This window comes from Vibrio phycocola (genome assembly GCF_054404255.1).
Window position 1 is genome coordinate 1 of sequence record NZ_JBTAMQ010000010.1, and the last position, 101647, is coordinate 101647.

The 101647-nt window shown below is 42.1% G+C and carries 91 protein-coding genes, 1 tRNA gene, 2 rRNA genes and 1 other RNA gene; 52 read left to right on the top strand and 43 right to left on the bottom strand.

Translation table 11 applies throughout. The features are described from left to right. The 5 genes from rrf (ACXJY6_RS14030) to ACXJY6_RS14050 form a co-directional block, all read left to right on the top strand. Window positions 1-85: ribosomal RNA gene (rrf, locus tag ACXJY6_RS14030) — 5S ribosomal RNA — on the top strand; the annotation flags it as partial. A 128-nt stretch (window positions 86-213) separates the two neighbouring features. Continuing rightward, a tRNA-Thr gene (locus tag ACXJY6_RS14035) sits at window positions 214-289 on the top strand. Between the two features lie 6 nt (window positions 290-295). Continuing rightward, window positions 296-411: ribosomal RNA gene (rrf, locus tag ACXJY6_RS14040) — 5S ribosomal RNA — on the top strand. Window positions 412-741: 330 nt separating this feature from the next. Continuing rightward, window positions 742-1347: a chromosome partitioning protein ParA gene (locus ACXJY6_RS14045; protein ID WP_458768692.1), complete on the top strand. Its 606-nt coding sequence runs from the start codon at window positions 742-744 to the stop codon at window positions 1345-1347. Continuing rightward, complete coding sequence (locus tag ACXJY6_RS14050) at window positions 1340-1966, top strand: chromosome partitioning protein ParA (protein WP_458768693.1); 627 nt, start codon at window positions 1340-1342, stop codon at window positions 1964-1966. The genes ACXJY6_RS14045 and ACXJY6_RS14050 overlap by 8 nt, the downstream gene beginning before the upstream one ends. 63 nt (window positions 1967-2029) lie before the next feature. On the opposite strand, the gene leuD is transcribed toward ACXJY6_RS14050, so the two are convergent. The 4 genes from leuD to leuA form a co-directional block, all read right to left on the bottom strand. After that, window positions 2030-2632: a 3-isopropylmalate dehydratase small subunit gene (leuD, locus tag ACXJY6_RS14055; protein WP_456052169.1), complete on the bottom strand. Its 603-nt coding sequence runs from the start codon at window positions 2630-2632 to the stop codon at window positions 2030-2032. Window positions 2633-2649: 17 nt separating this feature from the next. Further along, a complete protein-coding gene (gene leuC / locus ACXJY6_RS14060; RefSeq protein WP_456052168.1) occupies window positions 2650-4056 on the bottom strand; it encodes a 3-isopropylmalate dehydratase large subunit in 1407 nt (468 codons plus the stop codon). A gap of 59 nt (window positions 4057-4115) precedes the next feature. Continuing rightward, entirely contained in the window at window positions 4116-5207 is a 1092-nt protein-coding gene (gene leuB / locus ACXJY6_RS14065) for a 3-isopropylmalate dehydrogenase (RefSeq protein ID WP_456052167.1), read from the bottom strand. Between the two features lie 74 nt (window positions 5208-5281). Then, on the bottom strand, window positions 5282-6829 hold the full coding sequence (gene leuA / locus ACXJY6_RS14070; RefSeq protein WP_456052166.1) for a 2-isopropylmalate synthase: 1548 nt from the start codon (window positions 6827-6829) through the stop codon (window positions 5282-5284). Between the two features lie 432 nt (window positions 6830-7261). On the opposite strand from leuA, the gene ACXJY6_RS14075 reads away from it, so the two are divergent. The 5 genes from ACXJY6_RS14075 (at window position 7262) to ilvN (ending at window position 12691) form a co-directional block, all read left to right on the top strand. Further along, window positions 7262-7798 carry a phosphatase PAP2 family protein gene (locus tag ACXJY6_RS14075; protein ID WP_456052165.1) on the top strand — a complete coding sequence of 179 codons (537 nt, stop codon included), beginning with the start codon at window positions 7262-7264 and terminating at the stop codon, window positions 7796-7798. After that, entirely contained in the window at window positions 7795-8871 is a 1077-nt protein-coding gene (locus tag ACXJY6_RS14080) for an MJ1255/VC2487 family glycosyltransferase (protein WP_456052164.1), read from the top strand. The genes ACXJY6_RS14075 and ACXJY6_RS14080 overlap by 4 nt, the downstream gene beginning before the upstream one ends. A 379-nt stretch (window positions 8872-9250) precedes the next feature. Further along, a complete protein-coding gene (leuO, locus tag ACXJY6_RS14085) occupies window positions 9251-10165 on the top strand; it encodes a transcriptional regulator LeuO (protein ID WP_458768743.1) in 915 nt (304 codons plus the stop codon). Between the two features lie 310 nt (window positions 10166-10475). After that, window positions 10476-12197 carry an acetolactate synthase 3 large subunit gene (locus tag ACXJY6_RS14090; RefSeq protein WP_456052163.1) on the top strand — a complete coding sequence of 574 codons (1722 nt, stop codon included), beginning with the start codon at window positions 10476-10478 and terminating at the stop codon, window positions 12195-12197. Next, window positions 12197-12691: an acetolactate synthase small subunit gene (gene ilvN / locus ACXJY6_RS14095; protein ID WP_456052162.1), complete on the top strand. Its 495-nt coding sequence runs from the start codon at window positions 12197-12199 to the stop codon at window positions 12689-12691. The genes ACXJY6_RS14090 and ilvN overlap by 1 nt, the downstream gene beginning before the upstream one ends. An 81-nt stretch (window positions 12692-12772) precedes the next feature. On the opposite strand, the gene tolC is transcribed toward ilvN, so the two are convergent. Beyond that, window positions 12773-14080, bottom strand: a complete 1308-nt coding sequence (gene tolC, locus ACXJY6_RS14100) for an outer membrane channel protein TolC (protein WP_456052161.1) — start codon at window positions 14078-14080, stop codon at window positions 12773-12775. Window positions 14081-14300: 220 nt separating this feature from the next. On the opposite strand from tolC, the gene nudF reads away from it, so the two are divergent. The 6 genes from nudF (at window position 14301) to parC (ending at window position 21173) form a co-directional block, all read left to right on the top strand. Next, window positions 14301-14933: an ADP-ribose diphosphatase gene (gene nudF, locus ACXJY6_RS14105; RefSeq protein WP_456052160.1), complete on the top strand. Its 633-nt coding sequence runs from the start codon at window positions 14301-14303 to the stop codon at window positions 14931-14933. Further along, window positions 14921-15373, top strand: a complete 453-nt coding sequence (locus ACXJY6_RS14110) for a DUF1249 family protein (RefSeq protein ID WP_456052159.1) — start codon at window positions 14921-14923, stop codon at window positions 15371-15373. Before nudF ends, ACXJY6_RS14110 begins: the two co-directional genes overlap by 13 nt. 16 nt (window positions 15374-15389) lie before the next feature. Next, window positions 15390-16211: a 3',5'-cyclic-AMP phosphodiesterase gene (gene cpdA / locus ACXJY6_RS14115; protein ID WP_456052158.1), complete on the top strand. Its 822-nt coding sequence runs from the start codon at window positions 15390-15392 to the stop codon at window positions 16209-16211. 4 nt (window positions 16212-16215) lie between these two features. Next, window positions 16216-16803 carry an esterase YqiA gene (gene yqiA, locus ACXJY6_RS14120; RefSeq protein WP_456052157.1) on the top strand — a complete coding sequence of 196 codons (588 nt, stop codon included), beginning with the start codon at window positions 16216-16218 and terminating at the stop codon, window positions 16801-16803. A gap of 217 nt (window positions 16804-17020) precedes the next feature. Further along, window positions 17021-18901, top strand: coding sequence for a DNA topoisomerase IV subunit B (parE, locus tag ACXJY6_RS14125; RefSeq protein WP_456052156.1), 1881 nt, complete (start codon window positions 17021-17023; stop codon window positions 18899-18901). Window positions 18902-18905: 4 nt separating this feature from the next. Further along, window positions 18906-21173: a DNA topoisomerase IV subunit A gene (gene parC / locus ACXJY6_RS14130; protein WP_458768694.1), complete on the top strand. Its 2268-nt coding sequence runs from the start codon at window positions 18906-18908 to the stop codon at window positions 21171-21173. Window positions 21174-21228: 55 nt separating this feature from the next. Here parC and ACXJY6_RS14135 read toward each other — a convergent pair whose 3' ends face one another. The 17 genes from ACXJY6_RS14135 to nadC all read right to left on the bottom strand — a co-directional run bounded on the left by ACXJY6_RS14135 (window position 21229) and on the right by nadC (window position 32880). Beyond that, complete coding sequence (locus ACXJY6_RS14135) at window positions 21229-21714, bottom strand: DoxX family protein (protein WP_458768695.1); 486 nt, start codon at window positions 21712-21714, stop codon at window positions 21229-21231. 8 nt (window positions 21715-21722) lie between these two features. Then, window positions 21723-22487 carry an HvfC/BufC family peptide modification chaperone gene (locus ACXJY6_RS14140; RefSeq protein ID WP_458768696.1) on the bottom strand — a complete coding sequence of 255 codons (765 nt, stop codon included), beginning with the start codon at window positions 22485-22487 and terminating at the stop codon, window positions 21723-21725. Next, a complete protein-coding gene (bufB, locus tag ACXJY6_RS14145; protein WP_458768697.1) occupies window positions 22484-23368 on the bottom strand; it encodes an MNIO family bufferin maturase in 885 nt (294 codons plus the stop codon). Before bufB ends, ACXJY6_RS14140 begins: the two co-directional genes overlap by 4 nt. A 14-nt stretch (window positions 23369-23382) precedes the next feature. After that, window positions 23383-23661 (bottom strand): BufA1 family periplasmic bufferin-type metallophore, encoded by a 279-nt coding sequence (locus tag ACXJY6_RS14150; RefSeq protein ID WP_458768698.1) that lies wholly within the window; start codon window positions 23659-23661, stop codon window positions 23383-23385. 125 nt (window positions 23662-23786) lie between these two features. Then, on the bottom strand, window positions 23787-24065 hold the full coding sequence (locus ACXJY6_RS14155) for a BufA1 family periplasmic bufferin-type metallophore (RefSeq protein ID WP_458768699.1): 279 nt from the start codon (window positions 24063-24065) through the stop codon (window positions 23787-23789). A 124-nt stretch (window positions 24066-24189) separates the two neighbouring features. Continuing rightward, on the bottom strand, window positions 24190-24468 hold the full coding sequence (locus ACXJY6_RS14160; RefSeq protein ID WP_458768700.1) for a BufA1 family periplasmic bufferin-type metallophore: 279 nt from the start codon (window positions 24466-24468) through the stop codon (window positions 24190-24192). Window positions 24469-24596: 128 nt separating this feature from the next. Further along, on the bottom strand, window positions 24597-24875 hold the full coding sequence (locus ACXJY6_RS14165) for a BufA1 family periplasmic bufferin-type metallophore (protein ID WP_458768701.1): 279 nt from the start codon (window positions 24873-24875) through the stop codon (window positions 24597-24599). 72 nt (window positions 24876-24947) lie between these two features. After that, the gene (locus ACXJY6_RS14170; protein WP_458768702.1) at window positions 24948-25136 is read right to left on the bottom strand and encodes a zf-HC2 domain-containing protein; all 189 of its coding nucleotides are present in this window, start codon (window positions 25134-25136) and stop codon (window positions 24948-24950) included. Next, the gene (locus ACXJY6_RS14175; RefSeq protein ID WP_458768703.1) at window positions 25136-25768 is read right to left on the bottom strand and encodes an RNA polymerase factor sigma-70; all 633 of its coding nucleotides are present in this window, start codon (window positions 25766-25768) and stop codon (window positions 25136-25138) included. Before ACXJY6_RS14175 ends, ACXJY6_RS14170 begins: the two co-directional genes overlap by 1 nt. Before the next feature lie 163 nt (window positions 25769-25931). Further along, window positions 25932-26141, bottom strand: a complete 210-nt coding sequence (yacG, locus tag ACXJY6_RS14180) for a DNA gyrase inhibitor YacG (RefSeq protein ID WP_458768704.1) — start codon at window positions 26139-26141, stop codon at window positions 25932-25934. Window positions 26142-26176: 35 nt separating this feature from the next. Next, window positions 26177-26917 (bottom strand): cell division protein ZapD, encoded by a 741-nt coding sequence (zapD, locus tag ACXJY6_RS14185; RefSeq protein ID WP_458768705.1) that lies wholly within the window; start codon window positions 26915-26917, stop codon window positions 26177-26179. A gap of 31 nt (window positions 26918-26948) precedes the next feature. After that, the gene (coaE, locus tag ACXJY6_RS14190) at window positions 26949-27557 is read right to left on the bottom strand and encodes a dephospho-CoA kinase (protein ID WP_458768706.1); all 609 of its coding nucleotides are present in this window, start codon (window positions 27555-27557) and stop codon (window positions 26949-26951) included. Window positions 27558-27570: 13 nt separating this feature from the next. Then, window positions 27571-28428 carry a prepilin peptidase gene (locus tag ACXJY6_RS14195; protein ID WP_458768707.1) on the bottom strand — a complete coding sequence of 286 codons (858 nt, stop codon included), beginning with the start codon at window positions 28426-28428 and terminating at the stop codon, window positions 27571-27573. A 70-nt stretch (window positions 28429-28498) separates the two neighbouring features. Then, entirely contained in the window at window positions 28499-29734 is a 1236-nt protein-coding gene (locus tag ACXJY6_RS14200) for a type II secretion system F family protein (RefSeq protein WP_458768708.1), read from the bottom strand. 13 nt (window positions 29735-29747) lie between these two features. Next, window positions 29748-31385, bottom strand: coding sequence for a GspE/PulE family protein (locus ACXJY6_RS14205; RefSeq protein WP_458768709.1), 1638 nt, complete (start codon window positions 31383-31385; stop codon window positions 29748-29750). A 6-nt stretch (window positions 31386-31391) separates the two neighbouring features. Beyond that, window positions 31392-31829, bottom strand: coding sequence for a pilin (locus tag ACXJY6_RS14210; RefSeq protein WP_458768710.1), 438 nt, complete (start codon window positions 31827-31829; stop codon window positions 31392-31394). A gap of 160 nt (window positions 31830-31989) precedes the next feature. Next, window positions 31990-32880, bottom strand: coding sequence for a carboxylating nicotinate-nucleotide diphosphorylase (gene nadC, locus ACXJY6_RS14215; protein WP_458768711.1), 891 nt, complete (start codon window positions 32878-32880; stop codon window positions 31990-31992). Window positions 32881-33037: 157 nt separating this feature from the next. Here nadC and ampD point away from each other — a divergent pair, with 157 nt between their 5' ends. After that, entirely contained in the window at window positions 33038-33589 is a 552-nt protein-coding gene (gene ampD / locus ACXJY6_RS14220) for a 1,6-anhydro-N-acetylmuramyl-L-alanine amidase AmpD (protein WP_458768744.1), read from the top strand. Window positions 33590-33593: 4 nt separating this feature from the next. On the opposite strand, the gene fldB is transcribed toward ampD, so the two are convergent. Beyond that, on the bottom strand, window positions 33594-34112 hold the full coding sequence (gene fldB / locus ACXJY6_RS14225; RefSeq protein WP_458768712.1) for a flavodoxin FldB: 519 nt from the start codon (window positions 34110-34112) through the stop codon (window positions 33594-33596). A gap of 176 nt (window positions 34113-34288) precedes the next feature. Between fldB and xerD the strand changes: the two genes are divergently transcribed. The 7 genes from xerD (at window position 34289) to lpdA (ending at window position 45048) form a co-directional block, all read left to right on the top strand. Further along, complete coding sequence (xerD, locus tag ACXJY6_RS14230; protein ID WP_458768713.1) at window positions 34289-35197, top strand: site-specific tyrosine recombinase XerD; 909 nt, start codon at window positions 34289-34291, stop codon at window positions 35195-35197. A 12-nt stretch (window positions 35198-35209) separates the two neighbouring features. Further along, window positions 35210-35944, top strand: a complete 735-nt coding sequence (gene dsbC, locus ACXJY6_RS14235) for a bifunctional protein-disulfide isomerase/oxidoreductase DsbC (protein WP_458768714.1) — start codon at window positions 35210-35212, stop codon at window positions 35942-35944. An 11-nt stretch (window positions 35945-35955) separates the two neighbouring features. Next, entirely contained in the window at window positions 35956-37695 is a 1740-nt protein-coding gene (gene recJ / locus ACXJY6_RS14240) for a single-stranded-DNA-specific exonuclease RecJ (protein WP_456052135.1), read from the top strand. A gap of 292 nt (window positions 37696-37987) precedes the next feature. Beyond that, window positions 37988-38758: a pyruvate dehydrogenase complex transcriptional repressor PdhR gene (gene pdhR / locus ACXJY6_RS14245; protein ID WP_456052134.1), complete on the top strand. Its 771-nt coding sequence runs from the start codon at window positions 37988-37990 to the stop codon at window positions 38756-38758. Window positions 38759-38807: 49 nt separating this feature from the next. Next, window positions 38808-41471 (top strand): pyruvate dehydrogenase (acetyl-transferring), homodimeric type, encoded by a 2664-nt coding sequence (gene aceE, locus ACXJY6_RS14250; RefSeq protein WP_456052133.1) that lies wholly within the window; start codon window positions 38808-38810, stop codon window positions 41469-41471. Between the two features lie 18 nt (window positions 41472-41489). After that, window positions 41490-43364: a pyruvate dehydrogenase complex dihydrolipoyllysine-residue acetyltransferase gene (gene aceF, locus ACXJY6_RS14255; protein ID WP_456052132.1), complete on the top strand. Its 1875-nt coding sequence runs from the start codon at window positions 41490-41492 to the stop codon at window positions 43362-43364. 256 nt (window positions 43365-43620) lie between these two features. Next, entirely contained in the window at window positions 43621-45048 is a 1428-nt protein-coding gene (lpdA, locus tag ACXJY6_RS14260; protein ID WP_456052131.1) for a dihydrolipoyl dehydrogenase, read from the top strand. A 93-nt stretch (window positions 45049-45141) separates the two neighbouring features. Here the strand turns inward: lpdA and ACXJY6_RS14265 are convergent, their stop codons facing one another. Further along, window positions 45142-45759 (bottom strand): LuxR/HapR/OpaR family quorum-sensing transcriptional regulator, encoded by a 618-nt coding sequence (locus ACXJY6_RS14265; RefSeq protein WP_456052130.1) that lies wholly within the window; start codon window positions 45757-45759, stop codon window positions 45142-45144. A 321-nt stretch (window positions 45760-46080) separates the two neighbouring features. Here ACXJY6_RS14265 and hpt point away from each other — a divergent pair, with 321 nt between their 5' ends. Continuing rightward, window positions 46081-46614: a hypoxanthine phosphoribosyltransferase gene (gene hpt / locus ACXJY6_RS14270; protein ID WP_456052173.1), complete on the top strand. Its 534-nt coding sequence runs from the start codon at window positions 46081-46083 to the stop codon at window positions 46612-46614. An 83-nt stretch (window positions 46615-46697) separates the two neighbouring features. Here hpt and can read toward each other — a convergent pair whose 3' ends face one another. Further along, a complete protein-coding gene (can, locus tag ACXJY6_RS14275; protein ID WP_458768715.1) occupies window positions 46698-47369 on the bottom strand; it encodes a carbonate dehydratase in 672 nt (223 codons plus the stop codon). 283 nt (window positions 47370-47652) lie between these two features. On the opposite strand from can, the gene ACXJY6_RS14280 reads away from it, so the two are divergent. Then, window positions 47653-48564, top strand: a complete 912-nt coding sequence (locus ACXJY6_RS14280) for an ABC transporter ATP-binding protein (RefSeq protein ID WP_458768716.1) — start codon at window positions 47653-47655, stop codon at window positions 48562-48564. Window positions 48565-48572: 8 nt separating this feature from the next. Then, complete coding sequence (locus ACXJY6_RS14285; RefSeq protein WP_456052127.1) at window positions 48573-49343, top strand: ABC transporter permease; 771 nt, start codon at window positions 48573-48575, stop codon at window positions 49341-49343. A gap of 80 nt (window positions 49344-49423) precedes the next feature. Here the strand turns inward: ACXJY6_RS14285 and panC are convergent, their stop codons facing one another. The 7 genes from panC to sfsA all read right to left on the bottom strand — a co-directional run bounded on the left by panC (window position 49424) and on the right by sfsA (window position 55350). Then, window positions 49424-50275, bottom strand: a complete 852-nt coding sequence (gene panC, locus ACXJY6_RS14290; protein ID WP_458768717.1) for a pantoate--beta-alanine ligase — start codon at window positions 50273-50275, stop codon at window positions 49424-49426. A 14-nt stretch (window positions 50276-50289) separates the two neighbouring features. Beyond that, the gene (gene panB, locus ACXJY6_RS14295; RefSeq protein WP_456052125.1) at window positions 50290-51084 is read right to left on the bottom strand and encodes a 3-methyl-2-oxobutanoate hydroxymethyltransferase; all 795 of its coding nucleotides are present in this window, start codon (window positions 51082-51084) and stop codon (window positions 50290-50292) included. A 9-nt stretch (window positions 51085-51093) separates the two neighbouring features. Beyond that, window positions 51094-51591, bottom strand: coding sequence for a 2-amino-4-hydroxy-6-hydroxymethyldihydropteridine diphosphokinase (folK, locus tag ACXJY6_RS14300; RefSeq protein ID WP_458768745.1), 498 nt, complete (start codon window positions 51589-51591; stop codon window positions 51094-51096). Beyond that, window positions 51591-52946, bottom strand: a complete 1356-nt coding sequence (gene pcnB, locus ACXJY6_RS14305) for a polynucleotide adenylyltransferase PcnB (protein WP_456052124.1) — start codon at window positions 52944-52946, stop codon at window positions 51591-51593. The genes folK and pcnB overlap by 1 nt, the downstream gene beginning before the upstream one ends. Before the next feature lie 105 nt (window positions 52947-53051). Next, window positions 53052-53921 (bottom strand): tRNA glutamyl-Q(34) synthetase GluQRS, encoded by an 870-nt coding sequence (gluQRS, locus tag ACXJY6_RS14310; protein WP_458768718.1) that lies wholly within the window; start codon window positions 53919-53921, stop codon window positions 53052-53054. 118 nt (window positions 53922-54039) lie between these two features. Beyond that, the gene (gene dksA / locus ACXJY6_RS14315) at window positions 54040-54486 is read right to left on the bottom strand and encodes an RNA polymerase-binding protein DksA (protein ID WP_456052122.1); all 447 of its coding nucleotides are present in this window, start codon (window positions 54484-54486) and stop codon (window positions 54040-54042) included. A gap of 123 nt (window positions 54487-54609) precedes the next feature. Beyond that, on the bottom strand, window positions 54610-55350 hold the full coding sequence (gene sfsA, locus ACXJY6_RS14320) for a DNA/RNA nuclease SfsA (RefSeq protein WP_456052121.1): 741 nt from the start codon (window positions 55348-55350) through the stop codon (window positions 54610-54612). 55 nt (window positions 55351-55405) lie between these two features. On the opposite strand from sfsA, the gene hrpB reads away from it, so the two are divergent. The 4 genes from hrpB to acnB all read left to right on the top strand — a co-directional run bounded on the left by hrpB (window position 55406) and on the right by acnB (window position 65430). Continuing rightward, the gene (gene hrpB / locus ACXJY6_RS14325) at window positions 55406-57880 is read left to right on the top strand and encodes an ATP-dependent helicase HrpB (protein WP_458768719.1); all 2475 of its coding nucleotides are present in this window, start codon (window positions 55406-55408) and stop codon (window positions 57878-57880) included. Next, complete coding sequence (gene mrcB / locus ACXJY6_RS14330; protein WP_458768720.1) at window positions 57880-60255, top strand: penicillin-binding protein 1B; 2376 nt, start codon at window positions 57880-57882, stop codon at window positions 60253-60255. The genes hrpB and mrcB overlap by 1 nt, the downstream gene beginning before the upstream one ends. 8 nt (window positions 60256-60263) lie before the next feature. Continuing rightward, a complete protein-coding gene (locus ACXJY6_RS14335) occupies window positions 60264-62609 on the top strand; it encodes a patatin-like phospholipase family protein (RefSeq protein WP_458768721.1) in 2346 nt (781 codons plus the stop codon). Window positions 62610-62832: 223 nt separating this feature from the next. Continuing rightward, window positions 62833-65430 carry a bifunctional aconitate hydratase 2/2-methylisocitrate dehydratase gene (gene acnB / locus ACXJY6_RS14340; RefSeq protein ID WP_458768722.1) on the top strand — a complete coding sequence of 866 codons (2598 nt, stop codon included), beginning with the start codon at window positions 62833-62835 and terminating at the stop codon, window positions 65428-65430. A gap of 181 nt (window positions 65431-65611) precedes the next feature. Here acnB and serA read toward each other — a convergent pair whose 3' ends face one another. The 5 genes from serA to zapA all read right to left on the bottom strand — a co-directional run bounded on the left by serA (window position 65612) and on the right by zapA (window position 68922). Further along, window positions 65612-66841, bottom strand: a complete 1230-nt coding sequence (gene serA / locus ACXJY6_RS14345) for a phosphoglycerate dehydrogenase (RefSeq protein WP_456052116.1) — start codon at window positions 66839-66841, stop codon at window positions 65612-65614. A 251-nt stretch (window positions 66842-67092) separates the two neighbouring features. Next, window positions 67093-67749: a ribose-5-phosphate isomerase RpiA gene (gene rpiA, locus ACXJY6_RS14350; protein ID WP_456052115.1), complete on the bottom strand. Its 657-nt coding sequence runs from the start codon at window positions 67747-67749 to the stop codon at window positions 67093-67095. A 62-nt stretch (window positions 67750-67811) separates the two neighbouring features. Continuing rightward, window positions 67812-68402, bottom strand: a complete 591-nt coding sequence (locus tag ACXJY6_RS14355; RefSeq protein WP_458768723.1) for a 5-formyltetrahydrofolate cyclo-ligase — start codon at window positions 68400-68402, stop codon at window positions 67812-67814. A 3-nt stretch (window positions 68403-68405) separates the two neighbouring features. Beyond that, window positions 68406-68590, bottom strand: a non-coding RNA gene (ssrS, locus tag ACXJY6_RS14360) — 6S RNA. Window positions 68591-68619: 29 nt separating this feature from the next. After that, window positions 68620-68922: a cell division protein ZapA gene (zapA, locus tag ACXJY6_RS14365; RefSeq protein ID WP_456052113.1), complete on the bottom strand. Its 303-nt coding sequence runs from the start codon at window positions 68920-68922 to the stop codon at window positions 68620-68622. 246 nt (window positions 68923-69168) lie between these two features. Here zapA and ACXJY6_RS14370 point away from each other — a divergent pair, with 246 nt between their 5' ends. The 3 genes from ACXJY6_RS14370 to ACXJY6_RS14380 are packed head-to-tail and all read left to right on the top strand — an operon-like array spanning window position 69169 to window position 72235. Further along, a complete protein-coding gene (locus ACXJY6_RS14370; protein ID WP_458768724.1) occupies window positions 69169-69759 on the top strand; it encodes a UPF0149 family protein in 591 nt (196 codons plus the stop codon). A gap of 36 nt (window positions 69760-69795) precedes the next feature. After that, window positions 69796-71013: a 2-octaprenyl-6-methoxyphenyl hydroxylase gene (gene ubiH, locus ACXJY6_RS14375; RefSeq protein WP_458768725.1), complete on the top strand. Its 1218-nt coding sequence runs from the start codon at window positions 69796-69798 to the stop codon at window positions 71011-71013. A 13-nt stretch (window positions 71014-71026) separates the two neighbouring features. Beyond that, the gene (locus ACXJY6_RS14380; protein WP_456052171.1) at window positions 71027-72235 is read left to right on the top strand and encodes an FAD-dependent 2-octaprenylphenol hydroxylase; all 1209 of its coding nucleotides are present in this window, start codon (window positions 71027-71029) and stop codon (window positions 72233-72235) included. A 130-nt stretch (window positions 72236-72365) separates the two neighbouring features. Here the strand turns inward: ACXJY6_RS14380 and ACXJY6_RS14385 are convergent, their stop codons facing one another. The 3 genes from ACXJY6_RS14385 to ACXJY6_RS14395 form a co-directional block, all read right to left on the bottom strand. Further along, complete coding sequence (locus ACXJY6_RS14385) at window positions 72366-72572, bottom strand: DUF1107 domain-containing protein (RefSeq protein ID WP_456052170.1); 207 nt, start codon at window positions 72570-72572, stop codon at window positions 72366-72368. 357 nt (window positions 72573-72929) lie between these two features. Continuing rightward, window positions 72930-74903 (bottom strand): TonB-dependent receptor domain-containing protein, encoded by a 1974-nt coding sequence (locus tag ACXJY6_RS14390; RefSeq protein WP_458768726.1) that lies wholly within the window; start codon window positions 74901-74903, stop codon window positions 72930-72932. Between the two features lie 12 nt (window positions 74904-74915). Further along, the gene (locus ACXJY6_RS14395; RefSeq protein WP_458768727.1) at window positions 74916-76526 is read right to left on the bottom strand and encodes an alpha/beta hydrolase-fold protein; all 1611 of its coding nucleotides are present in this window, start codon (window positions 76524-76526) and stop codon (window positions 74916-74918) included. Window positions 76527-76648: 122 nt separating this feature from the next. Between ACXJY6_RS14395 and ACXJY6_RS14400 the strand changes: the two genes are divergently transcribed. Continuing rightward, the gene (locus ACXJY6_RS14400; RefSeq protein ID WP_458768728.1) at window positions 76649-77644 is read left to right on the top strand and encodes a helix-turn-helix transcriptional regulator; all 996 of its coding nucleotides are present in this window, start codon (window positions 76649-76651) and stop codon (window positions 77642-77644) included. A 50-nt stretch (window positions 77645-77694) separates the two neighbouring features. On the opposite strand, the gene ygfZ is transcribed toward ACXJY6_RS14400, so the two are convergent. After that, the gene (gene ygfZ, locus ACXJY6_RS14405) at window positions 77695-78657 is read right to left on the bottom strand and encodes a tRNA-modifying protein YgfZ (RefSeq protein ID WP_458768729.1); all 963 of its coding nucleotides are present in this window, start codon (window positions 78655-78657) and stop codon (window positions 77695-77697) included. A 146-nt stretch (window positions 78658-78803) separates the two neighbouring features. On the opposite strand from ygfZ, the gene ACXJY6_RS14410 reads away from it, so the two are divergent. Next, entirely contained in the window at window positions 78804-79064 is a 261-nt protein-coding gene (locus ACXJY6_RS14410) for an FAD assembly factor SdhE (RefSeq protein ID WP_456052106.1), read from the top strand. A gap of 403 nt (window positions 79065-79467) precedes the next feature. Here ACXJY6_RS14410 and nadB read toward each other — a convergent pair whose 3' ends face one another. After that, the gene (gene nadB / locus ACXJY6_RS14415; protein ID WP_458768730.1) at window positions 79468-81078 is read right to left on the bottom strand and encodes an L-aspartate oxidase; all 1611 of its coding nucleotides are present in this window, start codon (window positions 81076-81078) and stop codon (window positions 79468-79470) included. 477 nt (window positions 81079-81555) lie between these two features. On the opposite strand from nadB, the gene rpoE reads away from it, so the two are divergent. The 11 genes from rpoE (at window position 81556) to acpS (ending at window position 90782) form a co-directional block, all read left to right on the top strand. Then, window positions 81556-82128 carry an RNA polymerase sigma factor RpoE gene (gene rpoE, locus ACXJY6_RS14420; RefSeq protein WP_456052104.1) on the top strand — a complete coding sequence of 191 codons (573 nt, stop codon included), beginning with the start codon at window positions 81556-81558 and terminating at the stop codon, window positions 82126-82128. A gap of 32 nt (window positions 82129-82160) precedes the next feature. Continuing rightward, window positions 82161-82781 carry an RseA family anti-sigma factor gene (locus tag ACXJY6_RS14425; RefSeq protein WP_458768731.1) on the top strand — a complete coding sequence of 207 codons (621 nt, stop codon included), beginning with the start codon at window positions 82161-82163 and terminating at the stop codon, window positions 82779-82781. Then, entirely contained in the window at window positions 82778-83728 is a 951-nt protein-coding gene (gene rseB, locus ACXJY6_RS14430; RefSeq protein WP_458768732.1) for a sigma-E factor regulatory protein RseB, read from the top strand. Before ACXJY6_RS14425 ends, rseB begins: the two co-directional genes overlap by 4 nt. Before the next feature lie 16 nt (window positions 83729-83744). Further along, window positions 83745-84218 carry a SoxR reducing system RseC family protein gene (locus ACXJY6_RS14435; RefSeq protein WP_458768733.1) on the top strand — a complete coding sequence of 158 codons (474 nt, stop codon included), beginning with the start codon at window positions 83745-83747 and terminating at the stop codon, window positions 84216-84218. A 130-nt stretch (window positions 84219-84348) separates the two neighbouring features. Next, complete coding sequence (gene lepA / locus ACXJY6_RS14440; RefSeq protein ID WP_458768734.1) at window positions 84349-86142, top strand: translation elongation factor 4; 1794 nt, start codon at window positions 84349-84351, stop codon at window positions 86140-86142. A gap of 139 nt (window positions 86143-86281) precedes the next feature. Then, a complete protein-coding gene (lepB, locus tag ACXJY6_RS14445; protein ID WP_458768735.1) occupies window positions 86282-87178 on the top strand; it encodes a signal peptidase I in 897 nt (298 codons plus the stop codon). A 33-nt stretch (window positions 87179-87211) separates the two neighbouring features. After that, complete coding sequence (gene rnc, locus ACXJY6_RS14450) at window positions 87212-87889, top strand: ribonuclease III (protein WP_456052098.1); 678 nt, start codon at window positions 87212-87214, stop codon at window positions 87887-87889. Beyond that, entirely contained in the window at window positions 87882-88877 is a 996-nt protein-coding gene (gene era, locus ACXJY6_RS14455) for a GTPase Era (protein ID WP_456052097.1), read from the top strand. Before rnc ends, era begins: the two co-directional genes overlap by 8 nt. 65 nt (window positions 88878-88942) lie before the next feature. Next, window positions 88943-89674 (top strand): DNA repair protein RecO, encoded by a 732-nt coding sequence (gene recO / locus ACXJY6_RS14460; protein ID WP_456052096.1) that lies wholly within the window; start codon window positions 88943-88945, stop codon window positions 89672-89674. Further along, window positions 89671-90402: a pyridoxine 5'-phosphate synthase gene (pdxJ, locus tag ACXJY6_RS14465; protein ID WP_458768736.1), complete on the top strand. Its 732-nt coding sequence runs from the start codon at window positions 89671-89673 to the stop codon at window positions 90400-90402. Before recO ends, pdxJ begins: the two co-directional genes overlap by 4 nt. Further along, window positions 90402-90782, top strand: coding sequence for a holo-ACP synthase (acpS, locus tag ACXJY6_RS14470; protein ID WP_456052094.1), 381 nt, complete (start codon window positions 90402-90404; stop codon window positions 90780-90782). The genes pdxJ and acpS overlap by 1 nt, the downstream gene beginning before the upstream one ends. A 63-nt stretch (window positions 90783-90845) precedes the next feature. Here acpS and barA read toward each other — a convergent pair whose 3' ends face one another. Next, window positions 90846-93638 carry a two-component sensor histidine kinase BarA gene (gene barA, locus ACXJY6_RS14475; RefSeq protein ID WP_458768737.1) on the bottom strand — a complete coding sequence of 931 codons (2793 nt, stop codon included), beginning with the start codon at window positions 93636-93638 and terminating at the stop codon, window positions 90846-90848. A gap of 173 nt (window positions 93639-93811) precedes the next feature. On the opposite strand from barA, the gene rlmD reads away from it, so the two are divergent. The 5 genes from rlmD to eno all read left to right on the top strand — a co-directional run bounded on the left by rlmD (window position 93812) and on the right by eno (window position 101498). Next, on the top strand, window positions 93812-95128 hold the full coding sequence (gene rlmD, locus ACXJY6_RS14480) for a 23S rRNA (uracil(1939)-C(5))-methyltransferase RlmD (RefSeq protein ID WP_458768738.1): 1317 nt from the start codon (window positions 93812-93814) through the stop codon (window positions 95126-95128). 48 nt (window positions 95129-95176) lie between these two features. Continuing rightward, window positions 95177-97399, top strand: coding sequence for a GTP diphosphokinase (gene relA / locus ACXJY6_RS14485; protein ID WP_458768739.1), 2223 nt, complete (start codon window positions 95177-95179; stop codon window positions 97397-97399). 40 nt (window positions 97400-97439) lie between these two features. Further along, window positions 97440-98249 carry a nucleoside triphosphate pyrophosphohydrolase gene (mazG, locus tag ACXJY6_RS14490; protein WP_458768740.1) on the top strand — a complete coding sequence of 270 codons (810 nt, stop codon included), beginning with the start codon at window positions 97440-97442 and terminating at the stop codon, window positions 98247-98249. Window positions 98250-98479: 230 nt separating this feature from the next. After that, window positions 98480-100111, top strand: coding sequence for a CTP synthase (locus ACXJY6_RS14495; RefSeq protein ID WP_458768741.1), 1632 nt, complete (start codon window positions 98480-98482; stop codon window positions 100109-100111). Window positions 100112-100199: 88 nt separating this feature from the next. Beyond that, a complete protein-coding gene (gene eno, locus ACXJY6_RS14500; RefSeq protein ID WP_458768742.1) occupies window positions 100200-101498 on the top strand; it encodes a phosphopyruvate hydratase in 1299 nt (432 codons plus the stop codon). Window positions 101499-101647 lie beyond the last annotated feature (149 nt).

A 101647-nucleotide genomic window follows, 5' to 3' on the forward strand; every position in this document is an offset into this window, starting at 1 on the left:
ATTCCTTTCCGAACTCAGAAGTGAAACGAAATAGCGTCGATGGTAGTGTGGGGCTTCCCCATGTGAGAGTAGAACATCGCCAGGCTTACTTTCTGTTTTCAGATTTTGCAAAATCTGAAAGCAAAACTAGTTGAAGCATAGTTATATAAGACTTTGATTGGTTAGAATTTAAAAGCCCGTTTACTTAGCGGGCTTTTTTAGTTAAGAATTTTTGCTGATATAGCTCAGTTGGTAGAGCGCATCCTTGGTAAGGATGAGGTCCCCAGTTCGACTCTGGGTATTAGCACCATATTTGCTTAGCGACCATAGCACTTTGGACCCACCTGATTCCTTTCCGAACTCAGAAGTGAAACAGAGTAGCGCCGATGGTAGTGTGGGGTTTCCCCATGTGAGAGTAGGACATTGCTAGGCTTTAATTTTGAACCCCAGTCAAATGACTGGGGTTTTATCGTTTATGGACCAAGATATCCATTCTAAAGCCGTCATTTATTCTCGCTACTCCTAGATCACGATAAGCTCATTTTTCAATTAACTCTCAATTTGTTCAAAATATGCCAACTTCCTTTGCATATAGATTTAATTTTTAACTTTAAAAAGTGATTGTTTTGAGCAATATTGAAATTAATCAGGTTGCATAGGTAAGATCCGTCAGTTTAATAACCCGCTCTCTATTTACAGAAAATGCAACAAATGACAGTCTGTTCACCATGTACATAATATTCAAACTCTAAGGATGTAATAATGCATCGGCTATTAGCTTACTTATTGCCATTGGTACTATTAACCGCTTGTCAAACTGAAGCTGAGCCAGAGTCAGTAGAAAACACTGTTGAATATGTGATTCAAATTGGTGATGTCTACATGGAAATGACGACAGAAATCATTGAAGAACTAAGCGCTACAGATGAGATGAGTGAACAGCTGGACATACTGTATGAAAATTTCGAATCACAGTTAGATCGAAGTGACACTTATTTGGGAACCGATACGCTTAATGCCGGTATTCGAGATGATATCGGAGCCTTTATTGATGCAATGCAAGTGGAAGAGCCAGTAAGGGGGGCGATTAAGCAAAATGCGCGACAAATGCAATCTGTACTGGGTACAGACTTTTCACTGGAAGATACACGCACAAGGGCTAAAGAAATAGCAAACGACTACGCGGAGGTTCAGGCATGTTATGTGTATTTGGGAGTAAGCATCACTGATGTTTATAATTTTCGTCGCTATTTAGAATCATTGACCTATAACACAGAGAGCCGAGCGCGTCGTTCATATGAGTTTGATAAGCGCTTAAGTGGTGGTGTATACAGCCTTTTGCCAGATGAGGAGCAATATTGTGAATAAGACTCCTATTGCACTTCTTTTTATATTTGTCACCTATTTGCTAATAGTAAAAGCAAACTCCTTTCAAACTGAAGCTGAGCCAAAGTCAGAAGAAAACACTGTTGAATATGTGATTCAAATTGGCGATGTCTACCTGGAAATGACGACTGAAATTATTGAAGAGCTGGCTGCTACAGAATCGATGAGTGAGCAGCTGGATATACTGTATGAAAATTTCGAATCACAGTTAGATCGAAGTGACACCTATTTGGGAACCGATACGCTTAATGCTGGTATTCGAGATGATATTGGAGCCTTTATTGATGCAATGCAAGTAGAAGAGCCAGTTAGAAATGCGATTAAGCAAAATGCACGACATGCTCAAGCTGTACTGGCCACTGACTTTTCACTCGAAGATACACGTGACGTAGGCGAAGAGATATTGAACGACTATACGAAGGTTCTGTCATGTTTTATGTTTTTGGAGGTAGACATCGCAAATGTCTATAACTTTAATGAAAACCTAAAGTCATTGACCTATAACACCAAGAGCCGAACACTTCGTTCATATGAGTTTAGTAAGCGCTTAAGTGGTGGTGTATACGGACTCTATCCAGATGAGGAGCAATATTGTGAATGAAATACTCAATAAAAAACGCAGCCATAGGGCTGCGTTAAATCGTTTAATCTACTGACTAAAAATCTAAACTAAGAAGCTTGGAATGTTCGCTTCATATTGAGAGATCTTTTCTTCGTGTTGTAGAGTCAGACCAATGTTGTCCAATCCATTCAGTAAACAATGGCGACGGAATGCGTCTATTTCAAAACTGTATTCTTTGCCATTTGCTGACACCTTATTCGCTTCTAGATCGACCGTGACCTGAGCGCCTTCCGTTGATAAAACAAACTCGAAGATTTCATCGACTTCTTCTTCGGTTAAACGAACAGGTACCATTTGGTTGTTGATCGAGTTGCCGTAAAAGATATCTGCGAAGCTCGGTGCAATCATGACTTGAATACCATAGTCAGCTAGTGCCCAAGGTGCATGTTCACGAGATGAACCACAACCGAAGTTTTCTCTTGCGAGAAGGATCGATGCACCTTCGTATCTCGGTGCATTCATCACAAATTCTGGGTTTGCTTGTTCACCAGCGTCATCTAAAAAACGCCAATCATGAAATAAATGCTTACCAAAGCCAATGCGATTTACTTTTTGTAAAAACTGCTTAGGGATGATGGCATCTGTATCGACGTTCGCTGCATCTAGAGGAACGACTAAACCTGTGTGTTGTTTAAATCCTGTCATTATAAAATCCTCTATGGTTATTTGAACGTACGAATATCGACAAAGTGACCGGCAATAGCGGCTGCTGCGGCCATTGCTGGGCTAACTAAGTGAGTACGACCATCACGACCTTGACGACCTTCAAAGTTACGGTTCGACGTAGAAGCACAACGCTCTTTTGGACCTAAGCGGTCGTTGTTCATCGCTAAGCACATAGAACAACCCGGTAGACGCCATTCGAATCCAGCTTCGATGAAAATCTTATCTAGACCTTCTGCTTCAGCTTCTGCTTTTACTTGTTCAGAACCTGGAACGACGAGGGCTTGTACATTTTCAGCTACCGTTTTGCCTTTTGCTACAGCCGCAGCAGCGCGCATGTCTTCAATTCGTGAATTGGTACAAGAGCCGATAAACACTTTATCGATTGGAAAGTCAGAAAGAGACTTTCCAGCTTCAAGCCCCATATACGCCAATGCTTTCTCGGCAGAGGATTGCTCTACTAATTCGTTAATGCTACTTGGAGATGGGATCTTCTCATCTACTGCCATTACTTGGCCCGGGTTAGTGCCCCAGGTGACTTGAGGTTTAATATCAGCACCTTGAAGTGTGACAACGGCATCAAACTCAGCATCATCATCGCTTTTCAATGTTGACCAATACTCAACCGCTTTTTCCCAGTTTTCATCACTTGGTGCAAATTTACGACCTTTCACATAATCAAATGTGGTTTGATCTGGTGCGACTAGACCTGCTTTCGCTCCTAATTCAATGGCCATATTACAGACGGTCATTCGACCTTCCATTGTTAAGTCAGTGATCGCTTCACCGCAAAATTCAACCACATAGCCAGTACCGCCAGCCGCGGTAGTCTCACCAATGATCGCAAGGATAATATCTTTTGCCGTAATACCAGGAGCCACTTTCCCTTGTACTTCAATCTTCATTGTTTTTGCACGAGCTTGCTTCAATGTTTGGGTTGCAAGTACGTGTTCAACTTCAGATGTTCCGATACCAAAGGCAAGCGAACCAAAAGCGCCGTGTGTTGCAGTATGTGAGTCACCGCAAACGATGGTCATACCTGGAAGCGTAATACCAAGCTCTGGGCCCATAACATGAACGATGCCTTGGTACTTGTGGTTAAGGTCGTAAAGGGTAACGCCAAACTCTTCACAGTTCTTGGATAGCGTTTCCATTTGAATACGAGCCATCTCACCAGAAGCATTGATATCTTTCGTCGTGGTTGAAACGTTGTGATCCATCGTTGCAAATGTTTTACCTACTTGACGAACAGGACGACCTTTTTCACGTAAACCATCGAATGCTTGTGGTGAGGTGACTTCGTGAACAAGATGACGGTCGATATATAAAATCGGATTTTCACCTTCTGCCGCTACCGCGACATGAGCGTCATAGATTTTTTCATATAAAGTTTTTGCTGTTGACATTGCTTTTTCCTTGAGCTCATAGAGCCGTTGGAGCAGAGGGCAAGCCCTCTGCCATCAATTTATGAATTTAGTACGTAACTCGCAATTTTATCGCCCATTTCTGATGTAGAAAGTGGCGCTTTGTCTGATGCAAGATCTGCGGTTAGTTCACCAGCTTCCAAGGCTTTACTAACGGCGGCTTCAATGGCTTGTGCTGCTTCTTCTTCGCCTAAGCTGTAACGTAACATTAGCGCTGCAGAGAGGATTTGAGCAACCGGATTTGCGATGTTTTTTCCTGCGATATCTGGCGCACTACCACCTGCAGGTTCATACAAACCAAACTTACTTTCATTCAAACTTGCGGATGGTAACATACCCATTGAGCCAGTAATCATGGCACATTCATCAGAGATGATATCGCCAAAGATATTCGAACAAAGCATGACATCAAACTGAGAAGGATCTTTGATTAGCTGCATTGTTGCGTTATCGATATACATATGTGAAAGCTCGATATCTGGGTAATCTTTAGCAACTTCTTCAACCACTTCACGCCATAAGATTGAGCTTTGTAGAACGTTCGCTTTATCGATAGAGCATACTTTTTTATTTCGTAGGCGAGCAGATTCAAAACCAATTTTTGCGATTCGTTCAATCTCATAACGGTGATAAACCTCAGTATCGAAAGCTTTTTCGTTTGCGCCTTCGCCTTCACGTCCTTTCGGTTGACCGAAGTAAATACCGCCTGTTAGTTCACGAACAACCACAATATTGAAGCCATTTGTAGAGATATCAGCTCGCAACGGTGAAAAGCTCTCTAAGCCATTGTGAATTTGTGCAGGGCGAAGGTTACAAAAGAGTTGGAAATGTTTTCGCAATGGAAGCAATGCGCCACGCTCTGGTTGATCGTTTGGTGCTAGATGTTCCCATTTAGGACCACCGACAGAACCAAATAAAACAGCATCCGACTCTTCACATCCTTTTAAGGTTGCATCGGGAAGCGGGCAACCATGATTGTCGATGGCAATACCACCTACATCGAATGCGTTTTCTTCAAACTGAATGCCGAACTTAGTTTCGATAGCACGCAGTACCTTCAATGCTTGTTGCATTACTTCAGGGCCAATGCCGTCGCCGGGTAAAACCGCTATTTTATAAGATTTGTCTGTCATGGGAGTCCTTTACTCGTTATTTTATTGACCAATTAATAGCCTCTAACTATGAAGAGGCTAAACAGTCTAAGGCCTTATACCGTAAATACTTTCTTTTGTTTGATCTCTTCGATCTGATCGGCACGGTGAATACTATTAATCACGTGCAGCAATGCTTGACCAGATGCTTCAACGATATCGGTTGAAACCCCGGTACCATGATATTTTCGCCCTTTGTAATTCGCGATAATATCCGCTTGGCCTAAGCCATCTTCACCTTCTCCTTTCGCAGTAAGGTGGAATTTATCGAGTACAATATCGTAACCAGTGACTCGATAGATACATTGATATAAAGCATCAACAGGGCCATTACCCACAGCGGCTTCACACTGTTCTTCTTCACCACAAGACATTTTAATTGTGGTGGTTGCCATGATGCTGCCTGATTGAACGCTTAAGTAATTTAACTTATAGAAGTCATCTTCATCTTTTAGATTCGAGAAATACATCAAGGACTCTAGATCGTAATCAAATACTTGCCCTTTACGATCAGCCAGTTTTAAAAAGTCGGCGTAAAGTGCGTCTAGGCTATATTCATCATCTTTGTAGCCCATAGTGTCCATATGACTTTTCACGGCAGCCCGGCCACTACGACTGGTTAAGTTCAATGCTTGATTCTTAAGTCCAATAGACTCAGGAGTCATAATTTCATAGGTATTTTTATTCTTTAACATGCCATCTTGGTGAATACCTGAAGAGTGGCTAAATGCATTGCTACCGACAATCGCTTTGTTACTTTGGATTGGCATATTACAAAGCTGGCTCACTAATCGACTCGTGCGATGGATTTCTTCGTGTTTTAACTGCGTGTGAACACCCATAAGTTCTGCGCGAGTTTTAATGATCATTGCGACTTCTTCGAGAGCGGTATTCCCAGCGCGTTCACCTAGACCATTAATGGTTCCCTCGACCTGTCTTGCTCCTGCTTGTACAGCAGTAATTGAGTTTGCAACGGATAAGCCTAAGTCATCATGACAATGAACCGAAATAATGGCTTTATCGATGTTTGGAACACGATTAAATAGGGTCTGGATTATACCACCAAATTCACTTGGAACGGTATAGCCGACAGTATCTGGAATATTAATTGTGTTGGCACCAGCATCGATTGCGGCCTCTACCATACGACATAGATTATCTATCGGTGTTCGGCCTGCATCTTCACATGAAAATTCAACATCATCGGTGTATTTTCTAGCGTGTTTAACTGCTTTTACGCCCATTTCAACTACTTGGTCATAGCTGCGGCGTAATTTATCTTGAACGTGGACAGTCGACGTCGAGATAAAGGTATGAATACGGAAAGCTTCCGCAACCTTTAAGGCTTCTGCAGCAACGTCGATATCTTTTTCAACGGCACGAGAAAGCGCACATACTCGACTACCTTTTATGTTTTGTGCTATTGCTTTAACCGATTCAAAGTCGCCAGGAGAAGAGACTGGGAAACCCGCTTCGATCACATCCACTCCTAAACGTTCTAGTGCATAGGCAATCTGTAATTTTTCTTTTACTGTTAAACTTGCTGATAATGCCTGTTCGCCATCGCGCAATGTCGTATCGAAGATTATGACTTGATCGTTCATGTTCGCTCCCTAGACCGATTATTTAATCGTTATATTTTATAATTTAAGTAAAAAAAAACCCGCATTCTAATGCGGGTTTCTTGTATTCGTTGTGGTATTTTCGTCCACAGCCTACCCGCGTGATTTGTCCACGATAAGGAGTAGGTCCAGCAGGATAGAAAAACGAAAAGTCATATTAACTCTTACCACTAATTAAGATAACAGATTAGTACCGTACTCATGGTTCAAGGTCAAGCCTAAAGTTACTTTTTACTCATAAAAGTGCGTATTTTTGTTTTTGTATCGTTGAGCAACGGTATTTTGCATGACTTTGGCAAGCGATCGTTATCGGAGGAATTAATCTAAATTCATCTTATAGACAAAAAAAAGTCACGGCTCTGTCATCTTAGCGCTCTAGTTTAATGGTTAGGAGAATGACATAAGGAGTTTCCGATGAAAGTTACCGATTCAATTGTTCGCTTTGATTTGGCTTTTTCTCTGTTTTGTTTGAAGCATCGTTTTAATCTTCCGGTTGCCCGAGTCAGTAAGGAAGTTTCCCGAACAGGTGATGGCCATTTCTACGTAATGCTTGCCGTTTTTGCTTGGCTATTAGATGAAGAGTTGGGAGGTGTGTTTGTTGCGGCAGGATTGTGTGCGTTTTTGATCGAATTGCCAGTGTATTGGATGTTGAAGAATTCGTTTAAGCGTCGTCGTCCTCAGGAATTATCCATTCTGGTGACTGCTTTTATTACACCTTCTGATCGTTTTAGCTTGCCTTCTGGACATACAACAGCCGCTTTTCTTATGGCCTCAATAATCGCCTTTTTCTACCCTTCATTTTCGGTGTTGGCTTTTTCGTGGGCCTGTGCGATTGGCGCTGCGCGGATTTTGCTAGGAGTACACTTTTTTACAGATGTTGTGATTGGAGCTTTGCTAGGGCTTTGTTGTGCAGAACTTGGTATTTGGTTTGCCTTGGAGTTTGTCATTTGAGAATTTTATATGGTGTACAAGGTACGGGGAATGGTCACATAGCTCGAGCAAGAGCGATGGCTGAGGCGTTTAAAAATAACAATATCGACGTTGATTTTTTATTTAGTGGTAGGGAAGAAAGCAAATACTTCTCGATGGAGTGCTTTGGTAATTATCAGACTCGCTCAGGTTTAACCTTTGCGTCTGAAAATGGGAAAGTGAGTTATTTAAAAACGTTACGAGATAATAATTTTATCCAGTTGAGCCGAGATATTAACCAATTGAACTTATCAGGTTACGATCTTGTGATAAGTGACTTTGAACCGATTACAGCATGGGCAGCTCGAAAACAACATAAAACGTGTATAGGACTAAGTCACCAAAACGCCTTTCGCTTTTCGGTACCACGCAAAGGGTCGACTTGGATAGATAGTCTGATTATCAATCGTTTTGCTCCCTCTGATCATTATATTGGATTGCATTGGTATCATTTTGAACAACCAATACTACCTCCTATTGTTCATACATCTCGTTATGATGTCGAGAACAAGGGGTTTATTCTAGTTTACTTGCCGTTTGAGCGCCTGAGTCATATTAGTGAATTATTGTTTCGCTTTAGTAATCATAAGTTTATTTGTTATCACCCAGATGTTGATACACAAGAGTTTGTTGACAGTATTGAGTTTCGTCCCCTTGACTATCAACGGTTTCAACATGATCTACATAGTTGTTCGGGAGTAATCGCGAATGGAGGATTTGAGCTTCCATCTGAAGCAATGTCGTTGGGTAAAAAGTTGCTTCTTAAACCTCTTGATGGTCAGTTTGAACAGCAGTCCAATGTCGCAACACTGGAGATGCTTGGGTTAGCGACCAGTATGAATCATTTGGATGCTTCAGCAGTAAGGTGTTGGTTAGATGAACAGCAAGCTGATCGCGTTGTTTATCCCGACGTTGCTAAAGCGATATGCGAATGGGTAATACAAGGAAATTGGGACGACCAGAGAGAACTGAGTAAGCGATTATGGCGTCAAGTTGATTTTCCAAACTATGCCATAACGGGAGATATGACGATACAAACAATGACCAACCTTTAATATCAAATAGAGATAGTGTTTAGGGATGTGCCTAGTGAATATCGTTTAATTGGGCTATAAACTTATGCATTGCATGAATGTTACTAGAAAATATATATATAAATACGATTTTATGTTTTTTAATATTAAATAAAAGTAATGTTTATCAGTTGGTTATATTGTTAATTCTAAAATCTAATCAATTCTTATCAATATACTTGTCACCAATCAGCCAGATGATAGATAGTAAGCCTCAAGAATAAAAATATACCTAAACGATGTTAAAATACAGGCTCTTTTAAAATGTGAATGAGCAGGATTTCTATCGTAACCCTATTCGTAATTGAGGCTAATCGTGATTGAGAAAAATGAATCTTCAAACCCATTTGATGCTTATCGTATGGAAAGCACGTTACGTGGCGTTGACCTAAATCTATTGACCGTTTTTGATGCGGTAATGCAAGAGCAAAATATTACTCGTGCTGCTTATAATTTGGGTATGTCACAACCTGCCGTGAGTAATGCGGTTTCGCGTTTAAAAGTGATGTTTAATGATGAGCTTTTTATGCGCCAAGGGCGAGGTATTCAACCTACACAACGCGCACGCCAACTCTTTGGGCCGATTCGTCAGGCCTTACAGTTAATCAGAAATGAGTTACCTCGAGCTTCATTTGTCCCAGAAACATCGACTCGCTTATTTAATCTTTCTATTGGTAGTCCGCATGATTTAAGGTTTGCTCCTAAGATTTTTGCAACAATTAATGAGCAAGCTCCTGACATTCAATTGCATTTGGAAGCTGACTTTGATCAAGGTTTGGCTTCACGTCTACGTTATCAAGAAGTTGACTTCGTTATTGATTACACGAGTTTCGACCAGGAAGGTTTCTGCAGTACAGAGCTTTTTAAGGATGAGCTTGTGTTGGTTGTATCCAAGGTGCACCCGCGAATTAAAACGGGTATCAACATTGAACAATTATTGAAAGAAAAGCACGCTAAACTGTCTCAAATGCATGGTATAAAGAGCTTCACAGAGCAAGCTTATAGTAACTTGGATTGTCCTTCTCACTATGAAGGAACAAGTCTAAGTAACGTGTTGTATGTTGTGAGCCAATCTGAATTGGTAACGATAGCGCCACGTTGGCTTGTTGCTGCGTCTCCAAATCATGATCAATTGCAAATGCTACCTGTTCCATTTGATTGCAAAGAAATCAGTGTTTACTTATCGTGGCACGAATCCAGCGAAAAAGATAAAGGGCATACTTGGTTGAAAGAGCAGTTGATGTTGGTATGCCATGATGTCGTAGCGGCACAGTAATATTTAGGAAAGTTCGCAAAAAATTAGCGATGTAATGACTTGATTTTGTAAACGGCTTTTGCTCGAATTCCGAGTGAAAGCCGTTGTCGTTTAAAAGTTCGAGATCTCAAACACAAAATCTGAAATAAACGGTTAGACCAAAAGATAAGAAACAGGTACAGTTGCTCACTCCTTGAATAGGAACGACTATATCAAGGACATAGCCCGAGACTTGCTTGTGCTCGAGTTAGGCTAAAAATAAGCCCTATACTATGTAACATCAAATCCACTAACCGACCACGTTAGATGAGATGTTGATAAGGAGAAAAATATGACGATGTTATCCGGCGCAGAGATGGTGGTTCAATCTCTGATCGAAGAAGGTGTTGAGCAGATTTTCGGGTACCCTGGTGGTTCCGTTTTAGATATCTACGATGCTTTGCACGCAAAAACTGATCAAATCAAACATGTTCTTGTTCGTCATGAACAGGCTGCAACGCATATGGCAGACGGCTTTGCTCGTTCAACCGGTAAACCTGGTGTAGTACTGGTTTGTTCAGGACCAGGCGCAACGAATACCGTTACTGGAATCGCCACAGCTTATATGGATTCTATTCCCATGATCGTTATCTCGGGAAATGTTCCCAATAACCTAATTGGTAATGACGCCTTTCAAGAATGCGACATCGTCGGTGTATCGAGACCCATTGTAAAACACAGCTTTCTTGTAAAAAAAGCAGAAGACATCGCTGAAACGTTTAAAAAAGCATTTTTTATTGCATCAACTGGCCGACCTGGCCCTGTAGTTATTGATTTACCTAAAGATATTTTAAACCCACAAGTCAAGCTTCCTTACGATTACCCCAAAAAACTAAAAATGCGTTCTTATAACCCAACGACGTCTGGGCATAAAGGGCAAATTAAAAAAGCACTTACAGCTCTTATAGCAGCGAAGAGGCCTGTAATGTACGTTGGTGGAGGCGCTGTAATTTCTGAAGCTGATACTCATTTACTAAAGTTGTCAGAAAAACTGAACATTCCCGTGGTCAGTACATTGATGGGGCTTGGTGCTTTTCCTGGTACACATAAAAATGCACTTGGTATGCTCGGCATGCATGGTGTGTATGAAGCTAACATGGCTATGCATAAATCAGATCTGATTTTTGCTATAGGCGTGAGGTTTGATGATCGGACAACCAATAACTTAGATAAGTATTGCCCCGATGCAAAAGTCATTCACATTGATATCGACCCGTCATCTATTTCTAAAAATGTACGAGCGGATCTTCCTATTGTGGGGTCAGCTGAAAAAGTACTGGAAGTTATGAATGCTCTTCTTGAAGATCAATTTTCATCTCATGAACAACCTTCTTTAGATGAGTGGTGGGATTCGATTCAACAGTGGCGTGGAAGAGACTGCCTCGCATATGAAAAATCGAATGATCGTATTAAGCCACAACAAGTTATTGAGACTCTTCATAAAGTGACCAACGGTGATGCCTATGTTGCTTCGGATGTTGGTCAACACCAGATGTTTGCGGCATTATATTACCCATTTAATAAACCTCGTCGCTGGATTAATTCGGGTGGTCTTGGAACGATGGGGTTCGGCTTACCTGCCGGAATGGGAGTAAAGTACTCACACCCAGAAGAAGAAGTTGTTGTGGTAACAGGGGACGGTAGTATTCAGATGAATATTCAAGAGTTGTCCACTTGTTTACAGTACAACATACCAGTGAAAATTATTAATCTAAACAACCGTTTCTTAGGAATGGTTAAGCAATGGCAGGATATTATTTATCAAGGTCGCCACTCTAACTCATATATGACCTCGGTTCCTGATTTTGCGGCAATTGCAGAAGCTTACGGTCACGTAGGTATCCGCATCTCGACACCAGATGAACTGGAAGACGGATTAACAAAAGCATTGGCGATGAAAGATCGTTTGGTGTTTGTGGATATTAGCGTTGATGAAACGGAGCACGTATACCCGATGCAAATTAAAGGTGAGGGTATGGATAACATGTGGTTGAGCAAAACGGAGAGAACCTAATGAGACATTTGATTTCACTATTACTAGAAAACCAGCCTGGTGCACTTTCTCGCGTAGTTGGTTTGTTTTCTCAGCGTGGCTTTAACATTGAAACATTAAATGTATCACCGACTGATGATGCTACGTTATCTCGCCTAAACATCACGACAGAAACCAATGAGATGCAGTTAGAGCAAATCCAAAAACAACTGCATAAATTGATCGATGTTTTAAAAGTTCAAGAAGTCTCTGAGAGTGATTATATTGAACGCGAATTGATGTTAGTTAAAGTCAAAGCGACGGGGAATATTCGAGCTGAAGTCCAGCGAACAGCAGATATTTTCCGTGGACAGATCGTAGATATTACATCATCACAGTATACGGTTCAGATGACGGGGCCGACAGAGAAGTTAGATGCTTTTGTTACTGCAATGGGAGACATTACCGACGTTATCGAAATCGCTCGTAGTGGTGTGGTAGGAATGTCACGTCGAGAACGAGCGTTGAAAGTATAGCTATTGCAACGACAATATATATTGATAATAAAGAGCCAGCATATTGCTGGCTCTTTATGTATAGATAGTGTGCGAAATTGGTTATTTTAATCCTGCATTAATATCAGACACATCTTGTTCACTAAGCGTTCCAACGGATTGGCGTAATTGCAATACACTTAGAATGTAGTCGTATCGAGCATTTGAAAGATTACTATTGGCATTAAATACACGACGAGTTGCGTCAAGTACGTCTACAATCGTTCGAGTTCCAACATCAAAGCCTGCTCGAGTTGCTTCTAAGGCAGAACGTGCTGACACTACTGTTTGGCGGTAGGCTCGAATCGCGCCAATTGAAGCATTGATATTGTTGTTGTTTGCTCGAACGTTTTTAGTAACAGAGCGATACGTTGCTTCTAAATTTTCTCCTGCTTGAATATAACCATATTCTGCTTGCTTAGTATCTGAGTTAACTTGCCCACCAGTATACAGCGGCATAGAAAAATTGAGTCCGATACTCAGACTATTAATAGGATCGTAATAGTCATAATAGCTATTGTCAGAGTCGAATTCACGAATATGATTGAAACCGCCATCTAGCGTTAAACTAGGAAGAGAGCCAGAGCTCGCTAATTTAATTTTATCCTTCGCAAGATCTAGCCCAATACGAGCCGAGAGAAGCGATAGGTTTTTTTCTTGTGCTTGTTGAACTAGTTCGTCTGGTGTTTGTTCTTGTTTTGATGCTGAAAAGCGCGATGTATCGAGGGCATCAAGTGAGTCATAGCCTTTGCCTGTGATTTCACGCAATTCTTCGAAGCTGTTCGTCAGTGAGTTCTCACCTAGTACTTCATCAGCTAAAACGCTGTCATATTGAGCTTGAGCCTCATGAACATCAGTAATAGCAGAAAGTCCGACATCAAAACGTTGCTTGGTTTGTTCTAACTGACGAGCGACGGAGGCTTTTTCTGAACGTATGAACGCCAAACTGTCTTTTGCTCGAAGTACATTAAAATAGGCTTGAGATACTCTGACAATTAGATCTTGTTGCATCATGGCGTACTGAGAATCCGCTTGACGAGCTATTTTTTCCGTAATATCCAGAGAGATCCAGCTAGAGCGCTGAAATAGTTCTTGTGATACGCCAACTCCCACCGACAATTGGCTACTGTTTGCGCCGTCGTAGTCACTGCGTACAATATTGTATCCACCAGAAAGGTTAACTTGAGGTAGCGATACCCCTTTAGCTGAGTTTATTGCCTCATATGCCGCATCTCGTTGTGCTTCCGCACTGAGGAGTTGAGGATTATTTTGTTTAGCTTGCTCATAAATTTCCGTCAGGTTTTCAGACCAAGCTGAAGAGGACATCCCACCAAGGGTTGTCGCGATGATTAGAGGGAGAATTCTTTTCATTGGTCTTAATTCCTACCGTAAATCTAAAATGGGAGAGCGGTCAGTGTAAACGAATACGTTGTATTAGTTTACACTAAATTATTTAGTTGCCCAGTTGTATAGTTAAAATTCTGACGCATTTATTAGAGAATTACTACTATTTGCATAAAAATTTTGGCAAGGTTCTTGGTTAGGCGTGATAACCATGATTAACTAGAGCCTGACAAAAATGAGGTTGATAATGCGTCATATAAAGAAGCAATGGAGAGAGTTTACCTCTCAGGATGTTAAAATAGTAAAAAAAGAGCTGCTTTTTCAAGGCTTTTTTAAAATGATTAAATATCACTTTGTTCATAAGCGTTATGAAGGTGGTGAAAGCCGAGTTGTTCAACGAGAATTGTTTGTTCGTGGGCGAGCTGCGGCACTATTACCGTATGATCCTATTACCGATCAAGTTGTATTAATTGAACAGATTCGTGCTGGATCTTTGGAGCACGCGAATCCATGGCAAATAGAAATCGTCGCCGGAGTTGTCGATAAAGAAGCAGAAAGTGCAGAAGAACTGGTGCGGCGTGAAGCCGTTGAAGAAGCGGGTGTTGATGTTGGTCGTATAGAACCGATTACCGCTTTTTATCCTTCCTCGGGTGGATGTGATGAAGTCGTGGATATTTTTGTTGGAGAAGTTGATGCATCGAGTGCACAAGGCATTCATGGATTGCTTGAAGAAGACGAAGATATTAAAGTAATGGTTCTAAGTCGTGAAGATGCATATCAATTAGTGAAAGATGGTACGATAGAAAACGGTGCATCGATTATTGCTCTACAATGGTTAGAGATAAATCAAAAAGAGTTAAAGGCAAAATGGCTCAAGTAACATTTCAAAATACGTATCATGTTGATTTTCAAGACTTGATGCGAGTATATGAAAAAAATTATGCCAAATTAAATGCACTGTTACCTTCGAGGCCACAAGTCGATGATGTTCGGTGCTACCAAGCTGCTTCGCTACAGTATCAGTTAAAAGTGACTGAGGTCACAAAGTACACAACTTTAGTGAAGGTGTGTCAAAGTGATGATTTATCCGTATTTCCATTACCGACGATGTCTGTCAGGTTATATCACGATGCACGAGTCGCGGAAGTTTTCGAAACAGAGTTGATCAGTCGAGTACAAGCTCGTTATGATTATCCAAACTCTAAAATGGCACAAAAAGATGAAAAAGCACAAATTAATCGATTTTTAGGTGATTGGCTCACTTTTTGTTTAAAACATGGTATTAGTCGGGCCCCGATTAATATTGGTAAGAGTAATTGATTTAGGTTTATGAATTTTGGACGTATCGCTTTCTGTTAAGCAATCTGACATTGCTAGAGTAGTACAGATTACCGACCCTCATTTATTTGGGGTTGATAGCGGTTGTTTGTTGAGTGTGAATACATCAGAAAGCTTCCTAGCCGTTGTTAACTCAGTTAAGTCTCAGGCATTTGACTTTGATGCGATTCTCGCGACTGGTGATATATCTCAAGATCACAGTGAAGCGTCTTATCTCCGTTTTGTTGAGGGCATCTCTTTATTAGATCGCCCTTGTTTTTGGTTACCAGGAAATCATGACTACCAACCTAATATGAATGCAGTGTTACCCAACAAGTGTGTGACTCAGGCAAGTAATGTATTGTTAGGAGAGTATTGGCAGGTTATTAGTCTCGACTCCCAAGTAAGTAGTGTCCCATATGGTAAGTTGAGTGATGAACAATTATTGTTGTTGGACGATAAACTAACTCAATATCCGGAAAGGCATGCCTTAGTACTTTTACATCATAATTCTCTCCCTGTTGGAAGTGCATGGCTTGATATGCACTGCTTACGAGAACGTGAACGTTTTTGGGAAGTAGTCGGGCGTCATTCAAATGTTCGAGTCGTTGCATGTGGTCACGTTCATCAAGATAGCCAAAATCAATATCAAGGCGTAGAGGTATTAACCACACCATCAACATGTATTCAATTCAAACCGAATCATGATGAGTTTGCGTTAGATAGCACTTCTCCTGGTTGGCGTGAAATTGAATTGTATTCCGATGGTTCTATTGCAACTCAAGTTAAGCGCCTCGATAACGGGCTATTTTTGCCTGATTTCACTTCCACGGGGTACTAACCTCGTGAGTTCAAAACCTTCATTACTGCTCTATATCCATGGCTTTAATAGCTCTTCAGAATCTTTTAAAGCACAGGCCATGAAGCAATATTGCGCAACAAATCGACCAGATATTAAGGTCGTAATTCCCAATTTACCCAATTACCCAGACCAAGTTGCTCAATCTCTGACTTCTATTATCGATGACTATATTCAAGATTATACAATCGGTTTAGTTGGCAGTTCTCTTGGTGGGTATATGTCAACATGGCTTAACGCTAAGTATGGTTGTCGCGCTGTGGTCGTGAATCCGGCAGTAAAACCGTATGAGTTGTTAGTGGATTATCTTGGTAAGCAACAGAATATCTATACCAAGGAAGAGTACTGGTTGGAAAGTAAACATGTTGCTCAACTTAAAGCTCTTGATATTGAAACCATTATTAATCCCAAACAATTTTGGTTAATGCAGCAAATGGGGGATGAGGTGCTAGACTATCGTCAAGCAGTTGAAAAGTTTAGCCAAGCTAAGCAGACAATAGAAGAAGGCGGTGATCATAGCTTTATTGGATTTGAGCAGTACGCTGAGAGAATAGTTCAATTTCTTGAGCTCTAGCTCATTTTTGTATTAAGTCACAATATTATATATGATTTTTTTGTCGTTATTTATCATGATTCAACGACTTAGAAAATCTGCTCTTCTTATTTATTTGCCGTCAAATCCAGTCACTAGTAGAGTTTTCAATAAATCGACATGTGTTTTAACAGTTGGATTTTGCTACTATGGATTCATGGTTTTTATCGTTTTTTGATTGATATAAGCACTCCAAAATATGACAGAACAATATAATGCTGGTGCCATTGAGGTACTGAATGGTTTAGAGCCAGTGCGCCGTCGCCCTGGAATGTATACCGATACTGTGCGTCCTAACCATTTAGGGCAAGAAGTTATCGATAATAGTGTCGATGAAGCATTGGCAGGACATGCCTCTAAAGTGCAAGTCATTCTTCATGCCGATCAATCGCTCGAAGTTATTGATGATGGTCGAGGTATGCCCGTTGATATTCACCCAGAAGAGAAAATCTCTGGGGTCGAATTGATTTTTTGTAAACTGCATGCTGGTGGTAAGTTTTCGAATAAAAACTATCAATTCTCTGGTGGTTTGCATGGTGTCGGTATCTCGGTTGTTAATGCGTTGTCAAAACGAGTTGATGTGACCGTACGACGTGATGGTCAGGTGTATGAAATTGCATTTGAGCATGGTAACAAAGTGTCAGAGTTAGCCGTAACTGGGACGTGTGGACGTCGTAATCATGGCACAAGCGTTCATTTTTGGCCTGATGTCAGCTATTTCGATTCACCTAACTTTTCAGTGTCTCGCTTAATAAATAACTTGCGAGCAAAAGCGGTGCTGTGTCCTGGTCTAGAGATTACCTTTCAAGACAAGGTAAATAAAAAATACTATCGCTGGTTTTATGAAGATGGTCTTAAAGATTATCTTGCGGAAGGCGTAAAAGGTTACACCTTACTTCCAGAAGAACCGTTTACTGGAGAGTTCGTTGCTGAAACTGAAGCTGCAACATGGGCATTGATTTGGCAACCAGATGGCGGTGATATGATCACCGAAAGTTACGTCAACCTCATTCCAACAGCTCAAGGTGGTACACATGTCAATGGTTTACGCCAAGGGTTGCTTGATGCAATGCGTGAGTTTTGTGAATTTAGAAATCTATTACCACGTGGTGTTAAGCTAACGGGTGAGGATGTCTTTGATCGCTGTTCTTACGTCTTATCAATCAAAATGCAAGATCCACAATTTGCAGGGCAAACTAAAGAGCGTCTATCTTCTCGTCAAACCGCCGCTTTTGTTTCTGGTGTGGTAAAAGACTCTTTCAGCTTATGGTTAAATGAAAAACCTCAATTAGCCGAACTACTGGCTGAGTTATGTATTTCTAATGCTCATCGCCGGATGCGAGCAAGCAAGAAGGTTGTTCGTAAAAAGATTGCATCAGGCCCAGCCCTTCCTGGGAAATTGACCGATTGTACGGTACAGGATTTATCTCGCACTGAATTGTTCTTAGTGGAAGGGGATTCTGCGGGAGGAAGCGCGAAGCAAGCTCGCGACCGTGAGTTCCAAGCGATTATGCCTCTCCGCGGGAAGATTCTAAATACGTGGGAAGTGGCTGCTGATGAAGTGTTAGCGTCTCAAGAGGTTCATAATATTTCGATTGCGTTAGGCATTGACCCTGATACCGATGAGTTGGAAGGGTTACGCTACGGTAAAGTCTGTATCCTAGCGGATGCCGATTCCGATGGACTTCATATTGCGACGCTTTTATGTGCTCTATTTGTAAAACATTTTAAAGCGTTGGTTAATGCTGGGCATGTGTACGTTGCAATGCCACCTTTGTATCGAATCGATTGTGGAAAAGAAGTATTTTACGCACTCGATGATGAAGAAAAAGACGGTGTACTAGAACGCCTGAGTAAGAAAAAAGCCAAAATTAATGTACAACGATTTAAAGGACTGGGTGAGATGAACCCGTTGCAGCTAAGAGAAACGACGATGGATCCAAACACTCGTCGGTTGGTGCAATTGACGATCGATGATACAGAAGCAACCGATGAGATGATGGATATGTTGCTAGGTAAAAAACGTGCGGATGACCGACGTAATTGGCTTCAACATTATGGCGATATGGCAGAGGTATAAATAGATGTCGACAGAGATGAACTTTGACGGTGTAGAACAACTGCCGCTACGTAAGTTTACTGAAGAAGCTTACTTGAATTATTCCATGTATGTCATCATGGATCGTGCCTTGCCATACATTGGTGATGGGCTTAAACCTGTTCAGCGTCGAATTATTTATGCGATGTCTGAGCTAGGCCTTTCCGCAGCCTCAAAATATAAAAAGTCAGCACGGACCGTTGGTGATGTGTTAGGTAAATACCATCCTCACGGAGATGCTGCTTGTTATGAAGCGATGGTCTTAATGGCACAACCATTTTCGTACCGTTATCCATTGGTTGATGGTCAAGGCAACTGGGGTGCACCTGATGATCCCAAATCGTTTGCTGCGATGCGTTATACCGAAGCGAAATTGTCTAAATTTGCCGAAGTATTATTGGGTGAGTTAGGGCAGGGGACGATTGAATGGCAACCCAACTTTGATGGCACGATGCGAGAGCCGCAAATGTTACCCGCTCGCTTGCCGCATATTTTACTTAATGGTGTGACCGGTATTGCGGTTGGTATGGCGACAGATATTCCACCTCACAATGTGCGTGAAGTTGCCGCCGCTACTATTCATTTGATTGATAAACCTAAATCGACGCTCACAGATATCATGGAGTATGTTAAAGCGCCGGATTATCCAACTGAAGCTGAAATTATCTCGCCACCGGTAGAGTTAGAAAAAATCTACCGAACTGGTCGTGGCAGTATAAAATTACGTGCTGTTTGGCATAAAGAGGGGAGTGATATTGTTATTTCAGCGCTGCCTCACCAAGTTTCTGGTGCCAAATTGCTAGAGCAAATTGCCAATCAGATGCGTGCCAAAAAGCTGCCAATGGTTGAAGATTTGCGTGATGAATCGGATCATGAAAATCCAACACGAATCGTTATTGTACCGCGTTCGAATCGCATAGATTGCGATATGCTGATGAACCATTTGTTTGCTTCAACGGATCTTGAAAAAAACTATCGTGTGAATTTAAACATGATTGGTTTGGACAATCGTCCGCGAGTAAAAGGTTTGGTTGAAATTTTAAGTGAATGGATTGTATTTAGACGTGAAACGGTCAGACGTCGTATTCAGTATCGTTTGGATAAAGTACTCGCTCGATTGCACATCCTAGAAGGTCTTTTAGTTGCTTACCTTAATCTTGATGAAGTGATTGAGATTATTAGAACGGAAGATGAGCCGAAAGCCGTTCTGATGGCACGGTTTGGGATCAGTGATATTCAGGCAGATGCGATTCTTGATACTCGATTGCGTAATCTTGCCAAGCTAGAAGAAATGAAGATTCGTGGTGAGCAAGATGAATTAGAAAAAGAGCGCGAGAAATTAGAATTATTATTGGGCTCAGAACGCCGCTTAAATACCTTGCTGAAAAAAGAAATTCAAGCTGATGCAGATAAATATGGTGATGATCGCCGCTCACCGATTGTAGAGCGCGCTGAAGCAAAAGCCTTGACCGAGCGAGACTTGATACCAAGTGAGCCGATTACCGTTATCTTATCGGAGAAAGGTTGGATTCGTCATGCTAAAGGGCACGATGTTGATAGTGCTGGTTTGAACTATAAATCGGGTGATAAGTATCTTGCTCATGCTGTTGGTAAGAGTAATCAGCAAGCCGTATTCCTAGGTAGTGATGGGCGAAGCTATTCATTAGAATCTCATACGTTACCCTCTGCCCGCTCGCAAGGAGAACCGATCACTGGGCGCTTAAGCATTACTGAAGGCAGTACTATTCGTAAAGTAGTGATGGGAGATGATGAGCAGCTTTGGCTAGTTGGTTCAGATGCTGGTTATGGCTTTATTTGTAAAGGTAGCGATCTCTTATCGAAGAATCGCAGCGGTAAAGCTCTAGTAAACTTACCAGCCAATGCATTAATCATGGAGCCACAACCGCTCAATGATCTCGAATCTGATGAGATTTTGGCTATTACTAATCAAGGCCGTATGCTGCTTTTCCCGATCAAAGATTTGCCGCAGTTAAATAAAGGTAAAGGGAATAAGATCATCAACATTCCTTCGGCGAAAGCGAAAGAAAGAGAAGAGTTTGTTAGTTATTTAATGACGATCCCTCTAGGGGTTACTGTTACTCTATACGCTGGGAAGCGTAAACTAGGATTGAAACCAAGTGATTTAGATAACTTCCGTGGTGAGCGTGGACGTCGTGGTGGTTTGCTGCCTCGAGGCTTACAGCGAGTTACTCGTATTGATATTGGCGATGGCCCGACAATTGACGATAAGTAGAAGCTAAAAAGCCGGGATTACCCGGCTTTTTTAATGTTTAAAATTAATCAAACAATTAAACAACATCCTCAATCGCCCATTTCACGACTCGGTCTAGTGACCAGTTTCCAGGGCCCTTAGCAATGATTAGCAACGCGAGTGTTGCCCATGTTAAGTGAGTAGCATAAGCATCTGGATAGACAAAAATCTGAATCGTCATTGTCATTACAAATAAGCCTAATGCTGCCAATCGGCTAGCTAAACCAAAGATAAGCAATATTGGTAATACATGCTCAGCAATGGTAGCCATGTACGTGGCCAGTACCGGTGGAATCAAAGGTAAAGCGTATTCATACTCGAATAGATAGAATGTTGTCTCTTTTATCGACGGCCAACCTAAAGTGAATTCTCCAGTGACAAAGTTGATGACTAAGCCATCTATCTTCGTTTGAGCAGAGAGCCAAAAGATAGCAGCAAGGCTCAATCTAGCGAGAAATAAAATCATGCTATCAGGTATTTTGGGTAGTAATTCTGCCTTTTCGGCTAATTCAGAATATTTCATTGGGAACCTCATACTATCTCAGTAAAAATGGGCAGCTCAAGTAATTGACCTATTAGCTGCGGCAATTTGTCTTCGTTAATTCCTTCGCAAGCTTGTGCTAAGGATCGTTTATCTTTTAGCTTTTCTATAATTTGGAATAGTTCTTTATTTATGGCGTAACAATGTCCCCACAGCCCTTGTTTAGCGAAAAGCAGATACTCAGATTGTTTCCAATCAAGTTGATTTAAATTGATTTCACTATCTGGTTGGTGAGCAAAGTAGAGTGACCCTGCCGCATAATTTGTGCTCCAAAGCGAGACGGTTTCCGCTATGAGCCATTGACCATCGAGTGCGTTTTCATGAGTAGACAATTTTTGAGTAAGCTCAGCTTTATCTAGCACTGATTGTTCTATAGATAAAGTTAGACATAGCAATTGATACTCAAGATACGCCACTTCCGTTAAGTAGGCATGACTTTTTAAGGGTGGAAAATTCTCAATAAATTGAGAGAAATGTTCTCCAAGATGACTTAAAACTGGCGAAGTCGGCGGATGATGTTGAATATACTCTTGAGCTAGTGCTTTAAAGTACTCTTCACCCAATAGCTGTGCGCAAACCGGGAATGTCTCTAACACGGCTTCAATCAATGAGTGAGCGACATTATTTTGATAGACCGCTAAACGTATCTTCGCTTGTGATGTCGAAGGTGCGTTTACCCAACTGAGATCATTCGATTCAGAATTAGATGTGGGCTTTCCTAGGCCTAATATCGAGGTAAATTCACTGTTCATCATAAGTCCTGCAATTTAGTTGCTGCTGCATCACGACGGTAGTGATTGGCTTGATTTGCTTGCGCTTGGAATACTTCGAACTCAGGAAGTTGGCCATCCCATTCAATTAAGGTCGCAATATCACCGTGGCGTGCTAATAGTTCTAAATAAAGTTGCCATACTTCATCATCTACAGGGCGATCATGAGAATCAATACGTAGAGCAGGGGTGCTCTTCTCATCTAAAGCAAATCCGGCTAGGTGAATTTGTTCAACATGCGTAATCGGAAATTTATCTAGGTACTCGCGTGGATCCGCTTTATGATTAAAGCTACTCACAGCAACATTATTGATGTCGAGTAATAGCCCACATCCTGTTCGTTGTACAATGCTCTGAATAAATTCAATTTCTGACATGCAAGTTTGGTTAAATGTCAGGTAAGTTGCTGGGTTTTCAAGTAGAATTTTTCTCTTCAACTTATCTTGAACTTGTTCAATATGTTGGCAAACACGATTGAGAGTTTCTGCAGTATAAGGTAACGGTAATAGATCGTTGTAAAAAATGTCATCATGGCTCGACCATGCCAAATGCTCTGAAAATACAATAGGCTCAACTCTATCGACCAATTCCGCAACTTGGTTGAGATGATGAATATTGAGTTCATTCTCCCCACCTATCGACAATCCTACTCCGTGCACCGTTATTGGATAATCTTGACGAATTTTTTCAAGAAAGTGGCGATTTGGGCCACCAGCAGCAAGATAATTTTCAGCATGAATCTCAAAGAAACCAATTTCAGGTTGCTGGCTGATAATTATGTCAAAGTGCTGTGGCTTTAGACTCACCCCTGTACCTTGGGGAAAAGAAGGTGTTTCTACACCTTCATTGGTCGATAAATTGTTCATATGTATCTTCTCACTTAAAACTCTTTAAGTTGACCGAATCCAGTATCTGAAGTTGGCGATTCCATTGTTGTACAAGTACCAGCAGGAACGAGCTTCCAAGCATTACCTTGGTGGTCGACTTTTGATGTGCCAGCACATGAGGTACCAGGACCTGCAGCACAGTCATTTTGTCCTGCTAAAGCGACACCAAAACACTTTTCTTTGTCAGCTGCATGAGCGGGCAGAGTTGCTGCGGCTAAAGTAACGGCAGAAGTTAATGCAATTGCCAATGTTGATTTTGTTGAGTTCTTCATAAGATTTCCTTTCAAGTTTTATGTTTAGTAAGTAATGCAGCAAGTCGTCACTAATTACTAGATTCTTAGTTATTATTCGTGATGATTTATGTGCATTTCACATCATGTTTTATTAATGAACTTGGTTAGAACGCTTTGAGTTGCCCAAACCCAGTGTCAGATGTTGGAGACGCCATTGTGGTACAAGTTCCAGCAGGAGTATATTTCCAAGCGTTACCTTGATGATCAACTTTTGATGTTCCAGCACATGTAGTACCAGGACCTGCAGCACAGTCATTTTGTCCTGCAAGAGAAACCCCATAACATTTTTCTTTACTTGCAGCTTGAGCTGGTAGTGTTGCTGCAGCAAGTGTAACGGCTGACGTTAATGCGATTGCTAGTGTTGATTTTGTTGAGTTTTTCATTATTGTTCCCTTCATTTTTAGTGTTTAAGGTTTGACGAGATAAGTCGTCAATCTATTACACATTATTAATATTTTTTCTTAATTTAGGTTGATTTGTTTTTATCCGTGCTATTTAGTCTGCAACTTAAAACTCTTTAAGTTGACCAAACCCAGTGCCAGAAGTTGGAGATTCAATTGTGGTACAAGTACCCTCTGGAACAAGTTTCCAAGCATTACCTTGGTAATCCACTTTAGATGTCCCTGCACATGACGTACCTGGGCCTGCGGCGCAATCATTTTGTCCTGCTAGAGCAACACCGAAACATTTTTCTTTGTCAGCAGCATGAGCTGGCATTGTTGCGGCGGCGAGTGTTACGGCTGAAGTTAATGCTAACGCTAATGTTGATTTAGTCGTGTTGTTCATATCAGTACCTCACTATTTAGTTTCTAGTATTTGACGTAATTGGTTATCGAAATGTTACAAATAAATTCATTATTTTTAATTGTAGTCACTTTGTCAGAATTTTCTGGCTAAAAGGAAAATTTGATAACTTAAAATTCTTTAAGCTGACCAAAACCAGTATCAGAGGTTGGTGATTCCATTGTGGTACACGTTCCTGCAGGAACCAGTTTCCAAGCGTTGGCTTGATAATCGACTTTTGATGTACCAGCACAAGAAGTGCCTGGGCCCGCTGCACAATCATTTTGTCCGGCGAGGGCGACACCAAAACATTTTTCTTTATCGGCAGCATGAGCTGGTAGAGTGGCTGCAGCTAGAGTAACTGCAGAAGTGAGAGCAAGTGCTAAAGTTGACTTTGTTGTATTGTTCATAAGTGTGTCCTATTTGTTTGGATTCACTTATTTGACGTAGCGTCGATGTAATCTATTACACCAAAATCGAAATTATTTTTCTTTTTTTTCTTTTTGTAGGTAAGCTTTTGAAATGTTACTAATTTCTTCCATTTGATTACCAAAGCGGCGGCACCCAGGACACATAGCTGTGTGCAATGTGAGCGCGACTTTTTCTTTCGCGTCTAAAGGCCGTTCTAAACGCTCTGAGAGTAATTGGGTAGCTTCTTTACAACTTAACATCATGCGGGTCCTTCTTGACAAAACCAGTTATTTTCGAGGCACTCGCGTAATCGTAAACGTGCTCGGTATAGAGTGACGTTGAGATGGCTAACGGTGATCTCTTCATTTTCAACAATTTCGTTACTTTCAAGCTCGAGAAATTCTCTCATCATAAACAATCTTGAATACCGAGCAGGTAACCCATCTAAACACGCTTCGAACACTCGCCAAAAATGCTCACTCTCGATACCAGTATCTGGTTGATTCCATTTGGCAGGGCGTTCGTGTTTATGCCAATGACCATTTTCTTTAAATAATTGGTCCATAAGTGCATCGCCGTTTAGACCTTTCCCTTCCTCTAACTGACTTGCAACAGTGAGTCGCTTTTCTTTGCGCAAAAGATCGATCAGTTTGTTTTTCAAGATTGAAAAAATCCAAGTTTTGATTGCTGATTTTCGTTCAAACTTATCTAAATGTTGATAAGCTGAAATCATCGCTTCTTGAACTGCATCTTCCGCTAATTGGTGGTCTTGGACCTGTAGTTGAGCAAACTTCAGCATATCAATGCGCAGTGATTCCATATATGCGTTATCCATAAATGGATTAGCACTCGATTCAGGTTGTTCGAAGCTCGATTCAGTAACTGAGTTCATAATTGCTTCACCTTCATATTTGATTAGACGAACAGTAGGTTAATTTTATAACACTCTAGAGTTAAAAAAAGTTCCATAACGAAAAAAAGAGCCGTTTCGGCTCTTTTATTTCGCATTTCTCAATTATTATAGAAATTCCAAAAAATATAGAAATTATAGATGTTTAATGTTTGTAGTCTTGAGGTGTTTCTGACCAACTGTCACCATCTGACATATCTGGTGCTCCGGGGATGGAAACTTCTTCATTCGCCCATTCACCAAAATCTATCATCTGGCATTTTTTACTGCAAAATGGGCGGAACGGGCTGAGTTCGCTCCACTCAACTTCTGTAGCACACTGTGGGCATTTTACTTTGGCGATTTTTTTTGTCATGTCAGTCAAACTTTAAGATGAATGTGAAATATTAATTAGCTGCAAATAGCGAGTTCAAATTCGATATCTTGCTGCGTCGCTTTGCCGGACTCAAATTCAATAAACTTAATGGCAAATCGGTTTTTATGACCTGAAATCATCGGAAATACACCATGCTCTAATGGAATGTCGAGACGAAGCATACTCGCATTTTCAGTATCACTTTGGAAAAAACCTCTTGCGGCAAGTTTAGGGTGAGCACTTCCTGTTTGACGTGCAAGTTGAAGCCACAGTTCCAACCCTTGTTTTAAAGGGAGCAAAGGGTCGGTCCATTTATGGGCATCACTTTGCTTTTGTTCTATTGGAAGAGATAACCAATAGTGAAGCGCAGGTAAATCGAAACTACAAGATCCACCAGGTAAGCTAAAGCGCTGCTTGATGGAGTTGAGGAAGCGATCTTCTTTCAAAGAAATGCCAAAGCGCTCTGATTTCATAATATTTTGATGCGCATTGTCTATATCATTCAATAAAGCAAGCAAAGTGCTTTGATCAACACCTTCGACATCAAGCCAACTACGATACATCACTCGTTGCTTATCGAGATCTTTTGCTAATTCATTACGAAGTTGTATTTGCTCGGAGATATCAATTAAGTCAAATAGGGAGCGAAAAAAAAGTTGATAGTCCGACTCACGAGAAAATAGAGTTGCTTTGTCTATTTGAGCTAGCAACGATTCGACTCTCAAATAGATTCGTGTTTTTTCATTTAATGGATGTTCAAACTTATGCGTAGTCATCAGTTAGCCTTTATCTATACAGATTTTATTTTTACAATTTTTTGTCACACATGGCTAGATACTTTTGATGTAATTTCGTGACCATTTGTAAAAGTTCATTATTTGAGAGTTGATTTTTAATAACATCATCGGCAATCGCTAAGCGCTGTTGACGTGATGCCTGTGATGCAACTATTTGTTCTGCTTGTTCTCGATCAGTTTTATCTCGTTGCATCGTGCGTGTTATTTGTATTTCTTCATCTACATCAATAACTAATATATGATCGGCCATTGATTGAAGGTTATTCTCTACCAAAAGTGGAATTACTAATAACGTATAAGGAGAATGAGTTTGAGCGAGTGCTTCAATCATTCTTTGCCTTATCATGGGGTGGAGCAAGCTATCTAACCAGACTTTTTCTTTAGGATGGCTAAATATAATCTTTCTTAATGCTACTCGATCCAGTGTCCCGTCAGATTGAATTACTTTCTTTCCAAAATGTTCAGCTATCTTATTTAAACCAAGGGAGTTAAGTGATACCACCTCACGAGCAATAATATCAGCATCGACAATTTCAATACCAAAGTGTTGCTGAAATAGATTAGCCACCGTCGTTTTACCGCTAGCGATGCCACCTGTAACACCGATAACTAGCCCCATTTACATTGCCTCATTAAGAAAAATACCAACTTAGTATGTTAAATTTCCATATTAATACGACCCAACCTGCTACTGCTAAGTAAGGGCCAAAAGGAAACGTATTTTCAAAATTCTTACCTTTAATGATTAACATCGTAATACCAGCGATGGCGCCGACGAGAGATGAGACAAAAATAACCATGGGTAATGATTGCCAACCAAGCCAAGCTCCTAAAGCGGCAAGAAGCTTGAAATCGCCATAACCCATACCATCTTTACCAGTTAAAATTCGAAATATCCAATAAAGCGACCAAAGGGATAAGTAGCCGAACATTGCACCCAATACCGACTCTTGTAATGAAATTGGTGACACTTGACTGATAGAAAGTGCGATACCCATCCACATTAGTGGCAGAGTTAAATTATCCGGTAGCAGCATTGTATCTAAATCGATAAATGATGCGGCGATTAAAACATAAGTAAATACCATTAAAGCGATAGCATAGCTGCTTAATCCGAAGTGAATCGCAATAACTCCACTTAAAATTCCACCGAGCAGTTCTACTAATGGATAGCGAACAGAAATAGGCTGATGGCAATCGTGACATTTTCCGCGTAATAAAAGCCAACCAACAACTGGAATGTTATGCCAGGGACGGATTTTATGATGGCAATGCGGACAAAAAGAGTGAGGCAAACTTAAATTAAGAGAAGGCGTTGGATCGAGTTTAATATTGTGTTCTGGGAAGGCTTCTTGCAATTCCTTTTTCCAATTGACTTCCATCATCTTGGGCAGACGATAAATAACCACATTTAAAAAACTACTGATAATAAGCCCGACTAACGTAGCAAGTAGTGGGAATAACCAGGTATTGTCGTAAAAAACATCCATTCAATATGAGCTCAAAGTGTTGCCAAGACAAGGGTATAGGTAAAGTAACACCCGAATGCGAATCAGTATACTATCCTAATACGTTCATTAAGTTAAAGATTGGTAAATACATTGCAACAACCAAGCTGCCAACAATGAGACCCAACGTAACGATAACTAATGGCTCAATCAATTTTTCTAGATTATCGACCCTGTTTTCGACGTCTTGTTCAAATGTTTTTGTTACTTGATCCAATGCTTGCTCTAAAGTACCAGACTCTTCTCCAACCATAATAATCTGAATAGAAAACTCTGGAAATAGATCAGTGCTGCGAAGTGAGGCATGAAGAGAGGTTCCGGATGAAAGTTGAGAACCCACCGAAGAAATCGTGTCTATGAATTTAAGGTCGTTGGTTGTTCGTGCAGCGCTATCGATAGCTTCTAGTATTGGAATACCACAATGATAGTTGGCTGATAACGTTTGACAGAATCGAGCGATCGTCGCCTTTTGACTTAATTGACCGATTATTGGCAATTTGGCTTTTATATTTGCCCAGACACGTTGAAATCGAGTTGATGAGCGTAATAGGTAACGTACAAGTAATGAAAGTAGTAGTGTGAGGATGAGAACTCTATTGGCTTGATATGTTAAAAAGTGGGAGATCGATAAGATGTTTTGAGTAAACCACGGCAGTTCAGCTCCCAAGCTATGAAACATCGAGTCAAATTTAGGGATAATCTGGGTAAGCATCAAGTAGGCCAAAATCAAAGCAACGACGAACACAACACTTGGATAGATCATGGCTTTTTTTACCTTTGTGATGAGCTGTCGTTGTTTTTCGATATGCAGTGTTAAGCGTTCAAAGGATTGTGCTAACTGCCCGTTACTTTCACCAGCCTTTACTAATTCAGATATAACTCCTTTAAAGGATGGATGGCTTCGAGCAAGGGCTTGTGCCATGGTTGAACCGTTGGCGATCTCTTGGCGTAGCCTTTCTAACAACTGAATAAGTCCTGCTCTGGTTGCTTGTGAGGAGGTGAGCTCAATTATTTGCAGCACTGAAAGGCCAGCAGAAAGCATAGTTGCAAACTGGCCGAGTAAAAGGTCGCGCTCGTGGCGAGTAATTCGTTGGTCAATGAGCTCTACCCGTGTTAAGCGGCGCTCAGTGATCTTGGTAATCATTAGCTGTTGTGGCGCTAATATAGTAATAGCCTGCTGTTGAGATAGAGCAATAAGGCTCCCTCGTTGTTGCTTTCCTTCTGGAGATATACCCTGCCAACGATATTTATAAACCGGAATTTCGCTATGAGCTGATGTCGGTATCATGGTTTCCCGTCCATTATTGGTTGATGATGGTCGAATCGGGATCGATTACTCGTGATAACTCTTCGAGAGATGTTAGTCCTTGCTCAACCAGTGTTAATCCTTGTTGCCATAACTCACAGTGTCGTTTAGTTTTTGCTTGAGGCTGATAAAAATCATAGATACCGACCCGTCCTCGATAGCCGGATAAGCAATGTCGGCACCCATTTAAATTTGCGAGATAGTGCCTGCTCAAGCCGTAAGTTCGAGAAGGGGGATTTACGATTTGTTCAGATTTACAATGTGGGCAAAGTTTCCGGGCGAGGCGTTGCGCAATAACCATTTTTAAACTTGCTTCTAACTGATAGTCCTCAATGCCCATTTGATTTAATCTCGTTAAGGTTTCACTCGCGGAATTTGTATGCAGTGTTGAGAGAACTAAGTGACCAGTTTGCGCAGCTCGTACTGCCATCTTAGCGGTTTCTATATCACGAATTTCTCCGACCATGATGATGTCTGGGTCTTGACGCAATAAAGCTCGCAGTACGATTGAAAAGTCTAGCCCGATGGTATCGTTGGTTTGAATTTGATTGATGCCAGACAGCTGAATTTCAATAGGATCTTCTACCGTTGAAACGTTGCGCTGCTCTTGGTTGAGATATTGCAATATGGAATATAGCGTTGTGGTTTTTCCGCTTCCTGTCGGCCCCGTGACAAGAACGAGCCCCTGTGGAGCTCGTAGTTGGTTATGTAATAGAGTTAGTTGGGAGTGAGATAATCCCAGTTTATCGATTGTGGTATGTGAGTGGCTGTTGCCGAGAATACGGAGGACAACTTTTTCGCCCCAAAGTGTCGGTATGGTTGAAACCCGAAGATCGAGTTTACGTTGTTGATCCAAAGAGAATTTAATTCGGCCATCTTGAGGTAATCTTTTTTCTGCAATATTGATTTGCGCAAGTATTTTCAACCTAGAGGCCAGCCTGCGATTTAAGTGAGTATCAGGCGTGTGAGTCGTAGTCAGTAGTCCGTCAACCCTCATTCGTACTCGATAGTGCTGTTCGAACGGCTCAAAATGAATATCAGAAGCACCTTGCTGTACGCCATGAAGGATGATTTGGTGGATGTATTGTCCAATTGGCGTCGTATGAGTCTGTTCTTCATTGGATTCGACGTTATCGATATCAGATGGCTCAAGTGGCAGATTTGATGGTATGAATTGATAAGTAGAGTTCTTCGGTTCTGCTAAACGGGGACCATTTAACCTTTCGACAAGTTCGAGTGCTTGAGCGATATCGCATAATTGGCGTTGGATATGAAAGCCAGTGGCAAATTGAAACGCAAGTACACTTTCATGGTTACTGGGATCGGTTACGGCTAAGGTTAACCAGTTTTGCTGCACAATAACGGGTATTGCATGGTAACGTTTTACCAATACTTCGAGATCTAAATCGTAGATCAATTCCATCGATGACTGAAAATCGATGGGGTGCAGGGGCAATTGAAAAATTGACGCACAATGCTCAGCAAGCGCAGCCGTTTCTATATCAGGTTGACTTGCGATAGCTTGTACTAAAGCAATTTTCCGTTGGCTGCACAGATCATCGATACGTTCAATTTGGGAGGTGTTTAAGAACTCACTGTCCTCAAGCACCTCAAGTAAGTCGGACTGGCTCATCCTAAGTTAACTACTTGCCGCACAAGATTTTAATGTGACTTCAGTATTCTGTTTACATTGCCAGCCGTTGTCTGCGGACTTCGTAAAGGTTACGGTTTTGCCCTCGAGCTGAGCATCGGCTGAAAATGTAAATGTAACCGTGCCAAAGGCAGTGTCGCTAGAGTCGGGGGAGAGTGCTATGGTGCCGAGTGGTGTCATGTTTGCGCTGGCGCCAATTTCTGAGAATTGGCCATCAGTGGGAAATTTATCTTCATTCTGTATATAAAGATCAATATTGGTGAGTAATGAACTTACAGTACTCACTGCAACGGACGCTTCAGATGTTTTGGTGTGGTTTTGATACGCAGGGACGGCTACTGCGGACAAAATACCAATAATGGCAACCACAATAAGCAGTTCAATTAAGGTAAAACCGGATTGGTTTCGTTGACGATAGCTTGGCATCGTTTTCTCCTCGATCTCTCGGGTGTGTGATGGGAGAAATGAGAATGGAGGAGTTCAAATTTAGGTTCGAGGGTTGCAGCGGGGCTGTTCGGTAAGAGAGCGTGTTTATCATGCTCGATAAACACGCTCTTAGATTTATTTTATGATCTGACTCGAAAGGCTAGTCTTGTAAGCGCATCGAAAGATCAAGAGCCTGAACGTGCTTGGTCAGTGCGCCGACAGAGATGTAATCGACCCCCGTTTCCGCAAACGTGGCAATGGTGTCGAGCGTGACATTACCAGACGTTTCTAGGTCTGCACGGCCAGCATTGATCTTCACCGCTTCTTTCATCATATCGATCGAGAAGTTATCAAGCATAATGATATCAGCGCCTGCATCGATAGCTTGTTGGAGTTCTTCCAAGCTTTCAGTTTCGATTTCAACAGGTTTACCTGGGTTAAGAGCTTTAGCTTGAGTGATCGCTTGTTCGATACCACCACAAGCGATGATGTGGTTTTCTTTGATTAGATACGCATCGAAGACACCAATACGGTGATTGAAACCACCACCGCAGGTAACCGCGTATTTGAGCGCATTACGCAGTCCCGGAATGGTTTTGCGTGTATCCAATAAGCGGCACTGCGTTCCTGCTAATTTCTCAACATATTTTGCTGTGATAGTCGCGCAACCAGAAAGGGTCTGAATAAAGTTCATTGCGTTGCGTTCACCGGTGAGTAGTGCTCGAGCTGGGCCTATTAAAGTACAGATTTTTTGATTAGGAATAAGAGTATCGCCATCGTTTACATGCCAATTAATCTCGACTTGGTTGCCAAGTTGCTTGAATACTTCTTCCGTCCAAGCTTGACCGCAAAAGATGCCCGCTTCACGAGTGATTAAAATTGCCGTACTCTGTTTATCATTAGGGATTAGAGATGCCGTGATATCGGCACTAGGGTCGAGCACGCCACCGAGATCTTCTTTTAATGCTTCGGTGACAAAGTTAGCAATATCACGCGGAAGTTGCTGCTTAAGATAATCGAGGCGAGCTTGGCTATTATGAGTATTTTTCATCGCATTTCTTATTCTGAAGTTGAACAGTGTGGGCATGATACGATGACTGTTACGGAAATTCAGCTATAAATAACAAAAAGAGAGAAGTTGTGGTAACACCAATGCTTTTTTTATGAATGATGTGAACACTGAGAATGCTATGGATAAGAATAATATAATGATTGATGATTTGGGTTGGTATACATCCGCACGAAAAGTGGAATCCCCTTATTATAACCAGCGCCCATCGTCAGAGGATATTTCGTTGTTGGTGGTACACAATATCAGCCTACCACCTGGAGAGTTTGGCGGTCCCTATATCGAGCAGCTATTTAGTGGCACTCTTGACCCCAACGCTCACCCGTTTTTTAACGCCATTGCTGGTCTGAAAGTATCAGCGCATTGCCTAATTCGCCGCGACGGAGAAATTGTTCAGTTTGTTCCTTTTACCGCTCGAGCTTGGCATGCGGGGGCTTCGAGTTTTGCTGGGCGTGCCAATTGCAATGATTATTCGATAGGAATCGAGCTTGAAGGCACGGAGTTTGTTGCTTATACCGAAGCTCAATATCAAGCTCTAACCAACGTTACACTCGCTATACAACAGCAATACCCAGCTATCTCCCAGCAACACATTACTGGTCACCAATATATTGCTCCGTTGAGAAAAAGTGATCCTGGACTAAGCTTTGATTGGCGGCACTACCGTACCTTGCTTAAAGCTCAGTGCTGAATAATTAAAGACTCTCTTGGTATTCTTGAAGGATTTGTTCACACCAAGTGGCAATACGTTCATCGCTCAATTCATATTGAGAGTCCTCATCTAACGCTAGGCCAACGAAAAATTCTTGATCTTCAGTTAGGGCTTTGGAGGCTTCAAATTCGTAACCTTCATTTGGCCAATATCCTAAGAATGTTACATCAGAATCAAGGAGTTCATCATGCAGTAAGCCCATAGCGTCAAGATACCATTCGCCATAGCCTTCTTGGTCGCCTAAACCAAATAGCGCGACATGTTTACCTTTAAGATCGGGTTGTTTGATGCGATCCCACGCGGCTTGCCAATCTTCTTGGATCTCGCCAAAGTCCCAAGTTGAAATACCGAGAATTAAAAAGTCATAATTCGCCATGCTTTCTATATCGGTGTCTTTCACATTATGAATATCAACGAATTCTTCTCCGATGATGGCGCGAATTTTTTCTGCAGCCATTTCGGTATAACAGGTGGTGGAGCCGTAAAATAGACCAATTTTCATAATGTTCTGGATACTAGTAAAGAATAAAGGAAGTGTACTCTGAAGCAGGAAAGGGCTCAAGGTCGAAACTTCTTGGTGTATTTTTTGTCAACTATTGAAACAACTTTGTTGGTTAGCTATGTACGTTTTGTGTTATTAAGAATAAATAAAAGGGAAAAACGAGAGTGGTAGAGTAAGTGAACCCGAAAGTCTCACCTGATCAAGGCCTGATTGAACAGTTTTTAGATGCGATGTGGGTAGAACGCGGCTTGTCGGAAAACACTGTGTTATCTTATCGTCGTGATATTCAGAAATTGTCACAATGGTTAGAGTTGCACGATCTTTATCTTAATTGTGTATCTTTCGAAGACCTTCAGAGTTATCAATCTTGGTTGTTTGAGCAAGGTTATAAACAAACATCTCGAGCGAGAATGCTGTCTGCTATTCGTCGCTTGTTTCAATATCTGCATCGCGAGAAAGTAAGGGATGATGATCCTAGCGCGTTACTCGTCTCTCCTAAACTGCCACAACGATTACCGAAAGACTTAAGTGAGTCAGATGTCGATTCTTTACTTAACGTCCAGAATATTTCTGATCCTGTCGAGCTTCGAGATAAAGCGATGCTTGAGTTGCTTTATGCCACAGGGCTTCGAGTCACTGAGTTGGTGAGTTTGACGATGGAAAACATCAGTTTGAGGCAAGGTGTCGTTCGAGTTTTTGGTAAAGGAGGAAAAGAGCGTTTGGTGCCGATGGGAGAAAATGCGATTGAGTGGATCGAGCAATTTATTCATTCCGGCCGCCCATTACTGTTAGGAGAGAAAACGTCAGATGTATTGTTTCCAAGTCGACGAGCTCAAATGATGACGCGGCAAACCTTCTGGCATCGGGTTAAACATTATGCTGTCGTTGCGGGTATTGATGTCGAAAAGCTATCTCCTCACGTCTTGCGTCATGCTTTTGCTACTCATCTACTTAATCATGGTGCGGACTTACGTGTTGTCCAAATGTTGTTAGGTCATAGTGACTTATCAACCACCCAAATTTATACACATGTCGCCACTGAGCGATTAAAACAAATTCATAGCGAACATCATCCAAGAGCCTAAAGAGGATTATTTATGCGCGTTTTACGCCAACTATTATTCATCATTTCAGCGATTAGCGTACTACTAACATCGAGTCTGAGTTGGGCTGATTCAGGGGATAATATAAAAGCAAAACTGGCCAGCATTGGTGTTATGGTCTCTGAGGTGAAACCTTCAGAAGTAGATGGTTTGCTAGAGTTAACGACTAATCAAGGAGTGTTATTTACCACATCTGATGGCGAGTACTTTATATCTGGTACGCTTTATCATCTTAGTGATGATGGTAACCTCACCAACGTATTAGCTAAACGTCAAGCGCCAATCAATGCAAAAGCGATTGCGGAATATCGTGATGATATGATCGAATATAAAGCTGATAATGAGAAATATGCAGTAACTGTCTTTACAGACATTACTTGTGGCTATTGTGTAAAACTTCACAGCCAGATGAGTGAATACAATGCGTTGGGGATTACGGTTCGATATTTGGCTTTCCCACGTCAAGGCTTGAATAACGAGGTGGCTAACGTGATGGCTGATATCTGGTGTGCTGAAGATCCAAAAAAAGCGATGAACGACGCGAAAGCCCACCAAAAGCTTCCCCAACCTATTTCTGACGAAGCCTGTAAGAGTAAGGTTCCAAATCATTATAACCTTGGACATACATTGGGAGTCCAAGGTACTCCTGCAATCTTTTTACCTGATGGTTCAATGCTAGGTGGATATCTTCCACCTCAGACTTTACTGGAACGTTTGGAAAATCTTTAAAGTAGATATTTATGATAGAAATTCAGCGACGCACGAAGGTAGAAGATCATTCATTACCAGACTCAATACCGACGCTGCTCAGGCAGATTTATTCCAGTCGAGGTGTGGAAAATGAGCAGCAACTTGATAACGGAGTACGTTCACTTCATAGCTATCAAAAATTACATGGTATTGATCGTGCCGTAGAATTGCTGTTCGAAGCCATAAAGCAGCAACAACGAATTATTGTTGTTGGCGACTTTGATGCCGATGGTGCGACGAGCTCTGCACTCTCGGTATTGGCGTTGCGCATGCTAGGTAGCAATAATGTCGATTACTTGGTGCCTAATCGTTTTGAAGATGGATATGGCCTCAGCCCCGACGTTGTCGACCAAGCTATTGAGCTTGGTGCAGAGTTTATTATGACCGTGGACAATGGCGTGTCTTCTATCGATGGCGTTAGTTATGCTAAAGAGAAAGGCTTGGTGACTGTGGTGACCGACCATCATTTGCCGGGTAGTGTCATGCCAAATGCCGATGCGATGGTGAATCCTAATTTACCCGATTGTCATTTTCCTTCAAAAGCGCTTGCGGGTGTTGGTGTCGCATTCTATTTGATGATGGCATTATGTGTGGCGATGCGTCAATCCGGTTGGTTTCAAGCTCAAGGTGTGAGAGAGCCGAAACTGATGGAACTGATTGATTTGGTTGCATTAGGCACGGTCGCGGATGTTGTGCCATTGGATGAAAATAATCGAATTCTCGTTCATCAAGGATTGCAACGAATTCGAGCAGGCAAGGCGAGACCTGGCATTCAAGCATTGATTGAAATTGCGAAACGAGATGCTCGACGTTTGGTTGCAGCGGATTTTGGTTTTGCACTCGGCCCTAGAATTAATGCTGCTGGACGTCTGGATGACATGTCATTCGGAGTCGAACTGCTAATGTGTAATGATATTCATGCTGCTCGAAGAATGGCCAGTGAGCTCGATGGGTTAAATCAAACTCGTCGTGATATCGAGCAAGGGATGAAGCAGGAAGCACTCGCATTTTGTGAACGACTTCAATTTGGCGAAAAACATGACCTTCCTTATGGCATTGTATTGTTTCAGCGAGACTGGCACCAAGGTGTGATAGGTATTCTCGCATCTCGGATTAAAGACACTTATCACCGGCCTGTGATTGCGTTTGCCGATGGCGGAGAGGGGATTTTAAAAGGCTCTTGTCGTTCTATTTCTGGACTCCATATGCGAGATGCGCTCGACCTTATTGATACCCAAAACCCCGGTATTATTCTTAAATTTGGCGGTCATGCTATGGCTGCAGGTTTAAGTATTAAAGAAGAAAACTATCAACAGTTCGTTGCTCTGTTTGATCAAGTCGTGCGGCAATCTATTGATGAGAGTGCGTTAAAAGGCATTATTATGAGCGATGGGGAATTAGCTCCAGAAGAGTTTTCACTGAGTACGGCGGAAATTCTTCGGGCTGGTGGGCCTTGGGGGCAGTCGTTCCCTGAACCTATTTTTGATGGGGAGTTTAAAGTCTTACATCAGAAATTGGTAGGGGGCAGTCATTTGAAATTGATGCTAGAGCCTCTACATAAAGGCTTCTCGACCAACAAAATGATCGATGCTATTGCGTTTAATATTGATGTTCGTCGTTGGCCAGATCCTGCCGTAAAAACCATTCAGTTAGCCTATCGACTCGATATTAATGAGTTTCGGGGTAATCAAACTCTTCAACTTATGATTGAGCATATTGAAGCTCGATAAGCGGTATTATTTACCAAAGATTGGAGTAAATTAAGAGGACTATAGGGTTCTCTTGATTTTATTTGTCATACAAAAATCCTTTCCTAGCAATGGCTTATGTTACGCTAATAAATGGTATTACCAATATTGAGTAATTAAAAAGCATATTTTTTGTAAGGGAATTGTGAACGTGTGATCGATTTCATGATTTATATCAATTTTCCGCTAGACAAAAAGCATCCTCATATGTTAATTTCTTGTGCAATTTAAATTGGTATTACCAATTGGCTACGAAAGCAGAAGAATGATAAATATGACCTATCAAAGGATTCGTCAACCAAAACTGTCAGATGTAATCGAGCAAGAATTGGAAAGATTGATTGTCGAAGGCATATTGGCCCCAGGACAGCAACTTCTTCCAGAGCGAGAGTTAGCGAAACAATTTGATGTTTCTCGTCCCTCAGTGCGTGAAGCTATCCAACGTTTAGAAGGAAAGCGTCTTCTTACTCGTAAACAAGGTGGTGGAACTTTTGTTAGTGAGAAAGTTTGGACCAGTTTTTCTGATCCCTTGCTAAACTTACTGTCAAACCATTCTGAAACGCACCTTGATTTGCTTGAAACTCGTCATGCAATGGAAGGGATAGCAGCTTATTTTGCTGCGATTCGAGGTACTGAAGAAGATTTTAAGCGCATTAAATCTTGTTTGAGTCAGATTGTGCTTGAGCAAAACTCAGCGAATGTTGAAGTGGAAGCCGAGAATGTTGTTGAGTTTTTAATAGCATTAACAGAAGCCTCTCATAACGTTGTTTTACTTCATATTGTTCGTAGCCTTGCACCTTTGCTTGAAAAAAATGTGCAACAGAATTTAAAGCTCTTACATCGTCGCCCTGAGGTGATTGAAAAAGTAGGTAAACACAGAGCTAGCATCGTTGATGCGATACTTTTGGGGGAACCTGAGAAGGCCCGTGAAATGTCACATTCTCATCTAGCTTTCATTGAAGAAACATTGTTGGATTTAAGCAAAGAGCAGACTCGTCGAGAGCGTTCTTTAAGTCGAATTCAGCAGAGTGATAGTGAATCATAGCTATTACTCCTTCGTTTTTAGATCAAACCAACAAAAAGGAAAGATCGGCATGTCTGACATGAAGACTGACGTAGACGCAATGGAAACCCAAGAGTGGCTTGAAGCTCTTGAGTCAGTTGTACGTGAAGAGGGTATTGAACGTGCTCAGTACCTACTTGAGCAGGTATTGGAAAAAGCTCGTTTAGATGGCGTAGATATGCCGACTGGCGTGAACACCAATTACATCAATACGATTCCAGCAGATAAGCAAATCGCTTATCCTGGCGACACGACTTTAGAACGTCGTATTCGCTCTATTATCCGCTGGAACGCAATTATGATTGTATTGCGTGCATCAAAGAAAGACTTGGATTTAGGTGGTCACATGGCCTCTTACCAGTCATCTGCAAGTTTCTATGAAGTGTGTTTTAACCACTTTTTCCGTGCAGCAAACGACACCGATGGTGGCGATTTAGTCTATTATCAAGGTCATATTTCTCCGGGTATTTATTCTCGTGCATTCGTTGAAGGGCGTTTGACAGAAGAGCAACTTGATAACTTCCGTCAAGAAGTGGATGGTAAAGGAGTTCCTTCGTATCCACACCCTAAATTGATGCCTGAATTCTGGCAATTCCCAACGGTATCAATGGGTCTTGGCCCTATCTCTGCAATTTATCAAGCTCGCTTCCTTAAGTATCTTGAAGGACGCGGAATGAAGGATACTTCAGCACAACGTGTTTATGCGTTCCTTGGTGACGGTGAAATGGATGAGCCAGAATCACGTGGTGCTATTTCATTTGCTGCTCGTGAGAAGCTAGATAACCTATGCTTCCTTGTTAACTGTAACCTACAACGTCTTGACGGTCCGGTTATGGGTAACGGTAGCATCATTCAAGAGTTAGAAGGCCTATTTAAAGGTGCTGGCTGGAATGTTGTTAAAGTTATTTGGGGCGCAAACTGGGATTCTCTTCTAGCGAAAGACACTTCTGGTAAGTTGCTCCAGCTAATGAATGAAACCATTGATGGTGATTACCAAACGTTTAAATCGAAAGATGGTGCCTACGTTCGTGAACACTTCTTTGGCAAGTATCCTGAAACTGCAGCACTCGTTGCGGATATGACAGACGCTGAAATTTTTGCTCTTAAGCGTGGTGGTCATGATTCATCGAAACTGTACGCTGCATTTAATAACGCAAAAGAAACCCAAGGCAAACCAACTGTTATTCTAGCGAAAACAGTTAAAGGTTACGGTATGGGTGAAGCAGCTGAAGGTAAAAACATCGCTCACGGTGTGAAGAAAATGGACATGACTCATGTTCAGCACCTACGTAATCGCTTAGGCCTTGAAGATCTTCTTGATGATGAAGCTATCACGAAATTGCCTTACCTCAAATTGGAAGAAGGCTCTGAAGAGTACAAGTATATGCATGCTCGTCGCGAAGCATTACTTGGATATACACCTAAGCGCCAGCCTAAGTTTACTCAAGAATTCAAAGTGCCGACTCTTGAAGATTTCGGTCCACTATTGGTTGAGCAGAAACGTGAAATTTCTACCACAATGGCTTATGTTCGTACTCTAAATATCTTATTGAAAGATAAGAATATTGGTAAGAACATTGTTCCAATTATTTGTGATGAAGCACGTACTTTTGGTATGGAAGGTTTATTCCGTCAGGTTGGTATCTACAACCCACATGGTCAAGACTACACACCTGAAGATCGCGGTGTTGTTTCTTACTATAAAGAAGCTACCTCTGGTCAAGTGCTTCAGGAAGGTATCAACGAATTAGGTTCAATGGCGTCTTGGGTTGCTGCTGCGACATCATACAGCACCAACGATCTACCAATGATCCCGTTCTACATTTACTACTCTATGTTTGGTTTCCAACGTATTGGTGACATGGCATGGTTAGCTGGGGACCAACAAGCTCGCGGTTTCCTACTTGGTGCTACTGCTGGTCGTACGACGCTAAATGGTGAAGGTCTTCAGCACGAAGATGGACATTCACACATTCTTGCAAATACGGTTCCGAACTGTATCTCATACGATCCAACTTTCGCATACGAATTGGCTGTCATCATGCAAGACGGTATCCGTCGCATGTATGGTTCAGAGCAAGAGAATGTGTACTACTACCTAACTATCATGAATGAAAACTATGCGATGCCAGCAATGCCAGAAGGCGCTGAAGAGGGCATTCGTAAAGGGATCTACAAGCTCGAAACTCATGCTGGTAGCAAAGGTAAAGTACAGCTTATGAGTTCCGGTACTATCATGAATGAAGTGCGCAAAGCTGCAACAATCCTAAGTGAAGACTACGGTGTTGCCTCTGATGTCTTTGCTGTGACGTCATTTAACGAGCTAACTCGTGATGGTCAAGCTGCAGAACGTTTCAACATGCTTCACCCAGAAGCAGAAGCGAAAGTACCTTACATCACAACCGTTTTAGGTAGCGAACCTGCAATTGCAGCGACTGACTACATGAAAAACTACTCAGAGCAAGTACGTGCGTTCGTACCAGCAGAGTCATATAAAGTATTGGGTACTGATGGCTTTGGTCGTTCAGATAGCCGCGAAAACTTACGTCGTCATTTTGAAGTAAATGCTGGCTATGTTGTGGTTGCTGCTCTAACAGAACTTATGAAACGTGGTGATATCGAAAAATCTGTCGTAGCAGAAGCTATTAAGAAATTTGATATCGACACTGAAAAAACGAATCCACTTTACGCTTAATATAGGTAGGAAATAGCAATGGCAATCGAAATTAATGTACCAGATATCGGTGCGGATGAGGTTGAAGTCACTGAGATTCTAGTAAGCGTTGGTGACAAGGTTGAAGAAGAACAGTCTCTTATTACTGTAGAAGGTGATAAAGCTTCTATGGAAGTTCCAGCTTCTCAAGCTGGTGTTGTTAAAGAGATCAAAATCGCTACGGGTGACACAGTAAGCACTGGTTCACTTATTATGATTTTTGAAGAAGAGGCGGGTGCAGCAGCACCAGCTTCTGCTCCAGTTGAAGCTGCTCCTGCAGCGGCCGCTCCAGCTGCGGTAGCTGAAGTAAAAGAAGTTCATGTCCCCGATATCGGTGGTGATGAAGTTGAAGTTACTGAAATCATGGTAGCCGTTGGCGATAGCGTAGAAGAAGAGCAATCTTTACTTACGGTTGAAGGCGACAAAGCATCAATGGAAGTACCAGCACCATTTGCCGGTGTGGTAAAAGAAATTAAGGTAGTCTCTGGTGATAAAGTGACGACAGGTTCTCTTGTCTTCATTTTTGAAACTGCAGGCTCTGCTCCAGCAGCAGCGGATCCAGCTCCAGCAGCGGCTCCTGTTGCGGCGGCTTCAGCAGCAAAAGAGGTCAACGTACCTGATATCGGTGGTGACGAAGTTGAAGTTACTGAAATCATGGTAGCTGTTGGCGACAGTGTCGAAGAAGAGCAATCTTTACTTACTGTTGAAGGCGATAAAGCATCAATGGAAGTACCTGCACCGTTTGCTGGTGTAGTAAAAGAAATCAAAGTTGCGACCGGCGATAAAGTAACAACGGGTTCGTTGATCATGGTATTTGAAGTTGTCGGTGCTGCACCAGTAGCTGCCGCTGCTCCTGCGGCTCCAGCCCCAAGTGCTCCAGCAGCGAAAGCCGCAACTCCAAGTGCAAGTTCGTCTGCATCAACGGGTGATTTCAAAGAAAATGCTGATTATGCTCATGCTTCTCCAGTTGTTCGTCGTTTAGCTCGCGAGTTTGGCGTTAACCTTGAGAAAGTAAAAGGGTCTGGTCGTAAGAGCCGAATCCTAAAAGAAGATGTTCAAAGCTACGTGAAAGAAGCATTGAAGCGTCTTGAGTCGGGTGCTGGTGCATCTGGTAAAGGTGATGGTTCAGCATTGGGCTTACTACCTTGGCCTAAAGTTGACTTCAGTAAATTTGGTGATACAGAAGTTAAACCGCTATCTCGTATCAAGAAGATCTCTGGTGCTAACTTACATCGTAACTGGGTAATGATTCCTCATGTTACACAGTGGGATAACGCTGATATCACTGAAGTTGAAAGCTTCCGTAAAGAGCAAAATGCAATTGAAGCGAAGAAAGACAGTGGCATTAAGATCACGCCGCTTGTTTTCATCATGAAAGCTGTTGCTAAAGCGCTTGAAGCCTTCCCTGCATTTAACTCTTCTCTTTCTGATGACGGTGAAAACTTAATTCTTAAGAAGTACGTGAATGTTGGTATTGCGGTTGATACTCCAAATGGATTAGTCGTTCCAGTCTTTAAAGATGTGAACAAGAAAGGCATCTACGAGCTTTCAGCAGAACTTGCAGAAGTCTCTAAGAAAGCACGTAATGGCAAACTAACGGCAGCAGATATGCAAGGTGGTTGTTTCACCATTTCTAGCTTAGGCGGAATCGGTGGTACTTCATTTACACCAATCGTAAACGCACCTGAAGTTGGCATCTTAGGTGTCTCTAAATCTGAGATGAAGCCAGTATGGAATGGCAAAGAGTTTACTCCGCGTCTACAACTTCCATTGTCGTTATCTTACGACCACAGAGTAATTGATGGTGCCGAAGGTGCACGTTTCATTACTTACTTAAATGGTTGTTTAAGCGATATTCGTCGTTTAGTTCTATAAGTTAAGCGTAAATCCAAGGCGGCAATAGCCGCCTTGATTAATCTTAAAAAGCATATTAATTACTAGGTCAGTTCGATTGAGCTAAAAGATACTTGATTGAATTGTTGTATGGCTCACAGGCTCTGGTGAAATTCTTTTCAACCCATTAACATCTCTGTAAACTATTTTGGTTTATATAAGACATGGTTTGAATCATCGAGTGAATCGATTGAAGCCCGCATCAGCCTGTTAAGGATAACGACTACAAGAGGTCAAAATGAGCAAAGAAATCAAAGCCCAAGTGGTAGTACTTGGTGCCGGCCCTGCTGGATACTCCGCTGCTTTCCGTTGTGCAGATTTAGGTCTTGATACCGTTCTAGTTGAACGTTATAGCACCTTAGGTGGTGTATGTTTAAACGTCGGTTGTATTCCTTCTAAAGCGCTATTACACGTAGCGAAAGTTATTGAAGAAGCGAAAGCACTTTCAGAACACGGTATTGTTTTTGGTGAACCACAGACCGATATCGACAAGATTCGTCTTTGGAAAGAAAAAGTTATTACACAACTAACTGGCGGTCTTGGCGGTATGGCTAAGATGCGTAAAGTGAATGTTGTAAATGGTTTTGGTAAGTTTACTGGCCCGAATACCATTGAAGTTGAAGGTGATGACGGCAAGACTGTTATTAACTTCGATAATGCAATTGTAGCGGCGGGTTCTCGTCCGATTAAATTGCCATTTATTCCTCATGAAGATCCTCGTATTTGGGACTCAACGGATGCACTAGAGCTAAAAGAAGTTCCTGGCAAGCTATTGATCATGGGTGGTGGTATCATCGGTCTCGAAATGGGTACCGTATATCACTCACTGGGATCTAAAGTCGACGTTGTAGAAATGTTCGATCAAGTGATTCCAGCTGCTGATAAAGACATAGTAAAAGTTTATACCAAGCGTATTAAAGATAAATTCAACTTAATGCTAGAAACGAAAGTTACGGCAGTTGAAGCTAAAGACGACGGTATCTACGTGTCTATGGAAGGCAAGAAAGCACCTGCTGAAGCAGAGCGCTATGATGCTGTACTTGTTGCTATCGGTCGTGTGCCTAATGGTAAGCTTCTTGATGCTGAGAAAGCTGGTATTGAAGTTGATGAACGTGGCTTCATCAATGTTGATAAGCAGCTTAAGACCAATATTCCACATATTTTCGCAATTGGCGATATTGTTGGTCAGCCAATGCTTGCTCACAAAGGCGTGCATGAAGGTCATGTTGCTGCAGAAGTTATTGCTGGTAAGAAGCACTACTTTGACCCGAAAGTTATTCCTTCAATTGCTTACACTGAGCCAGAAGTTGCTTGGGTTGGTAAAACAGAAAAAGAAGCAAAAGAAGAAGGTCTTAACTACGAAACTGCGACTTTCCCTTGGGCTGCATCCGGACGTGCGATCGCATCAGATTGTGCTGATGGTATGACTAAGCTTATCTTTGATAAAGACTCTCACCGTGTGATTGGTGGTGCTATCGTTGGTACTAACGGCGGTGAACTACTTGGTGAAATTGGTCTAGCGATTGAAATGGGTTGTGATGCAGAAGATCTCGCATTAACTATCCATGCTCACCCAACGCTACATGAGTCTGTAGGCTTAGCGGCAGAGGTATTTGAAGGTACCATTACCGATTTGCCTAATGCGAAAGCAGTGAAGAAAAAATAATCCTATCTTCTAGGTTATATACTTAGATGCGAAGATAAAAAAACCGCAGCACTTGAAGTGCTGCGGTTTTTTATTATGTGGTACGTTATTCAATTACTTGCGTCGTTGATAGATACAAAGCATATCAAGGTAGCAATGGACCATTTCATCAATTTCTTGTTGATCGGTGGTACGGTTAGCCTGAATGAATAACGTGTAGAACATTCCCAAGTATAGGTCAGATAAATGTTCTGGTGAGTACTTGTCACATACGTCGCCATGTTCAATGGCTTTCGTAAACATGTTTTTCACAAGCAGGCGATTAGTGTGATTGGTTGAAACAAACAATGGCCATACTTCTTCGCGAGTCGATGCACTCCATTCAAACCAAACTTTTATCCAATGACAATCTTCTAGTACAAGACGAGTCATCTCATGAGTTAGGTTATACAAATTATCTTTGATGTAAGCATCGATATCGATATTGTCTGCTAGGAAATTAGAAAATTGATGTACTACGTGAGTTAACACATCATCGACCAAATCTTCTCTAGTAGGGAAGTAGTTGAAAACCGTTGCGACGGAAACCTGTGCAATATCTGCAATATCAGCATGGCCGCCACGACCAATACCGCGTTTTGCAAATACTTCTAAGGCTATTTCCATTAACTGAAGTTTACGCTTTTGGGGGGATAAGCGAGTCCGGGGGCGTTTTTTTATTATCGCGTCCATATATTTTTTTCCTTGCCAATTAACGTTGATTTGTTATCACATCTTGGTGATATTTTTATTATGGATAGTGCATTAATAAGTGTAATTGTGCATATGCAATTTATCAATAGATCAATTGATAAATTACATTATGTAACTTACACATTACTATAGTAATTGCATATATACGATTTTGGTATTTAATATTGCAAATACTAATAACTAAACTGTTATTTTGTCTGGTTGCGCAGTAATGGTAATATATCGGGTTCAAATAAAGAGTGAATGGCAAACTTGCAAGGCGAGTTGCTTAAGTACTTAACATCGATTAATGAGAGAGTCATGGCCCATAAAATAGAAGAGATGATTTCTGAGCAACAAGTTAAACAGAGAATCCAAGAGTTAGGACAAGAAATTTCCGAGCATTATAAAGATAGCGACAATCTCGTTTTAATCGGACTTCTTCGTGGTTCATTTATCATTCTTGCTGACTTAGCGCGAGCAGTTAGCGTGACGCATCAAATCGACTTTATGACAGCATCAAGTTATGGAAATGGTACTGAGAGTTCTCGTGATGTTCGAATTTTAAAAGATCTAGATGATGATATTGTTGGTAAAGATATCATTTTAGTTGAAGACATCATTGATACCGGTAATACGTTAAGTCGAGTAAAAGAAGTATTAAGACTTCGTGAGCCAAATTCAATTGAAGTGTGTACTTTGTTAGATAAGCCCTCTCGCCGTGAAGTTGACGTAGATGCTCGTTGGATTGGCTTCTCGATTCCTGATGAGTTTGTCGTGGGGATGGGATTAGATTTTGCTCAGGATTATCGTCACCTCCCTTATATCGGTAAGGTAACGTTAGAAACCGAATAACGTTACGCTAACGAGTATCATGACAAAAATGCCCAGATTTTTCATATCTAGGCATTTTTATTAGACGCTGAGGTTGGTATTCGCTATCGGTGGCAAAGAAGCTTGAAATCTTTATTGAGGATTTTTTCCATCGACTTATTGTAATTTTCTTCAACGATTTCTGCTGAATCGCAACGAACCCCTAAATATTCCAATTTCCCATCTTCAATACCGTAAACCAAACCATGGAGCTCGAATTCTTGACCTCGTTCCCATGCATTCTGCAATATTGTAGAATTGGCGAGGTTATACACTTGCTCTGCTACGTTGAGCTCGACCAGTTTGTCCGCTCGATATTCTGGGGCCATACTGTCGATGTAAGTACGATGCTTTTGGTATATGTCTCGAATGTGCAGGAGCCAATTATTAATCAGCCCAAGTTTAGGGTTAGCTAGAGTTGCTTTGATGCCACCACAATCGTAGTGGCCACAAATGATTAGATGTTTAATCTTCAGAACATCAACGGCATATTGAACAACTGAAAGGCAGTTTAAGTCAGTGTGAATTACTAAATTAGCAACATTTCGGTGAACGAATAACTCTCCAGAATGCAGTCCTGTAAGCCGTTCTGCTGGAACTCGGCTATCAGAGCAACCTATCCATAGAAAGTCAGGGCTTTGTCCTTCGGCTAGTTGTGCAAAGTATTCGGGATTTTCAGCTTTGATCGATTCAGACCAGCGCGAATTGTTTTCAAACAGTTGTTTAATTTCTGGCATTGTCCTTCCCTTAATGCGGTGAATTAGGATTGGAAACCAACTCACACAAAACACGAATTGTTGAACGTATCGTTTGGCATCAAAATGTGTGCGGAGTCACTATACACAAAGTTTACATCGTTGATTAGCGAAAATAGTAACAAAGTTTTAGTTCTCAGAGATGCTATTGTATTTGTCACGAATAAATATCAGCGTCGGTCGTAAATTCCTGTTAAATTGTGATGAATGAATTGAGCGATTACTAAGTCGCAAGAACAATTGAAAATAGAGACGTTTACAACCTATGAATGCATTAGAAATAAGAAGTTTGCGCAAAACTTATAGTGGTGGTTTTGAAGCGTTAAAAGGCATTGATTTAGACGTAAAGCAAGGCGATTTTTATGCCTTGCTTGGTCCTAACGGAGCAGGTAAATCAACCACCATTGGCATAATCGCTTCTCTAGTGAATAAAACCTCAGGAAAAGTATCGGTATTTGGCCATGATATCGACACTCGTTTGGAAGAGGCGAAGCAACATTTAGGCTTAGTCCCGCAAGAATTTAACTTTAATCAGTTTGAAACTGTCGAGCAAATTGTCATTCAGCAGGCTGGCTATTATGGGGTGCCTCGTGCATTAGCAAAAGAGCGTGCTAAGAAGTATCTTACTCAGTTGGAGTTGTGGGAGAAGCGAAACGAACGAGCGGGAGCGTTATCTGGTGGCATGAAACGTCGCTTGATGATTGTTCGCGCTTTGATGCACGAGCCGAAATTATTGATTCTCGATGAACCGACAGCAGGTGTTGATATTGAGTTGCGCCGCTCGATGTGGACGTTTTTACAAGAGATAAACAGCCAAGGTATTACGATTATTCTCACGACTCACTATTTAGAAGAAGCTGAAATGTTGTGTCGTAACATTGGGATCATTCAAGCGGGTGAGCTAATTGAAAATACGTCGATGAAAGCATTGTTGGGTAAGCTTCAAGTTGAAACTTTTATTCTAGATGTCGATTCTTCAGAGACCATTCCGCAACTTAATGGTGTTTTGAAACAGGAAAACAAAGAAGGCTCAATTGAGATTGAGTTGGAAAAATCTCAAGGGTTGAACGATGTTTTTAGCCAGTTAACACAACAAGGGGTTAAAGTGCTTTCGATGAGAAATAAAGCAAATCGATTGGAAGAGCTATTTGTTAGCCTAGTGAGAAACGAAAAATGAGAAGTACTATGTATCAAATTTATTGGACCGCGTTTAGCAGTTTAGTGAGAAAAGAGATCAATCGTTTTACGCGTATTTGGGTACAAACATTAGTGCCGCCAGCGATTACAATGACATTGTATTTTATTATTTTTGGTAATTTGATTGGCTCACGAATTGGGACAATGAATGGTTTTTCTTATATGGAATACATCGTTCCTGGGTTGATCATGATGTCGGTGATCACGAACTCATATTCCAATGTTGCTTCCTCGTTTTTTAGTTCTAAAATGCAGAAGAATATCGAAGAGTTATTGGTTGCTCCAGTCCCAAATTACGTCATTATCGCCGGTTATGTGATGGGAGGCGTAACACGAGGATTGCTGGTTGGCATGTTGGTTACCTGTGTTTCATTATTCTTTGTCGACCTTCAAGTTGAGCATTGGTCTGTGATTATTTTTACCGTGTTTTTGACTTCTGTTGTCTTCTCACTTGGTGGGTTAATTAATGCAGTCTTTGCGCGCACATTTGATGATATTTCGATAGTACCGACTTTTGTGCTAACACCACTGACCTATCTAGGTGGCGTTTTTTATTCAATATCCTTGTTGCCTGAGTTTTGGCAGGTTGTGTCTAAAATTAATCCTATTGTGTATATGGTTAATGCTTTTCGTTATGGTTTTCTTGGTGTTTCTGATGTGAGTATTGTTAGTTCGTTTAGTGTTTTGGGTGTGTTTGTTATCTTACTATATTCGGTAGCGCATTACTTAATTGCTAAAGGAACTGGGCTTCGTAGCTAGTTGAAGCAGAAACGCTTCAGTTTTCCTATTGATTCAGGTGAAAATAGGGGACTGAAGCGTTGTATTTTGTTCAGTAATGATTAGATTAGGCTGACGACCTGATTATCGATTAATCGAACATCACCTAAAAAAGCAGCCATTAGCACAACCGCCTTCTCAGTATCTTGATTGATCGGTTGAAGTGTCTGTTCATCTCGAATAAAAACTTCATCAACCTTCATTCCTGCCTGAACTATTTCGCTATTTGCATTCATAATTAACGCTTCGGTATCTCGTTCACCTTGAACCAAATTCTCACCAATACCTTTCATGATACGCGCTAAATGCGGTGCGACAGCTCGTTGTGAAGTGGTAAGGCGGTTGTTTCGCGAGCTCATGGCTAAACCATCGGATTCTCTCACCGTAGGCACGCCAATGATCTCAATATCTAAACACAAGTCTTCAGTCATCTGACGAATAATCGCAAGTTGCTGAAAGTCTTTTTCGCCAAAGCAAGCAACATCGGGTTGTACGATATTGAATAGTTTTGTCACGATTGTTGCGACGCCACGAAAATGACCGGGACGAGATTCCCCTTCCAAGATATTAGACATGTTTGGAACTTCAACAAACGTCTGTTGATCCAATCCTTTTGGGTACATGATATCTGGCGTTGGCGTAAATACCGCGTCGACTCCCTGTTTGGCGAGTTTAGCGAGATCATCATCCAATGTACGAGGGTAGTTCACTAGATCGTCGGCATTTTCAAATTGCATTGGGTTGACAAAAATACTGACGATAACAATATCGGCCACAGCTTGAGCTTGACGAACTAAGGTTAAATGTCCTTCATGGAGATTTCCCATCGTTGGCACAAACGCGATCCGTTTTTGTGCCAAACGATGCGCGTTAATAACTGTTCTTAGTTTTTTAACTTCTGAATAAGTTTCCATCGTGATCTACCGGCTTAAGCAATGGTATGGTCGGCGTCAGGGAATGATCCGCTTTCTACATCTGCAATGTATTTAGCGGCTGCCTTGCGTATATTCCCTGTTTCAGCAAGAAAGTCTTTGGAAAACTTGGGCATGTAGTTCGCGGAAATACCTAGCATGTCGTGCATAACCAAGATTTGACCGTCGGTTTCTGGCCCTGCTCCAATGCCAATTACGGGGACGTCGACGGCTTCCGTGATCATTTTCGCTAAGCTAGATGGGACACATTCCAACAGGATAATTTGAGCGCCGGCACTTTGTAGGGCAAGTGCATCATCAAGCATTTGCTTTGCTTGCTCATCACTGCGTCCTTGAACTTTATAACCACCAAAAATATTGACAGACTGTGGGGTTAAGCCAAGGTGCGCACATACAGGAACAGCACGTTCAGTGAGCTTTTTAACGGTGTCGACTAACCATGCCCCGCCCTCTAGCTTGACCATATTTGCACCAGCTCGAATAATTTCAGCCGCGTTTTTACATGCTTCTTCTGGAGTAACGTAGCTCATAAAGGGCATGTCAGCCATTAACAAGCAATTAGGGCTTCCTGCACGTACACTACGCGTGTGATAGGCAATATCTTGAACCGTAACAGGGAGAGTGTCACTTTGCCCTTGTAATACCATACCAAGCGAATCACCGACGAGGAGTACTGGCATATTCTCGCTTTCGAATAATTGTGCAAAACTGGCGTCGTAAGCGGTGGATGTCGCAAACTTTCGGCCTTCACTTTTGCATTTAATTAAATCGTTGATTGTGATTTTTTTCATTGTAAATCCTTACTTGGCGTTGGCGTGCTGCCAAATACTGAGGCCATTTTTGTCGACTTGTTTGAGTAAGTCGGTTAATTCGGTCCCATCAGGGAGTATTAAATGTGGGGCAATTTCAGCGAGTGGGTAGAGGACAAACTCTCGAACTTTCATTCCATAGTGAGGTACTGTTAGGCGTTCACTGTCTAGAATTTGTTGACCAAAGAGAAGAATATCCAAATCTAGGCTTCGTGGTCCCCAGCGCTCATCCTTGCGCACTCGACCATGCTCTAATTCGATCTGTTGAGTTAAATTGAGCAGTTCTAGTGGTGCCAGTTGTGTTTCTATCTCGACAACGGCATTGATGTAGTCGGGTTGATCTTGTGGCCCCATTGGCGAGCTACTATACAGTTGAGATGAGCGAATAAAGCGAGTACGTGGAATGCTCTTTAATGCGTCTATTCCACGTTGTGCTTGTTCAACAGGATCATTGAGATTACTGCCGATGGCAATAAATACGGTCGTCATCACGACGATTTCGTCTTATTACGTGGCGTACGTCGACGACGAGGTTTACCTGGCTCCGTCGATGATTTGCCTAACTCATTCACCATTAGTTGGCGTAGGTTGCGATCGGCCTTTTGGAAAGCCTTCCACCATTCAGCCAGTTTTTTAACTTCACCGCCCTCAAGCTCGCCTCGCATCAGCAATAAATCATACCCAGCTCGGAACTTATTTAACTCAAGTAAACGGAAAGCTCGTTTGCCATTGCGACGTTCTAAACGAAATTGCATCTGCCACATTTCACGAATAGTAGTGGTATGACGACGCGGAATCGCAAGACGTTTAACAATGCGATCGAGCACCTGATTGGCCGCTTCCATCATTGCATCGTATTCGGACAGGTTTAATTCTGTACTTAACTTATCGGCAATGGATTTCATCGGATACCAAAATATGGCCGCAAACATAAACGCAGGGTTGACGCGTTTTCCGCTTTCGATGCGCAAGTCGGTAGAATCAAGTGACAGATCAAGCATTTGCTCTGTCATTGATTCATGGTCTTCGGTGAAATGTTCGGCAACGATAGGGAACAGTTGCTGAAATAAACCATATTCCCGCATGAGGTGATAGGTTTCTAGCCCTATACCTGACTGAAGCATCTTTAATGACTCTTCATAAAGGCGTGCAGGTGGAATATCGCTAAGCAATGGTGCTAGGTCTTCAATCGGCTCTGCGGTCTCTTCTTCAATATCGAAATCGAGCTTAGCTGCAAAGCGAATCGCTCTTAGCATTCGAACCGGATCTTCTCGGTAGCGGGTTTCTGGGTCACCGATCATTCGAACTAGTCGATCTTCGAGATCTTCAATACCACCGGCATAGTCATGAATACTGTAGTTAGCTATGTTGTAATACATTGCGTTGACAGTGAAGTCTCGGCGCTCTGCATCTTCATCAATCGATCCATAAACATTATCACGTAATAGCATTCCAGCATCAGACTGTGAACTGGTTTGACTGTTGTTTTCCTGATGATGTCCACGGAATGTGGCGACCTCGATAATGTCACGTCCAAACATCACGTGTGCTAGACGAAAACGGCGACCAATAAGGCGACAGTTGCGAAAGAGTTTGCGCACTTGTTCAGGCGTTGCATTAGTTGCAATATCGAAATCTTTTGGCTCTTGTTTTAACAAGATATCGCGCACACCGCCACCGACTAAGTAGGCTTCAAAGCCGCTACTGTGGAGTCGATATAATACTTTAAGCGCATTATCGCTAATTTGCTTGCGTGAAATACCGTGATCTTCACGTGTGATAACGTTCAGTGAAAGGTCGAAATAACGGTGTTCAATGTGTGTTTTCTGTTCTTTTTTATTCATCGGCTCGGACAAAATAGCGATTAACTATCTTGTTCTTTATTAGTGACCAAGAGTCTATTGACTCAATTTGCGGCTAATAATAGCTCAGGCTAGGTCATTTGAGAATTAAAGTATGATCTCAGTTTCGTTAGGTAGTTGGCATATTTGCCAATTATTACATCCCCAGTCGACAATTGTCGCGACGGATTCTAGTGCAACGTCCTGTGGTAACTGAAATCCAAGAAAGCGCATGGCTTGGATTAATGTGGGTCTTGGATCTGAAATATCAATGGCAGCTGCATGATTTTGCTTTGAGAGTTTACGCCCTTCTTGAGCCATTGCTAGTGGTAGATGAAGATACTGAATGGGCTGATGTCCTAATATTCGATATAAACTCATTTGACGTCCAGTTGGTTCGATTAAATCAGCACCACGGACCACTTCGGTCACCTCCTGAGCAATATCATCGAGGACGACGGCTAGGTTATACGCGAAAAGGCCATCTCTGCGTTTTATAATAAAATCCTCGCCAGCTAATGCGAAAGGGATAAGTGTGTTTCCGTGAAGAACATCATTAAACTGTGTTACAGGATGTTGCATCTTGATACGAACCGCACAATCTTTGCTAGAGGAAATTAGCTTTGTTCGACAGAGACCGGTGTAATATCCACCCATGGCTTTAATCTCTTTTCGACTGCATGTGCAGTAATAAGCTTCACCCTTTGCTAACCATTGGTCAATTTGAGCTTGATAAAAATCATGACGCTGACTTTGATAAAGGATCTGTCCATCCCACTCTAGTCCATAGCATTCGAGAGCTTGTAGGATTTGTTGGGTTGCTCCGGGGACCTCTCGTGGAGGGTCGAGATCTTCGATTCGAACCAACCAATCACCTTGATTAGCTTTGGCTTGAAAATAGCTACCAAGCGCTGCAACTAGAGAACCAAAATGCAGTGGCCCGGAAGGGGAAGGGGCAAATCGACCAACGTAATTCATATTAATAGGCTTGAAAATCCATCACATAACTGACCTTAATTAGGCTAAGAAGGTCATGATGGTAGCGAAAATAAAAAAAGGGAGCAATCGCTCCCTTAGTATTGGTTTATTTGACTTGTTAGCCTTGCATTTGACGTTCTTTGATCTCTGCAAGAGTTTTACAGTCAATACAAAGATCGGCTGTTGGGCGTGCTTCTAGACGACGTACGCCGATTTCAACGCCACAAGATTCGCAAAAACCAAACTCGTCTTCTTCAATTTTGATTAGGGTTTTTTCAATCTTTTTAATTAAACGACGCTCACGATCTCGGTTGCGTAGTTCTAAGCTAAATTCTTCTTCTTGAGAAGCGCGATCAACAGGATCAGGGAAATTCGCCGCTTCATCTTGCATGTGGTGTACTGTTCTATCAACTTCATCTCTGAGCTGGTTACGCCACGCACTTAAAATTTTAGTGAAATGTGTCACTTGGTCAGGTGACATATACTCTTCACCAGATTTCTCTTGGTATGGTTCCACACCAGCAATGGCTAGGATGCCAAGCGTTTTCTTTTTAGATTCAGGCATACAGCATCTCCTACAAACACCTAGTCAACTGCATGAGCAGTATTTTAAGGCGGGTATCTATAGCAAAAAGTACTATGTGTGGCAACCACTCATTAACAAACTGCGTTTAATATGCCACTCGCATCAAATTTTTATCTTTTCAGATGAAAAAGGAATCGCTGTTGTTAGTTTTAGTGATTGATTGGTAAATTGAGCTTTATAGCACAATACCTCGACACCAGTATTTATTGCTTCTAATAGTAATAATGAATATGTTGCATCTATATGGTGGGCAGGCGACACTTTTTCAATCCCTGAATGCAAAATAGCGAATAATAATACTGCTCTATCGCCATTTTTAACGACTTCGATTAACTCTCGTAGGTGTTTTTGCCCACGAGTCGTAACGGCGTCGGGAAAGTAACCTTGACCGTTCGCGTCACTTCCTTCAGTTTGGTCGAGTAAAGTGACACTTTTTACTTCGATGTAACAATCTCTTCGATTGGGAGAGCGAAGTAGGATATCGATACGACTGTTTTCCTGCCCATATTTCACTTCTGTTTTAAGTTGTTCGTAATTCAGAAGTTCATCAATTTGATGATCGTTGATCGCTTCAACACATAGTTGATTGGCGCGCACTGTATTTACGCAGATATAATCATTTTGTTGAGTATAAGTGAGTTCCCAACTAAATGGGTATTTTCTCTTAGGGTTATTGGATTGCGAGTACCAAATGGTATCACCGGGAGTCGCGCACCCTGTCATCGCTCCTGTATTGGCGCAATGGATGGTGGTTTCAGTGCCGTCATTTAATTTAATATCGGCAAGAAAGCGTTTATAGCGCTTGATTAAGATTGCGGATTTTAACTCGGGATCGAACTGCATTTATCTACTGTTTTTATGTACAATGATTCCTTCATTAAATCATAAGGGGTTTGCTTTGCAACAATTGCCTATCGAGTCAGTGATCCCTCAGTTAATTTCTGGTATCCAATCACACCCTCAGATTATCTTGCAAGCAGCGCCCGGAGCGGGTAAATCGACCTATTTTCCTTTAGCTTTGTTACGTAGCGATACCGTAACGGGCAAAATTATCATGCTCGAACCTCGACGTTTGGCCGCTAAATCGATAGCTAACTATGTTGCCGCTCAGCTTAATCAAGAAGTTGGGCAACGGGTAGGTTATCGAATAAAAGGTGAAAGTAAGGTGAGTGACCAAACTCAGTTAGAAATCGTCACTGAAGGTGTACTCACTCGGATGATCCAAGATGACCCTGAATTGAACGGTGTTGAGGTCATTATATTTGATGAATTCCATGAACGCAGTTTGCATGCAGATTTAGCGTTAGCCTTATCGCTCGAAGTTCAAACAGCTTTGCGAGATGACCTGAAGTTGGTGGTGATGTCAGCAACATTAGATGGTGATGCGCTCCAGAATTTGTTGCCAGAAGCATTGATGATCGAGTGCGAAGGGCGGTCGTATCCGATTGAAGTCCGATATGCGCCACTCAATCCCAACGATGATGTATTCATTAAAATGGCGCAAAAAATCACGTCATTATGCGATAGTGAGACCGGCTCTATTCTCGCTTTTTTACCCGGTATTTCTTCTATAAAACGCGTAGAAGCGGCATTGAATGACTCTTTATCTGGTCGTGATGATATTGTCATCGCCCCTCTTTATGGCCAACTTAGTTTTCAAGAGCAGCAACGAGCAATCAAACCCGTGACGTCTGGGCTGCGAAAAGTGGTATTGGCAACAAATGTAGCCGAAACATCGCTAACGATAGAAGGGGTTCGAGTCGTGGTTGATTCGGGGTTAGAGCGACATGCTCGTTTTGATCCGGTAAGTGGCGTAACCAGGTTAGAGCAAGTTCGAATAGCACAATCTTCAGCCCAACAACGTGCTGGTCGAGCGGGGCGAATTGAACCTGGTATTTGTGTTCGGTTATATTCTGAATCTCAATATCAACAACAAACCAGAGTACCTGTCCCTGATATTTTACATTCTGATCTCACTAGTACTGCATTGGAGTTATCCAACTGGGGAGTACGAGATGTAAAAGAATTAAACTGGCTCGACACACCACCGCAAGCGTTGATTGAACGTAGTAGAGAATTGCTTATTACTCTCGGTTTAATTGATCAGCAGCATCAATTGACCACTATGGGGCAGCAAGCGTATCAGCTCGGAATAGACCCTCGTTTGGCTAGTATGCTATTGCAATCAAGACTGTTAGGAAGTAAAGGGATGGTGAGTGCTATCGCATGTGCGGTGTTAATTGAAGAGCCCGACTTTAATTGTACCGATTTAACGATGGCATTCCATTTGTGGCAACAAGGTAAACACAGCAAACGTCAGCGCCTGATGACTCGATCTAAACAGTTAGCACGCAAACTCAATGTATCGTTTGAGTTATCTAAAGTGGATGAGCAGTGTTTAAGACTTGCGGCGGCTTTAGCGTTTCCCGATAGAATCGCGCAACGTCGAGGCCGTTCAGAAAGCTATGAATTTAAACTGGCCAATGGTCATGGGGCTAAGCTACGTCAGGAATTCCTTTTCTCTCAGGCAAGTTATCTTGTGGTGTGTGACTTGATGAGACATCACGGAGCCGACAGTCAAATTCAATTGGCGAGTGACATCTCTTTATCTGAATTAATGGAATACTTGACGCATTTAACCAAGGAGGTTGATCATCTCGATTGGGATGAAAAGCGAGGTCGTTTGATTGCGGAACAACGTGTTATGTGCGGTCAGTTAGTGCTAACTACTCGTTTATCGCAGGAACCTGACCAAGAAAAAATAACACAAGCTTTGCTAAATTATGTTCGCCGCTATGGCTTATCTGTATTAAATTTGAATCAACCCACTATCGAATGGCTTGAGAGAGTACGGTGCGCTGTTGAGTGGCTCCCAAATGAACCTTGGCCAGAGTTTAGTGAGTTTGGGTTATTGGAAAATCTTGAAGTTTGGTTAGAACCCTATATGAACAATATTCGTACTGCCAAACAGTTGAGTAACCTTCCTCATGCAGAAGCGCTCAAAGCTTATCTCGGTTGGCCTTTAAATCAACAACTGGACCAATGGCTGCCCCCTAAATGGAGATTGCCGACTGGAACTCATAAAGCGATCCGATATAGAGTGGGATCGGAACCAACACTCTCGGTTCGAATCCAAGAGGTGTATGGGGAACAAACTTCACCAGTAATTGCACAAGGATCAAAGCGATTATTGCTTGAGTTGCTATCACCGGCTCAGCGGCCGATTCAATTAACTCAAGATTTAGCGGCATTTTGGGCAGGATCTTACAAGGAAGTACAAAAAGAGATGAAAGGGCGGTATCCCAAGCATGTTTGGCCTGATGATCCTGCTAATCATATTGCAACCACTAAAACAAAGCGGCACTTTAACTGATGACAGATAAGAAACCGACAACTCGTGGCTCAGCGACGTCAAAAAGTACACCTAAACGCAGTTCAAAAACGCAGAGTAAATCTGGTACTTCAAAGAAAAAAGGGCAGGAAAAAAAGCCTCGCGGTTGGTTGAGGAAAAGCTGGAGCGTTGCCTGGAAACTAGGGGTGGTTGGGTTTACGATCTTGGTGTTTTATGGTTTTTATTTAGACGATATTGTTAAGCAGCGCTTTTCTGGGCAGCTCTTCAAGCTCCCTACCGTTGTATATTCACGCATACTGACCTTATCTCCTGGTGATGAAATCAGTCTGAAGGAAGTTCGACAAGAATTGGATGTACTTAATTACCGCAAGGTAACGCAACCACGTTATGCGGGGGAGTATTCGTCTTCAGCGACACGAATTGAGCTGATTCGGCGACCGTTTGAATTTTCCGATGCATCAGAGCCAGAACGTCATGTGATGCTCCATTTTGATGGTAACGAGTTGATGCGTATTCAATCGTTAGGAAGCCGTGGAGATATGGGTTTTTTACGTATTGAACCCAAGTTACTAGGAATGTTAGAAAAAAACAGCGAAGAGCAGAGACTATTCCTACATAGAGAGCAATTTCCTGAAGTGATGGTGGATGCGTTGTTGACAACAGAAGATCGTAACTTCTATCAGCATGATGGTATTGCTCCTTTCGCGATTGCTCGAGCGGCCGTTGTAAACTTGAAAGCAGGACGAACGGTTCAAGGCGGCAGTACATTAACTCAACAGCTAGCTAAAAACCTATTTTTGACCAGCGAACGGTCGTTATGGCGTAAGTTCCGCGAAGCTTTAATGGCACTGATTATTGATTACCGCTACAGCAAAGATCGAATTTTAGAAGGTTACTTGAATGAAGTGTATTTGGGGCAGAGCGGTGCCCAAGCGATTCATGGCTTCGGTCTTGCTTCTCGACTTTACTTCGGACAGCCTCTGCAAGAGTTGAGAATAGATCAACTTGCTTTGTTGGTGGGAATGGTTAAAGGGCCTTCATACTATAATCCAGTGCGTTCTCCTGAACGAGCGAAAAAGCGCCGTGATCTGGTTTTAAGACTGATGATGGACCACGATATTCTTACCGCAAAACAATACGCAATGGCTGTTGAGCGTCCATTAGATGTGGTTAAAAACCCAAGTATTGCTCAGCGTCAGCCTGCCTATTTCCAGCAAGTTGCCATTGAATTGAAACAGCAGGTCGGCGATTCCTTTGAATCTGATAAAGGGCTAAAAGTCTTTACAACGCTCGACCCGGTTTCACAATTTGAACTAGAACAAGCGGTATCAAAAACCATCCCTCAATTAGGCTCTGCACAATTGGAATCTGCGGCGGTGGCTGTTGATCGTCATAGTGGTGAGATTCGAGCTATCGTTGGCGGGAAAACGGTAGGATATGATGGGTTTAATCGTGCTCTAAATGCGAGTCGACAAATTGGTTCATTGGCGAAACCTGCGGTGTATTTGACGGCATTGAGTGATCCCCAAAAATATACTTTGGCAACAACATTATCTGATAAACCTATTGCATTGAAATCCAATGATGGTGAGGTGTGGTCACCGCAGAACTTTGATCGTAAATTTCGAGGAGAAGTACCACTTTACTTGGGTTTGGCAAAATCCATTAATGTCCCTACAGTCGATTTAGGGATGCAAGTCACCATTGATGAAGTTAGTAAAACCTTGGTTGCGTTGGGCATGGATAGCCAGGAATTACGCTCGGTTCCGTCTATGTTCCTTGGGGCGTTTAGTCTCGCTCCAATTCAAGTTGCTCAGCTCTATCAAACGATAACCAATTCTGGAAAACGATCGAGATTGTCGGCATTACGTTCTGTGGTTGATGTTGATGGTAACGTGCTCTATCAATCGTTACCTAAAAGCTCTCAATCAGTGCGACAGCAAGCTGCATGGTTGACGACTTATGCGATGAAACGAGCGGTATTAGAAGGAACGGGAAGAGCGTTAAATACGCGTTTCCCTTCCGCTGGCTTAGCTGGAAAAACTGGAACCAGCAATGATACTAGAGACAGTTGGTTTGTTGGTGTAGATGGTCGGGAAGTCACGACTATTTGGGTTGGCCGAGATGACAATAAATCAACAGGCTTAACCGGTGCAACGGGCGCTCAACGGGTCTATTCAAATTACCTGGCCAAGCGCGGATCGGTCGTATTATCGCTGCCATGGCCAAACGGAATCTCAATGTTCGGTTTTTCCCAAAATAAAAGTGGAGGATTAACCTTAGATTGCAGCAACGACTTTAAGTTACCCATCTGGGATGAAGATGGTGTTTATCAACAAGCGTGTCAAAAACAGAAAACACCAAGCGGTTGGATTAAAAAGTTATTTAAGTGGTAGCGCTACGAATGAACCTGAACGGAACAAAAATCTTGATGATGGGAAAACATGGGTTGCGAGCAGTATGGTTGGTAAGTCTCTCGATATTGGGATCAACGACGACTGCTATGGCGACAGTGAACGACGATGCATCCATACAAGCACGCAAGTCTAGCGAGCGTCCTGTTATTGCGTTAGTTCTAGCGGGAGGGGGAGCAAAAGGAGCCGCTCATGTGGGGGTTTTGCAGGCACTTGAAGAGATGCACATTCCGATTGATATTATCACCGGAGCCAGTATGGGGGCCTATGTCGGTGGTTTATATGCCAGTGGTCAAACCGCAGAGCAGATCCACGAACATATTGATCAGGTGGATTGGAATAGCGGTTATCGTGATCAAGTTGATCGAGGTTTACGCCATGTTCGGGAAAAAGAATTTGAAGATCGCTATCAATTAGATGCTGATCTTGGGTTTCGTTATGATTCACTTGATATTCGTGTCCCTAAAGGTGTCATTCAGGGGCAAAATATGTTGCGCCTCATCCGTCAGGCTGCGGGTCATATCCCTCGTCTCAATTCATTTGATGAATTACCGATTCGCTACCGTGCGGTGGCAACCGATATAGTGAATTTAGAGCCATTTATTTTAGACAGTGGCTACTTGGTGGATGCTTTTATGGCAAGCATGTCTGTTCCAAGTATTCTTCCACCTTATGAAGTTGATGGGCATATATTGGTCGATGGTGGTGTCACTAATAATATGCCAGTGGATGTTGCCCGTTCGCTGGGAGCAGACATCGTCATTGCCGTAGATATTAGTACTGATTATAAAAATGCTGAACAGTTCACCACTTACATTACTGTCGCTGACCAACTTTCTAACTATTTAGTACGTCAAAGTTCGCAGAAACAAGCAGAAGAATTACTAGAAGGGGACATTTATTTAAAGCCCGATGTTGGCGATATGGAAACGATAGAGTTTGACCGTCTTGATGAAGCGTACCAGAAAGGATATGAATCGGTTCACCAAGCCTTCGTTTCTTTAGAAAATCTCGCTATGACACCTTCTGATTATGTTGAATATCGTAATAATATCGAACAGGCCGCATACCCCACTGCTCGAGGTGAGACATGGCAATTTAGCGCACTCAAACTGGTCAATCAGAGTCACTATAGTGAAGCAGTATTGAGCGAAATGTTAGATATCCCTCTCAACCAGCCCCTTTCTACTGAACAGATTGAGCAGCGGATACGCCAGTTGTATGCATTAGATCGGTTTGAATTGATTTTTTACGACGTTGATTCTTCTGGTGGTTCAGATCAGTTAATTGTCCATGTTCGAGAAAAATCTTGGGGGCCGAACTATTTAACATTTCGCTTAGCGTTAGAAGATGACTTTGATGATCAAAGCCGATATTCGGTAGGGATGAGTAACAGCTTTACAGATTTAGATTCTATTGGCAGTGAATTGCGACTTGAAATGGAAATGGGGACAGATCGCCGTATTGGGTTGGAGTATTTTCGTCCGCTTACTTTAGACCAACAAGTTTTCACAAGCACCTCATTAGAGTATCAAAATGAACTGCGTAAGTTTTCTGATGAAGATGTAGAAGTTGCTGGTTTGAGTGCGGCCGAGAACTATTTTGAGGTGAACTATGTCGAGTTGGTGGGTGAGTTGTCACTTGGCTATCAATATAACCCTTGGGATGAATTTGAATTTGGGATGCGGATTACCGACGGTGAAGCGAGATTACCTTCCCAAGGTGATATGGAATATCAACGCAGAGGAGTTTATGCACGCTACCAATTCGATACATTGGATAATTCTAAATTTCCTCGAGATGGCGAGTATGTTGATATGGAGTTTATGCGGTCGCACGATAAAGCGGAATTAAGCGATAATAGCAACTCGAATCGATTAGATGAGTGGGTTTCTGAATATAACTTATCGGCTATTATGGCGAGAAGCTTTGAACGTCATACCTTAATGGTTCAAGGCGACTTATCTAGGTTGGATAGTAAGCGGTTTGATTATCCAATTAATCCGCTATCAATAGGAGGATTTCTGAATCTTTCCGGCATTCCAAGTAACAGTCTAAGTGGTCAAAATAAAGCTTACGCCAGTCTGAATTATCGCTATCGCTGGTTTGATAACGACTTTGGCGTGTTTACTTCTCCAGTCTATTTAGGTGCTTCCTATGAGTACGGTGGAGTATGGTCTAGTTCTAATTTATCGCTATCGAAGGCGCCTTTATTCAATGCAGGAGCTCTTTTTGCAGGAATTGACTCACCGGTTGGGCCGATTATGTTCGGCTATGGACGAACTGAAAATAGCTATGACTCGATCTATTTAGTCGTAGGAGCCAGCTTTAAATAGTAAATAAATGTGTATTTGACGAATCTTGAACTAAGACTTTAGTCGTAAGTTGAGGGCCCGCGCCAAGTGAACTCATTTTCATTTAGGCGTATCTTTGCTATTCTGGATGGACAGTTTGGAGTTCTCGGCAACCATTTAGGTTCACCGTGAGCGCCAAGTTTCCAAGGACGTTTACCCTAAAAGCTATAATAAATGGGGTCAACAGCAAAAAGAGGAAGAAGTCGTGCTCGAAGCCTATCGTAAACACGTCGCAGAGCGTGCTGCAGAGGGAGTTGTACCTAAACCCCTAAATGTAGAACAAGTCACCGGTCTGGTTGAATTATTAAAAGCGCCACCTGCTGGCGAAGAAGCATTTATCCTAGACCTTTTAGAAAATCGCATTCCCCCTGGTGTTGATGAATCTGCTTATGTAAAAGCGGGCTTCTTGGCGGCGATCACCCGCGGTGAAGAATTATCACCCCTTGTAGACCCAACAAAAGCGGCTCAGCTTTTAGGTACTATGCAAGGTGGTTACAACATCGAGCCTCTTGTCAGCTTACTTGATAACGATGCATTAGCAGCAACAGCCGTTGAAGCCTTGTCTCATACTCTATTAATGTTCGATGCGTTTTATGATGTCGAAGAAAAAGCGAAAGCTGGAAATGAGTTTGCTAAACAAGTTATGAATTCTTGGGCAGAAGCCGAATGGTTCTTATCGAAACCTGCGCTGCAAGAAAAAATCACGTTAACCGTATTTAAAGTAACAGGTGAAACGAATACAGATGATCTGTCACCTGCTCCTGATGCATGGTCTCGTCCAGATATTCCAGTTCATGCGTTAGCCATGCTTAAAAATGAACGTGAAGGAATTGAGCCTAATCAACATGGTTCAATCGGTCCTATCAAGCAAATTGAAGCCCTTCAAACGAAAGGCCACCAATTGGTTTATGTGGGTGATGTTGTCGGTACCGGTTCTTCGCGTAAATCAGCAACAAACTCAGTATTGTGGTTTATGGGTGATGATATCCCATTCGTGCCTAATAAACGTGCGGGCGGCTATGTACTTGGTGGTAAAATTGCCCCAATTTTCTTCAATACAATGGAAGATGCCGGTGCATTGCCAATTGAAGTTGATGTCACCAAACTAAACATGGGTGATGTTATCGATGTTTACCCATTTGAAGGCAAAGTTTGCAATCATGATACAGGTGAAGAATTAGCTCAATTTGAACTAAAAACAGACGTATTAATTGATGAAGTTCGTGCTGGTGGTCGTATTCCATTGATCATCGGTCGTGGTTTAACAGACCGTGCTCGTGAAGCGCTAGGTCTTGAACCATCAACGGTATTCCGTCGTCCAGTTCCTGTTGCTGACAGTGATAAAGGTTTCACATTAGCACAGAAAATGGTCGGTAAAGCATGTGGTGTTGAAGGTATTCGCCCAGGAACTTACTGTGAGCCGAAAATGGCGACAGTGGGTTCTCAAGATACCACTGGTCCTATGACTCGTGACGAGCTCAAAGATTTAGCTTGTCTTGGTTTCTCTGCTGATTTAGTCATGCAGTCTTTCTGTCATACCTCTGCTTATCCAAAACCAATCGATGTTAACACTCACCATACTTTGCCTGATTTTATTATGAATCGTGGTGGGGTGGCATTACGTCCAGGTGATGGTGTAATCCACTCGTGGTTAAACCGTATGCTATTACCTGATACCGTTGGTACTGGTGGTGACTCGCATACTCGTTTCCCATTAGGTATTTCTTTCCCTGCTGGTTCTGGTTTAGTGGCATTCGCTGCGGCAACAGGTGTTATGCCGTTGGATATGCCAGAGTCAGTTCTGGTTCGATTTAAAGGCGAAATGCAACCGGGTATTACGCTACGTGATTTAGTTCATGCGATTCCGTATTACGGTATTCAGCAAGGCTTATTAACCGTAGAAAAAGCCGGTAAAATTAATGAATTCTCTGGTCGTGTTCTTGAAATTGAAGGGGTTGAACACCTTTCTGTTGAACAGGCTTTTGAGTTATCAGATGCATCAGCAGAGCGAAGTGCTGCGGGTTGTACCGTTAAGCTTTCAGAAGAGTCAATTTCTGAATACTTGAACTCAAATATCACCATGTTGAAGTGGATGATTTCTGAAGGTTATGGCGATCGTCGTACCATTGAACGCCGTATTCAAGCTATGGAATCTTGGTTAGCTAATCCAGCCTTGATGGAAGCTGATAAAGACGCAGAATATGCGCATGTTATTGAAATCGATCTTGCTGATATCAAAGAGCCTATCTTATGTGCTCCAAATGACCCAGACGACGCTCGTTTATTGTCTGAAGTTCAAGGAACAAGTATTGATGAAGTCTTTATCGGTTCTTGTATGACCAACATTGGACACTTCCGTGCAGCAGGTAAACTGCTAGAGAAGTTCAATGGTCAACTGGATACTCGTCTGTGGATTGCACCACCGACTAAGATGGATAAAGACCAACTTACTGCTGAAGGTTACTACGGTATCTTTGGACGTGCAGGCGTTCGTATTGAAACTCCAGGTTGTTCGCTCTGTATGGGTAACCAAGCTCGAGTTGCTGATGAATCAACAGTTATGTCGACTTCTACACGTAACTTCCCTAACCGTTTAGGTACGGGTGCGAATGTGTACCTTTCTTCAGCTGAACTTGCGGCAGTTGGTGCTATTATCGGTAGAATTCCAACGATGGAAGAGTACTTAGAGTACGCGAAACAGATCGATGCTACGGCTGCTGATACGTATCGTTACTTAAACTTCCATACTATGGATTTCTATACCAATAAAGCGGATTCAGTGATTGTGCAGCAAGCGGTATAAAAGCGGTTAGATACAATCGACTGAAAAATGAGATAAGGAGCTCTTCGTGATGAAGGGCTCTTTTTTTGTGATAAATCGTGTTATTAAAAAATGCAGTGACAGGTTTATTGGACTAGACAAATAAAAAAGTCACCGCGAGGGTGACTTTTTACTTTTGTAATTTGATTTCGCTAATTACTACTTAGTGGAGGATACGCGCGCGCAATGTACCTTCGATTTTTTTCAGTTTCGTCAGTGCTTCTTCTGAACGAGCGGTTTCCACATCAATAACAACATAGCCAAACTCTGGAGAAGTTTGCAGGTATTGTGCTGCGATGTTAATACCTTCTTCAGCAAAAATGGTGTTTATCTGATTTAGAATACCAGGACGGTTTTCGTGAATATGCAGTAAACGAGAACATTCACGTAATTCCGGTAATGATACTTCAGGGAAGTTAACGCTTGATAAGGTTGAACCGTTATCAGAGTATTTTGCAATCTTGCCAGCAACTTCATAACCAATGTTTTCTTGCGCTTCTTGAGTTGAACCGCCTACGTGTGGCGTTAACAAGACATTATCAAACTTCAATAATGGTGACTCAAATGGGTCAGCATTGGTTTTTGGTTCAACAGGGAACACATCAATGGCCGCGCCACCAATGTGTTTAGACTCAAGTGCAGCTGCTAAAGCATCAATATCAACAACGGTACCACGCGCGGCGTTAATAAAAATCGCACCCGGTTTCATTGCTGCAAATTCAGCTTCGCCCATCATGTTTTTCGTTCCTGCGGTTTCAGGTACATGAAGAGAAATGACATCCGATTGATTCAATAGTTCTGTCATTGATGCTATCTGAGTGGCGTTACCTAACGACAATTTATTTTCTACATCGTAGTAGAAAACTTGCATACCTAAGTTTTCAGCGACAATACCTAATTGGGTACCGATGTGACCGTAACCAATGATACCAAGTTTTTTTCCACGAGCTTCTACACTGTTGTCGGCACTTTTTTTCCAAACACCACGGTGAGCAAGGGCATTCTTTTCAGGGATACCACGGAGAAGTAATAAGATTTCACCAAGAACAAGTTCGGCTACACTACGTGTGTTTGAAAATGGGGCGTTAAATACAGGTACACCACGTTTTGCCGCTGCTTTTAGATCAACTTGGTTTGTACCAATACAGAAACAGCCAATACCAACGAGTTTTTTCGCTGCATTGATGACTTTTTCAGATAAGTTAGTACGTGAACGAATACCAACAAAGTGAGCATCAGAAATTGATTTTAGAAGCTGTTCTTCATCAATTGAGCCTTTATGGTATTCGATATTGGTGTAACCGGCAGCTTGAAGGGTTTCAACGGCAGAGCTGTGAAGGCCTTCAAGGAGCAAAATTTTAATTTTATCTTTTTCTAGTGATACTTTGGCCATTATTCTCGTCCTTAATTATGCAAAAGGAGGACAAACGAGTCATATGGGCTGCTTACTGTGTAAATTTTACATTTTAGCAACACGCAAACGTTTTCCTCATGCGTATTCTGTGCGACAAATTAACAAAAAAAAATCTTTTTGGGTAAGAAAATTATGTCATAAGCCATAATTTTTTTACGATATGTAATAAAACGGCACGGAATGGTACCGTTTGTTAAGAAATAACACTAACTACGAACCAAAATAGAGACTTATTCTTCTATTTTTGTTCCCTGAGGAGTGCCTGTAATCACTACATCTGCGCCACGATGAGCAAACAGCCCATTTGTGACAACACCAGGAATATTATTTAGAGTGGCTTCAAATTCTTTCGGAGCAGTAATTGCTAAGTCATGAACATCAATAATGATGTTGCCATTATCGGTAATGACACCTTCTCGATAAACAGGGGTGCCGCCTAATTGAGAAAGTTGACGAGAGACTTGCTCACGAGCCATCGGGATAACTTCAACAGGGAGGGGGAATTTTCCTAAAACATCGACAGCTTTGGTGCCATCAACAATACAAACAAATTTGTCAGAAATAGCGGCGACAATTTTTTCACGAGTTAAAGCTGCACCACCGCCTTTAATCATGTCTCGTTCAGGATTGATTTCATCGGCGCCATCGATATACACATCGAGTTTCTCAATGTCATTACAATCGTAAACGGTAATACCGAACGCTTTTAATTTTTCAGTTGATACGATGGAACTGGATACCGCACCTTTTATGTCATCTTTAATCGACCCAAGTGCATCGATAAAATGATTTACGGTTGAACCTGTGCCAACACCAATAATGCCGCCTTTAACCACATACTTTAATGCAGCCCAACCCGCTTCTTTTTTCATCTCATCTTGAGTCATGTTCATCTCCGGAACGATTACATTGATAAATAATTCGCGGCGATTATAGCGTTATTTTTGAGCTAATCCCAAGTCCATATTTTGCTTGGTGTTATTATTTTTGGTAATGGTATATCCCATGTTTCATTTGGTAAGGCATCGACTCGCTGACAATCATGAGCTAAACCAATCGGTGTTGCTCCAATACCTGTTTTAAACCAAGTAGATAGCGTTCGATCGTAATATCCGCCACCCATCCCCAATCGTTGTCCTTTTGTGTCAAAAGCCACCAATGGGGTAAAAATAATATCGAGCTGATCAACGGGAATAATCAGATCTTTTTTTAGTTTTGGTTCAGAAATTTTATAACGGTTTAACGTCATTTCAGTATTGGGTTGATAACGCAAAAAGAGAAGGTTACCGGAAGAGAAAGGATGAATCACAGGCAGATAAACGGATTTGTTTTGTTGCCAGAGCTGTTTTATTAGCGGGAGCGTATCGAGTTCACCATCGGAAGATAGATAAATAGCGATATGTTGTGCATTTTGAAGCTCAGCTAACGTGTTGGCTTGTTCAACTAAATCAGCGCTAGCTTGTTGCTGGAGTGCAGAAGAAAGTAACCGACGTTGAGTTCGAATCGTCTTACGAACGTATTGTCTTGAATGAAGAGTCATGTGGAATACCCCAAAGTGCCGTTGAGAATTAATGGCCCTTGAACCAGCGAGTTCAAGGCGGGTCAGCAAGAACCACCTCAGGCTTCTCGGTACTAGCCGAGCTTGCACAATAGCGATTGAATACTAACCCTTGGATGTTGCTTATCGGCTCGGGGACGTAAATCCTCTGACGAACACCCCAGGGTAAAATTTAATTCTAGTTCAAATGACCAAAGTGTTAGGCTTCGGCAGTTTTGCTCAACGCCTGTTCTAGAGACTCGGTAAGTTTTTCGAGCCTATCGACGAATTCTGATTGATTGTTTTCTTTTTCGCCTTTCAACGTCTGTAACTCATAGCTTATGTTTAGAGCCATAATAGTCATAAGATTGAGTTCATTGTTTACTTTTGTTCGCTCTGCCATTTCTTTTAGTCGTTGATCTAAATCTTGCGCAGCCTTTATCAACGACTCTTCTTGCCCTGAAGGACAATTGACCCGAGTGAGTTTTCCTAAGATTTCAACGTCTACTACTTGAGTGCTCATGAGTTAACCATCGTTTTTTTAACCTATGTCAGCAATGATACTATCGTCACTGTAAGAAGGAAACTATAGGTAAAGGGCTCGTAAGATTCAAGTGTTTCCCGTGATGGATGCTGAAATGCTAAATCAACTACTCAAAACTTAGACAATTCATCAACTCCCGAGGATAATTTATCGCTTTTATCGTTTCGACAACCCTATATCAGTGGTAGGATTAATTTAATTTTTAAGATGATAGAGCTAACCACCATGAGTGATAAACCAAGCGAAATTAAACTTCCTGAGTACCAATCTTTTTCAAATGATTTAAAAGCTGCAATGTTGGCTGTGACTCCGGCGGAAGTTCAAGGGTTGCTCTTAGGTATGTTAAGCGGTGGTTTAGATGTTGAAGACAAAAGCTGGCAGCCACTGTTATTTGACTATACAAACGATGGATTAGCATGGCCTATTGCTGTTCAAAAGAAAACAGAGCAGTTGCTGCGTTTCTCTCAACAAGAACTGATTGATACGGATATGGCGCTAACACTATTGCTTCCCGATGGCGAAGGAAAAGAAGGATTGTTTGAGCGAAGTGATGCGGTTGCTGAGCTGGTAAATCATATAATATCAGGCATTGGTCTAATTGGACTCGACCTTCGTAAACTGACTACCGAAGGTAAAGAGGCAATTAGCGATCTTGAAGAAATAGCCAAATTAGGCATTGATGAAGATGATGACCTCCCTGAGCAAGCACTATTATTGGAGCAGGTTATTGAGCATATTAAAGTCTGTGTCCTGACCTTACATGCCGATCATGGTTTTGTAGCGAAACCAAATGCTAAAGCGCCGACAGTGCACTAAGCACTCATTAGGGAACTATTTTAAGGTAATGAATAGATGACTATAGAATCGAGAGATTTTGATGTCGTTATAGCTGGTGGTGCAATGACTGGTGCGACGTTAGCCTTAATATTATCCAACGCTATGGGTGATAAGGTGTCGATTGCGGTAGTGGAACCTTATCTAGCCGAGAGCTCCGAACATCCTGGGTTTGACTCTCGATCGATCGCTTTATCATTTGGCACCGTAGAAATCTTAAAGCGTTTTTTTTTATGGGATGAATTAGCGGTTGCCGCGACTCCCATTGAACATATCAGCGTTACCGATCAAGGTCATGCAGGAATGACTGAAATTACAGCTCAAGAGCACCACCTTAGTGCGTTAGGCTATGTGGTTGAATTGGCTGATGTTGGTAAGATTTACGCTAATATGCTTAAGGAATCCAGCTCGATAACGTTTTTTTCACAGAAGCGAATTATTGATGTTCAGCGTTCAATTGATTCTGTTGCGATCACATTGGATGATGATTGCGTTATTAATAGTAAGCTCTTGGTTGCTGCCGATGGTGCTCAGTCAGATAGCAGCAAGCAGATTGGTTTAGCTTTAGACGAACATGACTTTAATCAGGTTGCCGTGATTGCAAATATTGGCTTGTCTGAAGATCACAATGGACGAGCGTTTGAACGCTTTACTCAATCAGGTCCATTAGCATTGTTGCCCATGAGTCAGAATCGAATGTCGTTGGTTTGGTGTGTGTCCCCTGATCGCGCTGATGAGTTAATGCAGTCAGAGGATTCATTGTTTCTTGAGCAACTACAGAGTCAATTTGGGTGGCGCTTAGGTGCATTGAAAAAAGTCGGACAACGCTCGAGTTACCCCTTGGTGCTACGCTCTCGACCGCAGACAATATCACATCGTTTTGCTGCTGTTGGGAATGCTGCACAAACCTTACATCCTATTGCTGGTCAGGGATTTAATCTTGGAATTCGAGATGTATCAACCTTAGTTGAATGTTTACAGGCACAAGTCTCTCAAGATAATCAATTGGGTATAGACTTAGATTTGGGCAAATACCAAGGGCTCGAACAATATCGTCAGCGCCGAGAGCAAGATCGAGAGCTTACGATAACAATGACTTCTTCTCTGGTTCATCTATTCTCAAATACTTGGTGGCCAACAGTTGTTGGGCGTAATCTAGGATTGATGGCATTCGATACACTTCCTGCGGTAAAAGCTCCCTTATTTAAGCGCACACTGGGCTTAGTCTCTCGTTGATAAAGGTAACAATATAATGCAAAGTTTTGATATAGCGATTGTTGGTGGCGGTATGGTGGGGTTGACGCTTGCCGCTGCATTAAGTGAAACGGATTTACGTATCGCGATTATCGAAAGTCATACCCCTAAATCAACGATGAGCGATTCGATTGATTTGCGCGTTTCGGCGTTGAATCGCTCTAGTGAAAAAATTCTGCGTCATATTGGTGCTTGGAATGGCATTGTTGAGCGCCGTGCTGCCCCTTACCAAGGGATGCGTGTCTGGGAGCAAGACAGTTTTGCTTCTATTGAGTTTGACGCGCAGATGATAGCTCAAAATAACCTTGGCCATATTGTCGAGAATCGTGTGATTCAATTATCTTTACTTGATCGAGTGACACAGCAGTCAAACGTGACCTTGTTTATGCCAAACCAATGTCAAACAATGGCGACAGGTGAGAGTGAAGTGTGGCTGACTCTGGATAATGGGGCGTCACTGACCGCAAAACTCGTCGTTGGAGCTGACGGTGCAAACTCATGGGTCAGAAAGCAAAGTGATATTCCATTGACTCATTGGGATTATGGTCATAATGCGATCGTGGCCAATATAAAGACGGTAGAACCCCATCAAGGGATTGCACGTCAGATATTTACACCGCAAGGCCCATTGGCATTCTTGCCTTTAAATGACCCCCATAGCTGTTCGATTGTATGGTCTACAGAACCTGACCGGGCAGATGAGTTGCTTGCACTTTCTGCAGCCGATTTTGAGCGTCATTTAACCGTGGAGTTTGATAATCAACTTGGTCTAACGACCTTGCTTGGTGAACGTGCCGTCGTGCCTTTAAAAATGCGTTTTGCTAGAGATTTTACTCGTGAAAGAATTGCCTTAGTTGGAGATGCTGCACACACCGTTCATCCTTTAGCAGGTCAAGGGGTTAACCTTGGCTTACTGGATGCGGCCTCATTGGCTCAAGAACTGATCCTCGTCTGGCAACAAGGAAAGGACGTTGGTGTACGACGTAACTTACGTTCATACGAGCGTTGGCGTAAAGCAGAAGCGGCAAAAATGGTTGCTTCAATGCAAGGGTTTAAAGAGCTGTTCTCTGGTGAAAACCCTGCTAAAAAGTTGATTCGAGGCGTGGGGATGTCGTTATTTGATCATTTAAGTGGTCCTAAGCATCACGTTATAAAGCGAGCACTTGGACTTGAAGGTGAACTGCCAGATATAGCCGTTGATTAATTTAGATAAATTAGTCGGTCTGCGTATAAAATATAAGAGGTTTATTGGTTGCTTAAAAGTGGTCTTACGTTGAGTACAACTTAGACTCAATGACCACTTTTAGAGCATTAATTATGTTAAGCCGTTGTTGTTAAGCTACTGCACAACGGAGTTTGCTGATTTCGAGATTGATTTCTTTTACGGTTTGGTAGTGAAGTTGCTGTGCTTCTTCAGGGAGAAGCAATTTACCGTAATTAAAATCGAATTTACCGACGCCATAAATATAAATAGAACCTTTAAAAAATCGAGAAATATGTTTAGCAATCATACTTGGTGTATATCGCTTGAACTGTCTCATACTCATAACTGTTCCTTCTCTTGTTATTATCTAATTAGTATAGACGTCAGATTTAGTATATGAGGGATGTCTGATGAAAAATGTTACCTTTTACGCCATCAATCTATAACTATGTGCACCAAACTACATATTTGGCTATTTATTTCTATAAATTTAAACTATTTGTTGATTGTTTAATTCAATTGTTGTCACGAACATTGTGTAGAAATTAGCGGGATACACCTCAACGTTCTTTTATTGTTAATATCGTAATATCAACAAATTACAGTTTTATTATAGTAAAAACCCACCAGGTTTTCTGGTGGGTAAATAATCATAGTGGAATGAATATTACAGTCATTTAGTTGCTGAATTTTTCTAGAATGCGAAATCCACTTTCACATAATACGTTCGACCAACTTCAGTGTCTTCGTAGTCTTGGTCAGATTCATCTAAACGCTCATCGGTAAGATTTGTGATACCTGTTTTGACGGTGAAATTGTTATTGATATCGTATGATCCACCAATTGAGAATATGGAATATGGGTCAAGCGACTCATCGCTACTATCTTTCTGTTTTCCTGTGTAATTAACACCAGCAAATAATGCAAGACTGTCTGAAGCGACCCAGTTTAAGTTGATATTGGCCAACCATTCTGGTGTATACGATATGTCACTGTCATTGGACTTATCTATGGCGCTGGTATAAGTCGCATTAGACACGAGAGAGATGCTTTCTGATACATCGAATTCGCCTTCAAGTTCGATACCTTTCGTTTCAACACTTTCGAAGTTTTCGTATTGAATAATGGTTGCACCATAATTGCTGTATGGATCGGTATCTCTATCGATTAAGTTCTTAACATCATTAAAGAATAAAGTACCCTGGACGTAACCTCGATTGGCATAATACATAGTAGAAAATTCGTATGTTTTTGAGGTTTGTGGTTTAAGGTCTGGGTTGCCGATCAATGTACAGTCTCCTCCACAACTCACGAGCCCAAAATCTTCAGATGATTGGAAGATAGTCGGCGCTTTAAACCCTTCACCGTAGCCACCCTTAAACGTAAAATTATCGATACCGTTATAAACAAAATAAACCCTTGGGCTAAAGTCATTTCCATATTGGTTGTTGTGGGTTATTCGTCCACTTACCGTTGCTGTTAGATCATCACTAATTGAATACTCGTCTTGTGCGTAAATGGCAGTTTGAGTTATGGAGCGATCGGCTGTGTAGTCGCGTTGGTTATCCACACTGGTGTAAAAAACTTGTCCTCCAATCGAGATAAGTTGGTTGTCATAATCAGTTAATTCAAATCGACCATCAAAAGTGTGGTTACTTTGTACCATATCAGCTTCATCAACGAGGGGGTGAGCGTTGTTTTCATGAACCTTAGAGTTTTCGTAGAAGTAAGAGAAGTCCGATTCACCCCAATCCCAATTGCGACTGTGCCCAAGAGTTGAGGTGAGCTTTTCACTATCGTAGAAATTTACACTTGTGGAGTTGCTGGAACTGGTATAGCTGTATTCTGTTCTGTCATCGTCGGCGAACGCGAGATCAAAATAAATTTCATCTCGGTCTGTCGGTAACCATGTTAAAGCTGCTCGGATGGCTTTTTGTTCTTGTTCTGCTTGGGGAGTGAAGTCATCTCCTGCATTGTCAGGGAACCAAGCATCTTGTTTGCTCACATCGACTGAAAGGGTATACATAAGTACATTAGGGATAATGGACCCAGTAATAAATGCATTACCATCCTTCAACTCGCCATCAGCATTAGAAACCAAACTATGAGCATTGTTGTCATCTGGAGTGCTATAAGTGAATCCTCCCGATACATGGGTTTCTTCGTCTGGCTTTTTCAAAATAATATTAACCACGCCTCCAATAGCTTCACTACCATAGAGTGAAGACATTGGGCCTCGAACGACTTCAATTTGCTCAATCGAATTGAGTGGAATACTCGATAAATCAAACGATGCTCCACGAATAACGGTTTCACTGGAGCTAGTACGTCGTCCATTGACCAAAATTAAGGTGTAGTTACCATTTGAGGAGTTTTGGTTGTGAAGGCCGCGAATAATGATTTTATTTTCGCTCCCTGTACTTTTGGATATGTGGACACCAGCAACGCTCTCCAGTGCTGTCGTAATATCTGTAGCAGGAAGCTTATTGATTTCCTCGCTAGTGATTACAGAAATCGAAGCGGGGGCATCTTTAATGGAAGTCTCGTGCTGCGCTGCAGTTACAACCATAACGTCCATATCGTGGTTACCTTCATTTGCAAAGCTGGATAAAGGTGTTGTCGATGAGAGCGCTATCGCCACTGCAAGGCTTAATTTTGATGATGTCATGGTAATCCCTTATTAGATTGAATCTTTATTTTTATTGGTAAAAAGTGTTGTTAAACCCTGCACCAACATAACTCGCCAGCTAAAGTAGTCGTGACCACCCGGTGCTTCTTGAAAAGTGGTTGTATACCCTTTTTCTAATAACGCTTTATAGAGTTGTCTGTTGGTGTCTAGGATGTTTTTTGAGGCAGGCTCTATTTCGAATAAACCAGCATTTAGGTAAATGTGAATAGGCTTGTTGGGTTCGGATCGAATGAGATCAGCCATCCAATTGTTGGTTGACTCTGAGGAGGTATCCGACTGAGGTGCCCACCAGAAAGAACCTGATTGACTAAGTACATTGCCAAATTTCTCGGGATGTTGAAATGCGATGTGCATTGAGGCTAAACCGCCATAACTTGAACCCGATAAAATCGTGTCTTCTGCATTCGGGCAAATTGTCTGTTGATCACAAAGCCATGGCATAAACTCTAAGGCTAGAAAATCGGAATACGCTTTATTGGGAGTAAGTTCTTTTCCTCTCATGCTGGGGAGCGGAGTGTTGATAAACACGGCGCGCATCGGTGGCACGATATTTTTCGCGATCAAATTGTCCAGAATGATAGGTGTTGGTACTTTATCTAGATAAGCGTCGCCATCAAACAGAATTAAAAGTGGCGCATTACTTTCAATCGGATAGAGACTATTGGGCTGGTAAATACTCACTTTTCGAGGGAGTGAGTTTTCGTTGCCATTATAGATAAAATCAGTGACTGACCCTTTGGGGTTATTAATATCATTGACGAAATTGTCGTTGATGTTATGAGAGAGTGTTAGCGTTGAAGCCGATCCAAATAAATTATCACCTTCACCAAAGTTTGGGTTAGGGTTTAATCGATCGGGCTGGGCGGTTGCAAGTACAGCCCTTCTTTGTTCTCTGTTTTTACTGTCAATGAGTTGGGGAACATTAGGCGCGATTTGATATGACAGCCGAGTGTCTGGCGGGACTTCAAATGAATGGAACCAAATACCACTGTTACCCAACTGTCTTAGATGTTCATGACCACTATAGGGAGCGCCGAGTAATCTAACGTTATTGGCGATACCTTTATAAAGAAAGGTCACAATGGCATTGCCATTTTCTTTGTATTCAACCAGCGGTGCTCCACCTCTGGTTTTTAACTGCAGCCAAAAACCTTGTTCAGCTTTACTTGTATCTTGATTGAGTTGTTTTTCCGTCTTCATAAGAAGAGGACTAATGATGGGGATATCTGGTGAGAGATATTGGTTGTTTTTTAATGCTAACTCATTAAGGCGCAATTCAATATTTACAGGAGTTTGTTTAACGCTGGTAAATTCAAATTGGTAGTCATCAGGTTGCTCGATGAACCAAAAAATCTCCACCTCTTTGCTTGGTGAACCAATAAGAGTCTTTACTATCTTTCCTTGTGAATTTCGGATATTTACTTTGGCCAAAGTAGAGTCACTGCGAATATATCCTCGTAAATAGCGAGGTTGGTCGACAGGGATTACGACGGATTCTTTCTGATTCGCATCGAAATGATGGGTCTGATCGAGTGTTAATGTCATTGCGTTTGTGTGTCCTACCCAAGTTGCAATCAATGCTGCTAATACAATCCATTTCATTGGAATTAAAATTTCCTGTAATGATATTTATTCGCATTTATGGTAAGTTTATTTTTCGAGGTGTGACAGCATATTCACTTATGCAAAATCACCATGTTGTTATGAGAAATTGGCAGGTTCCTATGACGAAAAAATTCAAGTCATCGCTTCAAAGAAGTGCATTGATACACTGGGATAATACTGAAAAGAGACAGGTACTTGTCTCTGACAGTCCTAACTCACCAAAAGAACTCGTTGTAGGTCAACTTATTCAATATAAAGTGAAAAACAGTTTCTCTCTAAGTGGCGGAACGTCAACGGAATTGGCCGATTATCAGGTTGTTTCGACAGCTAAAAAATCCGTAATTTTGGTTATTTTGCTGGAAGGAAAGTTGGATATTAGCTATGACGATCTTCGATTTGTATTTGATGCCAGTACAGGGCCAACAGGTGTCGTGGTAAACCTGACAAAACCCGCTATTTTCAGGCGGATTATCGAGAAAGGTAATCATGTTACTAAGCTAAACATTGTTATACCTATAGACTGGGTCGAAGATCGCATTGAATCTGGATCAAATGTTGAAACCTTTATTAATCAACACATGGCAAACTGTAGGTTAAATTTGACTGACAGGTTAATGGCGTTGACTTTAGAGATTATTCACCAACGTTCCCCCAAGGGTATCTTGGAGAAAATGGCACTAGAAACATTAGGTTATCAGTTTCTTTTTGAGATTTTTGAACAGATTGGAATTAACGATAACGTGGCATTTAGTGGGGTAAAAACAACAACAGAGATGGGTGTAAAAGATCGGAAAGGGGGGCGTTCATTGGATGAATTAGTCTCGTATATTGAAGTTAACTTAGATCGGACGTTGCCGGGGAAAGAACTGGCTCATTACAGTGCAATGAGTGAGTCCAACTTGCAGAGAAAGTTTAAAAGCAAATTAGGCTGCAGTATTCAAAGTTATATTCGACGTAGAAGGTTGGAAATCGCTCGTCAGCATCTAGAGCGTGGGACTGCCAGCGTGACAGAAGTGGCTTATAACGCAGGTTATCGACACCCTTCAAATTTTACCAATGCCTTTAAGAAAGCGTTCGGGTATCCACCAGCTGTATCGGCAAACCGAGCAAACTAAGGGAAAATCGACTATTTCCCCTTAGCTGTCTTGTTGTTTGCTAAGAATCGTTATTCTTCATCGAGAGAGTATGGCAGTGCTTCAATTTTCCAAATGGCATCCAGCTCTTCGCTTAGTCGAAGTTGAGTCGTTGCTTCTAAATTATTAGGCAATATGATGAGCCCTGTCGCGTGATTATCATTGAATTGGAAACTGGTTAATAACGTGCCTGCTGAGCGCCAATTTTCTCCAACTGAACGTTCCAAGTTAATGTTATCTGCATTCGACCTTGGTCCGCTAACTCGATACATTGCTCGTTTGTTGGTACCTCTGTATTTTGCTCGCGCAACGGTTTCTTGGCCTGTATAGCACCCTTTCGTAAATGAGATACCACCTAACGCATGTAAGTTTAGCGCTTGCGGAATATGTTGAGCTTGTTCCGCTTGAGTTAATACAGGGTAGTTTTCGATAATATTAAGTAATGTCCATAATGAATCATCACAGATGGGTGCAGAAAACTGCTCAGAAAAAGCTTGTGCGTTTTGTGGGCTAAACATAAGCAGCCAACGTTGATTGGAAATCTTTACAGCACTACCGCCTTCAATGCGACGAACATCCCCAGTTTGATCAGGAGTTAGCTTATCCATATAGCTCTGTACATCTTTTCCAATGAGCCCAAGGCAGATATCACTACCTTGTTTTAATTCAACTTTTGAGAAGATCGCGTACTTTTTAAGTTCTTTTAGTTCAGTTTCGATAGCCGATAAAGGCTGAAACAACGCAACCTCATCGTTATGATGGAAAAGAGTAAATACCGACCACATTTTTCCCTTGGCATCGCAATGAGCACCTAAGCTAACGTGTTCCGCGGTTAATGCTTTGACATCACAGGTGACCTGTCCTTGAAGAAATGTTGTTGAATCCTCGCCACTTAATGAGATGTACCCCCATGATGAGAGAGGTGAGAGCGCCAGAGAAGGAAGGTCTTCATTGCTAGCGATTGAAGTGTGGGTAACATCGTTGTATCCGGTCATAATTATTGTCCAACAAATCTATTTCCACCTATGTTAAAGCGGATCGCAAATTTTGTCAGCAGCTACCGTTGTGTGATTGAGCCACTAGTTGGATTTGTTCTCCCTTGTTACACTAATGAACTCATAAACATAACTGGGGATAGAGAATGTATTCAAACCAAGAGAAAGCTCGAATCAAGTGGGCGTGTCGCCGTGGAATGTTGGAACTTGATGTTGTTATCATGCCTTTCTTTGAAGAGTGTTTTGATTCTCTAGATGAATCTGAGCAAAAAGATTTTGTTTCTTTGTTGACGTGTGATGATCCAGATTTATTTTCTTGGATAATGCAACACACTAGAAGTGATAACTTGGCTCATGCTTCCATGGTGGATAAAATCGTTGCTCATAACCTCAGTAAAGTCCGTTAAACTCTACTGTCGGCCTTCTATTCTTGCCTCTTTAGTTGAATTCTCCGTTGTGATGTTTGCTTTAGAGGTAATATGGTTATCCTCTCTTTACGCTGTTGTTCAATTGTTTTGTTCTTTCACGATTATTCGTTGGTTCCAGTCAACATCTATCCTTAGTGCTGAATTGCGCGGTGAAGTCACTTATCAAACAGATGGGACGCTAAATACGTTCGCGGGAAAAGCGCGACCAATTACATTGTTCTCAACACGGTATTCAGCTGTATTTTTAAGTATAACGTGTGGCTCAGATAGGTATTTACTGTGGCGTGATAGTTGTAAAGAGTCGGATTATCGATGGATTATTTTTAATGAAAAACGGAGGCGTTCAGCCCCCGTCGAACATTGAATATATTAATTGAATCTATTAGTAGTCTTTTGGATCGAGAACCGTAGGGCCACTATTTTCAAGTTGATCTGGGTAATCGAGAGTATAATGTAACCCTCGGCTTTCTTTCCGCTGCATAGCACAACGTACCATCAACTCCGCAACCTGTAGTAGATTGCGCATTTCAATTAAGTTATTAGAAACTCTAAAGTTACTGTAATAATCGTGCGTTTCTTGTTTCAGTAGATCGATGCGGCGTAGTGCACGCTCCAGGCGTTTGTCTGTGCGGACGATACCCATGTAATCCCACATAAACAAGCGTAATTCATGCCAGTTATGTTGAATAATCACTTCTTCATCTGAGTTACCAACTTGGCTTTCATCCCAGGCTGGTAAGCCGCTAGCTAATGTAGATTGCGGAAGTGTTTTTAGTAGCTCTTGAGAAGCCGAACGAGCATATACAACACACTCTAGCAGTGAGTTAGAAGCCATACGGTTTGCACCATGAAGTCCGGTGTAACTTACTTCGCCAATGGCATAAAGCTGTTTTAGATCAGTGCGACCATTTTGATCGACCATAACACCACCACAGGTGTAGTGTGCTGCTGGGACAATCGGGATAGGCTCTTTCGTTATATCAATGCCCAGTTCAAGTAGTCGGGAATTGATCGTTGGGAAATGTTTCTCAATAAAGTCTGCCGGTTTATGACTGATATCGATGTACATGCAGTCTGCACCGAGGCGTTTCATTTCATAATCTATTGCTCTCGCGACGACATCACGTGGGGCCAATTCACCTCGCTCATCAAAATCCTTCATAAAGCGAGAGCCATCGGGACGGATTAAGTGGGCACCCTCGCCACGTAATGCTTCAGTTAGAAGGAAATTACGAGCTTCTGGGTGGAATAAGCAAGTTGGATGGAATTGATTGAATTCGAGGTTTGCGACACGACAACCCGCGCGCCATGCCATCGCCACACCATCGCCAGAAGAGACGTCAGGATTCGATGTGTATTGGTAAACTTTTGATGATCCCCCGGTAGCTAAAACAACCGATTTGGCACAGATGGTTTCAACATGCTCATCATTGCGGTTCCAAACATACGCACCAATGACTTTATTCGCATCACCACCTATTTTATCTTCAGTAATTAGATCGAGTGCATTGTGGCGCTCTAGTACTGTGATATTAGGGTGGTATTTCACATTGTCTTGTAATGAGTTCTGCATTGCCATACCCGTGGCATCGGCAGCATGGAGAATTCGTCGATGGCTGTGTCCACCTTCGCGGGTTAAATGATATTTCGGGTTTGTTTCTTTACTATCTTCATCAAGATCAAAAGGCACACCGCCATCGATAAGCCACTGGACTGATTGCTTGGCATTCTCAGCAATATAACGTACCGATGCTTCGTCACAGATTCCGGCTCCAGCGACCAATGTATCTTGCACATGGGATTCAACACTGTCCGATTCATCGAATACTGCGGCAATACCACCTTGAGCGTAAAAGGTAGAACCTTCACTCCAAGGCCCTTTACTAAGGACAATGACGTTGCATTTTTTTGCGATATGCAGGGCTAATGTAAGTCCTGCTGCACCACTACCAATCACTAGTACATCACATTGATGTTCTTGATTTGTGCTCATAACTCGTGTATTTCCTGATGATGTATGGAACGGTTAAGCCTAGAACGACGCAGTGTCTATCTTAACTCTGTTAAGCTCGAAGACTGAATCATAATTTTGTCACGTATTTGTAAAAATATAAACACGATATGTCGCGTTAGTCTATTAGACTTACTGACAATAAAACCATGAGTTTACTGTGTTTACTTGTTTATTTTCATTGCTGTTATTGGGGAGCAATTGTTCATTATTCTTTAAGTGGGATTGATATTCGAACTATCTGGACGCATATTTACCGTACAACATAATATTCATGAAATATCATTGATTTATATTCAATCTCAAAATGTGAGAAAAAATAATAAATCTTGGGAACTTAAACGACTCGACCCAGTCTCACTATAGTGCTCGTGGTAGCAGTGGTGTCAATACTATTTTTGCAGTATTAATATCCATATCTGAGAAGGTAAGGGAGAAACAATAGGAGTAGGCGCTCTAATGAACGAGCCGTTAACTGATCAAGTATTGATTGAGCGAGTTCAGAGTGGGGATAAGCAAGCATTTAATCTATTGGTCTCTAAGTACCAAAATAAGGTTTGCAATCTTATTTCCCGATATGTGAGCAATTCAGGTGATATCCCAGATGTCGCACAAGAGACCTTTATTAAGGCATATAGAGCGTTACCTTCTTTCCGAGGAGAGAGTGCATTTTATACTTGGCTATATCGAATTGCTGTGAATACCGCGAAAAATTATCTTGTAGCGCAAGGACGACGTCCTCCTTCAAGTGATATCGATGCAGAAGATGCAGAAAATTATGAAAGTGGTGGTGCGCTTAAAGAAATATCGAACCCAGAGAACATTTCGCTGTCGAATGAATTGAAGCAGGCTGTGTTTTCAGCGATAGGCTTACTACCAGAAGATTTAAAAACCGCAATGACATTAAGAGAGCTCGAAGGTTTGAGTTACGAAGATATTGCTGCGGTCATGGATTGTCCCGTTGGAACTGTTCGCTCTCGTATATTTAGAGCTCGTGAAGCAGTTGAAAAGCACATAGCTCCGCTTTTATAACCTAATTAAAGGTCGATATTATGGTGAATAAAATGGCTGATGAAGAAAAACTTTCAGCACTCATGGATGGAGAGTTGGTCGATACCGCTTTTATTAGTGAATTGACTCAGGGTTCAGAAAGTCAGAAAACTTGGCGTCATTATCACCTAATCGGTGATGTGATGCGTGGTGATGAGCCTAAACAAGAATGGAATATTGCTGATAGCGTCGCTCTTGCATTGGAAGATGAAGAGCCACATACGCGTTTTTCTCAGTCGGTTGAACCCGATGTAAATGTTGTACCGATAGAGTCTCAACCTAAACCGCAACAAGCTCGCAGACGTTTACCTAGTTGGTTATCCCATCTTGGTCAGGTGTCGATTGCTGCAAGTGTCTGTTTAGTCGTGGTCTTAGGCATTCAACAAAGTAGCACTCAAGAGGCGACTGCTAATCAACAGGTTGCCCCAGTGTTGCAGACGGTACCATTGGCTGGCATTGCTGAGCCTGTGAGCTTGACTCGTGAATCTGTAGAGAAGCAGACTACAACGGACAATACAGCTCAAGACCAGCGCCGTCGAGTGAATGCTTTACTTCAGGATTATGAGCTACAATTGCGTTTAAATAGTGATGCAGCTGTTCCTTCATCTAGTCATCAAGAGTCTATTACTGAATGAATAAATTACTGATCAGTGTCGTTGCGCTGTTCAGTTTGGGTAACTCTTCCGCCTTTGCTGAATCAATGCCAGCAAAGGCGTTGTTACTTGATATGAACCAAGCCAGTCATCAGCTCTCGTATGAGCTTTCCTATATTTTTATTCAAAAAAATGGCATTGAGCCACTACTTTACCGCTACTCGGCAGATGAAAAAGCCAACCTAGCTCACCTTATTTATTTAAGTGGTCCAGTCAGAGAAGTCATCAAACGCAATGATGAAGTTAGCTATATTGAACCAGGGAATGAACCTTATACGGTAAAGTCAAATTCCATGGTGGCACCAATATTTCCCTTATTGAATTCTAACGTTGAAAGGTTGAGTCAGTTTTACGATTTCGTCAATATTGGTCGAGGTCGTGAAGCGGGTGCGGCTTGCCAAGTAATACGAGTTGTACCTAAAGATGGTTTACGTTATTCATATGTCTTATGGGTGAGTGAACAAAACAAGTTGCCACTTAGAGCAGACTTAGTTGATCGCGATGGGGAAGTGCTCGAGCAATTCCGTACGATTTCTTATAATGTGAATGAGCAATTACCTCAATTAATGTCTGGTTTGAATACGGCAGAACTTCCTGCGGTATTATCTCTACCGAGTAATGAATTGAAAGATGCAACGTGGTCAGTTGAATGGTTACCAAATGGATTTGTATCTAAAGAGCTTAGTCGGTATCGTATGGCTATGGTCGAGAAAGAAGTGGAAAATCAATTGTTCTCAGATGGCCTATTTAATTTTTCAGTTTATGTATCTGAGTTAGATGATACATCACTACACGATCAGTTAATTCGTCAGGGAAGGCGGACATTGCTTAGTGTGGTAAAAGGAACCAGTGAAGTCTCAGTTATAGGCGATATTCCACCGTCAACTGCGAAACGAGTGGCTGAGTCGGTTACTTTTAACACGCCTTAATATAGAGAGTGGAACTATGATGACTGCACTTGCAACGGTAACGGGCGTAACCCCTTTGGATAATGGTTACCACGTTGATTTGAGCTGCCAACAACAGACAAGTTGTAGCGGCTGTGCCTCGTCAAAAAGCTGTAGTACTGGCGTTGTTTCAAAAGCGATGGGGAACAAGTTATTACGTTGGAGTTTAACCACCGACTCTGTTGTGACCCCTGGCCAACTGATCGAGATCGGGTTCCCTGAAAAAAGTTTACTTCAATCGGCTTCGCTAATTTATTTATTGCCTTTATTTGCGTTATTGCTAGGCGCTGCGGTTGGGGATATCTGGTTAGCGCCGATGTTAAGTGGTGGTGAAGGTGTCGTGATTGTCACCGCAGTATTGTTTACTACCGCCGCTATTTGGCTTGCTAAGCCTTTGACAAAACGTCTAGAACTGCAAACAAAGGATCAAGTCGTTATTGTTAGAATTCTCGGAGAACCGGTTGGTTTGTGAGTTAGCACCGAATTTTTGATGCGAATTTGGTTGAAATTGGGTAGAATCGGCCAACTTGATTTGAATGTACTGCCCAACTGCGTCATTCATTTTCTCCTTTTACCTTTAGAGCTAAGTCATTTCAGAATCTATGAAGCACATTCGTAATTTTTCAATTATCGCCCATATCGACCACGGTAAGTCGACTCTATCCGATCGTTTAATTCAAGATTGTGGTGGACTATCTAATCGTGAAATGTCGCAGCAAGTCCTTGATTCTATGGATCTTGAGCGTGAGCGTGGTATCACTATCAAAGCACAAAGCGTAACGCTGGATTATCAAGCTAAAGATGGTGAGACTTATCAACTCAACTTCATTGATACACCAGGACACGTTGACTTTTCTTATGAAGTATCGCGTTCATTAGCGGCCTGTGAAGGGGCGTTATTGGTGGTCGATGCAGCACAAGGTGTAGAGGCTCAAACACTAGCCAACTGCTATACCGCGATTGAAATGAACCTCGAAGTGGTACCAATTTTAAATAAAATTGATTTACCTGCAGCGGATCCAGAGCGTATTTCAGAAGAGATAGAAGATATCGTGGGTATCGATGCGATTGATGCTGTTCGCTGTTCTGCTAAAACCGGTGTTGGAGTCCACGAAGTTCTCGAGCAAATAGTCTCCACCATTCCTGCTCCGGAAGGTGACCCTGAAGCGCCAACACAAGCATTAATTATCGATTCATGGTTTGATAACTATCTTGGCGTCGTCTCTCTTATTCGTGTTAAAAATGGGGCTTTGAAGAAGCACGATAAAATTAAAGTCATGAGCACTGGGCAAGTCTGGGGCATTGACCGTATTGGTATCTTCACGCCTAAACAAATCGATACTGATGGCCTGAATACCGGTGAAGTAGGTTGGGTTGTTTGCGGTATTAAAGACATCCTTGGTGCGCCTGTTGGTGATACATTAACGACTGCTCGAAACAGTTGTGAAGAAGCATTACCGGGCTTCCAGAAGGTGAAACCACAAGTTTACGCTGGTTTGTTCCCAGTTTCATCGGATGACTATGAAAGTTTCCGTGACGCTCTCGGGAAGCTAAGCCTCAATGATGCTTCGATGTTCTATGAGCCAGAAACATCAGCAGCACTTGGTTTTGGTTTCCGTTGTGGCTTCTTGGGTTTACTCCACATGGAGATTATTCAAGAGCGTCTGGAGCGTGAATACGATTTAGACCTGATCACGACTGCACCAACGGTAGTATACGAAGTGATACTCAATAGCGGTGATACCTTGTATGTCGACAGTCCTGCTAAATTACCCGCGGTAAATGATATTGCTGAGATTCGTGAGCCAATATCACGATGTAATATTTTGGTGCCACAAGAGTATTTGGGTAACGTGATTACGCTGTGTGTTGAAAAACGGGGTGTTCAGGTTGATATGGTTTACCACGGTAACCAAGTGGCATTGACTTACGATGTTCCAATGGCGGAAGTGGTGCTCGATTTCTTTGACCGTTTGAAATCAACTTCTCGTGGTTATGCTTCTCTTGATTACTCATTCCAGCATTTTGAAGAATCAGATATGGTTCGTGTAGATGTGTTATTGAATGCTGAGAAAGTTGATGCGTTAGCGATTATTACTCACAAAGACAATGCACAGACTCGTGGTCGTCAGTTGGTCGAGAAGATGAAAGAGTTTATTCCTCGTCAGATGTTTGATATCGCGATTCAAGCGGCGATTGGTAATCACATCATTGCGCGTTCAACAGTAAAACAGCTGCGTAAAAACGTTCTTGCTAAATGTTATGGTGGTGATATCAGCCGTAAGAAAAAGCTGTTGAAGAAGCAGAAAGAAGGTAAGAAACGGATGAAGCAGATTGGTAATGTAGAACTGCCTCAAGAAGCGTTCCTTGCTATTCTTCATGTTGGTAAAGATTAATGATGAGTCTGTTCTAACAAACTCTCGGTGTGATGTTTTGCAACCGTGTGTTTGTTGAGACCCAGTTTGGTTAAATTACTTGTTTAAGTGAAAGAGTTCCGGCTCTTTCACTTTCGTATTTTTTGGATAAGGGAAGTCAATGGCGAATACATTTTCACTCTTGTTAGTGATAGTTACTTTGGTTACGGGCATTGTGTGGGCGATGGAAAAGTGGGTTTGGGCTAAAAAACGCCAGCAAAAGCTAGCTGAAGTCGAAGCCAAGACCAATGGTCTCGACCCTAAATTGGTCGATAAAATAGCACCACAACCTTGGTGGATTGAAAACAGTGTATCGATTTTCCCAGTGATAGCTTTGGTATTGGTGGTTCGATCATTTATCTACGAGCCTTTTCAAATTCCATCGGGCTCGATGATGCCAACACTGTTGGTCGGTGATTTTATTCTTGTTGAAAAGTACGCCTATGGTCTAAAAGATCCTGTATGGCGGACTCAATTGGTTGAGACTGGTGAAGTCGAGCGTGGTGATGTAGTGGTATTTAAATTCCCACCAAACCCTAAGATTGATTATATTAAACGTGTAGTAGGTATGCCTGGAGATACGGTGCGTTATAGTGCACAGAAACAGGTTTGTATTCAATCTAAAGGAGACTCGAGCTGTAAACCTATTGCGCTTAGCAATATCGTTGAAAGTGAGTTTATGCAGTCAAATCGTGCTTTACTTCAAGCAGATGAGTCTCTTGGCGATGCTGAGCATCAAATCTTGATTAACACACAACGTATCGACAATGTGTCAGCCTATCAACCACGTCCAGGTGTCAGTGAATGGGTTGTACCAGATGGGCAGTACTTTGTAATGGGTGATAACCGTGACAATAGTGCCGACAGTCGTTATTGGGGCTTTGTACCAGAAGGTAACTTAGTCGGCAAAGCGGTTGCGATTTGGATCAGTTTTGAATTTGAACGTGATGCATCGAGTGCATTACCATCTTGGATACCAACTGGGGTACGATTTAATCGTATCGGGGCAATTAAATAAGGTGATGTATTCACCCAATTATGTTGAGAAGAGATGAATCCTCCTATTAACCGATTAGAAAAACAACTCAATTACGAGTTTAACGATGCTCAGCGACTTGATTTGGCACTGACTCACCGTAGTGCCTCTGCTCTTCACAATGAGAGACTAGAGTTTCTGGGAGATTCGATTTTAAGTTTTGTTATCGCAGATGACTTGTACCATCGTTTTCCTAAGATAAACGAAGGGGACATGAGCCGGATGCGAGCAACGTTGGTGCGTGGTAACACGTTAGCTGAGCTTGGGCGAGAGTTTATCCTTGGAGATTACTTAAAATTAGGTCCAGGTGAATTGAAAAGCGGCGGGTATCGCCGAGACTCTATTCTAGCTGATGCGGTCGAAGCCATCATTGGCGCTATTTATCTTGATAGTGATATCGAAGTCGTTCGTAAAGTCATTTTGAGTTGGTATAAAACCCGACTTGATTCTATCGAACCTGGCGTTTCACAAAAGGATCCGAAAACGCGTTTGCAAGAGTTTTTGCAAGGGCGAAGAAATCCGCTTCCTGTGTATACAGTAACGAACATTAAGGGCGAGGCACATGATCAAGAGTTTACTGTGTCTTGTGAAGTGGCGGGATTAGGAACTCCAGTCGTAGGTAAAGGGACGAGTCGACGCAAAGCTGAACAAGCGGCGGCAGAGCAAGCACTAGAGCAGTTAAGCCATGTCTAACAAAGAACAATCTGAACAAGATTTCGATATTGATGCGTTTTTTGCATCGGATCAAGAAACCTCCGCAGAAGTGGTTGAAAGTCAACCAGAGGACCAACATTGTGGCTTTATTGCTATTGTTGGACGGCCAAATGTCGGCAAATCGACATTGCTCAATGCGATATTGCAGCAAAAGATTTCGATTACTTCACGTAAGCCTCAAACCACTCGCCACCGTATTATGGGGGTCGAGACTGATGGGAACTATCAGGCGATTTATGTTGATACTCCAGGGCTTCATATTGAAGAAAAGCGCGCAATTAACCGTTTGATGAACCGTGCGGCAAGCAGTTCGTTGAGTGATGTCAATTTGGTTCTATTTCTCGTTGATGGAACCCATTGGACTGCCGACGATGAAATGGTACTGAATAAACTTAGAAATGCGAATTTTCCCGTCGTATTGTGCGTAAATAAAGTCGATAACGTAAAAGATCGCAATGAAGTTATGTTGCACATGCAAGCCATGGGCGAAAAAATGGACTTTGTTGATGTTGTCCCAATTGCGGCGAAACTTGGTAAAAATATCGATGTTATTCAAAATATTGTGCGCCAACATTTACCTAAAGCGGTGCATCACTTTCCAGAAGAGTATGTAACGGATCGCTCGCAGCGCTTTATGGCGTCCGAGATTATTCGTGAAAAGCTCATGCGCTTTACTGGTGAGGAATTACCTTATTCGGTGACTGTTGAAATTGAACGTTTTGATTACAATCCCGATAACGACGGCTTTCATATCAATGCCTTGATTTTGGTTGAACGAACTGGTCAAAAGAAAATGGTGATTGGTAAAAACGGCGAGAAGATCAAAACAATTGGTCGCGAAGCGCGTCTTGATATGGAAGCGCTATTTGAGCGCAAGGTTTATCTAGAAACCTGGGTTAAAGTGAAATCAGGTTGGGCTGATGACGAGCGAGCTCTACGTAGTTTGGGTTATATCGACGACTTGTAATAAAGTGATTCTAGGTGATGTCAGTCAATATTAGTGATTGACCTAGGGGCTGGGAATTCAATGTTATGCCTGAAAATGGTTTGCAGCGTGCGTTTGTCCTACACCGACGCCCATACAGTGAAACGAGTTTAATCATTGATGTATTTACTGAGCATCAAGGTCGTTTATCATTGCTGTCGAAAGGGGCCAGACGTCCACGCTCTGGATTGAAAAGCGTGCTTCAACCTTTTACACCGATGTTGATTAAATGGTCGGGAAAAGGATCAATGAAGACGTTGCGCCAAGCCGAGCCCATTAGCTTAGGGTTACCATTAAGTGGGATCAACCTCTATTCGGGTATGTATATCAACGAATTGCTTTGTCGAGTCATCGCAAGCGAAAGCCCACAACCCGCCCTTTTTTTTGATTATCTTGATGCGCTTACCGAGCTGGCGCATAACAATAACCCGGAACCTGCATTACGACGTTTTGAATTGGCATTATTGTCCAGCCTTGGGTATGGTGTCGACTTCTTGCATTGTGCTGGAACAGGAGAGCCTGTTGAAGCAAGTATGACTTACCGCTTTCGAGAGCAACAAGGGTTTATCGCTTCAGTGCGACAGGACAATTTAACGTTTTTCGGAGAAGAGTTAATCGCAATTAGCGAGCGTCGCTTTATCACTAAAGCACAACTTCATGCGGCGAAACGATTTACTCGTATTGCTCTTAAGCCTTATATCGGCAGTAAGCCGTTAAAAAGCAGAGAACTATTTTTGCCAAAATCTGGCATATCAAAATCACGGAGATTAGGACAATGAGTTCAATTCTATTAGGTGTAAACATCGATCATATTGCGACATTACGTAATGCTCGTGGGACAAAATATCCTGATCCTGTTCACGCAGCAGAAGTGGCTGAACGAGCAGGGGCTGATGGGATTACTATTCATTTACGTGAAGACCGTCGCCATATTCTTGATCGCGATGTGCGTTTGCTACGTGAGACCATTCAAACTCGAATGAACCTCGAGATGGCGGTAACCGATGAAATGGTGGATATTGCATTAGAGACCCAACCAGAATTTGTCTGCCTTGTTCCTGAAAAGCGTGAAGAGCTGACCACAGAAGGTGGGTTAGATGTTGCTGGCAATCTAGAACGAATTAAAGCGGCGACTCAACAACTTGATGCTGCAGGAATTAAAGTGTCTTTGTTTATTGATGCTGACCCGCGTCAAATTGATGCCGCAAAAGCATGTGGAGCTCCGTATATTGAACTTCATACCGGTCATTATGCTGATGCTGAAAACGATGCTCAACGTGATGCCGAGTTAAGTCGAATCGCATCAGCAGCAACGTATGCAACAGAGATTGGGATTACGGTAAATGCAGGGCACGGCCTGACGTATCATAACGTTGCACCGATTGCGGCGTTACCAGAGATTTATGAATTGAATATCGGCCATTCAATCATTGGGCGCGCAGCGTTTGATGGACTAAGCAAAGCTGTCGCTGATATGAAAGCGGAAATGGAAAAGGCGCGTCGTTAATGGCAATAGTAGGCATAGGCACTGATATCGTTGAAATCGAACGAATCCAAGAAGCAATAAACAAATCCGGTGATAAATTAGCTCAGCGTATTCTCACAGAAGAAGAGCTGGCAGAATATAATTTTCATCACCACCCCGAACGCTTTTTAGCGAAACGTTTTTCAGCAAAGGAAGCCGCTTCAAAAGCACTAGGTACAGGTATCGCTCAGGGCGTTTCTTTTCAGGACTTTTCGATATTAAATGATCAACTCGGTAAACCTAAGCTGACAATGACAGGCCGAGCCGAACAAATTTCACAATTAATTGGCGGCAAAACAATGCATGTCAGTATTTCAGATGAAAAACATTATGCGACTGCGACGGTGATTATTGAATCGTAGCTGTTTTCGTCGCAACAATGAGGCTAAAAACTAATTGAATGCAGTTGTTTGCAACGATAGCTTTTAGGAAATATAGCTTTTAGCCTCATTAACAACCTTTTCCATTTCTTCAAGTAACTCAAATAGTTCAGGCTCTAACTCTTCAACGGTCTTGTTTTGACGTAAGGCGTGCTCTATCACTGCACAGATTTTTTTCAACCTTGGAACGCCACAATAAGCGCAACTGCCGTGCAGCTTGTGAATATGCTGAAGCAAATCTTTGTGTTCAATTTTACCGGCTATAGTTTGGTCAATATGGATGATTATTTCTGGAATGGAATCAACTAACATACGTAACATGTCTTGAGCCAAATCGAGCTTGTTTGCTGCTTGTTTTAAAGCACTCTCCCAGTCGATGACAGAGAGTTCCTGACCACTTTTTAGGTTGGATGACATATTATTGGAAACAGGCTGGGTAGCTGGGATCTCAAGTTTCTCTATTTGATGTTCATAAGGGTATGGATTCCAATGTACCAAGACTTGTTGAAGAACATGCTCTTCGATTGGCTTTGTAAGATAATCGTCCATCCCTTCATTTAATAATCTCTCCCGTTCACCAGGCATTGCATGGGCAGTAACAGCAATAATCGGAGTATCGCTATTGAACGATTGACGTTTGATTTCCTTAGATGCAGATACTCCATCAATTTGGGGCATCTGAATATCCATTAATATGATGTCAAACTTTTGCTTTATCGATTCTTCAATAGCATCTTGCCCATTGGTACAACTGACAACAGACTTAACTCGTTCACATAGAAGCGCCGTAATTAACTTTAAGTTGGCTGGGTTGTCGTCTACCGCCATCACTTTTAAGGGAAGTTTATCTAGGTTAGGTGGAGAAATTAGATCGATACTTCTATCGGATTTAACTGGGTGAAGATCGAGCATGGCTTGAATGATTTTTTTCCGTGAAAGAGGTTTGGTAACACATTTCACTGGATGATGTTTCATCAAGTATTCAGCCAATGCTAGCTCGGTACTTGGTGTGCCAATAATGACATTAGGTGCAAGGTTAAGCACTTGGCGAACTTGTGGTTCTATTGTGATTAATGAGTTATTGCTTGATAGTGCTAAATTATAAATAACATAATCATAAAGGCCTGAATTGGTCGGCACTTCATTAACACTTGTGACATTAATACCCACGCTTTCCAATGTTTTCTGGAGCAGTCGCTTAACCCGTTTATTTGTTTCGATCAGTAACACTGAACTTCCAGCAAGGGGCTTAGGATCAAACCAGTCCGAAATAGGTATTTCTGTTTTCGTTAAGTGCAGATTAAACCAAAAAGTTGATCCTTGGTGTAACCGGCTAGTCAGGCCGATTTTTCCACCCATCTGACTGACTATTTTTTGGGTGATAACCAATCCTAATCCGGTTCCACCATAGCGACGAGATATGCTGGCGTCTGCTTGGCTAAAGGCTTGAAATAGTTGAGCTTGTTGGCGCTCTGAGATACCTATTCCTGTATCTCGAACAGAAAAGAGCAATTCGAAACAATCATCATGTACTGACTTTTGCTCGATAGTGATGTCAATATTCCCAGACTCGGTAAATTTAATCGCATTGCCGACAAGGTTAGTCAGTACTTGCTGAATTCTAAGCGGGTCACCAACCAATCCAATCGGAATATTAGGATCCACTCTTAATGTGATTTCGAGGCCTTTTTCGTGCGCACTCGTGGCTAAGAGATCGATTACCTCTTCGAGATTTTGTTCAAATTCAAAAGGAATGTTCTCTAGCGCTAACTTACCGGCCTCTAATTTGGAGAAGTCGAGAATGTCATTAATGATGTTTAAGAGGTTATTAGCCGACTTTTCAATGGTTTGTAAATAATCTTGTTGGTTTTTGGATAGCTGGGTTTTTAACATTTGTCGTGTAAAACCAATAACGCCATTGAGTGGAGTGCGCAGCTCATGAGACATGTTTGCCAAGAATTCAGATTTAACTCGAGCGGCTTCTTGAGCATGTTTTTTTGCGATGTCGAGTTCAACGTTTTGAATCTCGAGCTGTTCTAATGTTTCACGTAAATCAGACGTTGCTTGGTCGATGCTATGTTGCATTTCACCGTGATACTCGGATAAGGATGCCGCCATGGCATTGATGCCTTTTTTTAGTTCATCCAATTCTCCATGCATGGTGCCTTCAATTCGAACGTCTAGGTGGCCGCGTCGAATACGGTCGAGCATGTTTTTCATATGAGTAATAGGGCGCGTAACGTCGTACATCAAACGGAAGGCAAATAACCCTGAAAGCGCAAGCCCAAGAATTAAAACCATAATTGCGGCAAAAATTTCTTGGTATTGTTGTAAACGTAGTGACGAGAGATCGAGTTCAATTGCAATATAACCAAGTACTGGAATTCGCCGAACATCAGTAGAACCATCAATTAAACGACTTTCTGCTAAGATCGGCGTTCGTAATATTAAGGTGTGGTTGTCTTTCATTACCGCTGTGCCAAGCGTCGGTATTGGTTTATTTCGTGCAAAGGTTAAAGATTCAAAGTTGGGGTGGAAATTAGACGTCACAAATAACTGATGTTTGCTGTCAAATACTGCGATACTGCGGACAAACTGGGAGTTTTTTCGGTGTGCGTAACTGATAATACGACGAACGGATTCCCGACTTTGATTTCGTAGCGATTCTTCGCTCGCAATTGCAAGAGGCTCGATAATATTCGAACCTGCATTGATGACCTGATTTTCCAAGTCTTGATAGCGATTAAAGGAGAAAAAAGCACATAATGCTAAGCCTATAATCAAAGTTGGCGCTAGAGTTAACGTAATAACTCGCGCTCTTAGTCCATATCGATTCATTATTCTCTAAACATCGTTGTGTGGATATGGGAAAATAGCCCCAAAGCTTATGAATACTCCGAGACCGTGTCTTGGTAAGCTTAATCAGTTCAGTACTATTCGACAATCACTGTTAACTTTTAACCGTGATTTTTATAAGCAAATTGCGACACTTCTTCAGCTAGGCATAGATAATGGCACGTTTTTTCCAACCAAAAAAGAAAACTTCACACAATAGTAAGCACATTCCTTTAGTGATCGAAAAACTTGATCATCAAGGTTGTGGTATTGCTTACTATCATCAAAAACCTGTTTTTATCGATGGTGGATTGCCGCAAGAAGAAGTATTGGTTCAGTTTAATGAAGAGAAAAGCAAATATGCTAGGGCGAAAATTGTAAAAATCTTAGAGCGAAGCCCTCTACGCCAAAAGCCATTTTGCTCTCATTACCATATGTGTGGCGGATGCGACATGCAGCATCTATCTCATTCACAACAAGTCACTCATAAAGAGAAAACCTTGAGCTATGTGATGAATAAAGTCACAAATGAAAAGATAGAACTGGAACCCACGATTTCAGCGAGTGAACAGGGATATCGACGCCGAGCTCGAGTCAGTTTGCGTTGGGACAAAAAGCAGAACAGGTTAGAGTTCGGTTTTCGTCAGAAGCAAAGTAAGAACATTGTCACTATTGAACAATGTCCAGTATTGGAACCTGAGCTGAATAAACTACTTTCACCTTTAAAGTTATTGCTTGAAACTTTTCATTCTCCTGAAACACTTGGGCATCTCGAAATGGTGCTTGCAGGTAGTGGTGCTGTCATTGTGCTACGTCACACAAAAGCGTTGAAAGCAAAAGATCAAGAGGCGTTGATTGAGTTGGCTGCGTCATTGAATGCTACGCTTTATCTTATGCCGCAAAACAACGAGCTTGAGTATATTGATGGGCCAGTACCGGTTTATTCTGAAGTTGGGGTATCGGTTGAGTTTAAACCAAATAATTTTATTCAAGTTAATCGAGCCGTAAATCAAGGTATGGTGGCGCAAGCAATAGATTGGCTTCAGCTTGAATCGAATGACAAAGTGCTCGACTTATTTTGTGGTGTCGGTAACTTTAGTCTTCCTATTGCTAAATGCGTAAGCGAATTGGTGGGAATAGAAGGCGTCGATAGCATGGTTGAGCAAGCGTCGGCCAATGCGGCATTAAATGATTTGAAGAACGCGACATTTTTTCAGGCTAACTTAGAGAAAGATTTGCGAGAAACGTCGTGGGGAAATGAGCAGTTTGATAAGATATTACTCGATCCCGCTCGAGCAGGCGCGCAGCAAGTTGTAGCACAGTTATCACAATTTTCTCCGCAACGTATCGTATATGTATCCTGTAATCCAGCTACATTGGCGCGTGATAGTCAGGTATTGATAGAGCAGGGGTACCACTTGGAAAAATTGGCGATGTTGGATATGTTCCCTCATACTGGCCATTTAGAATCCATGGCATTATTTGTTCGATAAATAGATTCATAACAATCGATAGTTAGATTCACAATATAGGTATAGAAAATGGTTGCGGTAAGAAGCGCACATTTAACGTCAGACTCGGTATTTCAGCTTGATAGCTGGATGAACAGCTTGGGTCAAGACAAGGCGACAACAGAACGTTTGACAAAGGTTTATCAATCGATAGAGCAGATTGGTGCGGATCAAAACCTAAAAACGATGGTGTTGTGGCGTGGTCGAGAAATGATCGAAATCTTAGTGATGCTGTCAATGGATCGAGCCACTTTGGTGGCCGCTCTACTGTTTCCGGCTTTTGTGAACGGTGTGATGAGTCGTGAACAGTTGGAAGAAGAGTATGGCAAAGAGATCATTAAGCTTATCGATGGTGTCGATGAAATGGCTGCAATCGGTCAACTAAACTCGTCAAGCCAGCATCACGATGCGTCTGAACAAGTGGATAATGTCCGTCGAATGCTCCTTGCAATGGTCGATGACTTTCGCTGTGTGGTGATTAAGCTGGCAGAGCGAATCTGTAATTTACGGGAAGTCAAAGACGAGCCAGATGAGGTTCGTCGCCAAGCGGCAAAAGAGTGCGCCAATATCTATTCACCATTGGCAAACCGTCTGGGTATAGGGCAACTTAAATGGGAAATGGAAGATTACGCTTTTCGCTATCAGCAGCCGGATACCTATAAACAGATCGCGAAACAGCTTTCCGAACGTCGTGTTGTTCGCGAGCAATATATTAAGAATTTTGTCGATAATCTTCGTGCTGAAATGAGCTCATGCAGTATTAATGCGGATGTTAGTGGGCGACCTAAACACATCTACAGTATTTGGCGAAAAATGCAGAAGAAAAACCTCGCATTTGATGAGCTATTTGATGTGCGAGCGGTACGGATTATTGCCGACAAACTACAGGATTGTTATGCGGCACTTGGCGTCGTTCATACTCAATTTAAGCACTTGCCTCAAGAGTTTGATGATTATGTTGCTAATCCGAAACCTAACGGATATCAATCAATTCATACAGTGATCCTCGGGCCAGAAGGCAAGACTATCGAGATTCAGATTCGTACCAAACAAATGCACGAGGATTCTGAACTCGGTGTTGCAGCTCACTGGAAATATAAAGAAGGTAAATCGGTTGGTCGTAGTGGCTACGATGAGAAAATTGCATGGCTACGTAAACTGCTCGATTGGCAAGAAGAGATGTCAGATTCTGGCGAGATGCTAGATGAGTTACGCAGCCAAGTATTTGATGACCGAGTTTATGCCTTTACTCCGCGAGGTGATGTGGTTGATCTGCCAATGGGCGCGACCCCGTTGGACTTTGCGTATCATATTCACTCAGAAGTTGGGCACCGTTGTATTGGCGCGAAAGTGGGCGGGCGTATAGTGCCATTTACCCATAAGCTAGCCATGGGGGATCAAGTTGAAATCATCACGACAAAAGAAGCGAATCCATCACGAGATTGGTTGAATCCTGCAACAGGTTTTGTTCACTCAGGACGTGCTCGTGCCAAAATTAATGCCTGGTTTAGAAAACAGAGCCGAGAGAAAAACCTTGAGGCAGGCAAAGAGATTTTAGAAGCAGAACTGCAAAAGATCGGCGCAACACTGAAAGATGCAACAGATTATGCCCTGAAGCGCTTCAATGTAAATTCTCCTGAAGAGTTGTATGTCGGCGTTGGTAGTGGTGATTTACGCATCAACCAAGTACTGAATCACATTAATGCTCTAGTGAATAAGCCGACTGCTGAAGAAGAAGACAAACTCGCACTGGAAAAACTCAAAATTTCAGAAACGAAAACTTCGAGCACAGCTAAAACCAGTAAAGATGCGGTTGTGGTTCAAGGCGTAGATAACCTAATGAATCATATCGCACGTTGCTGTCGTCCAATTCCTGGAGATGAAATTAAAGGCTACATTACTCAAGGGCGTGGTATATCGGTCCACCGCAGTGATTGTGAGCAACTTGAAGAACTTCGACACCATGCACCAGAACGAATTATCGATACGGTTTGGGGGGCGGGAGTTGGTGGCACCTATATTCTGACGATTCGCGTCGAGGCAATGGAAAGAACAGGTCTATTGAAAGACATAACTAGCTTATTGGCCAATGAAAAAGTTAAAGTCGCCAGTATGAAAAGTCGTAGTGATTATAAACGACAAATGATTTTTATGGATTTTGATTTGGAATTAACCAGTGTAGAAATATTGTCTCGCATCCAAGGGAAAATTGAACAAACTAAGGATGTTTTATCCGTTAAACGATTGGGTTAATCAAGACCTATGGTTAAGACAAGTCAATTAAGGGAAGTCGATGTCGCATCCGATTGAAAAACTGCAAGAAATAATGGCGCAATTAAGAGATCCAGAAAATGGCTGCCCATGGGATAAAAAGCAGAGCTTTGAAACCATCGTTCCTCACACAATCGAAGAAACCTATGAAGTTGTCGACGCCATTTACAACAAAGATTACGCGAACTTAAAAGAAGAGCTTGGCGACTTTGTGTTTCAAGCCATTTTCTACAGCCAATTAGCACAAGAAAAAGGGCTGTTTGATTTCTCAGATGTGATCGATGAAGTCAATGCAAAGTTGATTCGTCGTCACCCTCATGTTTTTGGTGATCAAACTTTTGGAAGTGATGAAGAGATCAATGCCAATTGGGACAAAGTTAAAGCCGAAGAAAAGTTACAAAAACAAGAGAGTGACAAGGTCGACTCTATTTTTGATTCCATCCCACAATCACTTCCCGCATTAAGCAAAGCGAATAAACTGCAAAAGCGTGCCGCAAAGTATGGATTCGATTGGGATTCTATAGGCCCTGTGGTAGCGAAGGTTGAGGAAGAGATTGAAGAAGTGATGGATGAAGCTCTGCAAGTCAATATTGACCAAGACAAGTTAGAAGAAGAGTTGGGCGATATGATGTTTGCTATGGTGAATATGGTTCGTCATTTGGGCCACGATCCTGAAGCTGCATTAACCAAAGCTAACTTGAAGTTTATGCGCCGTTTTCATCAAATTGAACAAAAAGTTGCGCATAATAACGCTAAGCTTACCGATTACAATCTAAGTGAATTGGATGGCATGTGGGATGAAGTAAAGCGTGAAGAGAAAGTCCGGAAATAAAATGATCATATCAATGTGGTAAAACAGAGCTAGATCAGTTGTTTACTACATAGAGCAAGTCATTACATCAAATTTTGCTTTCAGAACTAAATCTGTTGAATTGATTTGAAGCAAAAAAGAAAACAGAAGAGTGTGATAAGTTTCACGTTGTGGCGGTTAAGGGGTTCTGGTATATTTGCTTCCCGTCCAGATGAACTCATTTCCCTCATTCAACCAACTTCAGGTTAAACATGACGACAAATTATATTTTTGTTACTGGCGGGGTAGTATCCTCCCTTGGTAAAGGTATTGCAGCAGCATCCTTAGCAGCGATTTTAGAAGCTCGCGGCATTAAAGTGACTATGATGAAGCTGGATCCGTATATTAACGTTGATCCAGGTACCATGAGTCCAACTCAGCATGGTGAAGTTTTTGTCACTGAAGATGGTGCTGAAACCGATCTCGACTTAGGTCACTATGAGCGTTTTATTCGCACCAAAATGACGAAACGGAATAACTTTACTGCAGGTCGTGTTTACGCAGACGTCCTTCGTAAAGAGCGCCGTGGCGATTACTTAGGTGCGACGATTCAGGTTATTCCTCATATTACTAACGCGATTAAAGATCGTGTTATCGCTGGCTCTGAAGGTCATGATATTGCTATCGTTGAAGTTGGCGGTACGGTTGGTGATATCGAATCACTGCCTTTTATGGAAGCAATTCGTCAGCTAGCGGTTGAATTAGGTCGTGAACGTGCAATGTTTATGCATTTGACACTGGTTCCTTATTTAGCGGCTGCAGGTGAAGTAAAAACCAAACCAACGCAACATTCAGTGAAAGAGCTATTATCAATCGGTATTCAGCCAGACATTCTTGTATGTCGTTCAGATCGTGTTATTCCGGCTAACGAACGTAAGAAAATTGCACTATTCTGTAATGTTCAAGAGAAAGCGGTTATTTCAATGAAGGATGTAGATTCAATCTACAAAATTCCTCAGTTAATTAAATCGCAAGGCTTGGACGATATTGTTTGTACGCGTTTTGGACTGGATGCTCCAGAAGCTGATTTGTCTGAATGGGAACAGGTTATTTACGAAGAAGCTAACCCAACAGGTGAAGTAACCATCGGAATGGTGGGTAAATACATCGAACTTCCAGATGCATATAAATCGGTGAATGAAGCCCTAATTCATGCGGGCCTTAAGAATCGATTGAGTGTGACGATTCGTTATGTTGATTCGCAAGACCTTGAAAATAAGGGAACAGAAGTATTAGGTGAATTGGATGCGATTCTCGTTCCTGGTGGGTTTGGAGACCGTGGGGTTGAAGGTAAAATTTTAGCGGCGCAATATGCTCGTGAAAATGGAGTGCCATATTTAGGCATCTGTTTAGGGATGCAGGTAGCACTTATTGAATACGCTCGTAATGTCGCAGGATTAGAAGGGGCAAATTCAACCGAATTTGATAAAGAATCGAAATATCCAGTGGTTGGTTTGATCACTGAGTGGATTGATTCAGATGGTGCGGTAGAAGCACGTTCTGAGCAATCGGATTTAGGCGGTACAATGCGTTTAGGTTCTCAGCTATGTCACGTAGAAAAAGGGACAAAAGCTCATGAGCTCTATGGAAGTGAAACGATTCACGAACGTCATCGTCACCGCTATGAAGTAAATAATGTTCTTCGTCCACAAATTGAAAAGGCTGGTCTTAAAGTCTCAGGGCTTTCAGCGGACAAGAAATTGGTAGAAGTCATTGAGAATCCAAACCACCCGTGGTTTGTTGCGGCTCAATTCCACCCAGAATTTACTTCAACTCCACGCGATGGCCATCCGCTATTCGCTGGATTTGTTAAAGCTGCTGGTGAATATCAGCGCTCAGAATAGTGAAAAGTTCTAAAAGGACCCGGGTAGTTGTATTTGTAACAGCTACCTTTAAATTTGATATTTAATTTCAAAATGAGAGGAAACATTAATGTCTAAGATCGTTAAAGTTCTAGGTCGTGAAATCATCGACTCACGTGGTAACCCAACTGTTGAAGCTGAAGTACACCTAGAAGGCGGTTTCGTCGGTATGGCTGCTGCTCCATCTGGCGCATCTACTGGTTCTCGCGAAGCTCTTGAGCTACGTGACGGTGACAAAGCACGTTTCCTAGGTAAAGGTGTTCTTAAAGCAGTTGCTGCTGTAAACGGCGACATCGCTGAAGCATTACTTGGTAAAGATGCAAAAGATCAAGCAGCTGTTGACCAAGTTATGATTGACCTAGATGGTACTGAAAACAAGAATAAGTTTGGTGCAAACGCAATCCTAGCAGTTTCTCTAGCAAACGCTAAAGCTGCAGCTGCTGCGAAAGGCATGCCTTTATACGAGCACATCGCTGAGCTTAACGGTACAGCTGGCGTATTCTCTATGCCTCTTCCAATGATGAACATCATCAATGGTGGTGAGCACGCTGATAACAACGTTGATATCCAAGAATTCATGATTCAACCAGTTGGCGCTTCTACTCTTAAAGAAGGTCTACGTATCGGTGCTGAAGTATTCCACAACCTAGCTAAAGTACTTAAAGCTAAAGGTCTAAGCACTGCTGTTGGTGATGAAGGTGGTTTCGCTCCAAACCTTGAGTCTAACGCTGCTGCACTAGCTGCAATCAAAGAAGCTGTAGAAGCGGCTGGTTACGTTCTAGGTAAAGACGTTACTCTAGCAATGGACTGTGCTGCATCTGAGTTCTACGACAAAGAAGCTGGCAACTACAACATGAAAGGCGAAGGTAAAGTATTCTCTTCTGAAGAATTCAACTTCTACCTACAAGGTCTTGCTAACGATTATCCAATCGTTTCTATCGAAGACGGTCTTGACGAGTCAGATTGGGATGGTTTCAAACACCAGACTGAACTTCTAGGTGACAAACTACAACTTGTTGGTGACGATCTATTCGTAACTAACACTAAGATCCTAGCTCAAGGTATCGAGAAAGGCGTAGCGAACTCTATCCTAATCAAGTTCAACCAAATCGGTTCTTTAACTGAAACTCTAGCAGCAATCAAAATGGCGAAAGATGCAGGCTACACAGCTGTTATCTCTCACCGTTCTGGCGAAACTGAAGATGCAACTATCGCTGATCTAGCGGTAGGTACTGCAGCAGGTCAAATCAAAACAGGTTCTATGAGCCGTTCTGACCGTGTAGCTAAGTACAACCAGTTAATCCGTATCGAAGAAGCTCTAGGTGCTAAAGCTCCTTACAACGGTTTAAAAGAAGTTAAAGGTCAGTAATCCTTAGGGACTTATTTACTTAATACTTTGAATACCCTGCCGACTACGGCGGGGTATTTTTTTGCCTGTAACTTAGTAAACGCAATGAGCCGTTCTGACCGCAACTAATCTGTATCGCAGAAGCTCTAGGTGCTAAAGCTCCTCTCTTT

Coding starts and splice junctions, on each gene's coding strand:
- ACXJY6_RS14045 (WP_458768692.1), top strand. CDS start 742: ATGCATCGGCTATTAGCTTACTTATTGCCATTGGTACTATTAACCGCT.
- leuD (WP_456052169.1), bottom strand. CDS start 2,632: ATGACAGGATTTAAACAACACACAGGTTTAGTCGTTCCTCTAGATGCA.
- leuC (WP_456052168.1), bottom strand. CDS start 4,056: ATGTCAACAGCAAAAACTTTATATGAAAAAATCTATGACGCTCATGTC.
- leuB (WP_456052167.1), bottom strand. CDS start 5,207: ATGACAGACAAATCTTATAAAATAGCGGTTTTACCCGGCGACGGCATT.
- leuA (WP_456052166.1), bottom strand. CDS start 6,829: ATGAACGATCAAGTCATAATCTTCGATACGACATTGCGCGATGGCGAA.
- ACXJY6_RS14075 (WP_456052165.1), top strand. CDS start 7,262: ATGAAAGTTACCGATTCAATTGTTCGCTTTGATTTGGCTTTTTCTCTG.
- leuO (WP_458768743.1), top strand. CDS start 9,251: ATGGAAAGCACGTTACGTGGCGTTGACCTAAATCTATTGACCGTTTTT.
- ACXJY6_RS14090 (WP_456052163.1), top strand. CDS start 10,476: ATGACGATGTTATCCGGCGCAGAGATGGTGGTTCAATCTCTGATCGAA.
- ilvN (WP_456052162.1), top strand. CDS start 12,197: ATGAGACATTTGATTTCACTATTACTAGAAAACCAGCCTGGTGCACTT.
- tolC (WP_456052161.1), bottom strand. CDS start 14,080: ATGAAAAGAATTCTCCCTCTAATCATCGCGACAACCCTTGGTGGGATG.
- nudF (WP_456052160.1), top strand. CDS start 14,301: ATGCGTCATATAAAGAAGCAATGGAGAGAGTTTACCTCTCAGGATGTT.
- ACXJY6_RS14110 (WP_456052159.1), top strand. CDS start 14,921: ATGGCTCAAGTAACATTTCAAAATACGTATCATGTTGATTTTCAAGAC.
- parE (WP_456052156.1), top strand. CDS start 17,021: ATGACAGAACAATATAATGCTGGTGCCATTGAGGTACTGAATGGTTTA.
- parC (WP_458768694.1), top strand. CDS start 18,906: ATGTCGACAGAGATGAACTTTGACGGTGTAGAACAACTGCCGCTACGT.
- ACXJY6_RS14135 (WP_458768695.1), bottom strand. CDS start 21,714: ATGAAATATTCTGAATTAGCCGAAAAGGCAGAATTACTACCCAAAATA.
- ACXJY6_RS14140 (WP_458768696.1), bottom strand. CDS start 22,487: ATGATGAACAGTGAATTTACCTCGATATTAGGCCTAGGAAAGCCCACA.
- bufB (WP_458768697.1), bottom strand. CDS start 23,368: ATGAACAATTTATCGACCAATGAAGGTGTAGAAACACCTTCTTTTCCC.
- ACXJY6_RS14150 (WP_458768698.1), bottom strand. CDS start 23,661: ATGAAGAACTCAACAAAATCAACATTGGCAATTGCATTAACTTCTGCC.
- ACXJY6_RS14155 (WP_458768699.1), bottom strand. CDS start 24,065: ATGAAAAACTCAACAAAATCAACACTAGCAATCGCATTAACGTCAGCC.
- ACXJY6_RS14160 (WP_458768700.1), bottom strand. CDS start 24,468: ATGAACAACACGACTAAATCAACATTAGCGTTAGCATTAACTTCAGCC.
- ACXJY6_RS14165 (WP_458768701.1), bottom strand. CDS start 24,875: ATGAACAATACAACAAAGTCAACTTTAGCACTTGCTCTCACTTCTGCA.
- ACXJY6_RS14170 (WP_458768702.1), bottom strand. CDS start 25,136: ATGTTAAGTTGTAAAGAAGCTACCCAATTACTCTCAGAGCGTTTAGAA.
- ACXJY6_RS14175 (WP_458768703.1), bottom strand. CDS start 25,768: ATGAACTCAGTTACTGAATCGAGCTTCGAACAACCTGAATCGAGTGCT.
- yacG (WP_458768704.1), bottom strand. CDS start 26,141: ATGACAAAAAAAATCGCCAAAGTAAAATGCCCACAGTGTGCTACAGAA.
- zapD (WP_458768705.1), bottom strand. CDS start 26,917: ATGACTACGCATAAGTTTGAACATCCATTAAATGAAAAAACACGAATC.
- coaE (WP_458768706.1), bottom strand. CDS start 27,557: ATGGGGCTAGTTATCGGTGTTACAGGTGGCATCGCTAGCGGTAAAACG.
- ACXJY6_RS14195 (WP_458768707.1), bottom strand. CDS start 28,428: ATGGATGTTTTTTACGACAATACCTGGTTATTCCCACTACTTGCTACG.
- ACXJY6_RS14200 (WP_458768708.1), bottom strand. CDS start 29,734: ATGATACCGACATCAGCTCATAGCGAAATTCCGGTTTATAAATATCGT.
- ACXJY6_RS14205 (WP_458768709.1), bottom strand. CDS start 31,385: ATGAGCCAGTCCGACTTACTTGAGGTGCTTGAGGACAGTGAGTTCTTA.
- ACXJY6_RS14210 (WP_458768710.1), bottom strand. CDS start 31,829: ATGCCAAGCTATCGTCAACGAAACCAATCCGGTTTTACCTTAATTGAA.
- nadC (WP_458768711.1), bottom strand. CDS start 32,880: ATGAAAAATACTCATAATAGCCAAGCTCGCCTCGATTATCTTAAGCAG.
- ampD (WP_458768744.1), top strand. CDS start 33,038: ATGATTGATGATTTGGGTTGGTATACATCCGCACGAAAAGTGGAATCC.
- fldB (WP_458768712.1), bottom strand. CDS start 34,112: ATGAAAATTGGTCTATTTTACGGCTCCACCACCTGTTATACCGAAATG.
- dsbC (WP_458768714.1), top strand. CDS start 35,210: ATGCGCGTTTTACGCCAACTATTATTCATCATTTCAGCGATTAGCGTA.
- recJ (WP_456052135.1), top strand. CDS start 35,956: ATGATAGAAATTCAGCGACGCACGAAGGTAGAAGATCATTCATTACCA.
- pdhR (WP_456052134.1), top strand. CDS start 37,988: ATGACCTATCAAAGGATTCGTCAACCAAAACTGTCAGATGTAATCGAG.
- aceE (WP_456052133.1), top strand. CDS start 38,808: ATGTCTGACATGAAGACTGACGTAGACGCAATGGAAACCCAAGAGTGG.
- aceF (WP_456052132.1), top strand. CDS start 41,490: ATGGCAATCGAAATTAATGTACCAGATATCGGTGCGGATGAGGTTGAA.
- lpdA (WP_456052131.1), top strand. CDS start 43,621: ATGAGCAAAGAAATCAAAGCCCAAGTGGTAGTACTTGGTGCCGGCCCT.
- ACXJY6_RS14265 (WP_456052130.1), bottom strand. CDS start 45,759: ATGGACGCGATAATAAAAAAACGCCCCCGGACTCGCTTATCCCCCCAA.
- hpt (WP_456052173.1), top strand. CDS start 46,081: ATGGCCCATAAAATAGAAGAGATGATTTCTGAGCAACAAGTTAAACAG.
- can (WP_458768715.1), bottom strand. CDS start 47,369: ATGCCAGAAATTAAACAACTGTTTGAAAACAATTCGCGCTGGTCTGAA.
- ACXJY6_RS14280 (WP_458768716.1), top strand. CDS start 47,653: ATGAATGCATTAGAAATAAGAAGTTTGCGCAAAACTTATAGTGGTGGT.
- ACXJY6_RS14285 (WP_456052127.1), top strand. CDS start 48,573: ATGTATCAAATTTATTGGACCGCGTTTAGCAGTTTAGTGAGAAAAGAG.
- panC (WP_458768717.1), bottom strand. CDS start 50,275: ATGGAAACTTATTCAGAAGTTAAAAAACTAAGAACAGTTATTAACGCG.
- panB (WP_456052125.1), bottom strand. CDS start 51,084: ATGAAAAAAATCACAATCAACGATTTAATTAAATGCAAAAGTGAAGGC.
- folK (WP_458768745.1), bottom strand. CDS start 51,591: ATGACGACCGTATTTATTGCCATCGGCAGTAATCTCAATGATCCTGTT.
- pcnB (WP_456052124.1), bottom strand. CDS start 52,946: ATGAATAAAAAAGAACAGAAAACACACATTGAACACCGTTATTTCGAC.
- gluQRS (WP_458768718.1), bottom strand. CDS start 53,921: ATGAATTACGTTGGTCGATTTGCCCCTTCCCCTTCCGGGCCACTGCAT.
- dksA (WP_456052122.1), bottom strand. CDS start 54,486: ATGCCTGAATCTAAAAAGAAAACGCTTGGCATCCTAGCCATTGCTGGT.
- sfsA (WP_456052121.1), bottom strand. CDS start 55,350: ATGCAGTTCGATCCCGAGTTAAAATCCGCAATCTTAATCAAGCGCTAT.
- mrcB (WP_458768720.1), top strand. CDS start 57,880: ATGACAGATAAGAAACCGACAACTCGTGGCTCAGCGACGTCAAAAAGT.
- ACXJY6_RS14335 (WP_458768721.1), top strand. CDS start 60,264: ATGAACCTGAACGGAACAAAAATCTTGATGATGGGAAAACATGGGTTG.
- serA (WP_456052116.1), bottom strand. CDS start 66,841: ATGGCCAAAGTATCACTAGAAAAAGATAAAATTAAAATTTTGCTCCTT.
- rpiA (WP_456052115.1), bottom strand. CDS start 67,749: ATGACTCAAGATGAGATGAAAAAAGAAGCGGGTTGGGCTGCATTAAAG.
- ACXJY6_RS14355 (WP_458768723.1), bottom strand. CDS start 68,402: ATGACTCTTCATTCAAGACAATACGTTCGTAAGACGATTCGAACTCAA.
- zapA (WP_456052113.1), bottom strand. CDS start 68,922: ATGAGCACTCAAGTAGTAGACGTTGAAATCTTAGGAAAACTCACTCGG.
- ACXJY6_RS14370 (WP_458768724.1), top strand. CDS start 69,169: ATGAGTGATAAACCAAGCGAAATTAAACTTCCTGAGTACCAATCTTTT.
- ubiH (WP_458768725.1), top strand. CDS start 69,796: ATGACTATAGAATCGAGAGATTTTGATGTCGTTATAGCTGGTGGTGCA.
- ACXJY6_RS14385 (WP_456052170.1), bottom strand. CDS start 72,572: ATGAGACAGTTCAAGCGATATACACCAAGTATGATTGCTAAACATATT.
- ACXJY6_RS14390 (WP_458768726.1), bottom strand. CDS start 74,903: ATGACATCATCAAAATTAAGCCTTGCAGTGGCGATAGCGCTCTCATCG.
- ACXJY6_RS14395 (WP_458768727.1), bottom strand. CDS start 76,526: ATGAAATGGATTGTATTAGCAGCATTGATTGCAACTTGGGTAGGACAC.
- ACXJY6_RS14400 (WP_458768728.1), top strand. CDS start 76,649: ATGACGAAAAAATTCAAGTCATCGCTTCAAAGAAGTGCATTGATACAC.
- ygfZ (WP_458768729.1), bottom strand. CDS start 78,657: ATGACCGGATACAACGATGTTACCCACACTTCAATCGCTAGCAATGAA.
- ACXJY6_RS14410 (WP_456052106.1), top strand. CDS start 78,804: ATGTATTCAAACCAAGAGAAAGCTCGAATCAAGTGGGCGTGTCGCCGT.
- nadB (WP_458768730.1), bottom strand. CDS start 81,078: ATGAGCACAAATCAAGAACATCAATGTGATGTACTAGTGATTGGTAGT.
- rpoE (WP_456052104.1), top strand. CDS start 81,556: ATGAACGAGCCGTTAACTGATCAAGTATTGATTGAGCGAGTTCAGAGT.
- ACXJY6_RS14425 (WP_458768731.1), top strand. CDS start 82,161: ATGGCTGATGAAGAAAAACTTTCAGCACTCATGGATGGAGAGTTGGTC.
- rseB (WP_458768732.1), top strand. CDS start 82,778: ATGAATAAATTACTGATCAGTGTCGTTGCGCTGTTCAGTTTGGGTAAC.
- ACXJY6_RS14435 (WP_458768733.1), top strand. CDS start 83,745: ATGATGACTGCACTTGCAACGGTAACGGGCGTAACCCCTTTGGATAAT.
- lepA (WP_458768734.1), top strand. CDS start 84,349: ATGAAGCACATTCGTAATTTTTCAATTATCGCCCATATCGACCACGGT.
- lepB (WP_458768735.1), top strand. CDS start 86,282: ATGGCGAATACATTTTCACTCTTGTTAGTGATAGTTACTTTGGTTACG.
- rnc (WP_456052098.1), top strand. CDS start 87,212: ATGAATCCTCCTATTAACCGATTAGAAAAACAACTCAATTACGAGTTT.
- era (WP_456052097.1), top strand. CDS start 87,882: ATGTCTAACAAAGAACAATCTGAACAAGATTTCGATATTGATGCGTTT.
- recO (WP_456052096.1), top strand. CDS start 88,943: ATGCCTGAAAATGGTTTGCAGCGTGCGTTTGTCCTACACCGACGCCCA.
- pdxJ (WP_458768736.1), top strand. CDS start 89,671: ATGAGTTCAATTCTATTAGGTGTAAACATCGATCATATTGCGACATTA.
- acpS (WP_456052094.1), top strand. CDS start 90,402: ATGGCAATAGTAGGCATAGGCACTGATATCGTTGAAATCGAACGAATC.
- barA (WP_458768737.1), bottom strand. CDS start 93,638: ATGAATCGATATGGACTAAGAGCGCGAGTTATTACGTTAACTCTAGCG.
- rlmD (WP_458768738.1), top strand. CDS start 93,812: ATGGCACGTTTTTTCCAACCAAAAAAGAAAACTTCACACAATAGTAAG.
- relA (WP_458768739.1), top strand. CDS start 95,177: ATGGTTGCGGTAAGAAGCGCACATTTAACGTCAGACTCGGTATTTCAG.
- mazG (WP_458768740.1), top strand. CDS start 97,440: ATGTCGCATCCGATTGAAAAACTGCAAGAAATAATGGCGCAATTAAGA.
- ACXJY6_RS14495 (WP_458768741.1), top strand. CDS start 98,480: ATGACGACAAATTATATTTTTGTTACTGGCGGGGTAGTATCCTCCCTT.
- eno (WP_458768742.1), top strand. CDS start 100,200: ATGTCTAAGATCGTTAAAGTTCTAGGTCGTGAAATCATCGACTCACGT.